Origin of the sequence: Arthrobacter sp. 1088 (genome assembly GCF_031455315.1) — a bacterium.
Lineage (GTDB): Bacteria > Actinomycetota > Actinomycetes > Actinomycetales > Micrococcaceae > Arthrobacter.
This window is the reverse complement of the sequence record NZ_JAVDSM010000008.1, coordinates 1-111,867: the sequence shown is the minus strand read 5'-3', so window position 1 is coordinate 111,867 and position 111,867 is coordinate 1. Positions and strand designations below refer to the sequence as shown.

The following is a 111,867-nucleotide window of genomic DNA, read 5'->3' as shown; positions in this document are numbered from 1 at the left end:
TCCGTTGCTACCCTGACAAGCATGGAACAGCCCTCTGAACGCAAGCCCCTCAGGGCCGACGCTGCACGAAATGTGGACAAAATCATCACCGCAGCCCGGCAGTGCTTCCGGGAACACGGCCCCGAAGTTCCCCTGCAGACCATCGCCGCCACGGCAGGAGTAGGTCCGGCTACGCTGTTCCGCAACTTCTCCGATAAAGAACAATTGGTACTTGCGGCCCTGTCCCGCCAACTTCGCCAGCACGTAGATCCCGTCGCGGACGCGTCCCTCGAAGGCATGGACGCCGCCGAGGGTCTCATCAACGTCATCGATGCCGTCATGGGAGTGGCGAGCGAAGACGCCAACCTGCTCGACGCCGTCGCGGGCCGGCGCGGACTCCTCATGGGCATTACCGGCGGCCTCATCGGCTCCATGGCCACGCTCCTCGAACGCGGTCAGGGGCAGGGTTCGCTGCGCCGCGATATCACCATCGAGGACATGGTCCGGCTCCTTGCCATGCTGATCGGTGCCGTGGACACCATGGAACCTGGCTCCGAAGCCTGGAAACGTCCCGTGGCGCTCATTGAAGACGCTATCCGGACAGAACGTCCGTCCCGCCCGCTCCCGGAACAATCACCCATCCCGGGCGTCACGCTCACGGACGACGTCTAGCAGCTAGCCCCAACCGAGCAACCTCAGGAGTGCTGCTGCGGCAGCACCCGAGATAACCACCACCAGGAACGGCGCGCGAAGCCAAAGAGCGACGGCGGCCGCCGCCAGTGCGCCAATGCGTGCGTCCAAAACGAGCCCCTGTCCTGAAGCGAGGGCGTTGACGACGGTCAGGGACGCCAGCAGCCCAATGGTCATGGTGCCTGCGATATGCATAATCCTCGGGCTCTGCAGCAGTTTGGCCGGGACAAAATAGCCCACCAGCTTGGTCAGGTACGCAAGCGCACAGGCGATGAGGATCCAGAGCCAGAGGTTCATTCGTTCCCCCTGCCCGCAGTGTTGTTATCTCCGTGTCCCTGCTTGCGCGCGTACGGGTCGAGGTCAGGCTCAAGTCCTTCATCCATCCGTGCGTGGCTGAACCAACCGATCACACCGGCCACCAGCGCAGCCACCAAAATGGGAACTCCCGAGGGAACAAACGGCACGGCGAGAATCGTCGCAAGTGCACACGCCGCGGCGATGGCCCAGGGTTCGCGTCCCTTCAGCCTCGGCCACAGCAACGCCAGGAAAGCAGCAACCGCGGCGCCGTCCAGGCCCCACTGTTTGGGATCGCCCATGGCGTCGCCGGCCAGCGCACCAATGGCAGTAAAGATATTCCAGAGAATGAATATTCCAATGCCGGCTGTCCAAAAACCGCGGCGTTGCTCGTCGAGGTCCGACTGGCCGGATGCCGTCGCTGTTGACTCGTCAATCGTCAGGTGGGCCGAGATATATCGCCGCCATCCATGTGGACGCAGCATGGCATTGATCTGCATGCCATATATTCCGTTGCGCAGCCCCAGCAAAGCGCTGGCCGTCATCGCTGCTACCCCGGATCCCCCACCCGCCACTACGCCGATGAACGCGAACTGGGAACCTCCACTGAACAGCAAAAGACTCAGCACCATTGTTTGCCAGAAATCGAAACCTGACGCCACGGAAAGCGCACCAAAGGACACGCCATAGAGGCCTGTGGCAATGCTCAGCGACAGGGCAATCTTGAAAGCTGGCGAGTCCTTGAGTTTCAAGGGAACTGCTGGACCTCCACTCACTTCCGCAGGCTCCAGGACCACAGGATGAGCGGAACCTGAAGAGGCAATCTCAGCGTGTGGATGCGTCGCTGGCTGGGCGTGCCGTTGGGACCATATGCACGGCGGAGGGCATCAATATGCCCTGCAAGGAATACGGTAAACATGGCTGTCGTGGCGTCCGCAGCCACTTTGCGGGTGGCCGGGATGAGGAGCCCGACGGCGGCAGTCGCCTCAAGCAGGCCGCTGGAAGCGACCCATTCCTCACGGGACATAAGAGCCAGTGGACCATTTGGCTGGCTCCCCGGCTCGTCGCTGCGGCACAGGTAATCAGGCACAACCGGGTAGTAGAACCCAGGTGTGCGGAAATGCTTCATGGCACTCGCCAGGAGAAGTGCGCTCAGACCGATTGCGGAAGTGGTTTGTGTGGCACGGGCTGACCAGCGAAATGACATGAGACCACTCAATCACAAGCGCGGTGGGGCCCAAAGTTCGGTGTTATCTGCTGGGGACCTGAAGCTGGGCCAAGACCTGCGCGGGTTTGTTCGTGGTGATCTCATGGATGCCCAGCCCCTGGCACAGAGCTACGTCCTTCTCCGAGTCCACGGTCCAGACCCTGAATACCCTGCCGGATTCCAGCCAGCGTTGGACGTTGCGGGCATGTTCCCGCACGTAGTCGATGCCTGGTCCGGCAATTCCTACCTCGCCGTGATCCAGGATGCGTTCAGCCTCCAACTGGGTTGCCTTCATGACGTTGGCCACCGCACCTGCCGTGATCGGACCCAGGCCCAGCTCTTGCCGAAGCTCCTGCACCGAAAAGTTGTCCACCAACTGGCAAATGTACTGGGCTGGAACCTTCTTCAGCAGGTGTTGGATCGAGTCGGAATCGAAGCTCATGAAAGAGACCTGGATGTTCTCAAGCCGGGACTCCCCGGGTATCCATCCCTCACTGAGCAGCACGTCCAGAACCCTGTCCTCAAGGTTGAGCTGGTAGGGGCTGGGGTGCTTGAGCTCGATCGCCAAACCTATCTCGCGCCCCGCGCCACGCAGAATGTCCAGCAGTTCCGGCAAGGTAAGGAATTGATCAGCGATCCCGCCGTAGGCATCCGGTATCCGGGCGCCCTTCCAGGAGGAGAAGTCCAAGGCCCGGAGTTCCTCAAGGGTCTTCTCCGAGACCGGGCCGGTGCCGGTGGAAGTGCGGTCCAGGTTGGCATCATGCAGAAGGACCACGTGCTGGTCCCGGGTCAAGTGGACGTCGCACTCAACGCCATCAGCTCCGTCAGCAATCGCCTTGAGGTAGGCCGCACGGGTGTGTTCCGCGAACGCAGCACTGGCGCCGCGGTGTGCGTAGACCTTGGGCCGGCGAGGGGCCAAATCGTCGCTAGTCATGCAGCCACGGTAGCCCACGCGGCTGCACGCACGGGGCTACGCTGGGCTAATGCAGGTGAACTCTGAACAAATCCCGGCCGAAGACCTCACCAACCAAGCCCAGCCAGCCCAAGCGACAGCTTCCGGAGCCACTCAACGGGGGTCCGTCGTCGTCGGCCGTTCTGCTGGTGACGAGGAAAAGGCAGCGGCTCTGCGCCGCATGAAACGGCTGGCCCTGGCGCTGTTGATAGGCATGGCCATTGTGTTCATGCTGGCGTTCGCTTTCCAGAAGCAGTACCCATGGCTTGAGTTTGTCAGGGCAGCGGCCGAGGGTGGCATGGTCGGTGCTTTGGCTGACTGGTTCGCGGTCACGGCGCTGTTCAAGTACCCCATGGGCTTGAAGATCCCGCATACAGCCATCATTCCCCGCCGGAAGGACCAGATCGGCGAATCGCTGAGTGAGTTCGTGGAGAGCAACTTCCTGTCACAGGAAGTTGTGCAGGACAAGTTGGCGAGCATAGACATTGCCCGCAAGGCAGGCCTGTGGCTATCCGGACCGGGAGGCGCCGAACGTGTGGCCAAGGAAGGCGGCGCGATGATCCGCGGCGCGTTCACCGTGCTGAACGACGACGACGTGCAAGCAGTTATTGAGGGCATGGTCCGCAAGCACCTGCTCACCCCGCCGTGGGGACCACCCGTGGGCCGGATGGCGGAACGGATCTTCGCTGACGGGCATCACCACAAGCTGGTTGACCTGCTGGTTGATCGTGCCGCCGATTGGATGGATGCCAATCATGCAACGGTCAACAGGCTGGTTTCGGACCGCTCGCCGGTGTGGGTGCCGACGTTCGTGGATGGGCTGGTGAGCGACAAGGTGTACGTCGAACTCCTGAAGTTCGTGCGGGCGGTACAAAATGACCAGAACCATCAAGTGCGCAAATCGATCGATGCCTACCTGACGGACCTGGCGCAGGACCTGCAGCATGATCCTGCCATGATAGAGCGCGCCGAGACCATCAAGGCCCAGATCCTGGGTGATCCTGAAGTCCGGGAATTGGCCTCGCGCACCTGGGGAACAGTCAAGAATGCGCTGCTCACCGCCGTCGACGATCCCGACAGCGAACTCAGCCAGCGGTTCAAGAGCGCCGTCCGGGACTTCGGTTCGCGGCTGGTCAACGACGCCGAACTCGCCGGGAAGATCAACGCCTGGATTGGCGACGCTGCGGGCTACCTCGTGAACACCTACCGATCGGACATAGCAGGCGTCATCTCGGAGACCGTTGCCCGCTGGGATGCTGAGGAAACGTCCCGGAAGATCGAGCTGCAAGTGGGCAAGGACCTCCAGTACATCCGCATCAACGGAACCGTTGTGGGTGCCTTGGCCGGCCTCGCGATCTTCACGGTTGCGCACCTGCTGTTCGGCTAAGGCCGTCAGTGGCGGACGCGGCGGCCGGACCGTGCAGCGAAGTCGTCCAGCGCTGCGATGATGTCACGTGCCAGCCATACGCTGACCCCACGCACTTTCCCGGCGGGAGTCAGCACCCCAGCCGCTTCCAGCCGTTGCACTGCCCTGTACGCCGTTGCCTGCGAGACCTTGGCGTAATCGGCTGCCATCTCAGCGGTGATTGCGGGCTCGCGAGGCAACAGCTCAAGGACTTTAAGCACGGATTCCTGAGCAGATCCGATCTTTGCGACGAACTCCTTCTGTGCAGTCCGGATGTCCTCCGCCAGCAACCGGCCATTTTCCACGGCGAGCATGGAAGACTCGGCAAAACGCTCAATGATGGGCAGGATGTTTCCCTGACGGTAGTCACCCAAGGAGTCGAAGTAGAGCCGGGTATTGGTCAGCAGCCCTGAAGAAACGGGGATGGTTACCTTTTCCGTTACCCCTTTAGCGCGGAGCAAGGCGCTGACGATCGCCCTGCCCGTGCGGCCGTTGCCGTCCGCAAAAGGGTGGATGGTTTCGAACTGTGCGTGTGCCAAGGCAGCTTGAGTCAGAGCGGGGATGTCGTCTCGGCGCATGAACTCGACCAGGTCCTCCATGGCTGCCCTAACACGACCGTGATGGGGCGGCACGAACTCCGCTGAGTGGGGTGAGTTGCCCCGGATCCAGACTTGGCTGGCCCGGTATTCCCCAGCTATGACTTGGTCGGAGGAAGCCAGCAGGGTGTGATGCATGGCTCCGATATTCTGGACGCTGAGGTCTTCAGACAAGGCAATTGCGGCCTCCATGGCATCCACATTGGACGCAATCAGTGCAGCGTTAGGACTCGAGCGGTCGCCTAATTGCGCCAGCAGGATCTTCCGCGCACCGGCCGTAAGGTTCTCGATCTGGGAACTCGATGCGGACTCACCTCGGAGCAGCAACGCTGCGAACGGCGCAGATTCCTGTCCCAGCTCGGCGTCGAACCGGACCATTTCCACAGTGGCTGCCTCAACAAGCGACTGGGTGCGGGAATCAACCTGAGGGTCGAGGCGGGCAATTTCTGCCGGGATGGCAGCTTCGTAGGGGCCGCGTGCCAAGAGCCGTTGACGCCTGGACGTTCCCGGCTCAGCGTCCGCTGCCCAGGGATGCTCTTCGTGGCTGATTGACGGCCAAGCAAGGCCGCCAAACTCTTCGTCGCGTTCACTGCGCATGGCTCTCCTTGAGAAGATCGACCAGCCCATTTTCTCACGATTCGCTGTTTATGAGAAAATCGAGCCATCTGATTCTCACAATCGAACGCCACTGAGAAAAACGATCGGCGACCTTCTCACGTCACCCCAGCAAATGAACCATCTGTCCCGGCCGTGCTTGGCCCAGCAGATCCAGGTCTTCGTCGCGAACAACTGCGATCACGGGGGACTTGCTCGTCGGCGGGTGGCCAGCCAGGGCAATGACGGGAAAGCCCGACGGCGGCAACAGGACCGAGCCTGAAAGCAACGGTTGTGCCTGGGGTACTGGAGTCGTGGCCGGCCCAGTGGCGCCCGCCACCGCCGTCGCACCGGCGGGCTCGAGTGGGCGCCCCACCAACCGGGCACCTACCCGGTCCGATTCCGGCGAGAGGATCCATGGTTCGCTGGTCAACCGAAGCCAGGTACCGGCGTCGTAATTTTGGGCTTGTGGACCCCGCTCCACTCGGGCCACCACCGGACGTTCGGGATCCAGGGCCCGACGCGGGGCGTGGTTCTCCGTCGAAATATTGTGGCCGTGGGCGCGTCCGAAAGTAAGCGAGCCGCCGGCGCGAAGGGGTTCCGTCTGGGGTTCGATGCCACCCTGAACGGCCAGGTAGTACCGGATCCCGAACAGCGCCGGCCCAAACTCCAATACCGCCCCCGGGCTGACGCGGACAGCCTTGTTGAACGGCAGCTCGGAGCCGTTGAGCTTGACCACGCCTTCCGCGCCCGTGATGGCCAAGGCCGAGGCCGTGACGAACCGGAGGCGCAGACCACCCAAAAGTATCTCCAGGCCGCCCGCAGAGTCAGGGTTGCCCAGCATTGCGTTGGCAAGGTGCAGGGAAGTGCGGTCCAGGGCCTGGTCAGGTGCAAGGGCCAGGGTCAAGGGGCCCGGATCAACAGCGACGGCACCCATTAAAACCTCCTCAAGTACCTCGTATTCAAGGTGCGTTCCAGGACAAACTAGGCGAACGCATCAATTTCCACCCCTGCTTCCTCCAAGCCTGCCCGAACTGCCGCGGCCATGTTCACAGCCCCAGGAGTATCGCCATGGATGCAGAGGGAATCGGCGCTGACCGGGACAATGGTTCCGTCCACGGCCACCACTTCTTTACGCGTCGCCAGCCGAACGGCCTGGGCGACTACCGCTGCGGGGTCGTGCAGCACTGCGCCTTCCTCGGATCGCGGGACCAGTGTGCCGTCAGGAAGGTACGCCCTGTCCACGAATGCTTCCCGGAAGACCGGGTGTCCGGATTCCTCGGCCAGCTTCAGCCAGGCCGAGCCCGGCAAGCCCAGCACCGGCAGCCCGGGATCGTAGGCATGGACGGCGGCAACCACGGCCTCAGCTTGGTCGGGATCGTGGACGATCCTGTTGTACAGCGCGCCGTGCGGTTTGACGTAATCCACGGACGCTCCCACGGCGTGGGCCATGCCGTCGAGGGCGCCGAGTTGGTAGAGGACATCGCCGAACAGTTCGTCGAAGGTCATGTCCAGCGAGCGCCGTCCAAAGCCGGCCAGGTCCCGGTACCCCACATGCGCGCCGACGCGAACGTCCAGTTCGAAAGCGGCACGGCAGCTGTCCAGCATGGTCAGTGGGTCTCCGGCGTGGAAACCGCAGGCCACGTTGGCGCTGCTCACGATGCGGAACATCGAGGCGTCGTCGCCCATGGTCCAGGAGCCGAACGACTCCCCCAGATCAGCGTTGAGGTCCACTGTTACCGCCTTCCAGCGTCAGATTGTTGTTGGTCTCGTTGGTGGGTGCGCCCGCCAGCAGTTCGCCGGGGATCGTATCGGGCAGCGGACCAAAGGCTTCCTTGGCAGTTGCGACGACTGCGCGGCCCATCATCAGGTTGCCGGCACCACCCACCACGGCACCCACGCCAAACGGCAGGGCTCGTCCCAGGAACGCGGAGCCTTGGCGCTTCAGGAGGTTCTTCAGGAACGCGCGCTGGATGGCATCGCGAATGACGCCAAAGCCACTGCCGGGAATCTTCTTGGTGAGTGTCGTGCCCCAGGCATTGGTCACGCCCTTGCCTCGTCCAAGGGACTGGCCGCTGAGGGCACCCAGCAGAGACGTGCCTTCCTCGCCGAGCATGATGGCCATGACCATCGTCCTTGCCCGTTCCGGGTCCGTCAGCCGGATGCCGTGGAGCTCCGCCAGTGTTGATGCATAAAGCGCGGTGGTCTCCAGGAACCCGACGGTGGCAAGGGCGGAGAGTCCCAGCGAGGCTGCGGTTCCGATGCCAGGCACGACGGCGGTGGCCCCCACGGCAGCTCCCCCGCCGGTGATGGCGGCCAAGTAGTCGCGCTCCAGTTTCGCGGCAAGCTGCGCGGGCGACGCCTTTGGATGCCTGCGCTGCATTCTGCGCAGGTTTGCCAGAACTAGTGGCCGCTGGATTTCGACGGCGCGCAGCAAGACATTGTGCACACCCGGCTTGGCGTTGCCTTGGGCGTCGAATACTGCGTTGTGGGCTGTCTCTTGGGCGATTTTCACCGCCGGGTTGGGGCGCTTGGGCATCTTCACCTCTGCATGGCAGTTAGTCGTTTCGCGGAGAACTACTGCGTTCAGCCTATGCCACCCGTAGCTTCGTATGGCCCGTTGAGAGGCCTGTTCTGCGCGTTTCCGGGCGAGGATTCAGCGCAGGGCGGACCTCTCAAGAGAGCCGGGCCGGCGTAGACTTGAGTGCACTCACGGAAGCAGTCCAAGCACGGACAGGGAGTATCCGTAATGAACGCAAACGACAAGACACAGCACATCATCCGGCACCACACCGACGCCCCTGCAGAGGGAGAGACGGAAGGCTGGGTTTCGCACGATACCGGCATCCACAGCCAGGATGCTGCCGAGGGGCCCGATTTCGACGACGACGCCCCGCCGTCGGGCGCTTCATAACTCCGGTTCCTCCCGCACTTACCGCTGGACGCCTTCAAGAGCGGCCAGCCCTTGGCGTGCGCTAGTCATGAACCCACCGGGCCGGCCGCGGGCTATTTTGGGGCGGGCCCGGTGGTGTTGCGGATAACCAGGTGCGGTGTCCGCACAAGGTGCGCCGGCGGCGTCGAGCCTTCCAGCCGATCGATGGCACGGTCGACGGCGGCCCGCGCCAGAAGCGGGGCGTCCTGGCTGACGGAGGACAACTGGACGTAGCTAAGGCGGGCGAACTGGCTATCGTCGTAACCGAGGACGGACACATCCTCAGGGACGCTGAGCCCAGCTGCCCGGAAGCTTTCCCAGATGCCCAGTGCGCAGCGATCGTTGAAGGCAAGGACGGCGGTGGGCAGGTCCTCCAGAAGCTCCCGACCAGCCCGGAGGCCGTCTTCTTCGGTGGCGCCACCGGGAATCACCCGGGCTTCCAGCCCCCGGCCAGCCATCTCTGCCCGGAATGCGTCGCGGCGTTGTGGACTCGAAACAGCGTCCCCGCCGTCTACGTGGGCAATTCTCCGATGCCCCAGCGAGGTGAGATATTCCACTGCGATGCGGATACCGGCGTCGTCATCGCTGCTGACGGAGTCCAGGAATTCGCCGACGTCGTCGCGGAGCAGGCTGACCACAGGGAGCCTTGCGGCATAACCGGCCAGCTCGTCCTCCCCCAGCGCTGGAGAAATCATGATCAGGGCTTCACAACCCAGGTCCAGCAGAGACTCGACGGCACGCGATTCCGGCCGGCCGTTGGCCACTGCGCTTAGCGCGATATCGTAGCCGCGCTCAGTTGCTCCGGCGTAAGCGGCATCGACGATTTCGGCGTGGAACGGGTGCGACGTGGAAAAGCTGACACCGAGCAGCCTCGTCCGGCTGCTGCGGAGAAGACGCGCACGGCTATCGGGACGGTAGCCGAGTTCCTTGGCAGCTTGCTGGACTTTAAGTCGCGTAGCTTCAGAGGCTCCAGGAGCGTCCCGCATCACGATGGAAACGAGCGCACGGGAAACCCCTGCCGCTTCAGCGACGTCCATCAGTGTGGGACGCTTTCCCATCGTGGCCCTCCTTCGCCCGCAGCCAGTCTATAGAACGATCTAAGACACAAACGGCGCAAAGGAATCCTGCCCCCCGGACATGCGGCCGGTCGCGACTCAGACGACCGACCGCACTAGCCCGGTATCGCAGTGACGGCGCCCCGGGTGGGCCCCAGAACCCACCACATCCATCACTGCCAACTCAGCGTTGTCCGCGGACATGCGCCGAAAAGGGCAACGGCACATTACGCGGTACAACGACTTGGGCACTGGATATGTGCTTTGGCCTGCGGAAACGTGACGCGGGGTTTTGCAATAATCTTCAGCGTTCCCCGATCGGCGTCTTCCGGGCAACATTCGCCCACCGTATTCCGGCGAGCGCTCTGGCTGTTTTCCACAAGACCTGTTTAATGACCCCATGAGCACAGTGGATCCCGTCGCCCTCCGGAAACTGCGCGCCAACAAGCGCCCCGGCCCGCTTGCCGTGGTGCTGACGCTTGCCTTCCAGTTCGTCGCTGGGTTGGCGGCCGGCTTTGGCTGGCCCCACATCACAGCCTTCGAGTCGGAGGTGCCTCCCGGCCTGGCACTGGCCGCCATCATCTCCAGCATCCCCCTGATTGTCCTGAGCTCCATCGCCTGGACAGCCATCGTGATGAAGCACCGCAAACTTGGGCTCACTTTGGGCGGAGCGCTGATGTGGCTTGGTGCGGCAACCGGTGTGGCGGTGGCCGCGGTCGGTCTCGAATACCCTGCCATCCTGACGTGGATAGGCGTGGGCTGCCTCGTCGTGTCCCTGTTTCTAGTGCTCCTTGGGGTGATGGCAGCGCAGAAAAGGCGGCTTGTTGCCGAACGTGAGGCCGGTGTCATGAGCACAGGCATCATGACGTCCGCGAGAGTCAGCGACAAAGGCTATGTGGCGTTCCGCGACAGCGCCAGAATCCTCACCACGGTGACCTTCACCTTTCACGACTCAAGTGGCGTCCAACGATGGGTGCAGCGTCCCCTCTTGATCGATGCCGCTGATCCCGTGATTGATGGTCAGGAGACCACGCTCTGGTACGACCCCTCGGACCCCGGCAATGACAAGAAGATTGTGGTCAAACTGGCCCAGGACATGCCCCTGCGGGCTTCGTGATCCTGCAGCCCTGAACGTGCTGCCGCAACGGCGACATTTTTCTTCTCCTCACCGCACTTAAAGGGTGTTCGAACGAGCAACCGATGCGCGTCAGGAGCCACACATGAACACCCTCAACCAGGTATCGGCAATATCGGCCGTCCTACCGCTTGCGGATACCACCGACATCCACCTCCTGTTCATGGCCGGCCTGGTTTTCCTCACTGGCATTGTTGGCGTTGGCAGCGTCCTGCTGCTCCTTTTGCTGACCCCGCTCATCAGGCTGGCCTTCGGGCGTCATCTTCCCCATGCACGTGCCCGGCGGAACGATGCCACTTAGCCGTAGCACAAGAGGCATCTAGAACGATCTAGACGATGGCGCCCCGAGCATGCAACCATTGGTTCACTAGAACGATCTAGACGCGTGAATCGAGGAACAACAATGACGTACCTTCAGCACCCGGTCATCGAGGACCGGCCTGTCCGCATCGCTGTAATCGGCGCCGGCTGGATCGGCAGATTCCATGCCGAATCCATCGCCCGGAGGATTCCCAACACCCGGTTGGAAGCCATTGCTGATCCGGTCCTGCCTGCCCTGGAAGCGTTGGCAAGCCGCCTCGGCGTCACCAAAATCAGCACCGATGTTGCCGACGTCCTCGCCGATCCCGATGTGGACGCCGTACTTATCGCCACTCCCCTGCGGTTCCATTCCGAACTGATAACCGCTGCCGCCAAAGCCGGTAAGGACGTGTTCTGCGAGAAGCCTGGCGGACGGACCATCGCCGAACTCGACTCCGCCATTGAAGCGGCGGCAAGTGCCGGCGTCGTGCTCCGTTTCGGTTTCAACCGCCGCTACTCCACGGATTTCGCCGCCGCCCGGAAGCTGATCGACGACGGTGCAGTCGGAGTCCCGCAGCTGCTCCGCTCCCTCACCCGCGATCCCGGCACCGAAGCCGGCATCAGCAACCCGGAGAGGATCGCCCCCGGCACCATCTTCCTGGAAACCCTGATCCACGATTTCGACACCCTGAACTGGCTGAATCCGGGCGCCGTCCCCGTGAAAGTCCATGCAGTCGCAGATGCTTTGATTGCTCCCGAGGCCAAGGCCGGCGGCCTCCTGGACACTGCGGTTGTCACTGTCACGTACAGCAACGGCGCCATCGCTGTAGCCGAAGCCAACTTCAACGCCCTATACGGTTACGACGTCCGGGGCGAAGTGTTTGGCTCTGCCGGCATGGTCACCGCAGGCAGCCCACAGGCCACCAACGCCACCAGCTACACAGCCGCCGGCATTGGCTCGGACACCACCCGCCTGAACATCGATCTCTTCCACGATGCCTATACGGCAGAGCTGGCCCACTTCGCGGACGACGTCGCCGCACGCCGCGGGCGAGCAAGTGAACGCACGACGCCGGCAAACCCGCCGGCCGCTGTAGCTGCCCCCGGGGGCGTGGATGCGCGCAACGCCTTGGCGGTCGCCCTGGCCGCTTTCACGTCAGCCCGGACAGGGCTTCCCGTTGATGTTTCCTCGATTGCCGACCTTCGTCCAGCCGAAACGCATCCAACAGCACAGCTTCAGGCGGCAGTACAGCTTCAGGCCGTAGGGCACGGAGCATGAGCTTCCGCCTGGCGGTCTGCGCCGAGATGGTCTACGGCGAGCTGCCATTAATCGATCGGGTACGCCGCATTCATGATCAAGGTTTCGAGGTGGAGCTTTGGGACACCCGCGGCCGGGACATCCGGACCCTCGCCGCAACCGGCGCCACGTTCTCCTCCATGAGCGGCTACTTCGGCGGCAGCGTCATTGATCCTGCCACCGCGCATGAAGTCCTGGCCTCCGCAGAGAAGCTGATCCCCACGGCACTGGAGCTGGGCGTCGAACGCATGGTGGTTCACCCTGGCGAACTCGGTGAAGGCGGACGGGCTGTCCGCCCGCTCCAGCGGTCAACCGGTGAGATGTGGCTGACCGGCCTGCGAACCTTGGAACAGCTGGCTGAACTGGGCCAAAGGCACGGCATCGTGTTTGCCTTGGAAAACCTGAACACTATCCTGGACCACCCCGGCATTCCGCTGGCACGCGCCAAGGACACACACGCCTTGGTCAAGGCCGTCAACCATCCCAACGTGAAGATGATGCTGGACCTTTACCACGCACAGATCGGTGAAGGGAACCTTATTGAGCTGGTGCGCTCAGCCCAGCCTTTTACGTGTGAGATCCAGGTTGCCGACGTGCCGGGCCGATTCGAACCAGGGACCGGCGAGATCAACTACCCGGCCATCGCCAAAGCACTCCGCGACGCCGGGTACACGGGTGTGATTGGCATGGAGGCCAATGCAATCGGCGGCCAGGGCATCCAGGCGGGCGACGCAGCGTTGGCAGCCTTCCGCGCCGCGTTCTCTCCCAACTGAGTCGCAGCTGAGCGCGTTTAGACGGCTCTAAACGCGCTCTAATGCGACTCAGTTGGGTAGTGCTCCCGCAGCAGCAGCACCCCGGCATTGGCGGCGACGATCAGCCCGATTCCCACCCACTGCCCCGCGGCCAGGTCCTGGTGCAGGATCACGGCGCCAATGACCGCGGCAAACACAGGGTTGATGCTCATGAGCACGCCGAACATGTTCGCGGGGACCCGCCTAAGCGCGATCAGATCAGCCACGTAAGGCAGCACGGATGCGAAGATTCCGGCCGCCACGGCGCAGAGAACGGCCAGGCCGTCCAGTGGTTGACTGATGAAAACCACGACGGCGACAGGCAGGAACAGCGTCGCCGACACTCCTGTTGCGGCTGCTGTGCCCTGGATGCCCTGCACTCTTTGGCCGACAGTCCGGTTCAGGAGGATGTAGGCGGCCCAGCTGCAAGCGGCGATGAGCCCCAAGCCGATCCCTACGACGTCCATGGATGCCTCGGGCCGGGTGATGGCCAGGACGCCGAATGCAGCGACCACAGCGCAGACCGCACTGCTTTTTCGTCGCGAGCTGATCAAGGCCACAGCCAGGGGCCCAAGGAACTCAAGGGTGACGGCAAGTCCAAGGCCGATCCGTTGGATGGACGCATACAGGCCGAGATTCATGGTGCCGAACGAGACTGCGAGCAGAAGGACGGGCCACCATTGCCGCCAGCGCAATTCCCTCAACCGCGGCCTGACGATAGGCAAGAGAACTGCAGCCGCCACGAGCTGGCGCACCGCCACCACACCTACAGGTCCCATGACCGGAAAGGCGAATGATGCCGTTGCGGCGCCAAGTTGGTTGGAAAGTGCGCTGGCCAGGAGCGTCGCCGCACCCCCGGCCTTCCGGGACGGCTTTACTCCAATTGCCCTCGTATCGATCATGGTGAAATTCTGCGCTCGGGCAACGTATCCGCTAAATGCATGGACGATGCTATTTATGCGGTGGGCGCATGAATAGGATGGGCGGTATGGACGTCGAGGTGAGGCAATTGCGGTGCCTTCTGGCAGTAGTCGAGGAGGGTACATTCACAGACGCAGCTATTGAACTGGGAATGTCCCAAGCTGCCGTTTCACGCAACATCTCCGGGCTCGAACAAGTTCTCGGGGTACGGCTGCTGGAACGGACCACCCGCAGCGTCGGCCTAACCCCGTCCGGCGAGCGCGTCGTGGCCAAGGCGCGGCGGATCCTCTCACTTCTGGGCGACCTCGAAAGGGAGGCCCGGTCTGGTACTGGAAAGATCCGGATCGGCTACGCGTGGTCCGCTTTAGGCGCGCACACCATGGAGTTCCAGCGCCGATGGGCGGTGGTAATACCTGGTGTGGAGTTGCAGCTCCTGCACTCCAATTCCCCTACCGGCGGCCTGGCAGATGGAACCACCGACTTCGCTATCCTTCGACGCCTTCCGGATGCGGCCGGCGTCGAACATGTCCGGATAGGTGAGGAGAAGCGGTACTGTGCCATGTCCTCGGACGATCCGCTGGCCTCACGGCGTTCTGTGACCCTGGCGCAGGTAGCCCAGCGACCCGTGGCCATGGACTTGCGGACCGGAAGCACAACGCTCGAGCTATGGCCGAAGGAGGCGCGGCCGGACATCGTGCCCATTAATGATGTGGACGATTGGCTGACGGCGATCGGCAGCGGGGCGGCGCGCGGGATGACTGCCGAGTCCACGGCCCACCAGTATCGACGTCGGGGCATCATCTATCGGCCGGTCCGTGACGTTGCGTCCGTGCCTGTGTACCTCGCGTGGTCCACGAAGGATCCACCGCAGGAACGCGAACGGATTGTGGAACTGTTGACGGGGCTGTATGCGTGATGAGTGTTAGCAGTCGTGGCGAAACCTTGAGCTAGTACACGGAGCCCATCAGGAGCTCCGAAAGGCGCCCTGCCGCGCGCCGAAGTTCCGGAACACTGGCCTTCAGGTCTGATTCGCTCGCCGATTCCACCGGGCTGGTCAGGGCAATGCATTCACTGGGGCGGCCGGTCCTGTTCGGAACTGCAACCGCAACGGACAACACGCCCGTGGCACGCTCGTCAGCCGAATAGGCGAAGTCCTCGCCAACCGCGGGGAGCCGCGACCGCAATTCGTCGGCCGTGAACCCACGGGGCTCATGCCCGGATGCCGAGGCCGCCAGCGCGACTTGCTCCAGTTCCTCCGGGGAAGCGGAAGCCAGAAGGATCTTACCGGCGGCACCCACCGTCAAGGGAAGCCGCTTACCCAGGGGGAGGTCGTACCGGAGTGGCGAGTCACCATCCACCCTGGCCACAAGAATGCGCTCAAAGCCCAGGCGTGTGTAGAGGGACGCAGTGCGGGCCGTCTGTGTGGCGACTTGCTGAAGTATCGGCCGCGCCGCCACTACCAACGGATCATTCTCAAGGAAACTCCGTGCTGCCGGGAGAACTGCGGGCCCAACGCGGTAGGTCTTGTCCGTCTGGCTGACCATGCCGAAGTCCTGGAGAACGCGAAGGATCCTCAGCGTCGTGGGCAGGCTCATGCCGCACGTCCTTGCAAGGTCACTCAATCGCTGTGGCCGCTCGGCACGCTGCAGCTCGGCAAACACCTCCAGGGCCCTTGAAAGCGAACGCATGTTCGCGGCCTTGGGTCCGTCCTCCACAGGACTGGCTGAGTGGGTTGAGCTCACGGTCATTGTTTCATTCTATGTAAGTTTCTTGCGCTTGACATCACATGTGGCTCCTGTCACTATTCTTCAGACGCAATATTCTTTCATTCTATGAAATGAAGTAACACGCAACGTAAGAAGGAATCCATGACAACGGAGTCAGTTATTGCCAAACCCCAGCGAACCCGCGTTTCACCCACCGTCTTGGCTGGTATCGGCGCTTTCGTGGTGGTTGGCGTCTTCGTCCTGGTTAGCTCCATCGGCCTCGGTCTCTGGACTTCGCTGGGGCCCGGCCCCGGGATGTTCCCGTTCGCCATGGGCGGTCTGCTGGTTGCAATGTCCGCACTCTGGCTCGTTCAAGAACTGCGCGAGCCAAGCGAAACCGCGTCAGGAGTGGATCGCGGCCTGGTTCTGGCAGTCGTCATCAGCCTGGCGGTTCTCGCGGCGGTGATGGACCTGATCGGCTTCCAGCTGAGCATGTTTATTTTCCTCATGTACCACCTAAAAATTCGCGGCGGCCGCGGGTGGGTGTCCGCGCTGATCATCTCAGCGGCTGGCAGCTTCGGCGCGTTCTATGCCTTCAACTACGGGCTCAACGTGGCCCTGCCCACCGCCGGAATTTCCGTCCTGAACTCGATCGGACTCTGACCCGTGGATACCCTCAACGAACTCGCCAACGGTTTCGCTTCTGCATTGACCTGGCAGAACTTGATCTTCGCCTTCCTTGGCTGCCTTCTCGGCACCATCATCGGCGTCCTGCCCGGCATCGGCCCCGTAGCCGGTGTCGCCTTGCTCATCCCGCTCACCATGAACCTCGATGCCACCGGCGCAATCATCATGCTGTGTGCCATCTTCTACGGCACGGCCTACGGCGGAACCATCACCAGTGTTCTGCTGAACACACCAGGTGAGGCCGCCTCAGCGATCACCACTATCGACGGCTACGCCATGACAAAGATCGGCAAGGCAGGAGCCGCGCTCACCATCGCAGCCGTCGGGTCATTTGTGGGCGGAACCATCGCAACACTGGGCCTGGTGGCAGCAGCAAAACCCCTGGGCGAACTTGGCCTGCTGGTTGGTCCGCCGGAGTTCTTCGCCTTGATGGTAGTCGGCATCTCGCTATTGGTCGCTTTGGCCGGCAAGTCCATGGTGAAGGCCCTTATCTCCGGAGCCTTGGGCCTGCTGATCTCCATGGTGGGCATCGACCCTGTGGCGGGCGCACCCCGCTTCACTTTCGGCTCGGATAACCTGCTGGACGGTGTGAGCTTCGTTGCGGTGATCGTTGGCGTGTTCGGACTCTCCGAAATTCTGTCCTACCGTAAAGATTCCAAAGCCGCCGCCGTTCATGCACCGGGTATGCGGTCCTTGCTCCCCACACGGACCGAATGGCGCAGGAGCGCCCCGTCCATGGCCCGTGGAACCGGTATTGGATTCGGGCTCGGCCTGATCCCCGGCATGACGGGCTCGGTGTCCTCACTGCTTGCCTACGGCGCCGAGAAGAAATTCTCCAAGCACCGCGACCAGCTGGGGAAGGGTGCCATCGAGGGCGTCGCTGGCCCCGAAACGGCCAACAACGCCCATGCCAACGCTGCCCTGATCCCGCTCTTTACCCTTGGCATTCCCGCCTCGCCCACTATCGCTGTGCTGATGGGCGCCTTCCTTCAGCAGGGCCTGACCCCTGGGCCCACCCTGTTCACGGAACACTCGGAAATTGCGTGGGCGATCATCGCCAGCCTCTTCATCGGCAACGTGCTGCTCCTGCTTCTGAACGTTCCGCTTGTTGGCCTGTGGACATCCATCCTCCGGGTCCCGGCGCCCATCCTTACGGCTTTGATCCTGCTCTTTATGGTCATCGGCGCCTACACCATCAACTTCAACGTCTTTGATGTGTTCGTCATGATCGGATTTGGCCTGCTGGGCCTGGCACTGCGGCATCTGGATATCCCGCTGGCACCCATGGTCCTGACCCTGGTGCTGGGTCCGCTGATGGAGCGGTCACTTCGCGAGTCATTGGAAATCTCGCAAGGAGACTTCGGCATCTTCGTCAATCGCCCCATCTCCGTGGTCCTAATCGGCATCGGTGTCCTCATCGTCCTAAGCCCCCTTCTTAAGCTCCGTAAGCCCAAAGCGCTCAACGAAGATCCTGAAACGTAAAACCACTTCATCACCCGCCCCCTGAACCGCCCCTTCAAAGGAGAAGAACCATGCCACGCACCCGCATCGTTGCAGCATTCGCTGCAGCAGCCCTCATTGGCCTTACGGGCTGCGGCGCCAACGCCGGAGCCGCTAACAACACCGCCGATTTCCCTAAAAAGGGAAAGTCCATCGAACTCATAGTCGCTTTCTCTTCCGGTGGAGCAGTAGACACCGCCGCGCGTTTGGTGCAACCGATCCTTGAAAAGGAACTCGGCACCAACGTTGAAGTCATCAACAAGCCAGGTGCAGGCGGACAGATAGGCTACACACAACTGACCAGCGCCAAGCCCGACGGCTACACCATCGGTGCCACCGGATCACCCTCCGTTGTTGTGTCGCCCCTCGACCCCGCCCGCGGCGCGAAGTACACACGAGCAAGCTTCCAACCTCTCGGACGCCAGGTGATCGACCCAACCGTCATCGCCGTGCAGCCCGACAGCCCCTTCAAGACCCTGAAGGATCTTCTCGACGCCGCCAAGGCCAACCCGAAGTCCATGACGGCAAGCACCACCGGGCTTCAGACCGGCGAGCACTTCGCCTTGGCGCAATTGCAGGAAACCACGGGGGCCGAGTTTGCTCCTGTGCACTTCTCCGAAGGCGCTTCACAGGCCACCACAGCGTTTCTCGGGAAGCATGTGGACATCCTGGTCGCCAACGTTAGCGACGTAACGGACCTCTCGAAGCAAGGCAAGGCACGTGTACTGGGCGTCATGACTGATGAGCGCGCGCCGTCGCTTCCTGATGTGCCCACTTTCAAAGAATCCGGCTACGAGCTGACGGCCGGCACCGTCCGCGGCTACTCCGCACCGGCCGGACTGCCTGAGGCCGTAGCAACCAAACTCGAGGCTGCAATCCAAAAGGCCATCGAGGATCCCACCGTGGTCAAGAAGATGGCAGACCTCGGGCTGCAGACCAGCTACTTGTCCGGCAAGGACTACGGGGACTTCTGGGCAAGCCAGGAAGAGGACTTCAAAAAAGTCCTTCCCCTCGTACAGAAGACTGACTGATTTCCTGCCAACACCATCACGGAAGACACCATCATGACAACTCCTGTCCTTGAAGACATCGACGCCGATTTTCCCCGCCCCGGGCGGGATGTGCTCGAACGCCTTGCCAAGCTGCCTGCCGCGAACATAGGTGACGCAATGGACCGCCTTGGGGTCGCAGACTCGGCCATTCAGGCCATTTGGCCAGGTGCCCGCATCGCAGGGCCCGCATTCACTGTTTGGACCCGCCCCGGAGACAACCAAGGGATACACCGCGCCTTGCAGCTTGCCCGTCCGGGCGACGTCATCGTTGTCGCCGGCGGTGGCGACGAATCACGCGCACTGTTGGGTGAACTCATCGGAGAACGCGCGATCAACCTCGGCATCGCCGGGTTCGCCTTGGACGGGGCCGCACGGGATGCTGAAACACTCGGCGAGATTGGAATGCCGGTCTTCGCCCGGGCAACCACTCCCGCAGGTCCCTACAAGAACGGCCCTTCCCGATTGGGCACGCCCATCTCCTTCGGCGGAGTTCCCGTCATGCCCGGAGACATCATCATCGGCGACTCAGACGGCGTGGTGATCATCCCACGGGAACAGGCAATGAACGTCGCCGAGGCTGCCGAGGCAGTGTTCGCCGACGAATCCAACCGTAGGGCCGCCATCATCGCGGACCGGACCAAGTAGGGAAGCAAGAAGATCATGACAGCATGCACCGTCATAGGCCTCGGTGAGGCCGGGGCCACATACGCGGCCGCCCTCGTCGCCGCCGGCCACACCGTGACCGGGTTCGATCCCGTCGCGCCTGGCACCCCCTCCGGTGTCATCCGGGCCGCCACGGCGGCAGCCGCCTGCGCCAACGCGGACATAGTTCTTGTCCTCACCGGAGCCGCAGCGGCCCGGGCTGTGGCCCAGGAGTGCCTACCCGTCTTGCCGACCGGAAGTTGCTATGCAGACTTCACGTCCTCCTCACCACATGTCATGCGGGAGCTCGGACAGCTGGCGGGTGGGGCTCTTTTCGCAGACGTGGCCATCCTTGGCCCTGTGCCCACCCAAGGTGCAAAGACGCCGTTGATGGTCAGCGGACCTGGATCCAGTGGGGTGGCCGCGCTGCTCGCTCCACTTGGTGCCGACGTCGAAATTGCCGACGGCGGGCCGGGGGCAGCCATGGCCCACAAGCTGCTCCGCAGCGTCTTGATGAAAGGGCTGGCTTCCGTGGTGGTTGAGGCTGTCACTGCAGGAAAGGCTGCCGGTCTTGAAGACTGGATCCGCGGGCAGATCGCGCGGCAGCTGGCCGGGGATGGCCAGGCAGTCATCGATCGGTTCCTCACCGGGACGGCCAAGCACGCACAGCGGCGCTCCAAGGAAATGCAGGACACTGCAGACTACCTGTCGTCGGACCTCCACGTTCCGGCAGAGATGACCACTGCGTCGGCGGCAGCCCTCCGCCGAATGGCATCCGAGCCGGTGGAAACTGCACCAGCCTTGCGCTGATGCAGTCATCGGGAAGAATCAGGACAGGACTATGGTGAACCGCTCACCAACAGAAATTCCAACAGGAGCAGGATAATGATCGGCATCTGGGCACTCGGCGCCTACCTGGCCGTCATCCTGCTCTGGACCACCCTCATCAAGCGCAGCGTCGGCGAAGCCATGATCATCGGCTTTCTGGTGGTGCTTCCGTTCACGGGTGCTGCCGCCTTGCAGATCGGCTGGGCGTCACTCTACTCGGCTGCGACCGACGAGATCGTCTATGCCACCATGGCCTTCGTTTTCATGGGCTACCTGCTGGACAAGACCGGGGTTCTGGACCGGCTCATCGATCTTCTGAATTCCTTGATCGGCGGAGTCAAAGGCGGCCCGGCATGGGTCTCCACGGTGGCCTCCGCCGGCCTTGGAGGAGTGGTCCACAATCAGGCAGCCATCGCGGCCACCGTTGGTTCGGTGACCATCCCCTGGATGGAAAAGTCAAAGCTGGACAAGCCCTCCGCCGCAACGTTGGTGGCTGGCAATGCAGGAATGGGCATCACGTTTCCGTTCAGCGCCTCGATGTTCGTCCTGGTGGGGTCAGCAACTGTAGGACCTCTGTTGAACATCAATGATCTTGTGCTGCCCTTATTGTTCGGAGGCCTATGGTGCTTCCTGCACCGGCTGATTATCACATGGCTACTAATCCGCAAGAGCGGGATGGCTCCGCTGGACTCCGCACACAGGCTGACGGTCAGGACCGCGTTCGGCCAAGGATGGGCTACCTTGCTGCTGTTCGTTGTGGTAGCCATACCGTTGATCATTACCTCCGGTGCCATCGCCACCGCGTTGTCTCAATGGAGTGGTGACGACATCACAAAATCGGTCAGCGTCATCGTCTGGATTCCAGTAGTTCTCATCATCACCGGAGCCCTCCTCGGCTGGAAGCGCCTACCGCGTGGTGGCCGCGGCTGGTGGCAGCTCCTGGAGAACTCCGCACCAAGGTTCGGCGTTGTCGGAATCACGGTGGTATTCGCCTTTGCCGGGGCCAATGCCCTCGCAGCAACGGGCCTCCCCAAGCAGATGACCAGCCTGCTGAACCAGATGAACCTGCCGGTGTGGCTGCTCGCGATTCTTATTGGCCTGATCGTGATCGCGGTTGCCGCGCCGCTGTCAGCAACGGCCACTATGGCCGCCGTCGGGACTGTGGGTGTTGCCACGCTGGTAGCCGCCGGCGTTCCAGCCACGACTGCCGCTGTTGCCGTCCTTGTGTTCTCGTCGTGTGAAGCTGCAGTCCCGCCGGGAGGTGCCCCGCTGTACGTTGCCTGCGGCATCGCTGACGTCAATCCGATCAAGACGTTCGGCCGATTGCTCACGCACTACGCACTCCCGTTGTTAGGCATCGGCGTCCTGATCATCCTCGGCATCCTGCCGATCTAAGGAGGCGTACCCATGAAGAAGGTCATCCAGGCCATTTTTGTCCTCTCACTGGCAGCGCTGCTTCTGGGCGGAGTCGTGTTCGTGACAGCCCAGGGCGTTGCCCTTGTTGCAGGGCAAGGTGAATGGCTGGCGTTAGTCAACGATTTCTTGAAGGACCCGATGTGCGTCGCGGCTTCCGTCTGTGCGATCGCAGGCTTCCTCCTCAGTTACAAACCCCATCAGAAGCAAGACCAGCCGCAGGAGGCACGAACACGGTGACCATCTCCAAAGCGGGAACCTACCCGACATTCGCCGATCTCCTCCAGCGGGAGGGAACACTGGCGGGCACCTCGTGGGGACTGTTTCCCGACGCAACCCGCGGTACGCCGTCGTTCATCACTCCTCAAAGCCTCCTGGCAGCGCGTGCCTGCATCCAGGCCGGAATTGCCTTCGGCCTTGACTATCCCGCAGATGCTTTCGACCCAGGGATGTCCCTCAAGCGCAAAGCGCCGCACCACACGATCTACTCATCACATCCAGCGCACCGGGACGACTACTTGGATGGCTACTACCTTCAAGGTTCCACCCAGATCGACGGTCTGAGACACCGGAGGGCAGACGACGTCGGCTTCTACAACGGCACCCCGGATGACCATGTGAAGGCAGGTTTCCCGACCCTTGGAGTACAGGAATGGGCCGAAGAACCGATCGTTGGCCGAGGTGTCCTTGTTGACCTCGACGGACATCGAAGAACCCAAGGCTCGCCGATAGACCATGAGAACGGGGAACCCCTGCCCTTGGAACTGATCGAATCAGCGTTGGACGCGCAGAAGGTCAGCCTCCGACGAGGCGACATCCTGATGCTCCACACTGGCTGGTGCGAATGGTTCCTGGGTTTGGACGTTGAAGAAAAGCACCGGATGCGCGAAAGCCGCCGCGCCACAGGCGTGGCTCAGTCCCAACAGTTTGTGGCATGGGCCTGGGACAACCAGCTTGCGGTTGTGGCGGCTGACAACTTTGCGTTCGAGTGCCTGCCGGCCGTCCCCGGCAGCCCCTTCAAGCACACCGCCCCGAACGATCACGGCATGATGCACCAGCAACTGCTTGCAAAACTCGGCATGCCCCTGGGTGAATTGTGGAAGCTGGGCCCACTCTGCCGGCACATGCGCACAGCAGGGTCCTGGGAGGCTTTGGTGAGCATCAAACCGCTCAATATCGTCGGCGCAACGGGATCACCTGCCAACGCCACGGCGCTGGTCTAACAAGGGACCTGCCAGCTCGCCGCGCGCATCTTTTCCTAGCTCGCCGCGCGCATCTTTTTAAGGTGGAGCCCCCGGCAGGGAATCGCTGCGGACACCAGATCCCGGCTGTGCTCGTGCTGGGGCTCGGCGAAGAATTTGTGGGTGTCGGTAAGTTCCACCAGGCGGCCCTGGAAGAGCACGGCCACGCGTTGGCACATGTGCCGGACGACGTCCATGTCGTGGGTGATGATCATCAATGACAATCCGCGGTCCCTGTGCAGGCGTTGCAGCAGGTCAAGAATGGTTCGCTGGGTTAGTGCGTCCAGCGCCGAGGTGGCTTCGTCGCAGATGAGAATCTCGGGTTCCAACAGGAGCGCCCGGGCAATCGTGACACGCTGCAGTTGCCCACCGGAGCATTGTCCAGGGCGCCTGTCCAGTAGGCACGGTTCCAGTTCCACTTCCTTCATGGCGTCGAGAAGGCGCTGTGACCGCTCGGCGGACGAGAGCCCCATGTCGCGGCGGAGGGGAGCCTCAAGGCTGGCGCGGAGCGTCATTCGCGGGTCGAAGGAATCGTGGGGTTCCTGGAAAACCAGCTGCACGGCGGTTGGCGGACTGGCCTCGCCTGCCGCCAGGGTACGGGTGATGCTGCCGCCGCTGATCCCTTCCAGCCCGACGATTGCCCTTGCGAGGGTGCTTTTCCCGGACCCGGATTGGCCGAGCACACCAAGGATCTCGCCCCGTTTGAGGTCGAGCGAAACGGAGTTCAAAGCTGGGCGGTCAACGTTGCCGCGGCCGAAGCGCTTCCGGGCCCCGAAGCGTTTGACGACGTTCGTCAGGGTCAGCAGGCTACGGCCCTCCGGGGTGACGTCCGTGATGCTGGTGGGCAACAGGTTTGATGCGTCCAGGAGCTTCCGTGTGTAGGCAGTTTTGGGGCTGCCTAGAACTGCTTCCGTAGTGCCGGACTCCACGATTTTCCCGGCGTCCATCACCAGGACCCGGTCCGCAAAGGCTGCCACGGAAGCCAGGTTGTGCGTGATGTAGAGAATGCCGAGCCCACGCTGCCTGCGCTCACGGTCCAGCAATTCCAGGATCTGGCTTTCCAGCACTTTGTCCAGGGCGGAGGTGGGCTCGTCTGCCAGCAGGATTTCGGGTTGGCCGGCCAACGCCATCGCGGTCATTGCCCGTTGTGCCATCCCACCGGACAGCTGGTGCGGGTAGGCCCGCGCGCCCCATTCCGGATCTTCGAAGCCCACTTCGGCGAGCAGCTCAAGTACCTTCCGGTCCGCCGGTTTGCCACCCAGGCCACCGTGCAGCTTCAGGGGTTCCTTGAGGTGCTTGCGGATGGTCTTGTTCGGGTTGAACATCCTCTTGGGCTGCTGGAACAGCATGCCCAGCCGGCCCCCGCGGATACGGTTTAGCTCTGCTTCAGGCGCCTGCGTTGCATCCAGCGGGCCCAGCCGGATGGAGCCCGATTCAATCCGCAGCGGCTCCGGCAGCAACTGCAGGACGGACTTGGCGGTCATCGTCTTTCCCGAGCCCGAGCCTCCCACCAGGGCAACAAACTCGCCCGGCCGGACCGTCAGGCTGACGCCGGACAGGATTGGTGGCCCTGGCAGGACATGAGGTTGTGCGGCCGCGCTGCGGACGGTCAGGTCCTCGATGATGAGATCAGGCATGCTGGCCCTCCACCACAAGGACATCCACGGGATCCGCTGCCCGGCGGGAGGCCCGTTGGCCGATCAGGGTGACGCAGAGAGCCACCAGGAAGATGGCAAGTCCGGGGGCGATGATCCCCCACGGAGCCCGTTCAGCGTACGGTTGGGCCGCTGCCACCATGGAGCCCCAGTCGGATTGCGGCGGTTGGACGCCCAGCCCAAGGTAGGACAACGCTCCGACGCTGATCAGGAGCTGCCCGAACCGCAGCGTCGCCTGTCCCAGCATCGGCGCTGCCAGGTGCGGAAGGATGTGGCGGAAAATAATGAACGACGGCGAACAGCCCACCACGCGCGCCGCCTCAACGAATCCGCGTGCAGAGACGTCATAGGCAAGCGTTCGCGCAAGCCGGGCGAACGGCGTCCACCCCGTGACCGTGAGCGCCACGAGCAACGATGAGAATCCGGTACCCATCGCAGCCACGATAAACAGTGCCACCACCATCTCCGGCAAGGCGAGCAGGACATCATTCGTGCGCGTAAAGAACTCGTCCAGCCAGCCTTTGCGGCGCGCACTCAGCACGCCGATCACCAGGCCGACGAGTCCAGTCAGCACCGTGGCCAGTGCCGCCACCACCAAGGAGAAGCGGCCGCCGTCGAGCAATCTGCTGAGGGTGTCCCGCCCAAGGTGGTCCGTTCCCAGCCAGTGAGTGGCGCCAGGCGATGCAAGGCGCGCGGCAAGGTCCTGGTCGTCCGGCGGGAACGGCGTCAGCCATGGCGCGGCCGCTACAGCGGCTACCACCAGGGCGAGAACGACGACGGCGGCCTTGTCTACCGCTGAGAGGTTACGCAAGGGCGCCACTCACCTTAGGGCTGAGGATCCGATGGAGGAAGTCCGCGAGGGTGGTGATTGCTACGGCCAATGCAACGACCACGACAACACCGCCCTGCGCCAGGGGAATGTCGCTGTTCACCACGGCGTCGTACAGGAGCCGTCCCATGCCCGGAATCGCGAAAATGACCTCCACAATGACCGAACCTCCCAGGAGACCGGCAAACCATACGGCGAAAAGAGTGGACAACGGGACCAACCCGTTGGGAATGACGTGCCGCATGACGGTCTGGGCGTGACTGAGACCGCGGGCCCTGGCGGCTTGTATGTGCTCTGCTTCCAAAGCATCGATCATGCCGGAGCGCACCGCTGAGGTGAAGAAGCTGATGGGTCGCAGGGCGAGTGTTACCGCCGGCAGCACTATGGAGGATGTGGTGTTCCAGCCAGCTGACGGCAGCAAGGACAGTTTGAGGGCGAATACGAGGACCAGGAGCGGTGCCAGCCAGTATTCGGGCATGGCGATGAAGGACTGGGTAATGGTGGTGATCAGTTTGTCGGCTTTGCCACCTTGCTTCAGTCCTGCGACGATCCCCAACGGCAGCGAAACCGCGACCGCTATGCCCAGCGCCACGATCACCAGGCTGAGGGTGATGCCGAGAGCGGGCATTACCTGGTCAACAACGGGCGTCCGGCTGATGTGCGATAGCCCCATGTCGCCGCTGAAGAAATCTCCGAGCCAGCGGAAGTACTGGACAGGGAGTGGATCGTGGAGGCCCAGGCTTTGGCCGAGGGCCTGGACGGTGGAATCCTCCACAACATCCCCGGCCACCCGTGAGCGGATGATCTTGCGGACAGGATCGCCCGGGGTGACGTAGGGGATGAGGAAAACAGCGAAAGACGACAGCAGGACGGCGGCCACGAGGGTCGCCGTCCGCTTCGCAAGGAACATGATCATGCGGGGTTTGGTTCGTTGGGCCCGGCTCGCTGCTAGGAGCCGGACTTTGCGGTCTGGGCTGTCAGGACGTAACGGGACAGCGGGTCCTGAACGTAGGAGAGGACGTTGCTGCGGATGGCGTCAGTTGCTTGTTCGTTGACCAGCCAGAGGTTCACGGCCTGGTCATCCAGGATCTGGCCGGCCTTGGCATACAGCTTGTAGCGTTCCTCGGTGTTGGACGTCCGGGCCGCTTCGGCAATGGTGGAGTCGTACTCCTCGTTGCAGAAGTGGCTGAGGTTGTAGCTGCCCTTGCACGTGTAATCCGCGGTGAGGAAGCCGATCGGATCTGCGATATCTATCAGCCTGTTCCGTTGGCTGAGGATCATGTCATAGTTGCCAGCCAGAACATCAGGCTCAGCAGAGGCGTATTCCTTGGCCTGGATAGTGACTGGGACACCAATGCTCTTCAGGTTGTCCTGAATCACGGTGGCGACGTCGGCGAATTCCGACCGTTCGACGATGGCAATGATCTCCAAGGGCCTGTCCGCGGTGTATCCAGCATCAGCGAGGAGCTTCTTTGCTTCCTCAATGTTCTGCTTCGGCGCGCTTGCTTTGCCTGTTGCCCACGGTTCGGAGGGTGCGAATGGTCCCGCTGCCGGGAGGGCTGCGCCCTCGTAGACGCTGGCCGCCAGGGCATCAAGATCCAGCGCAGACCGCAGGGCCTTGCGGAAGTCGACGTTGTTGAAGGGGGCACGTCCGTTGTTCATGTAGAGCGTCGCCGTGCGGGGCGAGTTGGCTTTGAGAACAGAAACCTCGGGCGCGTTCTTAAGCGTGGAGAGGCCCGAGGCAGGGATGGAAAGGGAGATGTCAGCTTCCCCGGTTTGGACCTGGGCTGCGCGGGTTGCGCCGTTGGTGATGAAGCGGACTTCGGCTCCAGCGAGTTGCACCTCGCCGCCCCAGTAGTTCTTGTTGCGGTCCAGCGTCAGGGACTGCTTGGCCTTCTCGGACACGGGAACGAACGGCCCGGTGCAGTGACCGAAGGGGTCCACGGTGGCGCCCTGGTAAGCAGCTGGCGACAGGATGCCGGTGTTGACGCTGGCAAGCCGGTACGGCACCAGCGGGCTCTCCGCAGGAGTTGTCACACGAACTGTTTTGGCATCCATGGCCTGGACACCGCTGACAATGCCCGGGTTGAATGCCCGGGCAGGGACCTTGGCCTTGAGAACGGCGTTAAGGGCCGCAGCCACCGACTCGGCGGTGAGGTCGGTTCCGTCCTGGAACTTAACACCCTGGCGAAGGGTGAAGTCCCACTCAAGGGGTGAGACCTGCTTCCATTCGGTTGCAAGGAACGGAACCACCTTGCCCTCGGCGGAGTCGTACTTGGTCAGCGTCTCCAGGCACCCGGACAGCGACAGGATGTACGCGGAGTCGGATTCCAGCGCCCAGTTGGCAACGGGTGCACGGAAGTTGTCCACCACAATGCGCTGGTTGGTATCCGCGACCTTCCCGGCGGTACCCGTCTGGGCCCCGCTCAGGCCACAACCCGTTAGGGCAAGGAGGGCCGCAAGACCAAGGGCTGCGAATGGGCTGAGTTTGCGCAATGGAACCGCCTGATAAGTGTGCCCGGGGAAGCACAGAGGAAATTGAAGACTATTTAGGTTAGCCTTACCTCTTTATTTCCGCGAAATGGCGTTCTTGGCGTCCGTAATAATTTGCCCTTCAGCAGGGTGCCTCAGAACGTTGTGGCGTCGATGACGAAGCGGTAGCGGACATCGCTGGCGAGTACGCGTTCAAAAGCTTCGTTGATCTGGTTTGCGTGTATGACTTCCACGTCTGCTCCGAGGCCGTGGGCGGCGCAGAAGTCCAGCATTTCCTGTGTTTGGCGGATTCCGCCCATCCTTGAGCCGCTGAGGTTGCGTCGGAATTCCACCAGCGACCACGCGCGCTGGCTTAGGGGTTTCGAGGGAAGCCCCACGAGGACCATGGTGCCGTCCAAGGCAAGCAAGGACAGATACGCATCCACGTCGATGTCCGCGGAGACGGTGTTGATGATCAGGTCCAGCTGGCCCTTCAGGTATTCGAAGGTGGCGGGTTCAGATGTTGCGTAGTAGCTGTTGGCGCCGAGCCTGACGGCGTCCTCCTGCTTCTTCAGCGATTGGCTGAGTACCGTGACTTCGGCTCCCAAGGCCGCGGCGATCTTCACGCCCATATGGCCCAGACCGCCCATACCTATGATGGCCACGCGCTTGCCTGGCCCGGCTTTCCAGTTACGCAGCGGCGCGTACATGGTGATTCCCGCACACAACAGCGGGGCCGCTTCCTGGAGGGGCAGGCCATCGGGAATCCGGAGGACGTAGTTCTCATCCACGACGATTCCTGTGCTGTAGCCGCCCGCGGTGGGCTGCCCGTCACGGCCGAAAGAGTTGTACGTGCTCGTGGCCCCTTGCAGGCAGTACTGCTCCTCCCCTGCCCGGCAATTGACGCATTCCCTGCAGGAATCAACGAAACAGCCCACCCCCACCCGGTCCCCTACGGCATGGCGGGTGACTTTTGGACCGACGGCTTCCACCACTCCGACGATCTCGTGGCCCACCACCAGGGGGTAGTTGCTGGCCCAGTCTCCGCGCGCGGCGTGGATATCGGAGTGGCAGATTCCTGTGTACTTGATGGAAATCCGCACATCGAAATCGCCCGGATCGCGCCGCTGCACAGTGCCAGGGGTGAGTGCCGAGGCAGCAGAAGAGGCCACATAGGCCTTCACGGTAGTAGGCATGTCATCCTTCTTTCGGCAGTTGGCCCCGGAACGCGGCTGTTAGTTGGAGGGGAAGTTGTAGGAGGCGCCCGAGGCGTGGGTGGGTTCGGGCCAGCGGGAGGTGATGACTTTGCCGCGGGTGTAGAAGGAGACGCCTTCGGGGCCGTAGATGTGCTTGTCACCGAAGAGGGAGTTCTTCCAGCCGCCGAAGGAGTGGTAGGCCACCGGGACGGGCAGGGGCACGTTGATACCCACCATCCCGACCGTGACCGAGCGCTGGAACTTGCGGGCGTTCGCACCGGAGGAGGTGAAGATCGCGGTGCCGTTGCCGTACGGGTTGGCGTTGATCAGCGCGATGCCTTCCTCAAGGTCCGCGACGCGGACCACCACCAGGACGGGTCCGAAGATTTCCTCGGTGTAGGCGCTCATTTCGGTCTTGACGTGGTCGATCACGGTAGGACCGACCCAGAACCCTTCTTCGTGGCCCGGGACCACCAGGTCACGGCCGTCCACCACCATCGCCGCACCGGCGGTTTCGGCCTCGGTGACAATCCTGACGATGCGTTCCTTCGAGGCAGGGGTGATGACCGGACCCATCTCCGCGCCGGGTTCGGTACCGTTGCCGACCTTCACCGCCAACGCACGTTCCTGAACCTTCTTCACCAGCAACTCCGCAGCATCCCCCACAGCCACGGCAACCGAGATCGCCATACACCGCTCCCCCGCGGAACCAAACGCGGCAGCCGCGAGGTGGTCCGCGGCGTTGTCCAGATCGGCGTCGGGCATCACGATCGCGTGGTTCTTCGCCCCGCCCAGGGCCTGCACACGCTTGCCGTGCTTCGTGGCGGTCTCATGCACGTACTGCGCGATCGGGGTGGAACCCACGAAACTAATGCCGTCCACGTCCGGGTGGGTCAGCAGCCCGTCAACTGTTTCCTTCCCGCCGTGCAGGACCTGGAACACCCCATCAGGCAACCCCGCCTGCTTCCACAGCCTGGCCAGCAGCATCGGCGCGGACGGGTCACGCTCGGAGGGTTTGAGGATGAACGCGTTGCCGGTGGCGATGGCCATCGGGGCCATCCACAACGGCACCATCACCGGGAAGTTGAACGGCGTGATACCGGCAACGACCCCCAGGGGCTCGCGGAAGGAGAAGACATCGATTCCGGTGGAGACCTGGTCCGAGTAGTCACCCTTGAGCAGCTGCGGGATGCCACAGGCGAACTCGATCACTTCCAGGCCGCGGCCGATCTCACCCTTCGCGTCGGAGATCACCTTGCCATGCTCGGCCGTGATCAACTCAGCAAGCTCATCCACGTGCGCGGCGACGAGTTCACGGAACTTGAACAACACGCCCGTGCGCTTCGCCAGGGAAATATCACCCCAGGACTCCGCGGCTTTCTTCGCAGCAGCCACCGCAGTGTTCAGGTCAGCCTCGTTCGCCAGGCGCAACTCCGCCGTGACCTGCCCGGTCGCCGGGTTGAACACCGGCCTGGTCTGTTCCCCCTCACCCCTGGACTCGGCGCCGTCGATGAAATGGTTGATTTGGGTGAGCGTCGTCGTTGAGGTGCTCATGGCAAAGTTCCTTAGGAAAATAAAGCTGGGTGGCGGGAAACAGGATCAGGACACTGGGACGAAACCAAGGTTTTTGTCCACGATGTTCAGCAGGGGTTGGCCTTGGCTGAACCGTCGCAGGTTGTCCACGAACAATTGCCCAAGATCGTCGAGGTAGTCCTCGGTGTCGCCGCTCATGTGGGGTGTGATGATGACGTTGTCCATGCTCCACAAAGGATGTCCGGCGGGAAGCGGCTCGGGATGGACTACGTCCAGTGCTGCACCGGCAATGGATCCGGAGGCCAGGGCTTCCACCAGCGCGTCGGTCCGAACCAGTTCCCCCCGGCCCACGTTGATGAGGTGCGCGGTGGATTTCATGGCGGAAAGGACGTCAGCGCCCACGAGTCCCTTGGTGTCCCCGGTCAGTGGCGCTGCCAGGACGAGGTAGTCGACGTCGCCGACGATTCCGGCCAGGTCCCGGGATGAATGGATGTGCTCGAATAGTTCATCTCCCGGACGGCTGCTTCGCCCGGCGCCGCTGACCTGCAGGCCTACTGCACGGAAAAGGGACGCAATTTCCCGCCCGATGGAACCGGTGCCCACCACCAGGGCGCGTTGACCCTGGATCTTACGGGTGACCCTGTGCTGCCAGCGCTGCTGCTGCTGAAGCTTGAACGAGCCCTGCGAGTCTTTGGCAACGTCCAGGACGAAACCCAGCGCGAATTCGGCAATTGCACGGCTCAGGACTCCACGGGAATTCGTGTAGACCACGTCGCTCTGGATGAGCTCGTCGAACAGGAGTTGGCTAACGCCCGCTGCCGTTACATGGACCCACTTCAGCGATGACGCTGCGTCCCAGTTCTCCCGCAAGGCAGGGGAAAAGGAATGCCACTGGTACAGGACATCCGCACCGTCCATCGCTTCAGCCAGTCCCTCTGCCTTGGTCAGCCGGACCTCGGCCAGGGCTTCGATCTCCTCCAACCGGGGCGGCAAAGCCTCCCGATACAGTGCCGCGACAACAGGCCTCTTGCCTCCAGGGGTAATCGTCATGACGACGCCGGTGCTCCCGCGGGCTTGGTCGCCGCACTGGTCTCGATCGAGCCAGCCACCTCAATCACATCGATAGCGGCCAAAACAGCGGCGGTGAATTCCGACGTCGACGACGGGCCTCCCACGTCGCGGGTCCCGAGGCCCTCGCGCAACACTGCCTCGAATGCCTGCTGCAGGTGCTCAGCAGCTTCCGGGTGGCCCAGATGCTGCAGCATCATCGCGCCGGACCACATCTGGCCCACCGGGTTTGCCAGTCCCTTCCCTGCGATGTCCGGAGCAGATCCGTGCACCGGCTCAAAGAGGGATGGGAAATCACCGTCGGGATTCAGGTTCGCGCTGGGAGCCACACCGATGGAACCGGTGACGGAGCTGCCCAGGTCCGAGAGGATGTCGCCCAGCAGGTTGGAGGCGACAATGACGTCCAGGGTCCAGGGTTTGAGGACCAGGTGCGCAGCCAAGGCGTCCACCAGTTCGCTGGTGAGCGTTACGTCAGGGTAGAGGCGGGTGGTTTCTTCCACTACCTCGTCCCAGAACGGCATGGTGTGGATGATGCCGTTGCTCTTGGTGGCCGAGGTCAGGTGGCCCCTGCGGGAGGACGCGAGCGAGGCGGCGTAGTGCGCCGCCCGGGACACTCCCAGGCGGGTGAAGATGGTTTCCTGGACAGCGGTTTCGTGGGGCAGCCCGCGGTACATGCGCCCACCCACCTCCGAGTATTCCCCCTCGTTGTTTTCACGCACGATGAGGATATCGATCGGTTCCTTGTTCGCCAGGGGCGACTTCACGCCGTCGAGCGTTTTTACCGGCCGCAGGTTGATGTACTGCTGGAATTCGCGGCGGATGGGAATCAGCAACCCCCACAGCGATTCAGCATCGGAGACCTCCGGGGAGCCCACGGCACCCAGGAAAATGGCGTCATGCTGAGCGAGCTGGTCCAGGCCGTCCACCGGCATCATGCGGCCGTGCTGGGCGTAGTAGTCAGATCCCCAGTCGAAGTGCGTGAACTTCAGGTTGATGGAGTGGATCTCAGCGATTCGCTCAAGGGTTTCGATGGCCGCAGGGACCACTTCCTTGCCGATACCGTCGCCCGCGATGACCGCGATTTTGTGGGTAGTCATGATGCGTTCCGTTCTGAGGTGCCCGTCAGCTGCTGCCAGCGGGTGGCGGGCTCCGCCAGTTTGATAATGGTGCTCTTGGGCTCTGTCATTTCGCGGACTGCGTGCTTGACGCCTTCACGGCCAACCCCGGACTTCTTGAACCCGCCAAAGGGCATGGAATCGATCCGGACGTCGCTTGTCTCGTTGATAACCACCGCCCCGACATGCAGCTTGTCGGCAATTGCCAGTGCCAGGTCAATGGATTCTGTGAAGACACCAGCCTGAAGCCCGTATTCGGAGGCATTGGCCGCATGGATGGCGTCGGAGATCTGGATGAAGGGCATGATGCTGACCACGGGGCCAAACACTTCCTCAATGATGACGCGGGCGTCTGCCGGCACATCGGTGAGAACGGTCGGCTGGTAGAAGGCGCCGTGGCGCTGACCGCCCACACGGACAGTGGCGCCGGCCGCTTTGGCCTCCTCCACCCATGCCTCAATCCGCCGGGCCTCCGCTTCGCTGATGAGCGGGCCGATATCGGTACTGCGGTCCATCTTCGCGCCGACGCGGAGTGCGCTGGTCCCCGTAAGTACCTTTTCAAGGACTTCGTCGAACAGCGAAATGTGGACGTAAACGCGCTGGACCGACAGGCAGTTCTGGCCGGCCACACCGAATGCCCCGGCGACGATCGCCTCAGCAGCAGCTGCCGGTTCAGCGTCCGCGCAGACGATCGTTGCGTTGTTGCCGCCCAGTTCCGAAAGGATCTTCTTTGCTCCCGCGGCGGCAGCAATGCGGTCGGCCGTGGCCGGCCCGCCGGTGAAAGAGATGAGGTCCACCTGAGGGTCGGTCACGATCGCTTCGGACACCCCGGGTCCCGACACGATCGCGGCGACGCGACCTGTCGGAACACCGGCCTCAAGCAACAGCTGAACGAAAGCCAGCCCGGTCAGCGGCGTGCGGCCTGAGGGTTTAAGTACGACGCCGTTGCCTCCGATCAGCGCCGGGCCCAGCTTGTGTGCCACAAGGTTCAGCGGATCGTTGAAGGGCGTAATGGCGGCGATGATGCCAACAGGCTTGCGGCTGTACCAGCCGATCTTGTTGGCTCCCGCCATGCTGTCCTCAAAGCCGAGAGTTTCCCCCACGAGTTCGCTCGACGCTGCCGCAGAAAGCCGCAACGTCTCGATGCACCGGCGCACTTCACGCTCGGCCTCATTGATGGTCTTGCTGCTCTCGGCGGCAATGATCTCCGAAAACCGTACTGCCTGCTCAGCCAGGAGCACTGCAGCCCGTTCCAGGGCCTCGCGGCGTTCCCGGAGAGGCCATTCATCGTCCAGGAGGTGGCGGTGAATGTGGGCAACCGCCCGGCGGACATCCTGCGGGGTTGAAGAACACACAGTGCCCAACAGCACGCCGTCTTCAGGGTCCCGTACTTCCAGGATCCTGTCTGCGGTCTCCCAAAGGCCTTCGAGGAACGCGCCTCCGGGAAGCGCCGCAACGCTTGTCCGCCTGTAAGCCGTTTCCTCAGCTGTTTTTAGGCGCGCTCCAGCGACGGTTGTTGATGAACTCATGGGAACCTTTACCTTGCCTGGCTAGCGGAATGTCTACTTGATACGGTCGATGATCTTCGCGGCTCCGCCAATGAACGGCAGGAACCATGGCGGGCCGAAGTGGCCGGGAACCGGCGGGTTCTTCAGGTCTTCCCACACATTTGCCGACTTGTCGCCGGCCATGTAGTGGGCCATCCGCTTACCCATGTGGGCCGCCATTTGAACGCCATGGCCGCTGTAGCAGAGGGAGTAGAACAGGCCGTCATGCTGGCCGGCATGGACCATCTGGTCCATGGATAGATCCACCAGACCGCCCCAGATGTAGTCCACCTTGGCGTTGGAGAGGTACGGGAAGAGCTCAGTCATGGCCTTGTGCAGGATTTCGGCGCTCTTGACGTCCGAATCCGGGCTGGACAAAGCGAACCGGGCCCGGCCACCGAACAGCAGCCTGTTGTCCGGCGTGATCCGGAAGTAGTACGTCAGCATCTTGCTGTCAGAGGCCTGGCGCCTGTTCGGCAGGATGCGGTTCACCACCTCTTCGGACAGAGGCTCCGTGCAGATGATGAAACTGCCAACCGGGATCACGCGGCGCTGCAGCCACGGAGTGATGTTGCCGGTGTAGCCGCTGGTGGCCACCAGGACCTGCTTGGCCCGGGTAATCCCACGGGTGGTGTGGACATCATGCACTGTGCCCGAGACCTTGTTCAGCTCGGTGACCGATGCGTTCTCGCAAATGACTGCGCCGTTGTCGATTGCCACCTTTGCCAGGCCGTGCACGAACTTCCCTACGTGAAGACCGGCACCCAGCGGATCCATCATGGCACCTTGGTAGAAGTCCGTGCCGATTTCGCTGTGGATCTCTGACTTGGGGATGACCTTTACGTGGTGATCGACCAGGTTTGCCAGCAGCTCCTGGGACTTCAGGAAGCCATCGTAGTGGGACTTGTGGAACGCCAGGGAGAGCTTGCCGAAACGCTTGAAATCGCAGTCGATGCCGTTGTCGTGCACCAGCTTCTCGATGGTTTCGATGGCATCGTTGTATTCGCGGAACATCTCAACTGCACGGGGAGCTCCGTAGCGCTTGACTGCCGTGCTGAAGCCAATGGCCAAACCGGTCGTAGCCATTCCCCCGTTACGGCCCGAAGCGCCCCAGCCAACAGTGTGGCGTTCGAAAACGGCCACACTGGCGCCCTGCTTGGCGAATTCAAGGGCTGCTGACAGCCCGGTAAAGCCGGCACCGATAATCGCAACATCAACGTTCTCCGGGACCGGAGTGCGGCGGTAATCGCCGGAAGGCTCTGCAGTATCGAGCCAGTAGGGAACAAGTTTCACGGTATGACCTTTCGCTTCGAAGCCGGTTTAGAGACCGAGGTGCTTGTTGATCTCGTCCAGGGACTTAACCGTGGTGAGGTCGTAGCCCCCGCCAATGGGGTCGTAGCCACGGTCCAGCATCCAGAGGTTACGGAAGCCCATGTCATGCATCGGATGCATGTCGTACCGGGTGTGCGAGGAGACGTGCAGGAAGTCCTCCGGCTTGGCGTTCAGGGTATCGAGCATGTACTCGAAAGCCTGGTAGCGCGGCTTGTAGGCCTGTGCCTGCTCGGCAGTCAGGACCGCGTGGAACTCTGCACCCAGCTTCGGGATGCTGATATCCAGGAAACTGTCGTCCGCGTTGGACAACGCCACCAACTGGTAGTTGTCGCCCATGAGCTTCAGCGGGGCCGGCACGTCCTCGTGGGCAACCCAACCGCGGACGGCGTCAGCGAACGCTGCGCCGGCACCTTCGGTGGGCCCAATGCCCCAGCGCTTGCACACCCGGTCAAAGGAATCCTGCAGGATCGCCTCATACGGCTTGTAGTCCCCCAGGACCTCGTCGAAGCGGTAGCCACGGAACTGCTTCTTGAAGGTAGGCCACTGCTCTTCGGAGATGCGTCCATCGAGCAGCCGCCGGGTGGTGGGATCGATGTCGAAGTTGATCAGCGTGCCGTATACATCGAAGGAGATGTACTTCGGCCGGAAGTTGGTCTCTGCCATGGGGTTTCCGTTCTTTTCGGGAGATGGAAGGGGGCTTGCCCCGTGTGTTTGGAGGTATCGAAAGTGGCGAGCTGAACCGCGAAATCGTGCCTGGCGGGCTGGAAGGTTCGTGCCCGATGATTCGACTCTAGGCCGCCAAATTGTAAATTGTCAACAGTTTCTAGTGCGGTAATTAGAACCATTCTCATAGAGAGGAAGCTTGAAAAAACTTCCTGTCAATTGTTGACAATCTACTGTTGAGGGGGTTGCATTGCATTAGATGACGGAGAGATCCGGATCACATTGCAACCTAGAACTTCTCCCTCCCCAGTGACCGACTCCCTCGAAGGGAAGCACCATGAAGATTCGTAACAAGGCCCAGACTGCAGCCGCAGGACTTGCCGTACTACTCGCCCTGAGCGCCTGTGGTGGAACAGCCAACAGCAGCGATTCCCCGGACGCGAGCAAGACCACGAACACTACAGACATCTCCGAGGGCGTCCAGCCTGACGAAAAGGCCGTAAGCCTCCTGCCGGCGTCCTATAAGGACAAGGGCGAACTGACGGTCGCCATGGACCTGCACTACCCGCCGACGACGTTCCTCGCCGAAGACAACTCGACGCCGATCGGCCTGAACCCGGACATTGCCCGCCTGGTAGCAAAGAAGCTCGGCCTGAAGCTGAAGTTCCAGGACACCAAGTTCGACACGATCGTCCCCGGCCTGGACGGCGGGCGCTACGACTTCACCGCCACCACCATGTCCAAGACCGCTGAGCGGTTGAAGGTCCTGGACATGATCGACTACTTCAAAGCCGGCAACTCAGTGGCCGTGGCCGCGGGTAACCCGCTGAATCTCAGCAACGAGACACTGTGCGGTAAGAACATTGCCGTTACCCAGGGCTCGACGGGCCAGCTCAAGCGACTCCCGGCCCTCTCGGAGCAGACCTGCACTTCCAAGGGACAGCCCGCGATCAATGCCGTGACCCTGCCCAACGTCCAGGAGGCCCTGACGCAGCTGGCATCCAAGCGGATCGACGGCATCCTCTACGACACAACCTCCCTCGCCTGGGCCGAGAAGCAGCAGCCCAAATCATTCACCATCCTGACCCCCCAGATCAACGTCGGATCCAGCGACCTCACCGCAATCGGTGTCAAAAAGGGATCTGCCCTGACCCCCGCACTCCAGGCCGCCATCCAGTCGGTCCTGAACAGCCCGGAATACAAGAAGTCCCTCTCCACCTGGGGCCTCGATGCCGGAGCCATCACGGATGCGAAACTCAACTAGGAGAGGTGCTCCCATGGTGCAAACCATCAGTAACGGAAGCAAACCGACAATGAACGGAATTGATCCGGCACTCAAGCCCCGCCTTCGCCGCAGAAGCACTTTTGAATACGTCGCCTGGGTGGTTTCCATCCTGTTTGGCGCGGGCATCCTCTTCTCGGTCTCCACCAACCCCAACTTCAAGTGGGACGTGGTGGCCAAGTACTTCACCCACGAATCGATCCTCCGCGGGCTGATGCTCACCATCTTCCTTACGCTCGCAAGCATGGCCCTGGGTACCCTCCTGGGCCTGGTCATTGCGATCATGAGGTCCTCGAGCGTCAAGCCGATCGCGGCCACGGCAGGGGCGTTCATCACCCTGTTCCGCGGTACCCCGGTCCTGGTCCAGCTGATCTTCTGGTTCAACATCTCCGCCCTGTACCCGAACCTCACCATCGGGATCCCGTTTACCGACATCGGCACCGCAATCGACACGAATGCACTCATGGGTCCGATCACCGCAGCCTTGGTCGGTTTGACGTTGAATGAAGCCGCGTACATGGCAGAAATCATCCGCGGAGGGTTCTCCTCGGTGGGCAAGGGACAAATTGAAGCCGCGGACTCCCTGGGAATGAGCGCCTCTACGAAGATGCGCAAGATCATCATTCCCCAAGCCATGCCCTCCATCATTCCGGCCACCGGCAACCAGGTCATCGGAATGTTCAAGGAAACATCCCTGGTCAGCGTCCTGGGTGTTGCCGAACTTCTGCAGAGCGCCCAGCTCATCTACGCACGTACCTACGAGACCATCCCGCTGCTGATCGTGGCGAGCCTGTGGTACCTGGTGATGACACTGCTGCTGAGCTACCCGCAGTCCAAGCTCGAACAGAAGTACTCCCACACCTCCGCCCGGGTACCCCGCAAGTCCAAGAAAGTCACCCTGACCGCACCGGAAGGCATCGCACGATGAGCACCGACGGCACAATCCACGCCCGCCGAATTCGTAAGTCCTTTGGGCACAAGACCGTTCTCCACGATATCGACCTCGATATCGCCAGCGGTGAAATCTGCTGCATCATCGGACCCAGCGGCTCCGGAAAGTCCACGCTGTTGCGCTGCATCAACGGCCTGGAGACCGTGGACTCCGGAATCCTGAAAGTCAACGGCGACGATTTCGGGTACTACGAGACCGACCACGCTTACCACGCGCTGCCCCCTAAGAAGCTTGCCCAGCAACGTACACGGGTAGGCATGGTCTTCCAGCAGTTCAACCTGTTCCCGAACATGACTGCCCGCGAGAATGTCATGTCCGGTCCGGTCCTGGTCAAGGGTGCCGACAAGAAGGAATCCTCCAAGCGCGCCCAGGAACTGCTCACCAGCGTGGGCCTCGGCGCTTTCGGTGACCGCTACCCGGCCGAGCTTTCCGGCGGACAGCAGCAGCGGGTCGCCATCGCCCGGTCTTTGGCCATGGATCCGGAAATCATCCTGTTCGACGAACCCACCAGCGCCCTTGACCCCGAAAAGGTAGGGGAAGTCCTCGGCGTCATGCAGGACCTCGCCAAGAAGGGCATGACCATGGTGGTAGTCACCCACGAGATGGGCTTCGCCCGCGAAGTGGCCGATTCCCTGATCTTCATGGATGAGGGCTACGTGGTGGAACGTGGAGATGCCCGGGAGATCCTGAAGAACCCCAAGGAAGCACGCACCCAGGCCTTCCTGAAGCAGGTGCTGTAAGCGATGGATGGAAAACTCGCCGTCATCGGCCTGGGCAGCATCGGAAGCATGGCGCTCTGGCAGGCCTCACGGCTGTCCGATTCCGTGGTCGGCTTTGAAGCACACGCCCCGGGCCATGGCAGAAGTGCGGTGGGTGGCGACACCCGGCTTTTCCGGATGCTTTACAGGGGAAGGCCGGACTACTACCCCATCCTGGAACGCTCCCGGGATCTGTGGGCCGAGCTCGAAGCAGAAACGGGACAGGACATCCTCACCCGCTGCGGCGGGCTCTCCATCGGTACTGCTGATGGACCATACATTCCCAAGCTGCTGGAGACCACCCGCATCAACGGAGCGAGCCACCAGATCCTCAGCCGGCAGGAGATGGCCGAACGCTACCCGCAGCACAATCTCCGGGCTGACGATGTCGCCGTTTACGATCCCTTCGGGGGCGCGCTCCGCACGGATCGGGCAGTTACCGCGGCGGTTGCAGCGGCACAGGCCAACGGGGCCACGGTCCTCAGCAATACTCCTGTCAGCAGCATCACCGAAACCAACGACGGCGTTGTGGTCACCTCCGGCGAACAGTCCTGGACGTTCGAACGGGTGATCATCGCCTCCGGTGGGTGGTCCCGGCAGCTCATGCCCGATTATCTGAAGGCGCACACGGATACCCGCAGGATTTTCCTGAGCTGGTTCGTCGCCCGCGACGCAACCCGGTTCACCCCGGAGAAGTTCCCCATCTTCATCAGGATTTCCGGTGACCGCTCCATGTATGGGGCGCCTGCGGTGGACGGCGTCACTGTGAAAGCCACCCTCGATGGCCGCGGGGCACCAACCCCCTCCGCGGACTCAGTGCCCAGGGAGCTGACCACGGCGGAGTTTGCGGAAACCATTGAGACGGTGACGGAATTCTTCCCGGACCTGGTCCCCAGCATCGTCCGTTCGGATGCCTTCCCGGATCTGTTCACTTCGGATTCGCAACCCCTCCTGGGCTTCTTCACTGAGCAGGGCAGGATCTACTCCGCCACGGGCTTCTCTGGCGCCGGCTTCAAAATGGCTTCCGGCTACGGCCAGATTGCTGCCAGCGAAGCACTTGGCAAGGGCGGCTTCGACGGGCTGGACTTCGTCCGCCCACAGCGGTTCAAAAAGTAAGCACCACCACACGATTCGCGGGCTAACGGCCCGCGAATCGCGTATTGTTGACAATCTACAGTTACTAAGAAAGTATGAAGCCATGGCAACACTTAGCCCCATCCTGAAGCAGGCCACTCCAGTGGTCGTGGACTACGCGTCCGGTAGTTGGATCCACGCCACAGACGGCAAGAAATACCTGGATTTCACCACCGGAATCGGCGTCACCAGCACCGGCCACTGCCACCCGGACGTAGTGGCCGCAGCCCGCGAACAGGTGGGCAAAATTGTCCATGCCCAGTACACCACCGTGATGCACAAGCCCCTCCTGGAGCTCACGGAACTCCTGGGAGGCGTCCTGCCCCAGGGCCTGGACAGCGTCTTCTACGCAACCTCCGGCTCCGAAGCAGTCGAGGCGTCCATCCGTTTGGCCCGTATGGCAACCGGTCGCCCCAACATCATTTCCTTCCAAGGAGGATTCCACGGGCGCACCGTAGCGGCCGCCTCCTTAACTACCGCGGGAACCAAGTTCCGCTCCGGGTTCTCCCCCATCATGAGCGGAGTGCATGTTGCCCCATTCCCGCACTGGTACCGATACGGCTGGGACGAAGCCACCGCCGTCGAATTTGCCTTGAAGGAACTCGACCACCTTCTGATGACCATCAGCGCCCCCAGCGATACCGCCGGCTTCATCATCGAGCCAGTCCTGGGTGATGGCGGGTACATCCCAACGCCTGTCGCATTCCTCCAAGGCCTGCGTGAGCGCGCCGACAAGCACGGCATCATACTCATTCTGGACGAGGTCCAGGCCGGGGTCGGCCGCACCGGCAAGTTCTGGGGACACGACTGGGCAGGAATAAGCCCCGACGTCGTTATCACCGCCAAGGGTCTTGCCAGTGGCTTCCCCATCTCCGCAATCGCCGCCTCCGCCGATTTGATGGGCAAGGCGTGGCCTGGTTCCCAGGGTGGAACCTATGGCGGAAACGCAGTCGCGGCAGCAGCCGGCGTAGCAACTTTGGGTGTGATCCGGCGGGAGAACCTCGTGGAGAACGCCTTGCTGCGCGGTGACGAACTGCGGGCAGGACTGGACAACCTGAAAACGGAATTCGCGGGAATCGGCAATGTGCGTGGCCGCGGCTTGATGCAGGGCGTCGAATTCACCGCCGCCGACAACACCCCGGATGCGGCAACTGCCCTCGCCGTCCAACAGGCCGCCATCAAGGAAGAGCTCCTGCTCCTCACTTGCGGTCCGCATGGCAACGTCATTCGCCTCATCCCCGCCCTGAATGTCAGCAGCGATGAAATTCAGCAAGGCCTGTCCAAGTTCACGCAAGCGCTCAAGACGGCCACCTCCTAGCCCCGATCACTAGCCCCCTGATCACTGAAAGAGCGACCATGACCACCTCCTTTGATCCCACCACCATCCCAACGGACCTGTTCATTGACGGAACGTGGCAGAAGGCAGCCAGTGGTGCCACCTTCGCCGTTGAGAACCCTGCTACGAACGAAGTGATTGCCCACGTTGCCGACGGCGGTCCTGAAGACGCTGCCCTGGCCATCGAGGCAGCCGGACGTGCCCAGGCTGCCTGGGGAAAGTCCACGGCCCGCGAACGAAGCGATATTCTCCGCCGCGCCTTTGAGCTGGTCATTGCCAACACGGACCGGCTCGCAGCCATCATGACCGCGGAGATGGGCAAGCCGTTGGCAGAAGCAAGGGGCGAGGTGGCCTACGGCGCCGAAATGCTCCGCTGGTTCTCGGAAGAAGCTGTCCGTATTGGTGGTGACAGTGCTGCCTCCGTTGATGGAAATACCCGCATCCTCATCACCAAGGAACCGGTTGGCCCCTCAGTCCTGGTCACTCCGTGGAACTTCCCGCTTGCCATGGGTGCCCGCAAGATCGCTCCCGCGGTCGCTGCCGGCTGCACCATGGTGTTCAAACCTGCTGAGCTGACGCCGCTGACGTCGCTGGCCTTGGTCGCCCTCTTCAAGGAGGCCGGTCTTCCCGACGGCGTGCTGAATGTTGTGACGACGTCCACCGCCTCCACGGTGGTTCGGACCTGGACCGACAGTGGCATCGCACGCAAGATCAGCTTCACCGGTTCAACCGAAGTGGGCAAGGTCCTGCTGAAGCAGGCGGCCGACAACGTGATGCGCTCCTCCATGGAGCTAGGCGGTAACGCCCCGTTCATCGTCCTGGCCGATGCAGACATCGAAAAAGCCGTGGACGGTGCCATGAAGGCCAAGATGCGGAACATGGGCGAGGCTTGCACGGCAGCAAACCGCTTCTTCGTCCACCGTTCAGTGGTAGAGGAATTTGGCGAGAAGTTCTCCAAAAAGATGTCAGAATTGCAGGTAGGCAACGGCGCTGTGACTGGCACCGACGTCGGGCCCCTCATCGAGCAGAAGGGCCTGGAAAAGGTCGAAAGCCTCGTTGCAGATGCGGTCTCCAAGGGAGCACGTGTGCTGACCGGCGGAAGCCGTCCGGAAGGCCCCGGCTACTTCTACACCCCCACCGTCCTGGTGGACGTGCCCATGGACGCCGCACTGATGAGCACGGAAATCTTCGGCCCCGTCGCCGCGATCACCGCGTTCGACAGTGAGGACGAAGTCCTCCGCCTGGCCAACGATACCGAGTGGGGCCTGGTGGGGTACGTATTCACGGAGAGCATGGACAAGGCACTGCGGTTCTCTGGGGAACTGGAAGTGGGAATGGTCGGACTGAACACCGGCCTGGTTTCCAACCCCGCGGCACCGTTCGGCGGCGTCAAGCAATCCGGACTCGGACGCGAGGGCGGGAAAATTGGAATCGAAGAATTCCTGGAGTACAAGTACACCGCAATAGCGGTCTAGCAGTTTCAAATTGCCGAAGCATGGAATGAGGGGATGTCAATGGCGGCACCGGAGGGAATGTTCGTATTGGAAGGCCGGCCCACGGCACAGCTGATCGCTGACCAGCTGCGTGAGCTCATTGTCCAGGGGGCGTTCAGCCCTGGACAGCAGGTCAATGAGTCTGCGTTGGCCAGCCAGCTGAACACTTCGCGGGGTCCGCTCCGCGAGGCACTCCAGCGGCTATGCCAGGAGGGCATCCTCGTGAGCAAGCGCAACCGCGGCGTCTTCGTGCTTGAGCTTTCCACGCAGGACGTCAAGGAGATCTACGCCGTTCGCGAAGCCGTGGAGCTGGCTGCTGCCAACACGCTGTTGGACTCGGACCCGGAGCACGTGGCGGACACGTGCCGGGAGCTCAAGGGCATCATCCGGAATATGGCCAAGCAGGTTGCAGCCTCCGACTGGCAGGCCATTGCCCGCCTCGACATGCAGTTTCACACCGCCTTCGTTTCAGGCACTGGAAACACGCGGCTCATACGTATCTATGAGACTCTTGCCGCGGAATCCAGGATGTGCATTTTGAGCCTGGAGGTGGCGTATCCCCGCATTGACGCGCTTGTGCAAGAACACCAGATGATCCTGGACCTTCTTGAGGCGCGTGACCATGGCGGACTTCAGCAGGCCATCAAACGCCACATGCAGAAGGCCGTGGAGGACCTCACTGCCAGCCCGGAAGCAACGGGAATTACTGCTTAGGAAAGTCCCCATAAAGGAAGGGCCCGGTTCATTGTGAACCGGGCCCTTCCTTTATGGAATTAGTTTGCGGGAACGTCCGTGACAACCCACATCTTCCGCAGCGTCTCGTGGATGGTCCAGGTACCCGTCCATCCCGCCGGAGTGACGAACAACGTTCCGGGGCCGATGTCGAAGCTGGTTCCGTCTTCTTCAGTGATGGTCCCCTTGCCGCTGAGGATCTGGCAGATCTCGTCGTAACCCGGGCGGGTGCTCTTGAACACGCCCGGCGTAACCTCCCAGATGCCCGTCTTGTGGCCGTCGCGGGCCCACAGGCGGAACGAGACCTCAGTCTGGCCAGGTGTGCTGGTGGTTGCTTTCGGGATGTGCTCCCCCGGGTCCTGCGTTGTTGCGTCACTCATGACAGTGGCCTTGATCATGGATTCTCCTTCTGGGACTGCGCCCTTTTGAACGTGCCTGCCGTCTTTGGAAAGCACAGTTTCTATCCTAGCAATTGTCAACAATCGACGATAGGCTTAATGGAGAAATATTCACCCTGACGCCCCCTCATCCACGCCACCAAGGAGAACACTCCCCATGAAACTCATCTGGAAAAGCAGCCTGGAAAGTACTCCTGCCGCGTGCAGCGCGCAAAGCCGGAGGATATCGCTCTGGAACTCCCTGGAAGCCGGAGATGTAGTTTCCCTCAGCCTGCGCGGCTTTGAGTACCACAGGGGAACCGTGGATGACCGGACTGCGGACGGACAAACGATCTGGGTCATAGACCGCATCGGCGAACGGCGGCTTTTCCACATCGACGATGACTACGATCTGCTGGTCGCCTCCCAAGGCTGACAGCCCCCCGGATTCACAGCGCAAAGCAACAGCCATCAAGGCCCTAGCCCCGGCAGCCCGGCAAGAGTACCGTCGAGGTGACGATGTAGCAGGACAGCCGGGAGCCCGGTACAGGACTGGCCGCCCTTGGTTCTCAGAGGAGCCTTACAGTGGCTGGATGGAATGCGGATACAGCAGCCGGACCCCTCGGCGCCGGCACTGTCACCTTGGTGGAAGGCACGTCCTTCTGCATCTCCCTGCCCAATGGGGACATTCACCCGGACCATCCCCACGGTATGTTTTTCCAGGACACCCGGGTCCTGTCCGATTGGATCCTCACCATCAACGGCCAGTCGCTGGAGCCACTGACCGCCCAGACGAAAGAGCCTTACAGGGCAGCCTTTGCCGGGCGCGTCACACGATCTGACGGATATGCGGATACGCCGCTGATCGTGGAGCGCTTGCGGGAAGTAGGCGTGGGAATGGTGGAGCATGTGACCGTCCGCAACCATTCGATGGAACCCGTGGAATGTGTGGTCGAATTCGCAGTGGGCTCGGACTTCGCGGACGTTTTCGAAGTCAAGGAAGCGCGGGTCCAGAGGCAGTGGGAGGAGTCCCGCGAGTACAACCACAACACACTGACCATCCGCTCCCGTTGGCAGGATGTCCGGAAGTCCGTCGTCGTAAGTTCCGATGTTGCCGAGGCGACCCGCGAGGGCCTCAGGCACCGGACCACTATCCCTCCACGCGGGCACTGGAGCACCGTGGTCACCATTGCTCCCGGAACCGAGGGAGGGGCGCCTGCGGCGCCTGTGGTGCGTCCCGCCGTCGGCGAACTATCCCGCAGCGATCAGCGTCGCCAGGAATGGGTGGCCAAAATTCCCGTGCTGCACATGGGCAACCACTCCATCGAGAGGACGCTGCGGCGCAGCTATGACGATCTTGGCGCCCTCCGCATTGAAGACCCCACGCACCCGGACAGGGTGGTTGTGGCAGCAGGAGCGCCGTGGTTCATGACGCTGTTTGGCCGCGACTCCCTCTGGGCTTCAGAGATGGCCATGCCCGTTGATCCTTCCCTCGCCCTGGGCACTCTGCAAACGCTTGCTGACCGGCAGGGCAAGGTGGTGGATCCCATCAGCGAGGAAGAGCCCGGGAAGATCCTGCACGAGGTCAGGCTGGACGTCTCCAGCGGTCTGTCGCTCGGCGGCAAATCCGTCTACTACGGCAGCATCGATGCCACTCCGCTGTTCGTCGTGTTGCTGGGTTCGGTCAGCCGGTGGGGGTTCGCCAAGGACACCATTGCGGCCTTGCTGCCCAACGCAGACCGGGCCCTGGACTGGATCCGGGACTATGGCGACAGGGACGGCGATGGATTCGTCGAGTATCAGCGGCTCAATGACCGCGGACTGATCAACCAGGGCTGGAAGGACTCGTGGGACGGCATCAATTTTGCAGATGGGCGCCTCGCGGAGCCGCCTATAGCGCTCTGCGAAGTTCAGGCTTACGTCTATGACGCGTACATGGCCCGGGCGTGGATAGCGTACGACGCCGGAGACGCACCTTTGGCGCGGGAACTAGCCGATCGGGCAGCGGAGTTAAAAGTCCGGTTCAACGAGCAATTCTGGATGCCCGACCGCGGCTATTACGCCATCGCTCTGGATGGAAGGAAGCGGCAGGTCGACGCTTGCGCCTCGAACATGGGCCACTGCCTGTGGGTTGGGTTGGTGGACGAAGACAAGGCGCCCCTCGTGGCCGAACGGCTGATGTCTCCAGAGATGTTCAGTGGCTGGGGAGTGCGCACCCTCGGAACCGACATGGGCGCTTACAACCCGGCCAGCTACCACAATGGTTCTGTTTGGCCGCACGATAACGCCGTGATTGCCGCCGGCCTGATGCGCTACGGGTTCGTGGAAGAGGCCCAACGAATTTCGACGGCGCTGCTCGAAGCTGCCGACTACTCCGAGGGTCGTCTGCCGGAGCTGTTCTGCGGCTTCAGCAGGGAGCAATACAGCGAGCCCGTTCCGTATCCCACCGCGTGCTCACCGCAGGCGTGGGCAGCCACTTCGCCCATCCAGCTGGTCACCAGCCTGATGAGATACGACGCCCATGTGTCCCGTGGCGGGTTCTGGATGGATCCCCAACTGCCGGCGTCCTACGGGGACCTGCATATCACCAATGCGCCTATGGGTGGTGGCCGGGTAACCATCGATATCGCGGATTCCGTTCCCACCGTGCAGGGGCTTCCGGAAGGGATGGTCTTCCATAGAGGACACCGGCCCTGGTTGACCGAACTTGTGGAGCAGGCCGGCCTTCGGAAGAAGGGCTGACTGCTATGAGGTTGGCATCAAATCGGCTGCGGGACGGGCGGCTGTTTCGCCCACGATGCCGGCTGCTTCGCGCATGATCCAGAGAGCCGGGGTGCCGTGCAGGGCGGGCATCACCTCACCCTTGATAATGAGGCGCGTGGCCCGTGGATCTCCCGCGACAGACCACCATCCGGTCTTGGGGCAGTGGTGCCCGGTGCGCGATGTTTCAACGGGCTCTGGAGCCAGGGTAGCGGGGCGTCGCTTCTTCATGGGAGGTCCTTCACTCAAGGGGCTTTCAGCGGATGCGAAGCCCGGTTTCAGGTAGTGAACCAAGCGTAGCAATTGTCAACAATTGACGATAGTACCTAGCGAAGGGAATTTCCGGCGTGGCCCAGCGGACAGTTTCGGATCTCATCGTTGAACGCCTTCAAGCGTGGGGCGTGGACAGGGTCTTCGGATACAGCGGGGACGGCATCAACGGCTTCATGGGCGCGCTCCGCAGAGCCCAGGATGCGGTGGAATTCGTGCAGGCAAGGCACGAAGAAGCAGCCGCCTTCATGGCCGTGGGGCACGGAAAATACACTGGCGGCGTCGGGGTGGTGACTTAGACCCAAGGCCCGGGCGCCATCCACCTGCTCAACGGACTCTACGATGCCAAAATGGACAGCGTTCCAGTGGTGGCGATCATTGGCCAGCAAAGCACCACCGTCCTGGGCTCGGGCTACATGCAGGAAATCGACCTGCTGACCGTGTTCAAGGACGTTGCGGCACAATTTGCACAGCTCGCCAGCTCTCCCGAACAGGTACCCATGCTCCTGGATCGCGCGTTCCGCACAGCACTGGAGACGAAGTCCCCCTGCGTCGTGATCATCCCCCACGACATCCAGTCAGCCGAGGCACCCGAGCTCGAACATGAGCACGGAATCGTTGTCACCGCCCCTGTATGGCACCCCGCACGAGTGATGCCGCGCGAGGAAGACCTGGATGCCGCCGTCGAGATCCTTTCCAAAGGTGAGCGGGTAGCGTTCCTGGTGGGCCAGGGAGCGCGGGGTGCCCGGACCGAGGTCCAAGCGCTGGCCGAAAAGCTGCAGGCAGGCATCACCACCAGCCTGCTGGGGAAGCCGTACGTCGACGAGACGCTGCCCTTCGCTGCCGGCACCATGGGCCACCTCGGCACTTCTGCCAGCGCCTACGTCCTGGACAACTGCGACACGCTGCTGATTATCGGCTCCAACGATCCCTGGACGGAGTTCTATCCAAAGCCCGGGACTGCCAAAGCTGTCCAGATCGACATTGATGGCCGGAAGGTCGCCAACCGCTACCCCGTGGAGGTTGGAGTGGTGGGCGATGCGGCCGCGTCGCTGGCCGAGCTCACCCAGCGGCTCGATCAGCAGCCCCACCAACCGGAAAGCGCAAGGGCCAAGTGGCGTTCCGACGTCGAAACGCAGGTGCGCGCCTGGCGTCACCTTTCAGAGGAACGCGCCAACATACCCGCAGATCCCGTGAACCCGGAACTCGTGGTCCGCGAACTCAACGGCAGGCTTCCGGACAACGCACAGTTGAGTATCGACGTCGGCAGTTGCGTTTACTGGTACGCCCGCCAGCTGACCCTCCCGCCGGGAGTCCCGGCCCATCTCAGCGGCACGCTCGCCAGCATGGGATGCGCGATTCCCTACGGCCTGGCTGCCAAGCTTGCTTACACGGACCGGCCCCTGGTGGCCTTTGCCGGCGATGGCGGGATGCAGATGCTGGGCATTGCGGAGTTGATCACCGTGGCGCATCGATGGCGCAACTGGTCCGATCCCCGGTTCGTGGTGTGCGTTTTCAACAACCGCGACCTTGCCGAGGTCTCCTGGGAGCAGCGCGAAAACGAGGCCGAACCGCGGTTCAACGCCAGCCAGGAGATCCCGGACTTTCCTTATGCCGCCTATGCGGAGCTGCTGGGCCTGGCCGGAATACGGGTGGAGGACCCTGCCAAGCTCGGCGACGCTTGGGATTACGCGTTCTCGCTGGACCGCCCTGCAGTCCTGGAGGTCCTGACTGACCCGGACATCCCGCTGCTTCCGCCCTCCCCTGCCGCGGAAAAGAAGCTGGAAGACATGCGGTCCGCGCTGGCAGCTGAAGGCGCCGACGGCGGCCGCGCCCGGAAGCTTCTGGACAGCTATGCGGAGGCCGGGTCCCGGCTGCGGGACCCGGCCGGAACGTAGCCTAGAGGTTTTCCACCAAAGAGACGTCGCGCACGGCGCCCTTGTCCGCCGACAATGCCATGGCGGCGTAGGCGCGAAGCGCTGGCGACACCTGGCGGTCGCGGTTCTTCGGCTTGTAACCGCCGTTGACTTCAAGTTTTTCGCGGCGTTCGGCGAGGATTTCGTCGGAGACCTGCAACTGGAGGGAGCGCGTTGTGATGTCGATGCTGATGATGTCACCGTTCTCAACCAGCGCGATGGCACCGCCGGAGGCGGCCTCAGGGGAGATGTGTCCGATCGAAAGCCCGGAGGTTCCGCCCGAGAAGCGGCCGTCCGTGATGAGGGCGCACTTCTTGCCCAGGCCGCGTCCCTTGAGGAACGACGTCGGGTAGAGCATTTCCTGCATGCCCGGGCCACCCCTGGGGCCTTCGTAGCGGATGACCACCACGTCGCCTTCCTTGACCGTCTTGTTCAGGATCATTTCCACGGCTTCGTCCTGCGACTCGCACACAACTGCCGGGCCTTCGAAGGTCCAGATGGACTCGTCCACGCCTGCGGTCTTCACCACGGCGCCATCCACTGCTACGTTGCCGCGCAGCACCGCCAGGCCGCCGTCCTTGGAGTAGGCGTGCTCCACGGAACGGATGCAGCCGCCCTCAGCGTCGGTGTCCAGGGAGGTCCACCGGTTTGACTGCGAGAAAGCTGTGGAGGAGCGGACGCCGCCGGGAGCTGCATGCCACAGGGCCTGGGCCTCCTCGGTGGCCTTGCCGCCGCGGATGTCCCAGTCGTCCAGCCAGCCGTCCAAATCGTTGGAGTGCACGGAGTGGACGTTCTTGTGCAGGAGGCCACCGCGGTTCAGCTCACCCAGCAATGCGGGGATGCCCCCGGCGCGGTGCACATCTTCCATGTAGTAGGTCTTGTCTCCGGCCACGTTCGGGGCCACCTTTGCCAGGCAGGGCACCTGGCGGGACTTGGCGTCCATCTCGGCCAGCCCGTAGTCCACGCCCGCTTCCTGGGCCGCGGCCAGCAGGTGCAGGATCGTGTTGGTGGAGCCGCCCATGGAGATATCCAGTGCCATCGCGTTGTCAAAAGCCTCGGCAGTGGCGATGGAGCGCGGCAGTACGGAGTCGTCGTCGCCGTCGTAATAGCGCTTCACCAGCTCGACGATTGTGGCGCCGGCTTTCTCGTACAGCGCCTTGCGGGCGGTGTGGGTCGCGAGCACTGAGCCGTTGCCGGGCAGGGCCAGGCCGATGGCCTCGGCGAGGCAGTTCATGGAGTTGGCCGTGAACATGCCCGAGCAGGAGCCGCACGTGGGGCAGGCGTTCTCTTCGATGAGGTTGATGTCTTCATCGGAGATGGATTCGTCCACGGCGTCGGCAATTGCGTTCACCAGGTCCAGGGAGCGCACGGACCCGTCTGTGAGGGTCACCCGGCCAGCCTCCATGGGACCGCCGGAAACAAACACCACGGGGATATTCAGGCGCAGGGCAGCCATGAGCATGCCCGGGGTGATCTTGTCGCAGTTGGAGATACAGACCAGTGCGTCGGCGCAGTGGGCGTTGACCATGTACTCAACGGAGTCTGCGATCAGGTCGCGGGACGGCAGGGAGTAGAGCATGCCCGAGTGGCCCATGGCGATGCCGTCGTCCACGGCGATGGTGTTGAATTCGCGCGGCACTGCACCGGCGGCGAGGATCGCATCGGAGACGATCCGGCCCACGGGAGCAAGGTGGGTGTGGCCGGGAACGAACTCGGTGAAGCTGTTGGCGACGGCGATGATCGGCTTACCGATGTCCGTGTTGGCGACGCCGGACGCGCGCAGCAGTGCGCGGGCACCGGCCATGTTGCGGCCGTGGGTAACTGTTCTGGAGCGAAGTGCAGGCATGTATACCATCCTGCTTTGGTGCGCTATGGCGCGGAAGACGGTGTTGCTACTAGTAGTGAAAGTACCAGAGTAATAGTGTTGGACGGGTGAAAGATGAGAGGCGCAAGGAGCTGGGACTTTTCCTCAGGACGCGCCGGAACCAAGCCCTGCGTTCAGACTATGGTCTTCCTCCAGTGGGGCGGAGCCGGGAGCGCGGCCTCCGCCGGGAAGAGATCGCATTCCTGTCCGGAGTCAGCGTCACCTGGTACACCTGGCTTGAGCAAGGACGGGATATCAGCCCTTCCCGGCAGGTGCTCGAGGCCGTAGCCCGCACGCTGCATCTATCCGACACAGGCCTCAGCTACGTTCTGTCGTTAGGCGGCTATTCGTCCGCCATGCCAAAGGGGCCCGTTGCGGCTGATGCTCCCCCGCACGTGCAACGGCTACTGGACGCCCTGGATCCCAACCCGGCCTATGCACTTTCGCCGGACTGGGGCGTTGCCGGCTGGAACAAGGCCTACGAGGCCCTGTACCCGAACATTGGAACTTTCGACGCCTCCGATAGGAACCTGTTGTGGCTCGTCTTCACGGATCCGTACGTCCGTGACCTTCTCCCCGATTGGGACGTGACCAGCAAGCGGTTCCTTGCCGAGTTCCGCGCCGAGACCGGTCAGCGACTTGGCGATCCCGATGTTGAGTTTCAAGTTGAACGGCTTAAGCAAGCCAGCCCGGAGTTCCAGGAAAGCTGGGACCGCTACGACATCCTGGGCTTCGAGTCCCGGGAACGGCTTTTCCATCACCCGGCGGTGGGCGTACTGCAGCTGGAGCACCACCAGGTCTCTCCGTCCGACAGGCCGGATCTCCACATCGTGGTCTACACACCGGCGCCCGGCAGCGATGCAGGTGAGCAGATGCAGCGGCTGATGGGGAACGGAAGCTAGCGACTACGTTGGGAAACCAGCGACCAGGTTGCTTGACAGGACTGGCGCTTCGTCGATTTTGCAACACGCATTGCTACCTATTAGGTGTGGGTAATAATTAGAACGTGACGCAGAATATTTGTCACCTTCTGAAGATATAACTATCGGCATTGCGCGCCCTTGAGACGGTCAATTGATAACCTCACCGAAGTATTGACAATAATCGCGCAGACCCTTGAGACTGATCCCACGACCAGCACGTCTACGTTCCACCGAGTACCAGGAAAGCCAGAGTTCTCCGTAATGGCAGGTTGGGCAATAACGGAAGCTTTGAATCCTGCTGGTCATCATCCACAGTCCAAGGGAAGAACTGCCTAATGAACAAGCCTGGACCATCATTGGCATGTGCGGGGCTGGCGATAATGGTCGGCCTCACATCTTGCGCATCCGAAGCGCCGAAGCGTGAGCAAGAATTAAATCAGCAGCCTGGAGTGACTGCATCAATGCAACCCAAGGATGCCTATGCCAATATCCCTCTTGACCAAATTGAGGAGGTGGTGACAGACATTGATTTTCTCTGGGATCCCGGAGATCCTCTTTACGGATATAACAACTATCCGATCGTTGCGCGCGTTTATATCGAGTCAATCGATGGCGGACGCACATTCAGCCCCATTTCGAACCAAAGTGTCTTCCCGCAAACCGTTGGCAAGATGACGATTCGCGAAGTTTACAAGGGTGACGTCAAGCCAGATGCACAAGTAACATATTCCCGGGCCGGCGGAACCGTAACTTACGAGGATTACTGGAGCAGCCTCAATCAAGCACAAAAGGACAAGATACTCGGCTTGAATCACGGCGGGAAGCCAGGCGACACGAAGTACCTTCAAGCAAAGATCATGGACGACATCGATGTTGAGTTGGGCAAGGAATACCTGGCATTCCTCCTACCGGAATCTTCCACTGATGGAAAACTCCACGAATATTTGATTACCGGATACCAGTACGGCCTCAGGGAAGCCAAAGGTTCCGGTGCCGCTGCAACGGTCCTCAACAACCAGACGCATACGTGGGAGAGTCTCGGCAGGTTCGTAAAGTTGCCCTAGCTTTCAGCTGGATCAGTCGCAGCGCCCGCGCCTCCTGGTTCCTGCACCCAACCGGAGTTCCCGTCAAGCAGTGCAACTCCCCGCGTAACAACTTGCCCCGCTCTGTGAGCCATGCCATATTCGTTCCATGATCAGCCTGTTGGACAGCTGGACTGCTGGACAAACCAAAGTCGTTAGGGTCGGTGCCGCCGAGGCGGTGCTTGCCACCCTGAGGGCTGCCATCGAAGACGGCAGCCTTCCAGTAGGTTCGCGCCTGGATTCGGAAGCCACGTTGGCGCAGCAGTTCGGCGTCAGCAGGACCATGGTGCGCGAGGCCCTGAAGTCTTCAAACGCCCTGGGCCTGACCGTAACCCGGACGGGCAAGGGCACATTCGTCATCGCCGACAAAGTTGGCCAGGACCTGAAACTGGGCAAGTACTCGGCGCGCGAACTCCTGCAGGCACGGCCTCACATTGAAGTGCCGGCCGCAAGCTTGGCCGCGGAACACCGCAGCCAGCAGGATGTCGAATCACTCCGGGAAATCCTGCGGGCCATGGATGAAGAAGATGATCTGGAACAGTGGGTCATCCTCAATTCAGAATTCCATGCGATCATCGCCCGCAGCAGTGGCAATGGCGTCTTCGCATCGATGCTTTCCGACATCGAGGAAGCCATGGCCAACCAGTCCAGCACCTTGAACCAGGTAGTGGACCGGAGGAAGGAATCCGGCCTCGAGCACGCGGCCATTTTTGAAGCCATCGAAAATGGCTCGGCTCAAGATGCCGGAATCGCCATGATGCGGCACCTTCATGGCGTAGAAGGATCGCTTGGGGCTGTCCTACCGGTCCCGGCGCCCTAAAGCGCTGGGTCGAACGGCAGCCCACCGCACCATTCGGACGGGTTCAACGACGAATCCGCATCGCCTCAATGCGCCCCTTTGGGTGCCTGACCATAGGAAATGATGACAAAAAAGTCGACCGCTTGGACACGGCCATGACAACGACTTCCATCAAAGCCCCCACCCGAACCCAACTCACCAGAAGCCAAATCCTCAACTACCTTGCTCGCAATGGCGCAAGCAAAGTATCAGACATCACCCACGGCGTCACGGCATGCAAAGATACCGTCAAGGCCCGCCTCTCCGAGCTCGAGGAAGAGGGATCCATCCGGGCAAACGTTCCTGCCGACATCCGCGGAAGGACCACGCCCTACTACTCGCTCACCACAGCCGGGCTTCCGCCGGAGACACCAAAAACAGTCATCACGGTGCACATCAAGCACGCTGCTGACGGCCGGTTAACCTTGGCATTCGACGACTACCCTGTGCTCACAACTACAGCCCGGAGCTTCATCGATATACCGGAGGCTGCCCGCAACGCCGCATCACGTTACACCGGCCACCCCGAGGCCAGCTTCGCAGTACACATCCGCTTCTGAAAGAACGACGGCGGTACGCACCCTCGACGGCGGTACGCGCCATAGGTGCGTCCCGCCGTCGTTCTTCCGCCTAGCGGCTTATCACCCGCCCGTGCCGCCCCCTCAACCTCCCGCGCGATGGATGGTGAATGCGGTGAGGAAGCCTACAGCCGCAGTCAACCCGGTCAGGTTGTGGTGTTCCTCGAAGGCCTCAGGAATCATCGTGTCGGCAAGCATGGCTAGTATGCCGCCTGCGGCGATAGCGGTGATGAAGGCGATCAGGGCCTCGGGTGCATTCTCCAGCGCCGTATATCCCAGCAGGGAGGCAAGCCCGCTGAAGACGGCTATCCCGGTCCACGTTCCAAAAACGTAGACCCGGCTGCGCCCCGCCTTCTTCATCCCCGCCGTGCTGGACAGCCCTTCAGGAACATTGGAAATGAAAACTGCGGCGAGCATGGCAGGACTGACGGTGCCTGAAGCTAGAAGCCCAAGCCCGAGGACCACCGATTCGGGCACGCCATCGATGAGTGCGCCAACCGCAATGGCCGTGCCGCTGCCTGGCGACTCCTTCTCGGAGGGCTGCCGTCCGCCGGAGCGCTTGCGGTGCTTGGCGCCTGCACGGTTCAGGAGAACGTTCGAACCGACAAAGATCACAGCCCCCGCAAGGAATCCTCCGATCGTCGGCAACAGGCCGCCGCCCTCCACCGCCTCATCGACGAGCTCGAAGGCGAGTGCCGAAATCAGCACGCCTGCGCCGAAGGCCATGATGGTTGATACAACCTTTGGCGGGACTTTCCATAGCCAGGCGATTCCGGATCCAAGGACCAACGCCCCTCCGGCAACAGTTCCCCACATCAGCGCCTGCAGCCACATCGGCATGATTCCTTGCCCTTCCACGCAACCGGCTCGAACCTGCATGGTAAGCACACTTACTACCGATCCGCACAACCCATGGCGTTGCGCCGCGGGAGAGCGCAATATGGGGGAATGAACGCGCCCAGCGCCGACGGTCGTGGCCGGAATGGAAGTCCGGCGGAGGGTGGTCCCGCCGGATTCGGGACCCGCCTGCACCCGTGGAGCCGCTACGTGGCGATGGGCGATTCCTTTACTGAAGGGGTAGGCGATCCGGAGCCCGGCAGCCCCGGCGGGCTGAGGGGTTGGGCAGACAGGGTCGCGGAAGAATTGAGCGCCGGCCACGAGGACTTCGCGTACGCCAACCTTGCAGTGCGCGGCCGGCTGCTCCACCAGATCCTGGAAGAGCAGGTGGGCCCGGCCCTTGACCTGCAGCCGGATCTCATTACGCTCAACGCCGGTGGAAATGACCTGCTGTTCCACCGGAGCGATCCCGACAAACTGGCCCTCGAACTTGATTCCGGCGTGAAAGTCCTGGCGGACACAGGCGCAACAATCCTGCTGTTCGCGGGCCCCGACTGGGGTGCAACCCCGGTGCTCGGACATGCCCGTGGCAAAGTAGCCATCTTCAACGAAAACATGCACATCATCGCCGCCCGCCACGACGCCGTGATCGCCGACCTCTGGGCGTTGCGCCAGCTCACCAACCCGCAAATGTGGGATCCGGACCGGCTGCATTTCTCCCCGCTGGGCCAACACACCATCGCCATAATGGTGCTGGATACGCTCAATGTCCCGCACACTTTGGAGCCGATGGTTCCCAAGGCCCTGCCTCCACGCACGTGGCGGGAGGCGAGGGCGGACGACATCGTCTGGGCGCGGGAACACCTGGTTCCCTGGGTTCTTCAACGTCTCACGCAAAGGCTGGCCGAGGACAACCGACACCCCAAGCGACCGGATCCCGGGCCTGTTTTTGGCGCCGGAATGCCGCCGGGGACGTACGTGGGAACGGATCCGCACGAACAGTGATCGCGAACCCTGAAGAAACTAGCCCGTCGGCTGGGCCTCAGCTTGCGCGCGGATGCTCCAGGCGGACCAGTCCAAGGGGTGAACCGAGGGGCGTCCGAGCAAATATCCCTGGGCGGCAGTCACCTTTAACGCCGTGACTTCCTTGAGTTCTGAGGGAGTTTCAATGCCCTCCGCAACCACCGCAGCTCCAACTTCCCGGGCAAGCTCGACCACTGCCCTGGCACGGATCCGTTGTCCTTCGCTGCCTTCGATACCTTCAATGAGATGGCGGTCGAGTTTGATGATGTCCGGGCTCAGCTCGCTCAAGAGGTCCATGGAAACGAAACCTGCCCCGGAAGCGCTGACAGCAACACGCAGGCCGAGCGAGCGCAACTGGCCGAGTCCGTCGTCGCGCGTTTGGCCTTCCAGGGGTTCCAGGCTGCCGGTTAGTTCCACGATGATCCGTTCCGGCGCCAGCGAAGCAGCAGCAAGCAGGTTCCGAACCCTTGGGTCACGGGAGGTCGCCGGGGTGAGGTTCAAGGCAACATACATGTCATGGGGGACGTCCTTGGCCGCAGTCAGCGCGCAGTGAAGGGCTGCGATCTCCAATTCAGTCCCCAGGCCGGCTTCCGCGGCCTCGCGGAACCAGACATCCGCGCCCGCGCCGTCCTCACCGACAAACCTGGTCAACGCTTCGACGCCCACCACATTTCCGTCAGGCAGTGCATGGACCGGCTGGAAGGCCGTCAACAAAAGCTTGTCCGCCAGTATTGCCTGGATGTCTTCCCGAACCTCCTGGCTGACGGGAACGGTCACCGTGCGCGCTGCATCGGAGGACTCAAGGTGGACACTGGAAACTTCCCGTAGAAGCGGAACTGCCGGCTCCGGGGCCGGAACCTTCCGTGTTTCCAGCAGGTGCTCCAGCAAAGCGCCCTGGGGATCATCCGGACGAGCCTCCATGAGCTGGCGAAGCTTGTTCCTGGGCCCTTCACTCTTCGGATCGGAATCACCGAGGATGGCATCGATGATGTCCATCACCTGTTCGCGCATGGTCATGTCCCGGGCAGAGGTGGACGCCTCGACGTCCTCCGCTGATGGGTGGTCAGCACCGCCGCCCGGTGGAAAAGAGCCCGCTTCTTGAGCCATTGAATATTCCTTTATGAGTATCCCCCGCTGGCTAAGCCAGACATGACCTGAACCCGAAAAAGCATGGGCCCTGCCACGAATCTTACAGAGAAACTCCGCGTTCCAGTTAGGGGCCTGATGCAGTCCAGGAAAAGCGTGTCGTGCGGCAGCCAGCACTGGGATGCTAGAGGTGTGATGTCGATTTCCACGGAATCCCGGACCGCGCTCACCTGGAAGCTTTTGCCAGCGGGGCTGCTATCCCTGTCCGGGGTGCCACTTTTCGCCCTGGGCAATGATTTTCTCGGTTACGCACTCGTGGCGGCCAGCATTGTCACCGCTGTGTTCATCGACCACGGCCTGATGCGGCACCTGGCAGTGGTAGCAGCCGGAATGGTCATCATCAGCCTGGTACCCCTGAACGCGGATCTCAGCATCGGACACATGGCACTCATGGGTGGCGCCCTTGCTTTGGCCGTGCTGGTTCCGTGGCTTGTATCCCGTTACCTGTACAACGAAAAGACCATCAAATTTCCGGTCAACACGGGCCGTCCATGGCCGCTCGCCGCGAAGCTATACCTGGTGGGCGTCGTAGCGCTTGGGTACTTCATCCTCCCGGCCTACCTCATTCGGACGGGCGTCTACCACAATTGGCCGGACGCGTCCGATCCCACCATCTTCTGGCGCCTCTTCCTCGGAGTGAACTCCGTGGGCATTTGGGACGAGCTGTTCTTCATCTGCACCACGTTCACGCTGTTGCGCCAACACTTCCCCGACTGGTTGGCCAACCTCCTGCAAGCCGTGATCTTCTCGTCCTTCCTGTGGGAGATCGGTTACCAGGCGTGGGGTCCCCTCCTTACCTTCCCGTTCGCGCTGCTGCAGGGCTATACGTTCAAGCTGACGAAGTCCTTCACTTACGTGGTGTCAGTTCATCTGCTCTTCGATTTCGTCCTGTTCCTGGCGCTGGTCCATGCGCACAACCGCGACTGGTTGCCCATCTTCCTGTACTGACCTCGGAAACTTCCTGTGCTGAGGCCTAGGTACTGAGGCCTAGGTACTGAGGCCTCTGAAACGGAGCACCTAAAGAACACTTTTCGGCATGCCTAACTTTCGGTTATCCTCAGAACAGATCTCCGCGAAGACGAGGATAAGACATTGGCCGTCCCCACCCTGCAAAGACGACCCGCACCAGCAAAGCTATGGTCGCGGCTACTCCTGCTTGGCCCTGCTTTCGTGGCGGCCATCGCGTACGTCGATCCCGGCAATGTGGCAGCAAACCTGACGGCCGGAGCCAATTACGGATATTTACTGGTGTGGGTGCTGGTTGCAGCCAACGCCATGGCAGTCCTTGTGCAGTACCAATCAGCGAAGCTCGGCCTGGCAACCGGCCTGAGCCTTCCGGAGATTCTCGGCAAGCGGCTTGGCACCAGGCGCCGGCGCCTTTACTGGGCGCAGGCCGAGATCGTAGCCGGCGCCACGGACATGGCCGAGGTGATTGGCGGTGCGGTTGCGCTCAATCTCTTGTTCGGGCTACCCCTACTGGCTGGCGGCATCATCGTTGGCCTCGCATCAATGATGCTCTTGGCGCTGCAGTCCCGCCGCGGCCAGCGCTCCTTCGAGTACGCGATCCTGGTATTGCTGGGAATCATTGCCGTCGGGTTTGTATCCGGCCTGTTCGTCAACCCTCCGGACGCCGGAGGCGCACTGGGCGGTTTGCTCCCCCGCTTTGAGGGCACCGATACAGTCCTGTTGGCAGCAAGCATGCTCGGTGCCACAGTGATGCCGCATGCAATCTACCTGCACTCGGCCTTGGCCCGGGATCGGCACGGCTTTTCTGAAAACCCGGCGGTGCGGACGCGGCTGATCCGCGCAACCCGCGTTGACGTTGTGGGCGCCCTTTTGCTTGCCGGTGTGGTGAACATTTCGATGCTCCTGCTGGCCGCCTCCAGCCTCCGGGGCATTGAGGGAACAGACACGATTGCCGGTGCCCATGCGGCCGTGACGTCGGCACTTGGTCCGGCTATCGGCGTCGTGTTCGCAATCGGCTTGTTGGCCTCCGGCCTCGCATCGACATCGGTAGGCTGCTATGCCGGTGCAACCATCATGGGCGGCCTGCTAAAAGTACGCATCCCCTTGCTGACCCGCCGCGTGATCACGCTCATTCCGGCATTGATCGTTCTGGGAGCAGGCGTTGAGCCCACCCTGGCCCTGGTGCTGAGCCAGGTCCTGCTGAGCTTTGGTATTCCTTTCGCGCTGATCCCGCTCATAAGACTCACCGGCAAGCGGGAAGTCATGGGCATCCATGCGGACTCCAAGCCATTGAAGATAGCAGGCTGGACGAGTGCAACTTTGATCGTCGGGCTGAACATAGTGCTCATTACACTGACTATCACCGGCCATTCCTAAAGCACTAAACCGCACCGTCCCCCACAGAAAGCTCCCTGGCCATGTCATCCAGGAAGCGCATCACGGTTTCACGCTCCTCTGGAGTCAGGCGGGCGGCGGCCAGAAAACGCCGGGCTTGCTGGCGCCCTACGGTCCGCATGGCCGTCTCGTGCGTTTCAGGGGTGATCGCGATCGCAAGGGCCCGCCTGTCCGTGGGGTGCGCTTGTCTTGCGATGTGCCCCGCGCGTTCCAGCCGGTCAAGAAGTTTGGTGGTGGATGCCGTCGAAATGCCCAGATGTGCAGCAATGGCGCCCGGGGTGGCAATGACTCCACTATTGGCGCTAACGATCAGATAGTGCAGGGCCCGCATATCCGAGTGGTTGACCTTCATGATTTTCAGCGAGGTTTCGGAGAGCCGCTGTTCGGCCTCACGCAACCTTTCAAGCGAGGCCATGAGTTGGCTGATCTGCCGGACATCGTCACGGGATAGCCCCTCACGGTCTACCAGTTCACGCCCGGGATCGTTGACGTCCATGTCGTACATGCCGGTGGAAACCGAGGCTTCGATTTCATCCGGTCTGTTCATTCTGAGTATGTTACACCTAACTGCATACATGGTAGCCTTCTAGCTAGCTTGTCTAGCAATAATGGAGTGATCTCCACGTTCGAGGGGCCGGAGGAAGGCAAAGAATGAACGCGACAGAAATGGTCGTCCTTCTCGACGACGCCGGCAGGCCCATCGGCGAAACCTCCAAAGCAGCAGTCCACACCCAGCAAACTCCACTGCATCTTGCCTTTTCCTGCTACTTGCTCAATGACCTCGGCGAGCTCCTCCTCACACGCCGCTCCCCCGAGAAGACGACGTGGCCAGGGGTGTGGACCAACAGCTTTTGCGGGCATCCGGCTCCCGGCGAGGACCCCGAGGACGCTGTTCTCCGTCGCGCGCACTATGAACTGGGAGTGGACGTGCGGCGGATCGAGTTGATTCTCCCTGACTTCCGTTACCGCGCCGTGGACCCCTCGGGCATCGTCGAGAATGAGCTTTGCCCTGTCTACGTGGCCCGGGTCCTGGGAACGCTCCGGCCAAATCCGCTGGAAGTGTCTGACTACGCCTGGATGTCGCCGGGACTCCTTGCAGAAGCCTTGGACAGGACTCCTGCTGCCTTCAGCCCATGGCTGGCACTGCAATTTCCCCGGCTCGTCGAGGCCCAGGCCCTGGCGCTCGGAGCACAAGCATGACTGTCACGTCCAGTGCCACGCGCATCAAGACTGACCGCAGCAGAACCGATCTCTGCTCCGCCATCGAGGACGAACTGGGTGGACTTATGTCCGGCAGAGCCCTTGCAGCGGCCCCCTACGGTCCCCGTTTTGCCCGGCTTTGGGCCATTGCCGGCGAGAACGTGCTCGGCGGGAAATTCGTCCGCCCGCTGCTCCTCATGGAAATGTACGACGCCCTGCAAGAGCCCCGGATGCGCCCGGATCATCATCCAGACCGGCAGACCGCCATCAGCATCGCGGCCGCCGTCGAGCTCCTTCATTACGCCTTCCTCCTGCATGATGACGTGATCGACGGCGACCTCGTCCGCCGCGGCAGGCCAAACCTGATCGGGTCCCTCCTGACGGAAGCCGGACTACCCCGCGCCGATAGCCAGCCCGGAGAACAGGCAATACTCCATTGGGCCCGCACGGGCGGAATCCTGATGGGCGATCTGTTGCTGGCCGCCACCCATCAGGCCTTCGCAAGGGCGAACCTGCCCCACCCTCTGCGTCTCCGGCTCCTCGATCTTCTTGAACACACGATCAACGAGACGGTGGCCGGAGAGCAACTCGATGTTGGCCTGGGCGACGGCGTCATCGCCCCCGAACTCGAGACAATCCTCATGATGTGCGGATACAAGACCGCCACCTACACCTTCGAACTTCCGCTTCGTGCGGCCGCGGCTTTGGCTGGCGCTGATGCTTCCATGGAATCGGTCCTCGCCACGGCGGGCCGCCATCTTGGGCTGGCCTTCCAACTCCAGGACGACTTCCTGTCCACCTTCGGGGATCCGCGCCAGCACGGCAAGGATCCCTTTTCCGATCTCCGTGAAGGCAAACAAACAGCCATCATTGCTTATGCTCGGATGACCAGCGCCTGGCCGGCGATTGAGCCATGGTTTGGTCGTTCCGAACTCAGCAGGCCGCAGGCGGAGCACGTACGCCGGCAGCTCAGCGACTGCGGGGCCGAGGCTTTCGTCCAAGGCCTGATCCGGGAGCAACTGGCACACTTCCACGAAATTTTACGAGGTCATGCCGCAAACTTTCCCGAAACCGCACGCAACGTCCTGATCGATCTCGCCGCGCAACTGGAAGGACGGCAATCATGAGCATCGATGTCGATACGTCCTTTGCGCATTTCACACGGACGGCCGAACGCGCCGCAAACCAGGTCATTGCTGCCTACTCCACCTCATTCGGGCTCGCAACCCGGATCCTTGGACCCCGCCACCGCCAGCATGTTCGCAACATCTACGCTTTGGTGCGTGTGGCCGATGAACTCGTTGACGGCGTCACTGCCGAAGCCGGCCTGAGTCACCAACAGCAAAACGACGCCTTGGACCACTTCATCGATGAGACCCATAGGGCGCTCCGGATCGGCTACAGCAGCGATCTCATCATCCACGCCTTCGCCCAGACGGCACGGGCTGCGGGGATAGATGAGTCCCTGATTGACCCCTTTTTCGCCTCAATGCGCACGGACCTCGGCGAGCGCACGCCAACGCGCGCCGTTCCTCTCCGCTTTGATGCCGGGGCTCATCAGGGGTACGTGTACGGTTCCGCCGAGGTGGTTGGGCTGATGTGCCTTCGCGTCTTCATGCGCGGGGAGAACATCGACGACGGCGATGCCGCGGCTTTGCGGTATGGCGCCAGCAGGTTGGGCGCTGCTTTCCAGAACATCAACTTCCTGCGCGACCTCTCCGATGACACGGCCCGGCTGGGCCGCAACTATCTGGGTGTAGCAGACTACCTTGAGGACCGGGATCGTCTGGAATGGGTGAAGACGATCCGCGCCCAGTTGGACGATGCCAACGCCGTCATTCCCCTTCTTCCGCATGACGCCCGGGCCGCAGTGAGAAGTGCCCTGGCGTTGTTCGCCGCCCTGACGCGCCGCATAGAACAGACGAACATTGACGAGCTCTACCGATCCCGTGTGCGCGTCCCTGACGTTTTCAAGGCAGGACTCACGGCCCGGGCAGTCGCAGCAACCTGGCTGGAGCCCCGCCGATGATGCGCGCGCGAATAACCCGGACAGTCGTGATAGGCGGTGGCATTGCTGGGCTTGCCACCGCTGCACTCCTGGCGCGGGAAGGGCATGAGGTGCAACTTCTGGAGCGGCTCGACCACGTGGGAGGGCGAGCCGGAACGTTGGAGCGGAACGGTTTTCGCTTCGACACCGGACCGTCGTGGTACTTGATGCCTGGCGTCTTTGAACACTTTTTCGGCCTGCTGGGAACCAGCACAGCGGAACAGCTCGATCTTCAAACACTCAATCCCGCCTACCGTGTGTTCACTGAACCAATGCACGACGACGGGCGGCAGGATCCGCTCACTATCCCACTGGGCAGTGAACAAGTCATGCGGACGTTCGAGCGGGTTGAACCAGGGAGCGCACAGCGCCTCGCAGCCTACCTGGCTTCGGCAAAGCACACCTCGGACATGGCTGAACGCTTCTTCCTCTATAACCCCTTCACCAAGCTGCAATCACTACTGCAGCCCGAGATCCTGCGCGCCCTGCCGGAGCTGGCCCGCCTCCTGCTCACTCCGCTGGAAAAGTTTGTCTCCCAGCGTTTTCACCACCCTGTGCTGCGCCAGGTCCTGGGTTACCCGGCCGTCTTCCTGGGCACCAATCCTGCTGATGCGCCGGCCATGTACCACCTGATGAGCGCACTGGATCTAGGCGACGGCGTCCAGTACCCCATGGGTGGCTTCACACAGCTCGTGGAGCGCCTCGAAGCGTTGGCACGTGAAGCCGGCGTACGCATCCAGACCGGCGCGGAGGTCGTCCAGATCACCACCCGCGAAGCAGCCCGGGCCGGAGGCAAGGGGCATCTGGGCGGCTTGGGCCGCCGTCGTCGATTGCCTGGAACCACCAAACGCGAGGTGACCGGCGTCCGGTGGCGGGAGAAGCACGGCAGTGAGCATTTCAGCGTTGCCGACATCGTGGTTTCCGGTGCGGATCTGCACCATACGGAAACCGCCCTGTTGGCCGCTGAGGACCAGAGTTATCCGGCCACGTGGTGGCAGCGCCGAACCAGCGGTCCTGGTGCCGTGCTGGTGATGCTCGGTGTAAAGGGGCGGTTGCCCGGACTCCCGCACCATTCCTTGTTCTTCACCAGGGACTGGCAAGCGAACTTCCAGTCGATCTTCGGCAATCAGCCCAGCATCCCGGATCCCGCTTCCATCTATGTTTGCAAACCCAGCGCCACAGACCCAGGCGTTGCCCCGCCGGAGCACGAGAACCTCTTTGTGCTGATCCCCATACCCGCGGACCCCGGGATCGGATCAGGCGGCCCGGACGGCGCAGGTGACTCCCTCATCGAGAGGACTGCCGACGCCGCCATCGACCAGATCGCGGAATGGGCCAACATTCCTGATCTCCGTGAACGGATCGTGGTCCGGCAGACCATCGGACCCGGAGATTTCTCCCGCGACTACAACTCCTGGCGCGGGGGCATGCTCGGCCCGGCACACACCCTGGGACAGAGCGCAATGTTCCGTGCCCAGAATGCTTCCAAGCGGGTGACGGGGCTGTTCTACGCCGGTGCCACCACCGCACCAGGCGTCGGCGTGCCCATGTGCCTCATCAGTGCGGAACTGGTTCTGAAAAGGATTCGCGGTGACAACAGCCCCGGGCCCACCGTTATCGACCCCAGCCGCATGAAGCGTACCGCCGGCAGGTTGCCCTGATGGGAATCGTCTATCTGGCTGTGCTGCTGATCGGCACTATGTGCATGCTGCTGCTGGACCACCGGTTCCGGTTGTTCTTCTGGCGCGACGCCAGAGCTGCGGCGATCGTGACCGCCGTCGGGGTTTTGTTCCTGCTCGGCTGGGACCTGGCCGGAATCGGTTTGGGAATCTTCCTGCGGGGTGAGGGCGCAATCGCAACCGGGGTGATGCTCGGACCGCAATTGCCCCTTGAAGAGCCTGTCTTCCTGCTGTTCCTGGTGCTGTGCACGATGGTGCTTTATACAGGAGCGCGGAAGATGCTTGCCCGCTCCATGCTGCCTCATGAGGGCGACCGGCGGCTTGAAGATCGGCGACTTGAAGATCGGCGACTTGAGAAGAAGAACCTATGACTTACCTATGGCTCTCGCTCGTGTTCGTTGCGGTCGCGGTCGTTGTGGGCGTGGTTTGTGTCCGGAAGTGCGCCAACTCCAGCGAAGCCATGCAGCATTGGAAGGCGGCTGGCCTTGCCTTCGGGGCCCTGGCGGTGCTGACGGCTGTATTCGACTCCGTGATGATCGGGATGGAGCTCTTCCACTACGACGCCTCACACATTCTGGGCCTGACGATCGGGCTGGCGCCGGTAGAGGACTTGGCCTACCCCTTGGCGGGCGTGCTGGTTCTTCCCGGGCTCTGGGTTTGGTTGACGCGGGGGCGGGAGGCGGCACCGCGCAGTAACCTCAAAGGTCTCATCCCCCAAGCCCTGCTCGCGTCACGGCCCATTAGTTGGATCAACACGGCATATCCGTTCGCTGCAGCGATGTTCCTGACCACCCGAGAGGTCAACTGGGTACTGGTGGTCGGCACGCTTTATTTCCTCATCCCCTACAACCTGGCGATGTACGGGATCAACGATGTGTTCGACTACGCCTCGGACCTGCAAAACCCTCGAAAAGGCGGCATTGAAGGCGCCCTGCTTCAACCAAGGCTGCACCGGCCAATGCTATGGCTCGCCGCCATCACCAATGTGCCATTCCTTGTGGTGCTGGCGGTTGCGGGTGGCCCCGCTACTTGGCTGGGCATCGCTGTGAGCGCCTTCGCCGTGGTCGCCTATTCCGTGGCGGGACTACGATTCAAGGAACGTCCTGTCCTGGACTCACTGACGTCGAGTACGCACTTCGTGAGTCCCGCCGTCGTGGCTCTGACGTTGGCGGGTGCCGAGATCACGCCGGGACTGATGATCCTGCTCGCCGCATTCTTCTTGTGGGGCATGGCGGCTCACGCTTTTGGAGCCGTCCAGGACATCGAACCGGACCGGCAGGCAAATATCGCCTCCATAGCGACAGTCTTCGGTGCCCGTCGAACGGTGCGGCTCGCCGTCGTACTCTGGCTTGTTGCGGGTCTCGCCATGCTGGCCACGCCGTGGCCCGGGCCGCTCGCAGCGGCAATCTCCGTCCCATATATCGCCAATTGCGCTCCCTGGTGGAACGTCACGGATACGACGGCGGCACGCACCAACACTGCATGGCGCCGTTTCATCTGGCTCAACTACGGATCGGGTTTCCTGGTCACGCTGATATTGATCCTGCAGTGGAACCTGACGTCATGAAGAGTTGGATTCCGGGCCCTGGGGTTGTTCATCAGTTGGGTCTTCGTCGATCGTGTCCACGGCCTGGCGCATGTGCTCAAGAAAGTCCATCACCACGCGTGCTTCTTCCGGGCTCAGCGCGCTTGCGACGTCCAAAATCCGGCGATGCATTCCGCCCAGTGTGTGCCGGACTTCCTGGTCCGAACCGGCTGTAGGCCGCAGAATCAAGGCCCGACGATCCGACGGATGCGGTTCCCGCCGGATGTGTCCGGATTCCACCAAACGATCAATCAGTGTGGTCATTGACGCTGACGTTATGCCCAAGCGATCGCCCAGGTCCTTGGGTTTCATCACCTTGCCCGCCGCTTCCGCTTCGAAAAGGTACCGCAAGGCCAAGAGGTCCTTTTCACCCATGCCCATGGCCGAACGGGTCCGCCTACGCATGGCCTGTTCCGAGACACGATAATCCCGGAGGGCATTCAGGACATCAACGGCAAGGGCTTTCTGCCCAGGGTCCTTGCCATACCAATAGCCCTTAGCGTGGCCGTTTGCGTCCATCCCATGATCCTTCGATAAGCGTGAAGCTTGTTTCCCTAGCATCTGATCCTAATTCACTGCGCTGAGTGAACACAGGGAGGCATGATTCGGACGATCCTGAACAAGATTTCGAGGGTTTTCCACATAGGCATGTTGGCAGGTCCCTAACGAAAAGGAGTGGTGCCAAAGTATGGGTATGGAGCGGAACGGAGAGAGCCAAACAGCTACGGCGGTTTCCGCCGTGCCTGTTTCATTGCCTGTGCCTGGTGGCTCTGGGGTTCAGGAGCTGCTGGCCGTGCTGGGCTCTTTCCGAATCGGTGCAGGCAGCAACGAGTTGATCGATCAGATTCGTGGCCTGGAAGACGCGAAATCAGCGATCGCGGCGGTGCAGGCGCGGGCAGCGGTCGCGTTTGACCTGGCCCAGCGCCGCGAACAAACCGCCACCGGCGTCCCCTCCCCGGATCTCGGCCAGGGTGTCGGCGCGCAGATCGCCCTCGCCCGGCGGGAATCACCCAACCGCGGTTCCCGCCTCCTCGGACTCGCCAACGCCCTCGTGTCCGAGATGCCCCGCACCATGGCCGCCCTGGAAACCGGGCAACTGAACGAATGGCGGGCCACCCTGCTCGTGAAGGAAACAGCCTGCCTCTCCATCGAAGACCGCGCCGCCGTAGATCAGGAACTCGCCCCCGACACCGGAACCTTCAACGGCGCCGGCGACCGGACCATCACCGCCCTCGCACGAGCCGCCGCCTACCGCCGCGACCCACGCACCGTCACCCAACGCGCAGCCCGCGCCGCGACCGAACGGCACATCAGCCTCCGCCCAGCCCCGGACACCATGACCATCCTCACCGCCCTGCTCCCGGCAACCCAAGGCGTCGCCGCCTACACCGCCCTCACCCGGGCCGCCGACTCAGCACGCGCCGGCGGAGACACCCGCACCCGCGGACAAGTCATGGCCGACACCCTCGTACAACGCCTCACCGGCACCCCCGGCGGCATCAGCGCCATCAATATCCAGCTCGTCATGACCGACCGCACACTCTTCCAAGCCGACACCGAACCAGCACGGCTCCAAGGCTACGGAACCGTCCCCGCCGGATGGGCCAGAACCCTCCTCACCGGAGCACAATCCGGGCTGGATGCAGGGGTGAGGGCAGAAGCGACGGCAGAAGCGACGGACGGAGCCGAGGGGAAGGCCTTCAACGTCTACCTCCGCCGGCTCTACACAGCCCCCGCCAGCGGCGAACTGCTGGCCATGGACTCCAAAGCCCGGCTCTTCCCACCCGGGATGAGACGCTTCATCCAAACCCGGGACGACACCTGCCGCACACCCTACTGCGACGCGCCCATCCGCCACATCGACCACATCATCCCCTGGCACAACGGCGGACCCACCAGCCTGGAAAACGGCGCCGGGCTCTGCGAAGCCTGCAACCACACCAAAGAAAACCCCGGCCGGAACGCAAAAACAATCCCCGGCAGCCGACATCACCTCGAAATCAGCACCCCCACCGGCCACACCTACCAATCCAAAGCCCCACCACTGCCAGGCCACACGCGCTTTCCGGCAATTTCACCAACACCGCCTTCACCGGCACCTACTTCACCGGCGCCTCCTTCACCCGTGCCGGCAGAGGCGCCCGAAACGGCGTCATGGTCACCAGCTTCGCCAGCCTCCCACTTCTCCATGGCTGGGATGCGGCTGGAAAACGGCGTGCTGCACCGCAGCAGTTGGAACTGACACCGGAGCGGATGCCGGTATGAGGACTATGTCGAACCAGGACTATGAAGAACCAGGGCTATCCCGAACAGTGGCTATGCCGAACAAGCTTCCTTCAATGCCTGGACCGACTCAGCCGGGACGTCGTCGCCAGCCTCAGCAATCTGGTTCAGCGGAGTCGTGATTTCAGCCGGAACACCGGCGGTGCGGGCAGCGGTGACCAGCCCACTGAGTACCTGCTTGTCCTCAACACTCACCAAACCGTCCTGGACCACAGCACAAATTTGTTTGTTGACCTCCCCGGCAGCAGCAGTGGCTACCTTCGAGGCTGCATCGCTGGCAGCATTCCCGGCGGCTTCCTGCACGGAGCCGCAGCCGGCGAGGAGGAGGAAGAGGGGCACGGCGGACAACGTTGCAAGGCGGCGATTCATGCGTTCCACCCTAACAATCCCAACCGGAGTGCAGGCTGGGGATGGCCTGGCTGCCCGCACCAACGCCCGAACCCATCCTGCCCCTTTCACAGATAACGTAATGATTGACATGACATAACTCACATTCTGTAAGCTTGATTGAAAGTCACGCAGCCGGCTTCCCTCGCACTATTTCGGGAGGTCCGCATGGCCCCCAATTCCCTCAAATCCGAGATCCTTCTCGCACATGGAGTCGCGCCTTCCGCGGCTGCTGTCGCTCGACGAAGGGCAGCCGGGCACCATGTAGCGCCCAACAAACCCGACGCCCTCCTCGGGGCGATAGCCGTACGGCAACTGTTCCACCGTTGGCCTTTGGTTCCATCCCGCGAGCTTGAACGCATCCGCCACGTCCTCATCCATTGCGATCAGCTGGGCTCGGCCGATACCCATCATTTGTCCGAGCCGGCCCAAGCGCTTCTGGAGCTCATCAACAACGAGTTGGATCGGCGTCGCGCATTTGGTCATCAGCAAGGGGCCAACACGCAGGGGGCCGAAACAGATACGGCAGAGGCAATGCAGCCGGGTGCCGCTTAATGGCGGGGCATTTCGAAGTCGTTGATGCCACTGGCGGCGACTGCAGGGTACGCCTCGTCGATGATGACGGGATCGAACTCGCGCTAACCGTCACTTATAGGGACAAAGGCGCAGCAGCCAAGGCTATTTACACGCTGAGGGAAATCGCAGCGAGTGGCCTCATCGAGGACCACACATCGACGTTTCCCTCGCGTCACTGAGCCGCATTAGCGGTTGCTCCCACGAGGGAACAACCGCTAATACTGCAACCGACCCAAAGAGCCGTGCCGGCCTATGCCCGAACGATTGGCAGTCCTGCCGTCGGGAAGACGCTGGGAAAGATCGACGGCGGCGGGACGGGTACAGTCTCCAGCGGCACCGTGATGGTGTCCGCGCTGACTGTGACGTCGTGATCCCGAACCCGAATCGGCAGTGGTTCCTCGCTGTAGCCTGAGCCGGTAACGAGCGCCAGCGCGATGGATCCCTGAATGAGTTCCACAGACAGCAAGCGACCACGCACCTTGAGCCGGAAGGAGAGGCCGTCCCACTCCACGGGCAGCCGCGGATCGAAGCGCAGTACCTCGCCTTGGTCACGCATTCCGGCGAAACCGCAGACCAACGAGCTCCAAATTCCGCCGGTGGACGCGATGTGGACGCCATCGATCGTGTTGCCGTGTGAGTTGTCCAGGTCAATGAACAACGCTTCGGTGAAATGCTTCAGTGCGACGTCGCCATACCCAACTTCGGCAGCCATGATGCCCTGCACGCAGGCGGACAGGGTGGAGTCGCCGGTGGTGATGGGATCGTAGAAGTCGAAGGCACGCTGCTTTTCCTCGGCTGAGAAGTCCTGCCACTGGAGGAACATAGCTAGAACGGTATCGGCCTGCTTAAGGACCTGGTGCCGGTAGATCACCAACGGGTGGAAGTTCAGCAGGAGAGGGTACTTGGACTTGGGCGTATTCCAATCCCAAGGCTCCAAGGTCATGAAGTCGTTGTCCTGGCTGAAGACCTCCAAGTGGGGATCGTAAGGGAGGGACATGCGCTCGGCAGCTTGGCGCCACACCAAGCGTTCCGTGTCAGCGATGCCCTCGTGTTCCAAGGCAGCCGCGGCACGGAGGTTAAATCGCGCCATCACGTTGGTGTAGAGGTTGTCGTTGACCACGGCGGTGTATTCATCGGGCCCGGTGACGCCGTGGATGTGGAAGAGGCCATCCTTGCCGAAGAAGCCCAGGGAGACCCACATGCGTGCAGTCTCAATGAGCAGGTCGGCACCGATGTCGGCGCGGAAGCTGGCGTCGCCGCTGGCCCACTCGTAGCGGTTGGCGGCAAACGCGATGGCCGCTGCGATGTGGAATTGCGCTGTTCCGGCGGCGTAGTAGGCACTCGCCTCCAGGCCATTGATGGTTCGCCACGGGAACAGGGCACCGTCCACACTGAGTTCCTTGGCGCGGACACGCGCGTCCGGAAGCATGGCGTGCCGTGATTCGAGCACTTTCCGTGCACCGTCGGGATTGGTGTACGTCAGATAAGGGAGCAGGTAGACCTCCTGGTCCCAGAAGTAGTGGCCCTCGTAGCCGGAGCCACTTACGCCCTTCGCGGGAATGCCGGCGACCCCGGCGCGGGCTGTTGCCTGCGCCAGCTGGAAGAGCGCCCACCGCACGGCCTGCTGGAGTTCGGGCTGGCCGCCGATTGCCACGTCCGCGGTTGTCCAGTACTGGCTGTAATGGGCCTGGCTCTGCGCGAGGATTTCGGAGAACGGCACCAGGTTTGCCTCGGCGTCCGCCGTCAGGCTCTCGCCGCCGTCGTCATCGTCCGTCAGGGTGCGCCCCGCCACGACGTAGCTGACCGTTTTCTCCAGGCGGAACGCTTCTCCGCTGTTGATGGCCAGGACGTAGCGGACGGACGATTCGTCCTCGGCCACGACAGTTTCGAAGGGCTGGCCTTCCGCGGAGATCCAGTGGTCCACGGCCATCGCGATGCGCTGGTGGGATTCGGAGGTCTCCCATGCCAGGCGCAGGGAGCCATCGGCACCCTGGAGGTGCAGCGGCAGCAGGACACGGCCGGCGTGCCGGCCGGATCGCCTGGGGTCATGGACCGAGTGGTCCTCCACTGGCTGGTCCTGGCGGTTTACGACGCCGGAAACGATGTCCGCGGACACGTCGCGGTCAGCGCTCACGGTCAGTTCCAGGCCAAGACATCCGCGCGAATCGAACCCGACAGCGCGGCGCTCCACCGTGGTGACCGTAGCCCCGGAGCGGCAAGCCCAGGTGGTGGTTTCCTCATAGACGCCTGTGGAGAAGTCCACACTTCGGTGATAGTCCAGCACCGTGGATTCGGCCAGGCTCAGGGCCTCGCCATCGATTGATACCGTGAAATTGTTGGCGTCCGGGACGTACACAATCCGCTGGCCCGTACGCGCAAAGCCGTACGCATTCTCGGCGTGCTTGATGTCCCAGATTTCGTGGAAGCCGTTGATGAACGTGCCGGGAAGTTCGCCGTCGCCACGCGTGGAATGGGCGCCACGGACGCCAAGGTGGCCGTTGCCAAGGGCGAACAGCGTTTCCAGGGTTCCCTCGTCACCGGGGACGTGGATACTTTCCACGAGCTTCCAAGGCTCGCAGGGAAAGCGCAGCCGATCAGAGCTGATGAGTGCCATGGGCTAAAGAGGTCCTTCGAAAAGTAGGGTCAGAGAAGATCGATGAGGTCGTCGACCACAAGGGTGGCGCCGGCGTCGAGCAGTGTTTGGCGGCCAGCGCCGCGGTCCACGCCGATGACGGCCTGGAAGTTGCCGGCGCTGCCGGCCTGCACGCCGGAAACGGCGTCTTCCACCACGATGCATTCCTGGGTGGGGACGTCCAGCAGGGACGCCGCGTAGGTGAATGTGGCCGGGTCAGGCTTGCCCGGAAGTCCGACGGCGGCGGCCACCTGGCCATCGACGACCACCGTGAAGTGGTGGTCAAGTCCGGCTGCCTTCAGTACGGCGGGGGCGTTCCGCGAGGAGGACACGACGGCAACCTTGAGTCCCAGCTCAAGCGCGGCGTTGATGAACTTGACCGAGCCGGGGAAGGGCTCGACGCCGCGGGTGTCCACGATCTCGTTGAAGATTGCGTTCTTGCGGTTTCCCAGGCCCTGCACGGTTTCGTTCGTGGCGGCATCATCCAGCGGACCTTCCGGCAGCGTGATGCCGCGCGAGGTCAGGAAGTCCCGGACGCCGTCGAAGCGTGGCTTGCCGTCGATGTGATCGAAGTAGTCGCTTTCCTGGTATCCCTGCGGGTGCCCGGCATCGGCGAGGTAGGAGTCGAACAGCTCCTGCCAGGCTTGCTCGTGTACCACGGCAGTGGGCGTCAGCACGCCGTCGAGGTCGAACAAGAGCGCCGAAGCACCAGTCCAGGCATTACGAAGATCAGTCATGTGCATAGTTCCGTTCAGCGCTTGTGGCGCGTGGTTTTGCGTTCGATGAGCTTGGTATCGAGCAGGTGGTTGGAGGGTGGGTTGGGGGGATCTGTATTTAAAAGTCGTTCGCACAGCAGGTTCGCGGCGAAGGCACCTTGGTCGGCAACGGGTTGCGCCACAGTGCTCAGTCCAAGGAACCAGCTCATGGGGTGGTCATCGATTCCGATCACGGAAACGTTTTTGGGCACGGACAAGCCATGCTCCCGCAAGGCCATCAGCGCGCCGAACGCTGCTTCGTCACAATGGGCGAACACTGCAGTGGGCCGTGCGCCGCGGGTGATGAGTTCGGTCATTGCCCGGCGGCCGTCGTCGATGCTTGGCCCGGCAGCCACCACAAGGTCCGGGTGGACGGTGAGGTGGTGTTCATCCAGTGCACGCCTGAAGCCGTGGAACCGTGGGGTCTCAGTCACAACGGAGTGTTCATTGCTCGAGAGAACGGCCAAGTCCCAATGGCCCAGCCCCAGCAGGTGTTGGGTGGCCTGCCAAGCTGCGTGCTCGTCATCGATACCAACATTGTCCCACGGAACATTCCGCATGCCCACGCTGGCGACTGGCAGCCCGGAAGCCTCCAAGGCTTCCACTTCCCCGGGGTCGAGGTCAACATTGAGCAGGAGCAGCCCGTCCACCCTTTGCGCCAACCGTTCAAGATCGCCGAAGACCTGCTTACGCACGCTGGTCTTGTTGCGAAGGCTGATCAGGACGGTGTCGTAGCCGCTGTCACCGAAGACCTCTTCTGCCGCTTCCACCGCCTGCGCGAAGAACCAGGCTGTAGCGGTGGGGGCGATGATGGCCACGGAACCCGTGCTGCCACCCGCCAGTCTCGATGCTGCTGCCGAGGCTTTGTAGCCCAGCTTGTTTGCGGCTTCCGCCACTTGCCGTTGGGCCTTTTCGGAAACGTTGGGGAGATTCCTCAGAGCCCTGGACACCGTACAAATGGACAATCCGGAGAGGACTGCGACGTCCTGGATTGTCACCCTGTGAGTCCTAACCATGCAACACGGCCTCAACCCTTTCCATACTCGATTACACGTTGGGATAACGGCACTGCACCCGGGGAGAGCTCCCACATTGGGGCGGCCGCAAGCCAAAAGTGTAAGCGCTTACAATTTTGTCATTCAATAGTGTGTGGTCGAATGCGAATTTGTGACGCGAATCTCACGGAAAGGTTGATTCTGAGGGGCTGATGCCGTCTAATCCGGAGCTTGCGCCTAAGCTCCCGTTCACCGTCAGTGCCCGTTCAAAACCCTCAGTGCCCGTTCAAAACCCTCAGTGCCCGTTCAAAACGTAGTACCGAAGGAACGCGCTGACATCCACCAGCTCCGCAGGCTCGATCCTGTGCCCCATTCCCGGGTACGTCCGCGCCGTCAGGGCAACGTTCGCGTGCAACCACTCTTCAGTGTGGGCGATGGCGTCTTCATTGATCACCGGGTCCGCCTTGTCGCGGCCCCAAAAGAACGGCGGAGGCGAATCGAAGGATTCGCTGAGCGCCAGGAGGTCGTTGTCCAGGACAAACCCGGACAGGCCAACCGTTGCCTTGAAAGCGTGGGGCCGCAGCCGCAGGAGCGTGCTGGCCATGGCCATTCCCTGCGAGTAGCCGAGCAGGCTGACGCTGCTGTGGTTCTCTTTCACGGTGTTGATCCAGTTGAAAACGGAGTTGGTTGAAGTGATGACGTCGGCGAAGTCGTTCGTCAGGAAGTAGTCCAGGAGGAACCAACCGTAGTGGTCGCCAATTTCCTTCGGGCCGCGAAGGGCCGCACAGGTGAATTCCGCGGGAAGAAACGGAAACAGGTCCATCATGCGCTGCTCGCTGGTGCCGTAGCCATGCATCATCACCAGCAACGGGGTGCCCCCGCGCTGGTTTTCGGGCTTCGACCAGACCACTGAATCCATGGAACGAGCCTAGTAGACTGGCCCCATGACACCGCAGGAACTGGCCAACCTGGCCCATCTGCGGCGCGCCCGCGATTTCATCGATCGCGAGTACGCGCGGCCTTTGGATGTGCCCACTATGGCGGCCGGTGCCCTCATGTCCCCCGCGCATTTCTCCCGCCAGTTCAAGGCCGCATACGGTGAATCTCCCTACAACTACCTCATGACCCGGCGCATCGAACGTGCCATGGCCCTGCTGCGGGCCGGAACCAGCGTTACCGATGCTTGCATGGAGGTGGGCTGTACATCCTTGGGCTCCTTCAGTTCACGCTTCACGGAGATCGTCGGCGTAACGCCCAGCGAATACCGCTCGCGCGAGCACCATGCAGTGAAGGCGATGCCCACCTGCATCGCGAAGCAGCAAACGCGCCCTGAAAGAAACGGCAGTAAGAACCTGAGCAGGATTGAAGAAGCGCCGGTCTCACAGCTGCAATAGCGTGTGAGACATGAACATTTCATTGAAGTACGCACACGTCACCGTCAACGATGTCGATGAGTCGCTCGCCTTCTACCGCGACGCCCTCGGCCTGGAAGTCCGGAACGACGTCGGCTCGGACGGCCAGCGCTGGGTCACCCTGGGCAGCGATGCCCAGCCGGACCTCGAACTCGTTCTTTCCCCTCCGCACGCCGGCCGCTCCCAGGCTGATGGCGACGCCATCCAGGAGCTGCTCACCAAAGGCGTCATGCCCATGCTCGTCTTCAACACGGACGATCTCGACGCGACGTTTGAAAGGCTGCGCGCGTCGGGTGCCGAAGTGCTCCAGGAGCCGATTGTGCAGCCTTGGGGGCCCCGCGACTGCGCCTTCCGCGATCCATCCGGGAACATGATCCGCATCAACCAGGGCTAACGCCCCAGTATCAGTACGACGACGGCGGGTACCCGGCGCACTTACCGGGCCTGCCGCCGTCGTGCTTTCCGCAGGTCATCGTACTTTCCGCGGAATGTGGGGTGATTTTCCCGGTTCCGCAGCCACCAATCAGTGGCTCAACAGGCCAGCGCTTGAGCGTTCGCCGTACTCGTGCGTCGAGGCGATGGCAGCGGAAACGACATCGGAGAGCCTGAGCCGCCGGTTGTAAGCCTGACGCTGAAGACGTTCACCCGTGCCGCGGCGCAGGATCTTCGCCACGCCGGACCGGGCGAGTGCCAGGTCCCCGGATCTAGTCAGCGCCCCGCGTACGTGCCTCAACAAGGCCCCCGCTACATCCGCAGCAGGATAGGGCCGGTGGTCCGTCGGGTGTATCAGTTGATCGTTGATGCCAAAGCGGCTGGACCGCCAGTTGGCCATGCGCAACAGGCTGGTCAAAGCGTCCGACGGCGGCTCCCCCTTCCGCCATTGTGTCGCCGCGGTCTCCACCAAAGCCCGGGCAATCACCGCGATGGTGAGTGCGTCTTCGGCGTACAGGCAGACGTCTGCGATGCGGAGTTCAACAGTGGGATGGCCTCTGGAAAGGCGGGCATCGAAGTAGATCATGCCCTCGTCCAAGGGGACGCCTGTGCCCAGGAGGTTCGCGAGCACCCCGCGGTAGCCTTCTGCCGAACCGAAGACATCCATTGGCCCGGCCGTGGGCCACCTGTTCCAAATTTGGGTCCGGTAACTGGCAAAGCCTGTGTCGGAGCCCATCCAAAACGGAGAATTGGCACTCAATGCCAGGAGCACAGGCAGCCATTGGCGCATCCTGTCCAGGACGCCCACGCCTTCATCCGGCGATTCGATCGCCACGTGGACGTGGAATCCGCAGGTTAGCTGCTCGCGCGAAATAAGGCCGAACTCGGTGCCCATGGTTGCGTAGCGTTGATTGCCCAGGGTGGGCGTCGCATGGAATTCGGGGGGTGTGGCCAAGGCTGCCACCCTGGCGCCCAAGGTCCGTGCAGCCGAGTCGGCCAATGCCCGGCCAAGGCGTATCTCGTCGCGAAGCTCCGCTGCTGTCCGGCAAGGCCGGGAATTCACCTCAATCTGTTCCTGTTTGAACTCGGACTTGAGGGAATCCCCGGCTTCCGGATAAGTTGCCTCGTTCATGTGGGGTTGGGCAGCTATGTCCAGAATGCCGGCAGCAAGCGGTAGCGGCATCCCGTCAACGGGATCTGCGATCAGCAACTCTTCCTCGACGCCAAACGTACGCATAGCTACCCTCCCCGCAGTAACGAAATTAGATGCCGCGGTTATCCCACGTGGCGCGGAACCTCCATCTGGAAACCGCAGCGGCAATGGAGCACCTGCGTTTGCAGATAGACCTCGAACAGGCTCGGGCCGTCCGGGTCGTCGGTGCTACGGGGTGGCTCGATGATGCTCTCCGAGGGGCGTCCCAACGTCATGGGCTCGCCGCAATGCGTGCAGCTGAACCACAGGCCGGATGCGGACGTAGACAGGAATTCGGCTTGGATCTCCGGTACTAGTTCAACCAGGGGCACGGGGTGGGCGTAAAACGTATCGCACTCACTGCAGGTATAGCTGACTTCAACGATTTCGGACTGGTTTGGCTCTGCTTCTACGACGGTCTCAACAAAAATGTACGAATCAGTATTGCAAACAGTGCACCAAGGCCGTGTGGCGGTGTCAAAAGTTGCGGGTTTCGCCCCAACCATGGGTTTAGGGGCGGGAATAGGGGATCCAAGCGTCATTGCCATTCTCCTTTATGCACGTATCCACCGCGAGGTGGGTTCCGACAACATATTGAATCGCGTCGGGAGAAGCTGATTGCTCCTCGAGGAGGCCTGCATGGATGCACGCGGCGAGCCGGCCGATTGTGGCCACAGCTTAAGGTGCAGTTCTTGGACCATCTTGGATGGCTTCAGGTCATGAGTCTCCAAGGGCTATCTGCTTAACCCACCTATGAATGTAGTTCATCAGTGGCGGGCGTCACAAGTGTGCAAGGTCCGTCACACGTCCTAACGGTGGGATGGAAACTCCGGCGACAGCCCTTAGGGCTCAAAGTGCGCTACGGGAGCTTCGGCCGCCACAGCCTTGATGAGCTGCTCAGCCACGTCCCTGAGTTTTTGGTTGCGACCGTTGGAAGCCTTGGTGAGGATCCTGAAGGCCTCATCCTGGCTACAGCGGTTTTGGCCCATAATGATGCCGCAGGCCAAGTCGATCACTGTCCTGGACTGCATTGCCGCCTGAAGATCCTCGGCATGCTGCTGCTTGACGCCGATCCTCACGGCCAACCTCAATGAACGCTCGGCCTGGCTGGCGTACAACTCACAATTCCGGATTGTCTCGTCGTCGTAGACATTGGCCTTCGGGGCGAAGAAGTTCAGGGCTGCCGTAGCCCCCTCATCCAACTCCAGCGGGACGCAAAGGGCCGAAAGGTGCCCGCGTTCCGCGATGACAGTGCAGTACTCGGACCATCTTTCCTCGGTGGAGGTATCGGGCACATGCACCGTGGCATGGGTGCGCATGGCCTCCAGGCAGGGGCCATCGCCGTAAGCTTGCTGAACTTCATCGATCAGCCTCGCTTCATGGGTACTTCCGGCCACGGTTGCAGTGCGGCGGCGCCTGCTCAAAGTGATGCCGCACAGGACGTCCAGGCCTACGGCTTCGGAAACGGAGGCCGCGGAGAAGACGGCAAGATCATGCAGGAATCCCGCTACATCATCGCTGTCGATCACCAAGTCCTGAAGTTGTTCAGGCACCGAAACATCGTCAAGCGATGGGACAGTATCCGGCGGCGCTGGGACATCGTCCGGCACCGCAAAATCAACGTGCATTTCGTCCATGATTCAGTTTACGATCGTCCGGAGCCAACTCGTCACTCCCGGAAGAACAAGCTCCAGAATCCTTGCATCTGCCGTGCACCTATGTGCACAATCTAGCTAGAGTCCGCATTGGCGGACAGGCTTTACAGCTCATGCAGACGGGCACCCCGCATTAACAATGCAGAGGTAAATCCCATGTCGGCCCAGCCCGAGTCAAGAGTTCCCGACGAAGCCCACCAACCAGACGACCCCCTATGGTGTACACGCTGCAATACTGACCAACATTTGGTGGTGGATTCGATCCAATCGCACTATCCTCCCTCCCCCAACACGGTAGATGTGGCCTACGAATGCCACGCCTGCAATTACTCCTACGACCAGACCGCCACGGTACAAAGAGTGGCTGTCGTCCTGAACCGCCCCGGGGTTTCCCAGGGAGTACTGCAGTTCGGGGGCCAGTACTTGCATTGTGGGGAACCCATGAGGACCAGTAGTTGCGAGCTACGGCGGATCCAGGCCCCGCTTGTCCTGAAGCCTGGTGGCCAACTACGAATGTACGAGGTCATCATCAATACCCGCATCCTCCGCTGCCCGTGCGGCTTCCGCATGGAAATCCCGGACTAGATGCGGTAATCACGCCCCCTAGCAACGAAACCAGTTTTAACAGAGGTAGAGGAACAGGAAGGGAAAACATGCAGACGGATTCAAAGAAGGACGAGTCTCCAGTTACCGGCACTGATCACAGGCCGGTTAGAAAGCACAAGCTTCCGGATCCGCCGGACCCGGACAATCTTCCGATCGACTACCCAGGCTCCGGGTGGGACATCAGCAGGTACTCGCCCAGCGTCGCGCGCGAACTTCATCGGCGTGCCACGCACCTACGGGGCGTTTGACCTTGACTGACTTCCCGCCGGACCCTTCGCAACCGGATCCCACCCGGAAAGATCCCACCAGGGAACCGGGACCCACACCGGAGCCGGTTCCCTTGCCGGAACCAGGGCCTCCCCCGGTCCCGGACCCGACGCCGGGGCCAACAGTGCCGTCACCACCGGCGCCGCCGGGTCCCGGACAGCCGCCTGGACAGCCACCTCTTTAGGAGGTTTCCAACCCCATAGACCGGATCCTGGCAAATCCCCCAGTCAGGACCCGAAGGAGGGCATGCCGCACTACAGGGAGTGTGGCATGCCCTTTCGCGTGCCCGAAACTTTGGCGTGCCCGAATTTTGGCCTGCCCGTAGCCAGCCAGCCTCAACGCCCTACGAACAGCTAACCCCCCATCCAATCTTTGTTTATGTTGGTTTCTATTGACTTACCAACACAAACAAAGATAGAGTCAAGCAATTCCACATCGTTGTGACAGCAGTCACCTGATGGGCTGCACTGACAAATGGCTTTACCGCAATGGAGGGTAAGTGTTCGCTGAAGAGCGCCAACAACTGATCTCCGCACTCGTCGCAGAGCGCGGACGGGTGAGCGTCACTGACCTCGCCGACCGTTTCAGCATCACCACGGAAACCATCCGCCGTGATCTCGCAGCTCTCGAAGTTTCGGGGAGCCTGCGCCGCGTTCATGGTGGGGCTGTCCCCTCAGACCGCTTGAGTACCCGCGAGGAAAGCATCCTGGAGCGCGCCATCCAGCGCCAATCCGAGAAACACCGCATCGCAGCTGCCGCGCTCGCCCTGATTCCGGAACTCACCACGGGCAGCATCCTGCTGGACGCAGGCTCGACAACGGAAACCCTGGCAGACCTGCTCGCCCAGCGCACACCTGCAGCCAACGGCAACGAAGAACTCGTGGTCATCACCCACGCCATTCCCATTGCCGGCAAGCTGTCCTCCACAGCGGGCATCGCCCTTCAGATCCTGGGTGGCCGGGTACGCGGGCTGACCCAGGCCGCCGTCGGACAGTCCACAGTGGAGGCCGCTTTCAGGCTTCGTCCTGATATCGCCTTCGTCGGCGCAAACGGCATCCACGCCACCTTCGGGCTAAGTACGCCCGATCCTGAAGAAGCCGCGGTAAAAGCCGCCTTCGTTAAGTCAGCCCGCCGCGTTGTGGCTTTGGCCGATTCTTCCAAGCTGGACGCCGAGACATTGGTCCAGTTCGCCACCCTGAAGGATGTTGACACTTTGATTACAGACAGTGAACCCTCCGCTGAACTCAGCGCAGCCCTGGCCGAAGCCGGCGTTGACGTGGTGATCGCATGATCGTCACACTCACGGCCAACCCAAGCCTGGACCGCACGGTGGAGCTTCCGGCACCACTGGCCCGCGGCGAGGTACAACGTGCCGTCGCCGTCCACCAGGAGTCGGGCGGAAAAGGCGTCAACGTTTCCCGCGCCCTGGTGGCTTCCGGCCTCGAAACACTTGCCGTCCTTCCAGGCGCTGACTCGGATCCGGTACTTTCCGGACTGCACGACGCCGGCGTGCCGTTCGCTGCCCTGCCTATCGGTCAGGCGCTACGCAGCAACGTCACCCTCACCGAACCGGATGGCGTCACCACCAAGATCAACGAACCCGGCCCGGAGCTGAGCGACGAACAGCAGGAAGCCCTGATCGGGCTGCTGCTGGAGCGCTCCCGTGGCGCCAGCTGGGTGGTTCTCGCAGGCTCGCTCCCACCAGGAGTGCCCGCGGATTTCTACGCCACAATCGCTCGTCGACTCCGGTCGAACACTGATGGATCGGCCATCCCCGGCATCGCCATCGACTCTTCCGGGGCTCCGCTTGCGGCAGCTTTGAAAGGCGATGCCGCAGGAAAACCCGATCTCCTCAAGCCCAACGCCGAAGAGCTCGCAGAGCTCGCTGCCGCTGCCGGCTTCGCCATTGTCTCCACCGCCGAGGAACTGGAAGCCGACCCGGCACGAGCCGCCCAAGCTGCTGCCGCCGTCGTCGAAAGCGGTGTGGGCGCCGTTCTGGCAACACTCGGATCCAAGGGCGCAATCCTGGTGACGGCCGATGGGGCGTGGCTGGCCACGCATCCTCCCATCCAGGCCGTCAGCACGGTGGGCGCCGGGGATTCTGCACTGGCCGGCTACTTGCTGGCTGCTATCCAAGGCGGTTCCGCCCAGGACTGCCTTCGTCAGGCCGTGGCACATGGTGCCGCTGCTGCTTCGCTGCCGGGCTCCACTGTCCCTGCAGTCCACCAGACAACCCCCAACGCCGTAACCATCACGGCCCTCCAGAAGGACTAACAGTGACCCAGCTGATCACACCCCAATTGGTCATCCTCGACCAGAACCTGGGCGACTCCCCTGCCGACGTCATCCGCGTCCTGGCCGGCAAAGTCGCCGCTGCTGGCCGTGCTACCGAGGTTGAAGGGCTCTTCACTGATGCCTTCGCCCGCGAGCAGAAAACCGCTACCGGCGTCCCCGGCGGCATAGCGATTCCGCACTGCCGCTCGGCCGAAGTCACCGAGCCCGCCCTTGCCATGGCCCGCCTGTCCCACAAGGTGGACTTCGGCGCCAAGGACGGCCCGGCGGACCTCATCTTCTTCATTGCCGCCCCGGACGGCGCTGACCAGGAGCACCTGAAGCTGCTCTCCAAGCTGGCCCGCTCCCTCATCAAGAAGGACTTCACGGCAGCGTTGCGCGCGGCAGCCACTGAGCAGGACATCGTGGACCTCGTTGATGGGGCCTTGGCGGACAAGCCCGCTGCAGCTGCTCCGGCCACCGAAGCTGCTGCAGCACCCGCTGCCGCTGGGGCCACTGCCGGATCAACCACGACGGCGGCTGCCGGACCCAAGCGCATCGTCGCCGTTACAGCGTGCCCCACCGGCATCGCCCACACCTACATGGCTGCTGACTCACTGGTTGCCGCTGCCCAGGAAATGGGCGTGGATCTCCAGGTTGAGACGCAGGGTTCCTCCGGGGCCAAGCCGCTGGATCCGGCCATCATTGCCGCTGCTGACGCAGTGATTTTCGCTGTCGACGTGGACGTCCGTGGCAAGGAGCGCTTCGCCGGCAAGCCGGTCATCAACGCTCCGGTTAAGCGCGGCATCGATGAACCCACCAAGATGGTCCAGGAAGCGTTGGCTGCTGCGGATGACCCGCACGCCCGCCGCGTCCCGCACTTCGGTGCCGAAGAGCAGGCCGAGCGTGCTGCTGAGGAAAAGGGCGAGCACATCGGCCAGAAGCTCAAGCGCGCACTCCTCACTGGTGTTTCGTACATGATCCCGTTCGTCGCCGGTGGCGGCCTGCTGATTGCGATCGGCTTCCTGCTTGGCGGTTACGAAATCACCGGCTTCGCTGACAAGATGCTGGTTGAGAACAGCATCTTTAACCTGCCCACCGAGTTCCCGGACAACGCCTGGGGTCCGCTCGGCGCCTACATCGGTGCTGTGCTGTTCAAGATCGGCGCACTGTCCCTCGGATTCCTGGTTCCCGCGCTGGCCGGCTACATCGCCTACGCCATCGCTGACCGTCCCGGCATTGCCCCCGGTTTTGTTGCCGGCGCTGTATCCGGGTTCATGGGCGCAGGCTTCCTCGGGGCCATTGTTGGCGGTCTGCTGGCCGGCTACATCGCCTTCCAGATCGGCAAACTCGATGTTCCCCGCTGGCTGCGTGGCCTGATGCCTGTGGTCATTATTCCGTTGCTCGCCTCCCTGGTGGCCTCCGGCCTGATGTTCCTGATCCTTGGTGCTCCGATCGTGGCACTGACCAAGGCACTGAACACCGGCCTTTCGGGCCTCACCGGCGCAGGCGCAATCGTCCTCGGCATCATCCTGGGCCTCATGATGTGCTTCGACCTTGGTGGTCCTGTCAACAAGGTTGCGTACTCCTTCGCTGTTGCGGGCCTCGGCACGGCAACGGTGGCAAACCAGGCACCGTGGCAGATCATGGCCGCCGTGATGGCAGCGGGCATGGTTCCGCCGCTCGCCATGGCCCTGGCTACCGTGCTGGATAAGAAGCTGTTCTCCTTGGCTGAGCGCGAAAACGGAAAGGCCGCCTGGCTTCTGGGCGCATCCTTCATCTCCGAGGGCGCCATCCCGTTCGCAGCTGCTGACCCGCTTCGCGTCATCCCCGCCAGCATGGTGGGGGGCGCCGTAACCGGTGCCCTGTCCATGGCCTTCGCGGTCACGTCCAAAGCTCCGCACGGTGGCATCTTCGTGTTCTTCGCAATCGACAACTTCCTGTTGTTCTTCCTGTCGATCGCTGTCGGTGTGGTCATCACCGCGCTCCTTGTAATTGCCCTCAAGCGCTGGGCTGTCCGCAAGCCGGTTGAGGCCGAGGCAGTTCCCGTCCCAGCAGGCGTGTAAGTCCCGGCAGGCGTGTAGGCGCCGGCAGATAACCCGTCAGCCCAACAGCACCCAAGCAATCAGAGGACCAGATACATGCAGACCTTCTCAGGCGTAGGCGTAGCTCCCGGGCGCGTCCTGGCACCGGTAAAGCAGATGCCGAAACCGGTCCAGGAGCCGCACCCGAACGTCAACATTCCTGCCGACGTCACGGTTGAATCGCAGGGGCAGCGCATCAAGGACGCTGCCAAGGCGGTTCAGGCTGAACTGAGGGCCCGTGCGGCTACGGCCAACGGAGAAGGCAAGGAAGTCCTGGAAGCAACGGCTTTGATGGCCGCCGACCCCATGCTGGTGAAATCGGCCATCAAGCTGTTGTCTCCTGAGGCTCCAGGTGGTGCACGGACTGCTGAACGTGCAATCTGGGAGGCTGGCGGAACGGTGGCTGAGACCCTCAAGGGCCTGGGCGGGTACATGGCCGAGCGCGTGGCGGATGTCCTGGACGTCCGGGCACGCATAGTGTCTGAGCTCCGGGGCCTGCCGGCACCGGGGATCCCGGCCTCCGATGTACCGTTCATCCTGGCGGCTGAGGACCTGGCACCTGCTGATACTGCCACGCTGGACCCATCCAAGGTAGTCGCGCTGATTACCTCCAGCGGCGGGCCGCAGTCGCATACAGCCATCCTTGCCCGTGCTCTCGGCTTGCCCGCCGTCGTAGCCGCGCTGGGCGTGGACGAGATTGCGGATGGCACCGAGGTCTATGTGGACGGCGCCGCGGGCACCATCACAGTTGAGCCCGGTGAAGACCTGCGGTTGGCTGCCAAGGCGTGGGCCACCCAGGCTTCCACGCTGGCGGCCTTCAGCGGGAACAACACCATGGCCGACGGTTTCCGCGTGCCGTTGTTGGCAAACGTTGGCACGGGTGCGGATGCGGTCAAAGCGGCCGACGCCGGCGCCGAGGGCGTTGGACTTCTGCGGACGGAATTCTGCTTCCTGGACCGCGACGACGAACCCACTGTGGAGGAACAGATCGCGGCTTACGGAGCCGTTTTTGCAGCCTTCCCGGGTAAGAAAGTTGTGGTCAGGACCCTGGACGCGGGCGCGGACAAGCCGCTGCCGTTCCTCACCAACGCCGACGAACCGAACCCCGCACTCGGTGTCCGCGGATACCGCACGGACCTCACGTCCCCCGGCGTCCTCGAACGGCAGCTCGAGGCCATCGCCGCGGCCGAAGCAGCCAACAACGCCGAGGTCTGGGTCATGGCGCCCATGATCTCGACGGCGGACGAGGCCGCGCGGTTCGCAACGCTTTGCGCCGCCGCCGGGCTCAAAACCCCGGGTGTCATGGTGGAGGTTCCGTCGGCAGCGCTGACCGCCGCCACCGTTCTGCGCGAAGTGAGCTTCGCGTCCCTTGGCACCAACGATCTCACGCAGTACGCCATGGCAGCAGACCGCCAGCTTGGGCCGCTCGCCACCCTGAACGATCCGTGGCAGCCTGCAGTCCTGCAGTTGGTCAAACTAACGGCCGACGGCGCCGCGCAGGTCAGCGGCGAAAGCGGCACGGCCAAGCCGGTTGGCGTCTGCGGTGAGGCAGCAGCGGACCCGGCACTCGCCGTCGTACTCGTTGGACTTGGCGTGGCGACGCTGTCGATGAGTGCCCGGGCGCTTGCCGCCGTCGCGACCGTGCTTGCCACTGTGACTGTTGCCCAGGCGCAACAGCTGGCAGCGATTGCCTTGACGGCCCCCAACGCAGCCGCGGCACGCAGCGCGGTCCGGGCCCAGATTCCCATCCTGAACGAGCTCGGCCTCTAGACTTCCCACAACCACCCACATCAAAGGAGCACCAATGCCTGAACGTACCGCCACCATCGCAAGCCGCGTCGGCCTCCACGCCCGCCCGGCAGCCATCTTCGCTGAAGCCGCAGGCGACCTTGACCTTGAGGTCACCATCGCCCGCGAAGGCGAGCCTGCGGATGACGCCATGGACGCAGCGAGCATCCTGTCCCTCATGAGCCTGGGCGCCTCCCACGGCGACGTCGTAGTGCTGCGTGCCGAAGGCGAAGGGGCAGAAGCAGCCCTGGACAGCCTGGTGAAGATCCTCGAAACGGACCACGACGCCGAGTAGGACCGCTAAACCCCTCAGCGACACGGAAAAGACCTGAAGACACCCGGATTTGGGTGGCTTCAGGCCTTTTTTGTGTCCTGGACCGGAAGACCCTGGCTCTGCTTGCCAATGACGAAGGCTGCAATCGAGGCCTCAGTGGGCTTCACGTCCTGCAATTCCCCGGACAGATAGGCCTCCACGATCCTGGGGTCCACGTAGGAAGTTCGCGCCACGGTGGGGGTGTTGCCCAGCAGTTGGGCAGCGTCCTTCATGGCCTTCACCAAAGCCTGGGGCCGCGTCATGGTGCCTTCGGACTTCAACAAGGACAGGGCTGCCGCCGCGGTCCCCTTCCAAGTACGGAAATCCTTGGAGGTGTAGGCCGCTCCGGCAATTCCGCGGAGGTACTCGTTGATCATGGCAGCGTCTACCGAAACCCATGAACCATCTGACCGGTAGGCCAGCAACCGTTCCTCGCCGGGCCGGCGGGCCAGCGGCTCCAGGAAAGCTGCCAGCGCGGGATCCTGGATGGAGATGTCCCACCACTGCCCGCTCTTGCCCGGGAACTTCAGGCCCACGGCATTGTCCTTGATTCTCGCGTGCCGGCACCTGAGCGTGGTGAGTCCGTAGGAGCCGTTCTGACGCATGTAGCTTTCAGAGCCCACGCGGAGAGCGCCCAGATCCATGAGACGCACGGCTGCGGCCAGGGTCTGCTGCCTGGGAGACAAGGTGTCTTTCAAGTGCAGTGTGACAGTCCTGCGTACGCCAGGAAGCACCGAGCCCAATTCCGTGGCCCGCTGGAACTTCTCGGTGTCTTTACGTTCGCGCCACCGAGGGTGGTAGATGTATTGGCTTCGACCCGCCGCGTCCACACCCGTGGCCTGGATGTGTCCATTGATGTCGGGACTGATCCACACCTCGGTCCACGCAGGCGGGATCGCCAGCGCATTAATGCGCTGGCGATCCTCTTGGCTTACCAGGCTCCCGTCGGGAAACCTGTAACTGAACCCTTTGCCGGCCCTGCGGCGTTCAATACCGGGCTTGGAAAGGTCACTTCGCCGAAGCCTTGGCATTTTCAGTGATCGAGTTCAGGGGTGGGCTAGGCTTCGTCGGGATCCGTGACTGCGGCTCCAGCGCTCATGACCTCGGCGTTGATCATCCATACAAGCTGCTCCAGGCGGGCGATGAATTCGTGCAGCAGGTCCGCCGTTGTGGGATCTTCTTCGTCCACCTCGTCATGGACGTCCCGCATGGTCTGGACGGTCCGCTCCACACGCTCGGTGACCAGCTTGACTGCGTTCTTGGTGTTGACCAGCCCGCCAGGGAACTCTTCAAGGCGGGTGCCGGCGGAGATGGTCCCGCTCCGGCCATCGGGCAAGGCGTGAAGGGCCCTCATCCGTTCGGCGGTGTCATCCGCGAATTGACGGGTTGCCGCAACGAGTTCGTCCAGCTGGAGGTGGAGGTCACGGAAGTTCGGACCGACGATGTTCCAGTGCGCCTGCTTGCCCTGGAGTTGTAGCTCGATCAGGTCTGTCAGGACGATTTGAAGGTTGTCTGCAAGCTGCTGTGACGCTTTCATGTTTTCCTCTCCTTGGACGGTCGGTGCAAGCGAAAAACCCTGGTGTCGAATTCCTTCGATGTGGGTCATTCATCAAGTGGCGACTTCAATAACTCTTTCATAAGGTTGCTTAGTAGTACAATGAAGAGTGTTGCTGTTCACATCTGGCGAACTTCACCCCTCGGTGAGGGCCGGAAGTGGTAGCGATAAAAAGTACTTGGAGGCGGTGGAACGCTCCCAAGTAACCGTAGAAGTAAATAGGAATGCATAGTCAGGAATCCAAAGATTCTTTGCGGATTCCCCCAGAAAGGAATGTGCTGACCATGAACACGCTTCTGATCATTGCTGGTGTAGTTGCAATTGTCCTTCTCTTGGTGGGCGGCTTCTCGCAGGCCCTGAACTGGCTGCTGTGGGTAGGCGTCGTCCTCCTCGTTATCGCAGCTATCGGCTGGTTGCTCAGCTTCATGTCAGGCCGCAGGGGACACACGGTATAGAGCGCGCACCGCGACAATGACCCGCACCGGCCAAGGACTTTGGTCGGCCTGCCGATGAATACCGTGGAACGTGAGGACTGTCCCACTGCAGGCGAACTGCAAGCAGGGGCAGTCCTCCGGCGCATCCGGCACCCGGATACAGGCTCCGGAACGGGCGCTTTAGCCGCCATGTTCGCATGAAACGCAGTGTTTTACCCGCCCGTACTGGGAGGAGGTGCCACGTCAGGATCCCGCGGAGTAGGGAATTCGTCCGGCGACTCCGGAACGGGAGAAGTATCCGGGTCTTCCGGAGTGGGCCTCCCCTCAGGTGGCTCCCCCGGCCCGGGAGGCGTACCCGGCGATGGCCGCTCGGGTGTTTCACGCTCCGATCCCTGTCCTGGCAGTTCCTGCTCAGGCGTTGGTGTGCCATAGCCGCCGGCAGCGTCTTCAGGGTCAACGCGGTGTTCGTCCTGACTCATTTCTTCCTCCTTGGAAATCCTTTGAGGCCCCAAAAATTGTTCGAGGAATGCTGACAGTTCGACCGTAGTCCGGTGTAGTGTCGGCGTCCACCAATACCTATCTGGAGGTGTACGAATGGTAGAGCCGGAGCAGGTTCCCAGGACCGGCAGGAACGAATCCGTTGAAGAACGGATGGACCGCAACTGGATGGAGCTGATCCAGGAACTGCGGGTGCTCCAGACCGGCGTCCAGATCCTGGGAGGCTTCCTGCTGACCTTGCCCTTCCAAGCGCGCTTTGAGCACCTGGACGAGTGGCAACGCGGACTCTACCTCTTCAATGTCATGGCAGCGGCCCTGACAACTGCTTTGATCCTTCTTCCGGTCAGCGTGCATCGCCGCCTTTTCCGCCGGGGACTCAAAGCCACTCTCGTCTCCAGCGCCGATGCCATCACCAAATGGGCCTTGGGCGGCGTAGCCATCCTGATTGTGGGTTCGGCCACCCTGGTCTTCGATGTCACCGCCGGCCGAACAGCAGCCCTGATTGCCGGTGGCTTCATCGTCCTGGTCCTGCTGCTACTCGTTGTGGGCATGCCCATATGGCTGCAGCGGCGGGCCCTGCAAAACGGGAACGGCAAGAGCGGAAATGCACCGTGAGCAAAAGGCACATCAATACGCGAAAGGAAGCGCACCATGCCTGGAAAGAAGAATTCGAGTCTGAAGGACCCGAAGTTATATGAAGAACTCCGCGACGAGGGCGCGTCCAAGGAAAAAGCGGCCCGCGTATCCAATGCTGCGGCCAAGCAGGGACGCAAGGAAGTAGGCCGCAAGGGAGGCAAGTCCGGCGACTACGACGATTGGACTGTGGACAAACTGAAGTCCCGCGCCAAGGAACTCGGAATCAAGGGCTACTCCGGCAAGAAGAAGTCCGAGATCATTTCAATGCTGCGGAACCACTGATATTCAACAAGAAAACAGTGTAGGCCGTTCATCATCACCGGCCGACGCTGCTTCCTCATTAGTCGGTGAGCCGTATTAGTCGGTGAGCCGCGGGGCAGGCCGTAACCTTTTGAGCCAGGTTTCAGTCTGCGCAATATGTGCTGCCATCGCAGTCGCAGCCAAAGTGGGGTTTCGCTGGGCAATGGCCTCCAGGATCGCAGCGTGGCCGGCCGTGCTCCCCTCACGCACAGTGGTGCCCTCATCGCCGTCGAAAATATGGAAGTGGCCCCCACGCGAGCGGAAAAGGCGAACCAAGCCGGCCAGAGTGGCGTTACCGCTTGAGCGGCAGATTTCCTCGTGGAACTGCGAATCCAGTTCAGAATATTCGGAAGGGTCGTCCGTGCTTTCCATGCCGGCCACCAGGGCGGTCAGGGTAGCCAAGGCGGCAGGTGTGGCATTTGCGGCGGCTGCGGACGCAGCGTGCGACTCCATCAATCGTCGGATCTCGAAGAGCTCCAAAAGGCCGTCCAAGGGAAGCAAGTCGACCAGCAGCGCGAAGTTCTGAAGGATGACCGTGGGTTCCAAAGAGGAGATATAGGTCCCTGAACCGTGCCGCGACTCCATGATTCCGAGTGCTGACATGGCGCGGACAGCTTCCCGCAGGGAGCTCCGTGAGACTCCAAGCTGGGCGCACAGCTCCGCTTCGGGAGGGCATTTCTGCCCGGGCAGCAGTTCGCCGGAGGCGATCTTGTTTCGCAGGCCCTGCATGGCCGTTTCCACTGCACTCAATTAGCCGCCTCCTCCAGACTCGGTCCACGCTACAGCACCTGCGCAGGTGCGTAGTGATATGACATCTTGTCAGACTTCACATCGCAAGACATCTTATCTCTTACTGCCATACGTGGCTGTTTTGCGCATAGATTCGCGGATTTGCCGAAAGTCATCTTATGTCTTCCGAAAGTTGTCTGTTGTCTTGGCGGAATGTGTGAGGTAACTTACAGACAGTCCCGCCTCTCCGAGCAAGAAGGCCTCTGTGTACACAGCCAGCAACCTCACGGCTCCCCGTCCCATGATGACCCCGGACGGCGAGCCTTCCTCCTCCGACTGGAGCCTCACTCCCACCAAGGTCCACCTGAATCACGGCTCATATGGTTCCGTTCCTCGCGCGGCGCAGGAATTCCAGCTGGAGCTCAAGGCCCGCATGGAAGCAAACCCTTGTACGTGGTTCATGGGGCAGTACAACGCGGTGGCGGCAGCGCGTACGGAAGTTGCCGCATTCCTCGGAGTCGATGCCGCGCATATGGCACTGGTCCAGAATGCCAGCGCCGGGGTCAGTGCCGTTTATAACTCACTGGAGTTTGCACCTGGCTCAGAAATCGTGATGACGAACCACGCCTACGGAGCCGTACTGCACGGGGCTTACCGGGTGGCCCGGAGACACGGCGCTCGGGTCCGAATCGCGGAAGTGCCGCTGGATGCGGATGCCGTGACCGCAATCGCCCTTGTCATGGCAGAAGTCAGCAACAAGACGGCCCTCATCGTGGTGGACCAAATCACCTCGGCAACAGCCCGGGCATTTCCCGTAGAGGCCATCGCCGAGGCAGCATCTGCCATGGGCATTCCCGTGCTCGTGGACGGAGCGCATGCGCCGGGGATCCTGGAATCGCCCGTGCCCGACTTTGACGGGTTCTGGGTTGGCAATCTGCACAAGTTTGCTTGCGCTCCGAGGGGTACGGCCGCCCTCGTAGCCCGTGGTGCACACGCCAGCAAGCTAACCCCGCTCATTGACTCGTGGGGCTTTCCCCACAGCTTCCCGGAGAACTTCGACCACGTCGGAACCCAGGATGTTACGTCCTGGATGGCCGCACGCACGTCGTTCGACACCATCGCGCAACGGTACGGCTGGGGAACTTTTCGCAGCTACGCCAATGCCCTTTGCGACTACGGCGAGTCCCTTATTGGCCATGCCTTTGCCGACTTCACAGGGCAGGACCACACAGTAGACGTCGGCATGCCGGTTGGGCCGCTGCGCTTGATCCGCTTGCCGCATGGCCTTGCCACTTCGCACGAGGATTCGCACACTGTGCGGGCTTTCATCTCGGACGAGCTGGACATCGAAACAGCGGTGACCACCTATGACGGTGAGGGCTTCCTGCGACTTTCCGCCCACCTCTATAACTCGCCCACGGACTTCGAGATTTTCGCCGCGAAAGCCGTACCTGAACTTGTGCGGCTCGCCCGATCCCTCTAGACAGCACCACCTGCGCCGCGCAACCGGCGCATGGATTGCCCACCTCAACCAAATAAACGGAGGACCCACGTGAAATCCAGAATAATGGCGTCTGCGGCAGCAGGCCTGGCGGCTGTTCTTGCACTTGCCGGATGCGGCGGCGGCCAGAATGCTGCCGATGGCAAAGTCACCTTGAAGATGGTGGAGAGCCTGACCAATCCCACCAGGACAGAAACCCTGAAGAAGCTGATTTCAGGCTTCGAGCGTGAAAACCCGGACATCAAAGTCGACCTCATTTCGCCTCCCACCGATCAGGCTGATCAGAAGATCCAACAGATGCTCCAGTCCGGCAAGGGGATCGACGTCGTGGAAGCGCGTGACATCACGGTGGGATCCTTCGGAGCCAACAATTGGCTCTATGACATGACCAAGGACCTGGACGGCTGGGATGGCTGGAACAACCTGACGGAAAACGCGGTCACGTACTCCAAGCAGAACGGCAGAACCTACTACATCCCTTACGGCTTCTACGGTCTTTCCCTGTTCTACCGCTCCGACCTCGTCAAGGACGCCGGGTTCGACGGTCCTCCCAGCAGCTGGTCAGAGATGGTGGAACAGGCCGCAGCCCTGAACAAGCCATCGGAGAACAAGTTCGGATATGCGTTCCGCGGGGGCACCAATGCAAACTCCAACGCCGTGGCCATCATTGAGGCCTATGTAGCTGACGAGATCGACCGTGAGAACGCCTTCAAGCTCACGAGTGGCAAAACGATCTTCTCGTCCCCCAAGGCCCAGGAGGCGATGGACCTCTACATCGACCTCTTCAAGAAGGGATCACCGCCGTCGTCCGTGGCATGGGGCTACCCGGAGATGGTCCAGGGCTTCAGCAACGGCTCCACTGCCTTCCTGCTGCAGGACCCGGAGGTCATCGCCACGGTCAAGGAATCGCAGTCCATCAAGGAAGACCAGTGGAACGTTGCTCCCCTGCTGGTGGGCCCGGACGGCAAAGCAGTGCAGCCCGTAGCCTCCGCTGGCTGGGGTATCGCGGAGTCGTCAAAATCCAAGCCGGAGGCAGTCAAGCTCATCAAGTACTTGGCGCAGGGAGACGCCGCCACCACCTTCAGCAAGGACAACAGCCTCGTCCCCATCCTGAAATCCGCAGCACAAGACAGCTTCTACAGCACCGGTCCCTGGGCTGCCTACGTCAAGATGACCGAGAACCCGGACACGTACGTTTCCGCGATCCAACCCCGCAGTGTGTCGTGGTGGACGGAATGGATCAAGAAGTCCGACGGCGAACTGCAGCGGGTGCTCACGGGGCAGATGTCCACGGCCGAGCTGCTGGCAAGCTGGGACACGTATTGGACCGAAAAGATGAAGGGATAGCTTCCGGTGAGTCTCGACGTCAAGCGGGCCACACCCCCACCATTGGGTCGGAAGACCGAAAAGCCGGATCCCAGTAATCGAACTCTGTCCAAACGACGGTTCAGCGCCCGTACGGCTTTTACCTTGCTGGCCTTCCTGGCACCGGCCGCCTTGTTCGTAGGGGTATTCACGTACTACCCCATGATCTCCGGGAGCCAGATGGCGTTCCGGAACTGGAACCTGAACGACCTTTCGGACACATCCTGGGTTGGTTTTGCCAATTTCCAGAGCCTGTTCGATGCTCCTGAATTCGGGACAATCGTCCGGAACACTGTGGTGTGGGTTGTTGGCTCGCTGGTTCCCCAAGTGGTGATTGGTTTCGCGGTGGCGCTGTTCCTGAAGCGCCGGTTCAGGATGCGTGGAGCCTACCAGGCGATGATCTTCTTCCCGTGGGCTGTATCCGGCTTCCTCATCGGGATGCTTTTCCGGTGGATGTTCAATGCCGAATTTGGAGTGGTCAATGACCTGTTGATGAAGGCGGGGCTCATTAGCTCGCCCATTCCGTGGCTGTCCGATCCCGGCTTCGCCATGACGGCAATCATCATTGCCAACATCTGGTACGGCGTCACGTTCTTTGCCATCATGATCCTCGCCGCCCTGCAGTCGGTGTCCGACGAAATGTACGAGGCCGCTGCCTTGGATGGCGCCGGAAAGGTAAGGACGTTCTTAAGTATCACGCTGCCGAGCATCGCAACTACTTTGGCACTTACCATCCTTTTGCGAGTGATCTGGATCTTCAACTTTCCGGACATCATCTTTGCCATGACCGGCGGTGGACCGGCCGATCAAACCCACATCATCACCACCTACATGATCAAAATTACGCAGGAGGGTGACTACGGAAAAGCGTCCGCGCTCGGCTTGATCGTGGTGCTCACCCTGATGCTGTTCGCTGCCTTCTATCTCATGGCTGTCCGCTTTCGAAAGGGAGCCCGATGATCAACACTCCGACGCTCGCAGGCAGGATTTCCAAGGTTGTTTTCCTGGGGTTGTGCCTGGTCGCCACCGTTTTCCCGTTGTACTGGATCGTGGTGACGTCCCTGAAGGAGCCGGGGGCCATCTATTCGCTGCCACTGGATTACTGGCCGCGGCAATTGTCCTTGGACAACTACATCGGGCTCTTCACGAAGTCCGACTTTGGCCAGTACATGCTCAACAGCCTCGTGGTTGCGCTGGTGGCCGCCTCGGTGGCAACACTGATTTCGCTGCTCTCCGCTTACGTTCTGGCGCGGTTCCATTTCTCCGGACGCGGTGCCGTGCTGGGGGCGTTCCTGGTGACGCAGATGATTCCCGGATTTATTGCACTGGGTCCCCTCTACCTCATGATGACCGACTTCGGACTCGTGGATTCCAAGACCGGGCTGATCCTGATCTATATCGCGATCTGCATTCCGTTCTGCACCATCATGCTCCGTGGCTTTTTCGAGAATGTTCCTGACGCGTTGGAGGAAGCCGCCATGATTGATGGCTGCTCCAGGCTGAGTGCACTCTTCAAGGTCATTGTTCCCGTGATGCTGCCCGGCATCGCAGCGAGTTTCGTCTTCAACTTCGTCAATTGCTGGAATGAATTGTTCTTGTCGGTGACCCTGATGAACAGCGACAGCAACAAGACCATTCCGACGGCATTGGCCGGCTTTATCTCCAGTTTCAACATTGACTGGGGTTCCATGTCGGCCGCTGCGGTTCTGACGGTGGTTCCAACACTGGTGATCTTCGCCTTCGCCAGTAAGTTCATCGTTCAGGGACTCACGGCGGGTTCAGTCAAAGGCTGACGCAAACGCACCAGAGTCTAGGTCGCAGCAGTGCGCGTTTGGGGCGCCCTAAACGCGCTTAAATGCGACCCAGTTGGGAGCCCGACGCCGGGTCACGCCTTTTTCTTGGCCCGCGTCTTTGGCTTGCTGGCAGTTTTGCTGGCGGCAGCGTCGTCGTCGGCCGCTTTTTCCTTGCCGCGCTTCTTGTCCAGGCTCCGTTTCAGCGCCTCCATGAGATCGATGACGTCGCCGCCTTCCCCTTCGCCTTCCGTGACGCCGAACGTGGCCTCCGTATCCAGTGCTTCGCCCTTTTCGAGCTTGGCCTCGATCAACGTTCGGAGCTGCACCTGGTAGTCGTCGGTGTATTCTTCGGGGTCGAAGTCGTGGGCCATGGAATCCACCAGGGCGGAGGACATTTCCAGTTCCTTATCGGAGATCTTGATGTCCGTCTCAAGCGAGGGGAACTTGGCCTCCCGGACTTCATCGCCCCAGAGCAGGGCCTGCAGAAGGAGTACGTCCCCGCGTACGCGCAGGGCTCCGAGCCGTGTCTTCTGCCGCAGGGCGTACTGGACAATTGCAATCCTGTCCGTGTCCTCAAGTGTCTGCCGCAGCAACATATAGGCTTTGGGGGATTTGGAATCCGGCTCCAGGAAATAGCTGCGCTCGTACATGATCGGGTCCAGTTGCTCGGCAGGGATGAATTCCACTACCTCAATTTCGCGGCTGTTCTCTTCTGGCAAGGACTTCAATTCGGCCGCTGTGAGAACAACTGTGCGGCCTTCCTCTTCGTAGGCCTTGTCGATATCTTCGTATGCAACAACTTCGCCGCAAATTTCACACTTCCGCTGGTACCGGATGCGTCCCCCGTCCTTATTGTGGACTTGGTGAAGGCCAATATCGTGGTCCTCCGTGGCGCTGTAAAGCTTCACTGGTACGTTGACCAGACCGAACGCGATAGATCCCTTCCATATGGCCCTCATGCACCCAGTCAACAGCACAAGACAGCAGAGGAGAAGAGGTGGCAGGCAAGCAACAGGAGCGGGTGAACGTGGAAGGCCACGAGCTGACCCTCACCAACCTGGGCAAGATCATCTACCCCGAGACCGGGACAACCAAGGCCGAAGTCCTGGAATACTATGCCGCAGTCGCCCCGTTCCTCATTCCTGCCGCCGCCAACAGGCCCGTCACACGCAAGCGCTGGGTCAACGGGGTGGGCACTGCCGAGCACCCCGGACAGGTGTTCTTTCAGAAGAACCTCGAAGACTCCGCGCCCAAGTGGATCCCCCGCACGGCCATCCAGCACTCGGACCACACCAACGTCTACCCCATGGTCAACAACCTCGCCACGCTTACATGGATGGCACAGATAGCATCCTTGGAGATCCACGTCCCGCAATGGCAGGTTGACGCTGAGGGTAATCCGCTCCGGCCCGACCGCTTCGTCCTGGATCTTGACCCCGGTCCGGGCGCAGGCCTGCCTGAGTGCGTTGAAGTGGCCAAACTTGCCCGCTCCATCCTGCAGGACATGGGCATGGAACCGGTACCAGTGACCAGCGGCAGCAAAGGAATCCACCTTTATACCGGGCTGGAGGGGACCCTGAAGTCCGAGCAAGTATCGGCCTTCGCCCATGAGCTGGCGCGTGCCCTTGAGTCCGACCATCCCGAGCTGGTGGTCAGCGACATGAAGAAATCCCTCCGCCACGGCAAAGTGTTGGTGGACTGGAGCCAGAACAGCGGGAACAAGACCACCATCGTCCCTTACTCACTCCGCGGTAAAGCCCATCCAACGGTCGCGGCGCCGCGCACGTGGCGCGAACTCTCCTCGAGCACCCTGGACCATCTTGATTACACGGCGGTGATGAAGCGGGTCAAGACCGGCAAGGACCACTTCGCCCCTATCTCGTCACGGCACCTCCCGCCGCACGGAGAGTATACGGATGATGACGACGGCGCTGGAGCCCGCAGCGGTTCGGCAACCCGCAGCGGTTCGGCCGGTTCCCGCGAGCGCGTGGTGACCGTGGAAAACCGTCTCGCCAAATATGTGGGGATGCGCGATCCGGAGAAGACCCCGGAGCCGTTCCCGGCGTCGTCGGCTGCTTCTGCCTCGGCGACGACGGGAGGATCTTCCTCTGACCAGCCGAAGCCCGGCGACCCTGCACCGCCCGGCGGGATCTTCGTCATCCAGGAGCACCATGCCCGCCGCTACCACCTGGATCTGCGGCTGGAGCACAACGGCGTCCTTGCGTCGTGGGCTTTGCCGCGCGGCGTTCCGGAGACGCCCGACCGGAACAACCTTGCCGTGCATACGGAAGACCATCCGATGGAATACGCGGACTTCGCTGGCGTCATTCCCAAAGGTGAATATGGTGCAGGGACCATGACTATTTGGGACCGTGGGGAGTACACGTGCGAGAAATGGCGGGACGGCAAGGAAGTGATCGCCACGCTAACGGGCCAGCCAGGAGGTGGACTGCACGGGACCAAACGTCTGGCACTGATCAATACGGGCGACCGTTGGCTTATCCACTTGATGAAGGAGCAACCCGGAGGACGGCTTCGGAAGGGCACCGCCAGTCCTCCCGACAAGGTCGCCCCCGTCGCGGCATCGAGGCCAGCCGCTCCCCAGCCAATGCCGAACTACACTCCCATGCTTGCCACGTCCGGCACCGTCGCCGACCTTCGCGGCGAGGACTGGCTGTACGAACTGAAATGGGACGGAATCCGCGCCATCATCACCGGCACCGAGGGCAGGATCCGTCTCATGAGTCGCAACGGCAACGATCTCACTGCCACCTACCCCGAACTAACAGACCGATCATGCTGGCCCGACGGCGATTTCGTGGCCGACGGTGAAATCGTGGCACTTGGAAAGGGTTCGCGGCCTGATTTTGGCCGTCTGCAGCTCCGTATGAACCTGGTGAAGACCGCTGACATCGAACGAGCCCGCGCTTCGGTCCCGGTGCAGCTCATGCTCTTTGATTTGTTGTACGACGGCGGCACGGATCTGAGCGGGCTTCCTTTCCGTGAGCGTCGGGAGCGGCTTGCCGCGTTTGCCGGGGGCTTGCGCACGGGCTGCCCGCTTCACCTTTCGGCGGTGTTGGACCACGACGTCGACGACCTCATGGCAAGCGCGGCTGAACTCGGCTTGGAAGGGGTGATGGCGAAGAAGGCAGATAGCCGCTACGTGGTTGGCAGGCGTAGCCGCTCGTGGATCAAACTCAAGCTGGAGCAGAGCCAGGAAGTGGTTGTTGGTGGCTGGCGACCCGGCGCGGGTGCCCGGAATGGGACCTTTGGCTCGTTGCTGTTGGGCATTCCGCAGGGCGGGAAGTTGCATTACGTGGGCCGGGTGGGCACCGGGTTCAAGGAGTGGCAGCTGAGGGATGTCATGGAGAAACTGGAGCCCCGCCTGATACCCGATTCCCCGTTCGCCGATATCCCGCGCGAGGATGCTGCGGGTGCCCGTTGGGTAGATCCGGAGCTGGTAGCCGAAGTGACCTTCGGAGAATGGACCGGCCCGGGCAGGCTACGGCATCCCGTGTGGCGTGGGTGGCGTCCTGACAAGTCCCCGGAAGACGTAAGCCCGCCCAACTAGGTCGCACTTGAGCGCGTTTTGAGAGTCCTAAACGCGCTGTGCTGCTACCTAGTTGGGCTGGCTATGTTCGGGTGGCTGCGCTCAGGAGGAGTGCGGCATCTGCGGGCGGCTGGTCCGGTGGATTGCAGTCACGGCTGCACCCTGGCCCACTCGTCCATGGGCTTGGTCGCGGTCCTTCGGGTGCCGGCGTTTGCCGCTACCGTCCGGCCAGTGCTGCTCCTGGTCCAAACCCAGGGTTACATCGATGGTTGCCGGCTCAGGCATGGGAGCCATATCCATGGCCTCCACCAAGTGGCTGGCAACCTCAGGATCGATGTTTTCATCTTGATGCTTTGCAGTCATGGTTCTTCCTTTCCACAGTGAAACGAAGGAATTTCAATACTAGGTGGGCTGTCGATGGTTGTCTGCAGGATTTATCTGCATCCAGGAATCACCAACGGACCTTCTTCTCCGTCTTGGCCTGCTTGCCGCTGGTGGACGTGGGCTTATGGCCCTTGCCCGTGCTTTGCCAGCCAGCAGGAGCGCCTCCGCCGGACTTGCTGGCGAGCATTGCCTTCTGGGCATCGGTCAGTTTGGACTTGATGCCGCCCGAGGCGGACTTCGGACTTCCCGATGCTGCGGGCTCAGAGGTGTTGTTTTCGGAAGGATTGGCAGTCATAAAAGTGGACTCCTCTTCAGGTGTGAGTCCTGGAGAAGCACCAAAACCATGGCGTTGCGGTTCGAGAAAATAGCGTCGACAACGGGAACGGCATGGAGGCAGGGCCTCAACAGGCGTGGATTTTTGTCAGGTGAAACTCGGCTGTGCCGCTGCGGGCAGATGCCGGTCTACTCAAAAATCAGTGTTCCCATGCGTCATACCCTAACCAAGAATCGCCGCTTTTGTGAACCCCTCGGCTAGCATGGCACCCGTGACCTGGAGAATGTCCGTCGCCACCACCCTCCGCCATGCCGGATGCGTCTTCGCGGAGGAGGAAGCGCAACTCCTCATTGAGGCCGCCACGAGTCCAGACCATTTGGACTACATGGTGGATCAGCGCGTCAAGGGAATGCCCTTGGAACACATCCTCGGTTGGGTGGACTTCTGCGGGAGCCGCATGGTTGTTGAACCCGGAGTATTCGTCCCACGGCGTCGCACGGAGTTCCTGGTGCGCCAGGCGGCGAAAGTCGCATCGCCGGGTGGCGTCGTCGTCGATCTTTGCTGTGGCTCGGGGGCGATCGGTGCGGCACTCAGCGATCTTCTGGGGAGCTGCGAGCTGTACGCCGCTGACATTGATCCGGCTGCGGTGGGCTGCGCGCGCAAGAACGTGGAGCCCCGTGGCGGGCGCGTTTTCCAAGGCGATCTATACGACGCCCTCCCCCTTGAGCTCCGGGGACGTGTGGACGTGGTGCTCGCCAATGCGCCGTACGTCCCCACGGGTTCCATCGGCATGATGCCGCCTGAGGCGCGCTTCCATGAACCGATGATGGCGCTCGACGGCGGTACTGACGGTTTGGATGCCCAGCGCCGGGTTGCGCTTGGGGCACCTGGGTGGTTGGCCCCGGGTGGGTGGATCCTGATCGAAACGTCACGGCAGCAGTCAGTTGAAACGGCCGCACTCCTGAGGGCGTCGGGGCTGTCCGCGACGGTGGCCTCGGACGAAGGATTGAATGCCACCCTGGTGATCGGCTCCCCAAGGAGCCGCTGAACCGTCGGCTTTCGGGGCTGAAAGCCCGCTCGTCGATCCGATGCTTCTGCGCAATACACACCTTTGCGCGGGCTTTTTTGGCCGTAGAAGTCAGATTTCGAGGACAGACAGAGACAGTGAAGGTCACTCGTTTTCAGCTATGGCAGCTTCCAGGATCTGTGGTGGAGGCAGTACATTCAGCGGCTCCCTGAAAAAGGGCGTCAGTTGGCTTCCCACCCTGCCGTCTTCGCCACCGCCAACGCGGCAAATTTGGCAGTCATTGTCGAGTTACCCCGCGTGAGCTTCCTAATCGTGAGATCTTCGGCTTTGGCGTTCGCAAGCCGCAGGTTGTTGGCAGACTTGTGCAGCGCCTACTTCGTCTTCTCCAAGTGTTTGATCGCTTCGTCAATACGCTGGATCGCCTCCACGAAACCGTGGGAGGCGAGCCTCCAGTTGCGACCGAACGCGTCCTTGAAATCGTCAATGTGCTGCTCGAAGTTTGTGATATCCAAGTTCTGTGCCTTGCCCAGCGCGAGCTCGGTCTTGTACTCAAGCGTGTTCATCGCGGCGTTCCGCAAATGGAGTCTATGGCGCCCCGATTCGCGGAGGCACGGCTCTAGCTCGAAGCCGAGTCCTAGGGCTGCACAATAAGCCGACTGGCCCGGCATGACGGAGACGCCGTCCGTGCCTCCCTCAGCCCCTTTGGTGATTTCCTCGTCTGAAACCACGCCGACGTGTCCGTTGCGATGTCTCCTGGCCGATACGCTGGAGTCATCAGGCAAGAGCCTGCTGTGCCGTTAATGAACAAAGACCCGAGCGCAATCGGGTCTTTGTTCAGCGCGGTGCGCTCATTGGTGCGGTCAGAGGGTCATATCCTCAAATCCGAACACTTTGAGTGTATGGCCCTACGCACGTAGGGCGCAACGCCGTTGTGCCCATAGACACGTGCAGGCCGTGCCCTGTTCCTCTGGGAGGAGGTGCCGGCGTGGAATCCAAACGGAAACGCGGAGAACCATGGGGCGCCTGGAACCTGGCGGTCAACATCATCCGACTAGTCGTTGATGTCGTCCGCCTGTTCTGGCACAACATCCCCTAACCGGGAGCGGTGGCCATCTGCATACTGCTGGTGGCCACCGTCATTGCCCAACAGACTTGTTCTACTCGGCACCTGCTCGGCGGTGCGTTTTCGTGGACACGATGACCCGCGCGGCGGCTCGCAAATCATCAGTTTTTGGCCTCTACTGGGCCCTGTTAAGTGGGCTTGGCTAAACAATTTGGTAACAACGTGCCCGGGAGGGCAAAAATGGCCCGGCTTCCGCGCCGTTGCAGGGCAAAAGCAGGTAATGAGATGCAACACAGCTAGGCAATTTGCATCCCAAAACGGCCCAAAAATCGGATCTCAACTGGGGTTTGGGCGGTAAACCCCGTAAAATTGAACACCTGCCCAGAGCGGGGCAGCAGAAGTCGCAAGCAAATGACCTCCCTAGGAGAAGCCCAAATGCCCATAGACCAAAGCAAGATCGTCTCTCCGGATGGCGCAAGGAACGTCATCGGAAACACGGAATCAACCCACACCCCGGCCGCTTCCAACACTGTAAAGAACGTTAAGAAAACGAAGCTCCGCCCGAAGCGCCGGTTGAAGGAATCCGACGTGAACGTTGTGGACCAGCCGATGCTGAAGAAAGCACTCGGCGGCACGATCGTCGGCAACACCATGGAATGGTACGACGTCGGCGTGTTCGGCTACCTCATCACCACCATGGGCCCCGTCTTCCTTCCGGAAGCGGACAAGTCCGTCCAGACACTCTTTCTTCTCGGCACCTTCGCCGCAACCTTTATCGCCCGCCCGCTTGGCGGCGTCGTCTTTGGTTGGCTCGGCGACAAAGTGGGCCGCCAGAAGGTGCTCGCAGCAACACTGATGCTGATGGCGGCAAGCACTTTCGCCGTCGGGCTTTTGCCCGGCTATGCGCAGATCGGCATCTGGGCCGCTGCGCTGCTGGTAATCCTCAAGCTCGTCCAGGGCTTCTCCACCGGCGGTGAATACGCCGGTGCCACAACCTTCGTGAGCGAATATGCCCCGGACAAGCGCCGCGGATTCTTCGCCAGCTTCCTGGACATGGGCAGCTACATCGGCTTCGCCCTCGGCGCCGCGCTGGTTTCAGTCCTGCAGCTCACGCTCGGACAGGCAGCCATGGAGGAATGGGGCTGGAGGCTTCCGTTCCTGATCGCCGGCCCCCTCGGCCTGATCGCTGTGTACTTCCGGAGCAAGATCGAGGAATCCCCGCAGTTCCAGGCCACCCTGGACGCCCAGGAAGCCATCGCCAAGGACGCCGCGGCACAAGATGCCAACGTCGCCAAGGGCCCGGTTGGCATCATCAAGGCCTACTGGCGCCAAATCGTGCTGGCCATGATCCTCGCAGCGGCGGCCAACACTGTTGGCTACGCCCTGACCTCATACATGCCTACATACCTCACGGATTCCAAGGGCTACGATCCCGTTCATGGCACCCTGTTGACCATCCCGGTCCTGGTGATCATGGCACTGTGTATCCCGCTTACCGGTAAGTTGTCCGACCGCATCGGCCGCCGTCCAGTGCTGTGGATCGGCGCGGGCAGCACCATCGTGTTCTCCGTTCCCGCCTTCATGCTGATCGGCATCGGCGATATCTGGTCGACACTGGCAGGCCTTGCCCTGATCGCGTTCCCTGTGACGTTCTACATCGCCAACCTGGCCTCGGCCCTCCCGGCACTGTTCCCGACGTCCAGCCGCTACGGCGGAATGGGTATCGCCTACAACTTCTCGGTGGCCATCTTCGGAGGAACCACCCCGTTCATCGTGCAGGGCCTCATTGAGGGTACCGGCGACGACATGATGCCTGCCTACTACTTGATGGCAACGTCCATCGTGGGTGCGATCGCCATCTACTTCCTGCGTGAATCAGCCCAACGTCCGCTGCCCGGCTCCATGCCCAGCGTGGACACTACGGCCGAGGCCCGCGAACTCGTAGCAACACAGGACACCAACCCGCTCATCAACCTGGACGAGATGCCGTTCGACGGCCAGCCAATTGATGATGAAGTGTTCGGCCGCCGGGACAAGGATCTGGCTCCCGCCTAGGGAACACTTGCCTGCAACTTCTGAGCAGCGCTTTCCGATAGTTCGCGGCCCCGCCGCCCACAGTAGCCACCAACGCCAAGGCGCTCTCCTTGGGTTGGTGGCTACTGCTGTTCAGGGCGCGCTCATACCCCTAATCCCGTTCCCAGACCGCTTTCGCGTTGTTGCCCAACGACTTAAAAGCGGCCGGGCAACTTAATAGCGGCCGGGCAACGGGACTCCGAATCGGTCAGGATCCGAGCAACCGCTTAACAGCCATGCCGATAATCCGCGCGCCCTCCGGAAATCCGCCAGGATTGGGGCCGGCGTAGTTGAGCCGTATGTACGGGCCTTCAGGCTCCGCCGGGAACCACTCCGTTCCGGCGGCAATGAGGACCCCGCCCGCTTCGCAATCCTTGGTGAGCTGATCGACGTCGAACCCGTCCGGCATCCGCAACCACAGGTTCAAGCCGCCTTTGGGCAGATGGCTGAGGTGCGCCTCTGGCACGTGATCGCGGAGACTGGTGACCAACAGGTCGCGGCGCGACTGCAGCTGATGGCCCAGGCCTCGAAGGTGCGTCATCCAGCCGGGCTGAGTGACGACGTCGAGCGCTGCAGCCTGGAGCAGCCCGCTGACGTACATCGACTCCGCGGCCTGCGCGCCCATGATGCGTTCCCGCGCGGGTCCACGGGCGATAATCGCTGCCACGCGGATGGACGGGGAGACGCTTTTGGTCAGCGAGCGGATGTACACCACGTGGCCGGAATCGTCCCGGGCGGCGAGCGGGACGGACTGCGCGGTGATGCCAAAATCGTGGGCCCAGTCGTCCTCCACAAGGAAGGCGCCGTGCTGCCGCACAATCCGGAGGACCTCCTCGCACCGTTCGGGTGACCATTGGGCACCCGTGGGGTTGGCAAAGTTGGGCTGGGCATAGAACATCCGGGCTCCTGATTCCTCGAAAGCCCTCCCGAGCTCCTCCGGATCCGGCCCCTCAGGACCGGACGGCACCGGAATGACCCGAACGCCGGCCTGGCCGGCGGCCAGCAGCGCCCCCCAGTAACTGGGCGACTCCACCAGCAGTGGCCGGCCATGTCCCACCAGCCCGCGAAAAATTGAGCTAAGTCCGCTCTGGCTCCCGGGAAGCACGACGACGTCGCTCGGCTGGGGCGGCGTGACGCCAACCGGCGTTGAGGTGCTGAGCTCGTGGGCGAACCAGGATTGCAGTTCGGGAAGCCCCTGCGCGGGTGGCCGCGACAGTGCAGCGTCGCCGCGGGCAGCCCTGGTTAGCGCGGCCCGGACGAGCCGTTCAGGCAGGAGTTCCCGGTCCGGATAGCCGGAGTGGAATGCGATGACGTCGTTCGAAGCGCTGCGCATGGCGCCAGAATTAAGCAGGCGCGGCGTCTGCGCGGCCCGGAGTGCCGCTGTCTGCCAGCCATAATCGGACGGCCTGGCGGTGCGGTATGCCCGCACGAAGGTGCCAACTCCGGGGCGGCTTTCTATGAGGCCTTGGGCAGTGAGGGTCCTCAACGCCTTCTGCACCGTCACCGGACTTGCCTGGTATTCGGCCACGAGTTGACGGGTGGATGGCAGTTTGGCTCCCGGCGCGGCCCCTGCGATCCATTCCTTTACTCGCGAGACAATCCGGGAACTGCTATCGTTATTCATGAGTCACAATAGTAGCGCTACTACACTTTCACGGCCAGTGGTATCCAGGCGGACGTCGACTGGCATCTGGTGGGGCCTTCTTGGCGTTGTCGCATTCTCGTTCACGGTGCCCTTCACCCGGGTCGCCGTGGAAGGCCTATCTCCGCTGTTCATCGGGGCAGGCAGGGCCGTTGTTGCGTCCATTCTTGCAGCGCTGGCCTTGGGCCTGACCCGCCAACGCTTTCCGCAGGGCTTCCAGTGGGTTCGACTGATTGTGGTGGCCGGTGGGATCGTTGCGGGCTTCCCCTTGCTGACAACGTTCGCACTGACATCCACCACCGCAAGCCACGGAGCCATCGTCATCGCGCTACTGCCTGCGGCCACGGCAACGGTAGCGGTGATCCGGGGCCGTGAACGTCCGCGGCTCCTGTTCTGGATCCTGACTGCCATAGGTGTTATCGCCGCGCTGGTTTTCGCGCTGGTTCAGTCCGGCGGTTTCGGTCAGCTTCATTGGGCCGACCTGTTGCTCCTCGGCGCCGTGATTGCGGCAGCAATAGGCTATGCAGAAGGAGGTCTGCTGGCGCGCGAACTCGGCCCGTGGCAGACAATCTCGTGGGCGCTGGTTGTCGCCTCTCCTGTCATGCTGCTGCTGACGGTCCTGTCACTGGGATCGGGAGCGCCCTCTGCTACACCGGTTCAGTGGTTGTCCTTCGCCTACCTGGGAGTTGTGAGCATGTTCCTCGGATTCTTCGCCTGGTACCACGGCCTGGCGATCGGACCCATGGCACAGGTCAGTCAGATCCAACTGGTCCAACCGGTCATGACCATCGCGTGGGCAAGCCTGCTTTTGGGAGAGTCGATGACGTGGACCACCGCGGTTGGCGGGCTCGCCGTGATCCTCTGTGCAGGCGCCGCTGTCCGCGTAAGGCTCAACCCGCTGTCGAATCCCTGACGCTGCCACGCCAAGTCTCGTAGACTCGGCGCATGCCTGACGCAACTGTAGGTTCGATCCATCACCTTGAGATCTGGGTGCCGCACCTTGAACGAGCCCGGGAGGAGTGGGGCTGGCTCTTAGGCGAGCTTGGTTACAAGCCTTTCCAGGAGTGGCCCACTGGCTGCAGCTGGAAGCTCAATGGCACGTACGTGGTGGTGGAAGGCACGGATGCCATCACCGGAACGGCCCACCGGCGCACTGATCCCGGGCTCAATCATGTGGCCTTCCATGCCGGCACCCGGGAAAATGTGGACCGGATCCGCGCGCTCGGTGCCGACGCCGGGTGGTACGAGATGTTCGAGTCGAAGTACCCGCACGCCGGCGGTCCGGACCACTACGCGGCGTATTTGATCAACACTGACAGTTACGAAGTTGAGTTGGTGGCTGAATAGTAGCTACGTCGGCGGAACCACAGGACGCCACATGGCGACCCGAGGCCAACGCGTCAGCCCCAACTCAGCTTCGTGCTCCATGAGCCTGGCCAGCTCAGGACCCCAGCTGCCGGCGTCGAGCGTTTGGAACCCCAACCGCCGGTAATACGGCGCATTCCACGGCACGTCGCGAAAGGTACTCAGGGTCTGGCGCTGCATGCCATGCCCCCTTGCCCACACCCTTGCCGCATGCAGCAGTTCGCGGCCGAGTCCTTGATGCGCTTGGTCCGGGTGCACGCTAACTTGCTCCACGTGCGCGTTGCCATCAACAATGTCCGTCAATAGATACGCCAAGGGGTAGTCCAGCCCATCAACCCACACCCAGGCACGCCCGGCACCTACGTAGACGTTCATCTCGTCCAAGGAGAAGGGTTCGTCGTCCGCGATCTGATCCATGCCCAGTCCCCGAAAGGCTTCCCCCGCCGCCCGTTCGATGTCCTGCAAACGCGGCAGATCGTCTGTTCGAGCTAGCCGGATCACCGTTTATCCAGTGCTGGAGGTGCCTGTCCTACGAGGAACCCATTGCGGGCTTCGATCAAGTCCTGCAGGTATCTGGCCAGAACCAGCTTCTCCAGCAGGCGGCCCAGCGGCCCGAACGGGGCAGCGAACTCCACGGTGTCCACCATCAGCGTCCCGCTGCCGTCCTGCCGGAATTCATGGGTGTGGCGGAGGTACTTGAACGGGCCGCGCACCTGCTCGTCAGTGAACGACGCCGGTGCGTCCATATGCGTGATGCGGCTGGTCATGCGGAAACGGACTCCGAGGTGCCACGCCTGCCAGGTGACCTGCTCGCCTTCCGAGATCAGGCCTGTCGTCACGCCGCCTATGGCCTTTTCCCTGCTTTTGGTCATCGACCCCACATGGGCGTCGATGTTTCGGGAGAGGTCGAACAACTCCTGCGGTGACATGGCGGAGCGGGTTCGGCAGACGAAAGCTACGGGCATACCTTGATCTTCCCAGACTCTGCCGGGCAGCGCTCCAGTGTTGCTGTTACCTTCCCACGAGGCCCATGTGTTGATCGTTGTAGCGGTTGCCTTGCACCCCGATCCGGCTGGCCATGGCATCCAGATCGGCGACTTCATCAGCGGAGAGCGCAACCGTGGTTGCGGCAGCATTTTCTTCAAGTCGTTCCCGACGCCGTGTGCCCGGGATCGGGACGATCCATGGCTGCTGCGCGAGAAGCCAAGCCAGCGCGATCTGACCGGGTGATGCACCTTTCGAGGCGGCGAGTTCGGCCACATGATCCACCAGGGCCTGGTTGGCCGCCCGGTTTTCTGCGGTGAATCGAGGGATAGTGCCGCGGACGTCACCTGGCGAAAATTGGGTGGACGGATCCACCGTACCCGTGAGGAATCCCTTGCCGAGTGGGCTGAACGGGACAAAGCCGATGCCGAGTTCCGCGAGGGCGGGCAGCACCTCCGGTTCCGGATCCCGTGTCCACAACGAATACTCACTCTGGACAGCGGTCACGGGAAAGACTGCGTGGGCCGCGCGAATAGTGGTGGCTGATGCCTCGGACAGGCCGAAATGCCGTACTTTACCGGCCTGGACCAGCTCACCCACAGCTCCCGCGACGTCCTCGATGGGCACGTTGGGATCAACACGGTGCTGATAAAAAAGGTCCAGGGTTTCCACCCCAAGCCTGCGGAGCGACTCGTCCGCCACACGTTTGATCCGTTCAGGAGAACTGTCCAGCCCAACGGACTTGCCGTCTTCGATCCGCCAGCCGAATTTTGTGGCAATGACTACCTGGTCTTTGATAGGAGCAAGCGCCTCGCCGACGAGTTCCTCGTTGACGAACGGCCCGTACACCTCGGCCGTGTCAAAGAAATTGATTCCGATCTCCACTGCTTCGCGGAGCACCTTGATCATCGCCGCCCGGTCCCCCGGATTTGGGCCGTAGCTTTGGGACATGCCCATGCAGCCAAGCCCGATGGCGGAGACCTCCAGGCCTTGCCCAAGTGTCCGTGTGTGCATGATGCCTCCCTTTGCTTCGAATAACCCGTTTGATCCAGTCAACAACCTTCCCAAGCCATTTGGGAGGCACTGACGTAAGGGGTACTGCCAGTGCCTTGCTACGGGTTGTGACCGGGCTTATGGCGGGCCAGCATGGCCTCCTGATACTTTTCGATACTGATAGTTCACCCATAAGCCTTGAATGATTGGTGGTGTTTTCCCTGCCCGCATTCATGGCGCATGCCCGGGAGCTCCACAGGCTGGGGCCGCCAAACAACGACCGCCTGTCGGCGGTTCGGGTGGCCCTCAGTGTCGCAGTTCCGGGGCTGGTCCTGATTCTCGTGGGCCGTCCGGACCTCATGATGTATGCGGTGTTCGGCGCGCTCACCGGAATGTACGGACGCAACGAAGCCCACCAACTGCGGCTCAAACACCAAGCCCAAGCCGCGCTTGTTCTGGTTGGCGGGCTCACGATCGGCACGCTTCTTTCCGTCAACCACATCCATTCCTGGTGGCTGGTGCTGGTGGCGACGCTCTTTGCCGGCGCAGGTTCCTTATATGCAGACGCAGTGCGTCTTAAACCGATCGGGCCTTTCTTCGGCATCCTCGCCCTGGGGGCGTGCGCGTCGGTCCCCACCAGCGTTCCGTTCCTGACGGCGGTGCTGATCGGTGCAGCTTCGGCGGCGTTCTCGATTCTGGTCGGATTCGCTGGCTGGCTTCGGCACCGAAGGTGGGAGCCGGGCGCTGCCCGCGATGTCCCCATCCTCCGCGGACCCTTACGGCAATCTGCCCTTGTTCATGCGGCCCGCTACATTCTCGCTGTCAGTGCCGCCGGAGCTTGTGGCGTTCTGAGTGGGAGCGGCCATCCGCATTGGGCCATGGCCGCAGCAGCCGTACCCTTGGCAGGTGCGGACCTCCCGAGCCGCGTCCACCGAGGCATCCACCGCATCGTGGGAACATTCCTCGGGTTGGCGGTGGTCGCCGTCGTACTTTTCCCAAGTCCGTTGTCACCGCTGCAGTATTTCCCCGGCCATGCTGCCATCGTCCTGGCCATTGTGGTGGTCCTTTGCCAGTTCCCCACTGAGCTGTTCATGGCGCGGCACTACGGCTGGGCCATGGTCTTCTTCACGCCCGTGGTCCTGCTCATCGCCCAACTGGCGTCGCCCATGGATCCGGGTGTGCTGGTGATGGAGCGGGCGATCGAGACGTTTGTCGGAGCGGTGATTGGAATCGCGGTAGCGGTGCTGGTCAGGGCACCTGCCATTACGGCTCCTAGGGCTGCAGGGGCCGGCGCGGCGGGCCGGAGGTAAGCTTCGCCGGCAAGATACGCGCAAAGAAGCTAACCACTTTGTATCGACGCGTCGGGATGGAAACAGCCTTGCCCGCGGCGTTGTCCTCCAGCCCTTCCCGCACCACGCGCTCGGCGGTGAGCCACAGGAATCTCGGCGCCACGGACTTATCCATGCCCATGCGGTCGTGGAATTCTGTGTGCGTGAAACCAGGGCACACCGCTGTGACCTGCACGCCGGACTTCGCATATGCAATATTCGCCCAACGGCTGAACGTCACCTGCCAGGCTTTGGCCGCCGAGTAGGTGCCCCTGTTGGCGAAGGCTGCGACGCTGGCAACGTTGATGATCCGGCCCTTGCCACGTGCCAGCATGACTTCCAGCGCCGCGTGGCACAGCTCCATCGGTGTCTGAACGTGAAGGCGTACGTGCCGCTTTTCTTCCTCCACATCGTTCTGCTCGAACGACTTCAAGAGTCCGATTCCGGCGTTGTTGACCAGGACGTCGACGGGTCGCGCCGCGTCCCGCAAGCGGTCAGCCACCAAGGAAACCCCGACGTCGGTAGTCAGGTCGACGGACAGAACCTCCGCCGAGATACTAAAGTCGCGTTCGAACTCCTCAGCCTTTTCCTTGAGGCGTTCTTCATCGCGGGCTACCAGGACAAGGTGGTGTCCGGCTTCGGCGAGCTGGCGCGCGAATTCCGCACCGAGCCCGGCCGTGGCACCGGTGACCAGGGCGGTGAGTTCATTGGCTCGAGTCGTCATGCGCCTAGACTATGCGCTGAAGGCTTATGGCGCCCCTGTCTCTTCGTCAGAGAGCAGCGTGCTCTTCGTCAGAGGGTCGCGTGCGTGGCTTGGTGCCGATGATGGCTAGCGCTATCGAGCCAGTGATGCCAAGGATCCACCAGGGAAATCCGGGGTCTGTTGTGGTGGACGGCAGGGTACGGGGTCCGTCAGCGCTGGTGGGTGCAGTGGTTCGTTCGCCGCGAACCAGGAGCCGGTGGCTGTTGATGCCTTTGGGTGTGCAGGTAATGAGCGTGAGGTAATCCTTGCCCTCAACTTTACGCAAGGCCTCGGTTTGGTCGGGCAGTACCGTGAGGATTTGGTCGACCTTGTAATAGATGGTTTCATCGAGCACGTTGATGCTGAAGACGTCGCCTTCATGGACTTTGTCCAAGTCGTCAAAAAGGGTGGCATTGACGAATCCTGAGTGGGCACTCAAGACACTATGAGTGCCTTCGCCGCCCACTGGCAGCGCGGACCCGAAGAGGTGGCCGGCACCTTTGGAGAGAGTGTCCTCGTCCGTACCGTGGAAGATGGGCAAATCTGCGTGGATGGAGGGAATGCTGATGCGGCCCATCATTCCTCCAGGCCCCACAGCCAACATCTTCTTGTACGCCTCGGAGCCGGCACCAATGGTGGTTTGCTCGCCGGCTTCGTTCAAGGAGTAAGGGTCCCGGAGGGGCCCTGAGGGCAGTTCTTCATTGAACTCCCGGGCCTGGTCCAGGAGGGACTTCTTCGCGGAAGGGTTCATGGTCTGGACAGAGTCCACGTACCCGCTGATCTCGGTGGCATGGACGCGATCCGAGAACCAGGCTGCCGCCGTGGGATAAAGCAGGATCCCGACGCCGATCACCGCCACCACCACGATCAGGAGCCGTTGCCGGCTCCAGGGTCCGGTCAGATACCGGAGTCCACGACGGGTGCGGGTTGGGGCGTGTGTCATCAAGAATCCTGTAGCTGGGGTGAGTCGATTGGAACAGTGCGGCAGTTGTGGAGACTGCAGAAGGGAATGCAAGTGGGGAAGAGCGCCTGGTTGGCGTTCTTCCCCACTTGGGGTTGCTGCGGGGGCCGCGGTAGCGGCGCCCTGCAGTGGGTGTTAGTTGTTGTTGGTGCGGCGGTTGCGGACGAGCATCAGGGCTGCGCCGGCGACGAGGAGGGCTCCTGCTGCGTAGAGGATGCCGGT

Annotated in this window: 114 protein-coding genes and 1 pseudogene; 64 read left to right on the top strand and 51 right to left on the bottom strand. The window is 62.0% G+C overall.

The genetic code is table 11. The annotated features are described in order from the left end of the window. Positions 1-21: 21 nt before the first annotated feature. Positions 22-651, top strand: a complete 630-nt coding sequence (locus J2Y41_RS14170) for a TetR/AcrR family transcriptional regulator (protein WP_224094902.1) — start codon at positions 22-24, stop codon at positions 649-651. A 3-nt stretch (positions 652-654) separates the two neighbouring features. On the opposite strand, the gene J2Y41_RS14165 is transcribed toward J2Y41_RS14170, so the two are convergent. The 4 genes from J2Y41_RS14165 to J2Y41_RS14150 are packed head-to-tail and all read right to left on the bottom strand — an operon-like array spanning position 655 to position 3,104. Continuing rightward, positions 655-966, bottom strand: a complete 312-nt coding sequence (locus tag J2Y41_RS14165) for an AzlD domain-containing protein (RefSeq protein WP_223947666.1) — start codon at positions 964-966, stop codon at positions 655-657. Continuing rightward, positions 963-1,715 (bottom strand): AzlC family ABC transporter permease, encoded by a 753-nt coding sequence (locus J2Y41_RS14160; protein WP_396133548.1) that lies wholly within the window; start codon positions 1,713-1,715, stop codon positions 963-965. The genes J2Y41_RS14165 and J2Y41_RS14160 overlap by 4 nt, the downstream gene beginning before the upstream one ends. Positions 1,716-1,735: 20 nt before the next feature. Then, a complete protein-coding gene (locus J2Y41_RS14155) occupies positions 1,736-2,170 on the bottom strand; it encodes a hypothetical protein (RefSeq protein WP_224094899.1) in 435 nt (144 codons plus the stop codon). A 43-nt stretch (positions 2,171-2,213) separates the two neighbouring features. Continuing rightward, complete coding sequence (locus tag J2Y41_RS14150) at positions 2,214-3,104, bottom strand: glycerophosphodiester phosphodiesterase family protein (protein ID WP_224094897.1); 891 nt, start codon at positions 3,102-3,104, stop codon at positions 2,214-2,216. A 49-nt stretch (positions 3,105-3,153) separates the two neighbouring features. Between J2Y41_RS14150 and J2Y41_RS14145 the strand changes: the two genes are divergently transcribed. Beyond that, complete coding sequence (locus J2Y41_RS14145; RefSeq protein WP_309929389.1) at positions 3,154-4,509, top strand: DUF445 family protein; 1,356 nt, start codon at positions 3,154-3,156, stop codon at positions 4,507-4,509. A gap of 5 nt (positions 4,510-4,514) precedes the next feature. Here J2Y41_RS14145 and J2Y41_RS14140 read toward each other — a convergent pair whose 3' ends face one another. From J2Y41_RS14140 to J2Y41_RS14125, 4 genes are all read right to left on the bottom strand, one after another. Next, a complete protein-coding gene (locus J2Y41_RS14140; protein ID WP_309929387.1) occupies positions 4,515-5,720 on the bottom strand; it encodes a Fic family protein in 1,206 nt (401 codons plus the stop codon). A 121-nt stretch (positions 5,721-5,841) separates the two neighbouring features. After that, positions 5,842-6,654 (bottom strand): allophanate hydrolase, encoded by an 813-nt coding sequence (locus J2Y41_RS14135; RefSeq protein ID WP_309929384.1) that lies wholly within the window; start codon positions 6,652-6,654, stop codon positions 5,842-5,844. Between the two features lie 47 nt (positions 6,655-6,701). Continuing rightward, positions 6,702-7,451 carry a LamB/YcsF family protein gene (locus tag J2Y41_RS14130; RefSeq protein ID WP_224094888.1) on the bottom strand — a complete coding sequence of 250 codons (750 nt, stop codon included), beginning with the start codon at positions 7,449-7,451 and terminating at the stop codon, positions 6,702-6,704. Continuing rightward, on the bottom strand, positions 7,435-8,256 hold the full coding sequence (locus J2Y41_RS14125) for a hypothetical protein (RefSeq protein WP_309929379.1): 822 nt from the start codon (positions 8,254-8,256) through the stop codon (positions 7,435-7,437). Before J2Y41_RS14125 ends, J2Y41_RS14130 begins: the two co-directional genes overlap by 17 nt. Positions 8,257-8,466: 210 nt before the next feature. Between J2Y41_RS14125 and J2Y41_RS14120 the strand changes: the two genes are divergently transcribed. After that, positions 8,467-8,631, top strand: a complete 165-nt coding sequence (locus J2Y41_RS14120) for a hypothetical protein (protein ID WP_224166129.1) — start codon at positions 8,467-8,469, stop codon at positions 8,629-8,631. 92 nt (positions 8,632-8,723) lie between these two features. Here the strand turns inward: J2Y41_RS14120 and J2Y41_RS14115 are convergent, their stop codons facing one another. After that, a complete protein-coding gene (locus J2Y41_RS14115; protein ID WP_309929376.1) occupies positions 8,724-9,707 on the bottom strand; it encodes a LacI family DNA-binding transcriptional regulator in 984 nt (327 codons plus the stop codon). 397 nt (positions 9,708-10,104) lie between these two features. On the opposite strand from J2Y41_RS14115, the gene J2Y41_RS14110 reads away from it, so the two are divergent. The 4 genes from J2Y41_RS14110 to J2Y41_RS14095 all read left to right on the top strand — a co-directional run bounded on the left by J2Y41_RS14110 (position 10,105) and on the right by J2Y41_RS14095 (position 13,209). Continuing rightward, positions 10,105-10,821: a hypothetical protein gene (locus J2Y41_RS14110; RefSeq protein WP_309929373.1), complete on the top strand. Its 717-nt coding sequence runs from the start codon at positions 10,105-10,107 to the stop codon at positions 10,819-10,821. A 103-nt stretch (positions 10,822-10,924) separates the two neighbouring features. Continuing rightward, positions 10,925-11,140, top strand: a complete 216-nt coding sequence (locus J2Y41_RS14105) for a hypothetical protein (RefSeq protein ID WP_309929369.1) — start codon at positions 10,925-10,927, stop codon at positions 11,138-11,140. A gap of 102 nt (positions 11,141-11,242) precedes the next feature. Further along, the gene (locus J2Y41_RS14100) at positions 11,243-12,418 is read left to right on the top strand and encodes a Gfo/Idh/MocA family oxidoreductase (RefSeq protein WP_309929366.1); all 1,176 of its coding nucleotides are present in this window, start codon (positions 11,243-11,245) and stop codon (positions 12,416-12,418) included. Continuing rightward, a complete protein-coding gene (locus tag J2Y41_RS14095; RefSeq protein ID WP_309929364.1) occupies positions 12,415-13,209 on the top strand; it encodes a TIM barrel protein in 795 nt (264 codons plus the stop codon). The genes J2Y41_RS14100 and J2Y41_RS14095 overlap by 4 nt, the downstream gene beginning before the upstream one ends. A 38-nt stretch (positions 13,210-13,247) precedes the next feature. Here J2Y41_RS14095 and J2Y41_RS14090 read toward each other — a convergent pair whose 3' ends face one another. Then, the gene (locus tag J2Y41_RS14090) at positions 13,248-14,129 is read right to left on the bottom strand and encodes an EamA family transporter (protein ID WP_309929362.1); all 882 of its coding nucleotides are present in this window, start codon (positions 14,127-14,129) and stop codon (positions 13,248-13,250) included. An 86-nt stretch (positions 14,130-14,215) separates the two neighbouring features. Between J2Y41_RS14090 and J2Y41_RS14085 the strand changes: the two genes are divergently transcribed. Further along, positions 14,216-15,064: a LysR family transcriptional regulator gene (locus tag J2Y41_RS14085; RefSeq protein WP_309929360.1), complete on the top strand. Its 849-nt coding sequence runs from the start codon at positions 14,216-14,218 to the stop codon at positions 15,062-15,064. Between the two features lie 31 nt (positions 15,065-15,095). On the opposite strand, the gene J2Y41_RS14080 is transcribed toward J2Y41_RS14085, so the two are convergent. After that, the gene (locus tag J2Y41_RS14080; protein ID WP_309929358.1) at positions 15,096-15,896 is read right to left on the bottom strand and encodes an IclR family transcriptional regulator; all 801 of its coding nucleotides are present in this window, start codon (positions 15,894-15,896) and stop codon (positions 15,096-15,098) included. 120 nt (positions 15,897-16,016) lie between these two features. Here J2Y41_RS14080 and J2Y41_RS14075 point away from each other — a divergent pair, with 120 nt between their 5' ends. From J2Y41_RS14075 to J2Y41_RS14040, 8 genes are all read left to right on the top strand, one after another. After that, positions 16,017-16,517 carry a tripartite tricarboxylate transporter TctB family protein gene (locus J2Y41_RS14075; RefSeq protein WP_224094872.1) on the top strand — a complete coding sequence of 167 codons (501 nt, stop codon included), beginning with the start codon at positions 16,017-16,019 and terminating at the stop codon, positions 16,515-16,517. Between the two features lie 3 nt (positions 16,518-16,520). Next, positions 16,521-18,023, top strand: coding sequence for a tripartite tricarboxylate transporter permease (locus J2Y41_RS14070; protein WP_309929353.1), 1,503 nt, complete (start codon positions 16,521-16,523; stop codon positions 18,021-18,023). Positions 18,024-18,073: 50 nt separating this feature from the next. After that, positions 18,074-19,072, top strand: coding sequence for a tripartite tricarboxylate transporter substrate binding protein (locus J2Y41_RS14065; protein WP_309929350.1), 999 nt, complete (start codon positions 18,074-18,076; stop codon positions 19,070-19,072). 33 nt (positions 19,073-19,105) lie between these two features. Next, positions 19,106-19,738 (top strand): methyltransferase, encoded by a 633-nt coding sequence (locus J2Y41_RS14060; protein ID WP_309929347.1) that lies wholly within the window; start codon positions 19,106-19,108, stop codon positions 19,736-19,738. Between the two features lie 15 nt (positions 19,739-19,753). Next, positions 19,754-20,545, top strand: a complete 792-nt coding sequence (locus J2Y41_RS14055) for a DUF1932 domain-containing protein (RefSeq protein ID WP_309929344.1) — start codon at positions 19,754-19,756, stop codon at positions 20,543-20,545. A 75-nt stretch (positions 20,546-20,620) separates the two neighbouring features. Continuing rightward, positions 20,621-21,958 carry a TRAP transporter large permease subunit gene (locus J2Y41_RS14050; RefSeq protein WP_309929342.1) on the top strand — a complete coding sequence of 446 codons (1,338 nt, stop codon included), beginning with the start codon at positions 20,621-20,623 and terminating at the stop codon, positions 21,956-21,958. A gap of 12 nt (positions 21,959-21,970) precedes the next feature. Beyond that, positions 21,971-22,216, top strand: coding sequence for a hypothetical protein (locus tag J2Y41_RS14045; protein ID WP_224094865.1), 246 nt, complete (start codon positions 21,971-21,973; stop codon positions 22,214-22,216). A 2-nt stretch (positions 22,217-22,218) separates the two neighbouring features. Then, the gene (locus J2Y41_RS14040; protein ID WP_396133547.1) at positions 22,219-23,199 is read left to right on the top strand and encodes a cyclase family protein; all 981 of its coding nucleotides are present in this window, start codon (positions 22,219-22,221) and stop codon (positions 23,197-23,199) included. Between the two features lie 35 nt (positions 23,200-23,234). On the opposite strand, the gene J2Y41_RS14035 is transcribed toward J2Y41_RS14040, so the two are convergent. The 11 genes from J2Y41_RS14035 to J2Y41_RS13985 form a co-directional block, all read right to left on the bottom strand. Continuing rightward, positions 23,235-24,854, bottom strand: a complete 1,620-nt coding sequence (locus tag J2Y41_RS14035; RefSeq protein WP_309929338.1) for an ABC transporter ATP-binding protein — start codon at positions 24,852-24,854, stop codon at positions 23,235-23,237. Then, positions 24,847-25,692, bottom strand: coding sequence for an ABC transporter permease (locus tag J2Y41_RS14030; protein ID WP_309929334.1), 846 nt, complete (start codon positions 25,690-25,692; stop codon positions 24,847-24,849). The genes J2Y41_RS14035 and J2Y41_RS14030 overlap by 8 nt, the downstream gene beginning before the upstream one ends. Further along, entirely contained in the window at positions 25,676-26,617 is a 942-nt protein-coding gene (locus J2Y41_RS14025) for an ABC transporter permease (RefSeq protein WP_309929331.1), read from the bottom strand. Before J2Y41_RS14025 ends, J2Y41_RS14030 begins: the two co-directional genes overlap by 17 nt. A 32-nt stretch (positions 26,618-26,649) precedes the next feature. Then, the gene (locus tag J2Y41_RS14020; RefSeq protein ID WP_309929329.1) at positions 26,650-28,197 is read right to left on the bottom strand and encodes an ABC transporter substrate-binding protein; all 1,548 of its coding nucleotides are present in this window, start codon (positions 28,195-28,197) and stop codon (positions 26,650-26,652) included. Positions 28,198-28,328: 131 nt separating this feature from the next. Then, the gene (locus tag J2Y41_RS14015; RefSeq protein ID WP_309929327.1) at positions 28,329-29,369 is read right to left on the bottom strand and encodes an NAD(P)-dependent alcohol dehydrogenase; all 1,041 of its coding nucleotides are present in this window, start codon (positions 29,367-29,369) and stop codon (positions 28,329-28,331) included. A gap of 39 nt (positions 29,370-29,408) precedes the next feature. Further along, positions 29,409-30,923 (bottom strand): CoA-acylating methylmalonate-semialdehyde dehydrogenase, encoded by a 1,515-nt coding sequence (locus J2Y41_RS14010; RefSeq protein WP_309929325.1) that lies wholly within the window; start codon positions 30,921-30,923, stop codon positions 29,409-29,411. 45 nt (positions 30,924-30,968) lie between these two features. After that, a complete protein-coding gene (locus J2Y41_RS14005; RefSeq protein ID WP_309929322.1) occupies positions 30,969-31,952 on the bottom strand; it encodes a D-2-hydroxyacid dehydrogenase in 984 nt (327 codons plus the stop codon). After that, positions 31,949-33,067, bottom strand: a complete 1,119-nt coding sequence (locus J2Y41_RS14000) for a tartrate dehydrogenase (protein WP_309929320.1) — start codon at positions 33,065-33,067, stop codon at positions 31,949-31,951. Before J2Y41_RS14000 ends, J2Y41_RS14005 begins: the two co-directional genes overlap by 4 nt. Further along, on the bottom strand, positions 33,064-34,614 hold the full coding sequence (locus J2Y41_RS13995) for an aldehyde dehydrogenase family protein (RefSeq protein ID WP_309929318.1): 1,551 nt from the start codon (positions 34,612-34,614) through the stop codon (positions 33,064-33,066). The genes J2Y41_RS14000 and J2Y41_RS13995 overlap by 4 nt, the downstream gene beginning before the upstream one ends. 33 nt (positions 34,615-34,647) lie before the next feature. Continuing rightward, entirely contained in the window at positions 34,648-35,925 is a 1,278-nt protein-coding gene (locus J2Y41_RS13990; protein ID WP_224094854.1) for an FAD-binding oxidoreductase, read from the bottom strand. A gap of 27 nt (positions 35,926-35,952) precedes the next feature. Continuing rightward, positions 35,953-36,627, bottom strand: a complete 675-nt coding sequence (locus J2Y41_RS13985) for a haloacid dehalogenase type II (protein WP_224094853.1) — start codon at positions 36,625-36,627, stop codon at positions 35,953-35,955. Positions 36,628-36,964: 337 nt separating this feature from the next. On the opposite strand from J2Y41_RS13985, the gene J2Y41_RS13980 reads away from it, so the two are divergent. The 7 genes from J2Y41_RS13980 (at position 36,965) to J2Y41_RS13950 (ending at position 44,296) form a co-directional block, all read left to right on the top strand. Continuing rightward, a complete protein-coding gene (locus tag J2Y41_RS13980; protein ID WP_309929312.1) occupies positions 36,965-37,891 on the top strand; it encodes an ABC transporter substrate-binding protein in 927 nt (308 codons plus the stop codon). 49 nt (positions 37,892-37,940) lie between these two features. Next, positions 37,941-38,837 carry an amino acid ABC transporter permease gene (locus J2Y41_RS13975; RefSeq protein WP_224094851.1) on the top strand — a complete coding sequence of 299 codons (897 nt, stop codon included), beginning with the start codon at positions 37,941-37,943 and terminating at the stop codon, positions 38,835-38,837. Further along, positions 38,834-39,601, top strand: coding sequence for an amino acid ABC transporter ATP-binding protein (locus tag J2Y41_RS13970; RefSeq protein ID WP_224094850.1), 768 nt, complete (start codon positions 38,834-38,836; stop codon positions 39,599-39,601). Before J2Y41_RS13975 ends, J2Y41_RS13970 begins: the two co-directional genes overlap by 4 nt. A gap of 3 nt (positions 39,602-39,604) precedes the next feature. Continuing rightward, entirely contained in the window at positions 39,605-40,735 is a 1,131-nt protein-coding gene (locus J2Y41_RS13965) for an FAD-dependent oxidoreductase (RefSeq protein ID WP_309929308.1), read from the top strand. Positions 40,736-40,817: 82 nt separating this feature from the next. After that, positions 40,818-42,071 (top strand): aspartate aminotransferase family protein, encoded by a 1,254-nt coding sequence (locus J2Y41_RS13960; RefSeq protein WP_309929306.1) that lies wholly within the window; start codon positions 40,818-40,820, stop codon positions 42,069-42,071. 38 nt (positions 42,072-42,109) lie between these two features. Further along, the gene (locus tag J2Y41_RS13955; protein WP_309929304.1) at positions 42,110-43,564 is read left to right on the top strand and encodes an NAD-dependent succinate-semialdehyde dehydrogenase; all 1,455 of its coding nucleotides are present in this window, start codon (positions 42,110-42,112) and stop codon (positions 43,562-43,564) included. Positions 43,565-43,603: 39 nt separating this feature from the next. After that, positions 43,604-44,296, top strand: a complete 693-nt coding sequence (locus J2Y41_RS13950) for a GntR family transcriptional regulator (RefSeq protein WP_224094848.1) — start codon at positions 43,604-43,606, stop codon at positions 44,294-44,296. Positions 44,297-44,355: 59 nt separating this feature from the next. Here the strand turns inward: J2Y41_RS13950 and J2Y41_RS13945 are convergent, their stop codons facing one another. Continuing rightward, positions 44,356-44,712 (bottom strand): cupin domain-containing protein, encoded by a 357-nt coding sequence (locus J2Y41_RS13945; RefSeq protein ID WP_224094847.1) that lies wholly within the window; start codon positions 44,710-44,712, stop codon positions 44,356-44,358. Between the two features lie 157 nt (positions 44,713-44,869). Here J2Y41_RS13945 and J2Y41_RS13940 point away from each other — a divergent pair, with 157 nt between their 5' ends. Both J2Y41_RS13940 and J2Y41_RS13935 read left to right on the top strand, forming a co-directional pair. Beyond that, positions 44,870-45,127, top strand: a complete 258-nt coding sequence (locus tag J2Y41_RS13940; protein WP_224094845.1) for a hypothetical protein — start codon at positions 44,870-44,872, stop codon at positions 45,125-45,127. Between the two features lie 149 nt (positions 45,128-45,276). Next, positions 45,277-47,433, top strand: a complete 2,157-nt coding sequence (locus tag J2Y41_RS13935) for a glycogen debranching N-terminal domain-containing protein (protein ID WP_309929301.1) — start codon at positions 45,277-45,279, stop codon at positions 47,431-47,433. A 3-nt stretch (positions 47,434-47,436) separates the two neighbouring features. Here the strand turns inward: J2Y41_RS13935 and J2Y41_RS13930 are convergent, their stop codons facing one another. Then, positions 47,437-47,682: a hypothetical protein gene (locus J2Y41_RS13930; RefSeq protein WP_224094841.1), complete on the bottom strand. Its 246-nt coding sequence runs from the start codon at positions 47,680-47,682 to the stop codon at positions 47,437-47,439. 116 nt (positions 47,683-47,798) lie between these two features. Here J2Y41_RS13930 and J2Y41_RS13925 point away from each other — a divergent pair. Continuing rightward, positions 47,799-49,619: pseudogene (locus J2Y41_RS13925) on the top strand (thiamine pyrophosphate-requiring protein). Between the two features lies 1 nt (position 49,620). On the opposite strand, the gene ilvD reads toward J2Y41_RS13925, so the two are convergent. Further along, positions 49,621-51,483 (bottom strand): dihydroxy-acid dehydratase, encoded by a 1,863-nt coding sequence (gene ilvD, locus J2Y41_RS13920; RefSeq protein WP_309929298.1) that lies wholly within the window; start codon positions 51,481-51,483, stop codon positions 49,621-49,623. A gap of 86 nt (positions 51,484-51,569) precedes the next feature. On the opposite strand from ilvD, the gene J2Y41_RS13915 reads away from it, so the two are divergent. The 4 genes from J2Y41_RS13915 (at position 51,570) to J2Y41_RS13900 (ending at position 54,904) form a co-directional block, all read left to right on the top strand. Then, positions 51,570-52,403, top strand: coding sequence for a helix-turn-helix transcriptional regulator (locus J2Y41_RS13915; protein WP_309929295.1), 834 nt, complete (start codon positions 51,570-51,572; stop codon positions 52,401-52,403). 356 nt (positions 52,404-52,759) lie between these two features. Beyond that, complete coding sequence (locus tag J2Y41_RS13910; RefSeq protein ID WP_309929291.1) at positions 52,760-53,488, top strand: hypothetical protein; 729 nt, start codon at positions 52,760-52,762, stop codon at positions 53,486-53,488. A 130-nt stretch (positions 53,489-53,618) separates the two neighbouring features. After that, entirely contained in the window at positions 53,619-54,326 is a 708-nt protein-coding gene (locus J2Y41_RS13905) for a FadR/GntR family transcriptional regulator (protein WP_224167436.1), read from the top strand. Positions 54,327-54,460: 134 nt separating this feature from the next. After that, a complete protein-coding gene (locus tag J2Y41_RS13900; protein WP_309929290.1) occupies positions 54,461-54,904 on the top strand; it encodes a hypothetical protein in 444 nt (147 codons plus the stop codon). Positions 54,905-55,006: 102 nt separating this feature from the next. Here J2Y41_RS13900 and J2Y41_RS13895 read toward each other — a convergent pair whose 3' ends face one another. Then, positions 55,007-55,762, bottom strand: a complete 756-nt coding sequence (locus tag J2Y41_RS13895; RefSeq protein WP_309929288.1) for a ZIP family zinc transporter — start codon at positions 55,760-55,762, stop codon at positions 55,007-55,009. Positions 55,763-55,870: 108 nt separating this feature from the next. Here J2Y41_RS13895 and J2Y41_RS13890 point away from each other — a divergent pair, with 108 nt between their 5' ends. Further along, positions 55,871-56,764: an SGNH/GDSL hydrolase family protein gene (locus tag J2Y41_RS13890; protein ID WP_309929285.1), complete on the top strand. Its 894-nt coding sequence runs from the start codon at positions 55,871-55,873 to the stop codon at positions 56,762-56,764. 18 nt (positions 56,765-56,782) lie between these two features. Here J2Y41_RS13890 and J2Y41_RS13885 read toward each other — a convergent pair whose 3' ends face one another. Next, a complete protein-coding gene (locus J2Y41_RS13885) occupies positions 56,783-57,889 on the bottom strand; it encodes an EAL domain-containing protein (protein WP_224094829.1) in 1,107 nt (368 codons plus the stop codon). A 171-nt stretch (positions 57,890-58,060) separates the two neighbouring features. Here J2Y41_RS13885 and J2Y41_RS13880 point away from each other — a divergent pair, with 171 nt between their 5' ends. Then, positions 58,061-58,876, top strand: coding sequence for a CPBP family intramembrane glutamic endopeptidase (locus J2Y41_RS13880; RefSeq protein WP_309929281.1), 816 nt, complete (start codon positions 58,061-58,063; stop codon positions 58,874-58,876). Positions 58,877-59,020: 144 nt separating this feature from the next. Beyond that, entirely contained in the window at positions 59,021-60,271 is a 1,251-nt protein-coding gene (locus tag J2Y41_RS13875) for an Nramp family divalent metal transporter (protein WP_224094827.1), read from the top strand. 4 nt (positions 60,272-60,275) lie between these two features. Here the strand turns inward: J2Y41_RS13875 and J2Y41_RS13870 are convergent, their stop codons facing one another. After that, positions 60,276-60,836: a MarR family winged helix-turn-helix transcriptional regulator gene (locus J2Y41_RS13870; protein WP_224094826.1), complete on the bottom strand. Its 561-nt coding sequence runs from the start codon at positions 60,834-60,836 to the stop codon at positions 60,276-60,278. A 104-nt stretch (positions 60,837-60,940) separates the two neighbouring features. On the opposite strand from J2Y41_RS13870, the gene idi reads away from it, so the two are divergent. Genes idi through J2Y41_RS13840 form a run of 6 tightly spaced genes read left to right on the top strand, consistent with a single transcriptional unit; the run spans position 60,941 to position 66,782 of the window. Then, positions 60,941-61,489: an isopentenyl-diphosphate Delta-isomerase gene (gene idi / locus J2Y41_RS13865; RefSeq protein WP_224094825.1), complete on the top strand. Its 549-nt coding sequence runs from the start codon at positions 60,941-60,943 to the stop codon at positions 61,487-61,489. After that, positions 61,486-62,616 (top strand): polyprenyl synthetase family protein, encoded by a 1,131-nt coding sequence (locus tag J2Y41_RS13860; RefSeq protein WP_309929275.1) that lies wholly within the window; start codon positions 61,486-61,488, stop codon positions 62,614-62,616. The genes idi and J2Y41_RS13860 overlap by 4 nt, the downstream gene beginning before the upstream one ends. Continuing rightward, positions 62,613-63,518, top strand: a complete 906-nt coding sequence (locus J2Y41_RS13855; protein ID WP_309929273.1) for a squalene/phytoene synthase family protein — start codon at positions 62,613-62,615, stop codon at positions 63,516-63,518. Before J2Y41_RS13860 ends, J2Y41_RS13855 begins: the two co-directional genes overlap by 4 nt. An 11-nt stretch (positions 63,519-63,529) precedes the next feature. Further along, entirely contained in the window at positions 63,530-65,197 is a 1,668-nt protein-coding gene (crtI, locus tag J2Y41_RS13850) for a phytoene desaturase family protein (protein ID WP_309929630.1), read from the top strand. Continuing rightward, positions 65,197-65,586, top strand: coding sequence for a lycopene cyclase domain-containing protein (locus J2Y41_RS13845; RefSeq protein ID WP_309929270.1), 390 nt, complete (start codon positions 65,197-65,199; stop codon positions 65,584-65,586). The genes crtI and J2Y41_RS13845 overlap by 1 nt, the downstream gene beginning before the upstream one ends. Beyond that, complete coding sequence (locus J2Y41_RS13840) at positions 65,583-66,782, top strand: prenyltransferase (protein WP_309929268.1); 1,200 nt, start codon at positions 65,583-65,585, stop codon at positions 66,780-66,782. Before J2Y41_RS13845 ends, J2Y41_RS13840 begins: the two co-directional genes overlap by 4 nt. Here the strand turns inward: J2Y41_RS13840 and J2Y41_RS13835 are convergent. Further along, positions 66,777-67,319, bottom strand: a complete 543-nt coding sequence (locus J2Y41_RS13835; protein ID WP_309929265.1) for a MarR family transcriptional regulator — start codon at positions 67,317-67,319, stop codon at positions 66,777-66,779. The two genes, J2Y41_RS13840 and J2Y41_RS13835, sit on opposite strands and share 6 nt — an antisense overlap. Positions 67,320-67,494: 175 nt before the next feature. Here J2Y41_RS13835 and J2Y41_RS13830 point away from each other — a divergent pair, with 175 nt between their 5' ends. Further along, positions 67,495-69,042, top strand: coding sequence for an HNH endonuclease (locus J2Y41_RS13830; RefSeq protein WP_309929263.1), 1,548 nt, complete (start codon positions 67,495-67,497; stop codon positions 69,040-69,042). A gap of 74 nt (positions 69,043-69,116) precedes the next feature. Here the strand turns inward: J2Y41_RS13830 and J2Y41_RS13825 are convergent, their stop codons facing one another. Next, the gene (locus tag J2Y41_RS13825) at positions 69,117-69,452 is read right to left on the bottom strand and encodes a hypothetical protein (protein ID WP_309929260.1); all 336 of its coding nucleotides are present in this window, start codon (positions 69,450-69,452) and stop codon (positions 69,117-69,119) included. A gap of 186 nt (positions 69,453-69,638) precedes the next feature. On the opposite strand from J2Y41_RS13825, the gene J2Y41_RS13820 reads away from it, so the two are divergent. Next, positions 69,639-70,025, top strand: coding sequence for a hypothetical protein (locus J2Y41_RS13820; RefSeq protein WP_224094816.1), 387 nt, complete (start codon positions 69,639-69,641; stop codon positions 70,023-70,025). After that, positions 70,025-70,225, top strand: a complete 201-nt coding sequence (locus J2Y41_RS13815) for a hypothetical protein (protein ID WP_309929255.1) — start codon at positions 70,025-70,027, stop codon at positions 70,223-70,225. Before J2Y41_RS13820 ends, J2Y41_RS13815 begins: the two co-directional genes overlap by 1 nt. Before the next feature lie 71 nt (positions 70,226-70,296). On the opposite strand, the gene J2Y41_RS13810 is transcribed toward J2Y41_RS13815, so the two are convergent. The 4 genes from J2Y41_RS13810 to J2Y41_RS13795 all read right to left on the bottom strand — a co-directional run bounded on the left by J2Y41_RS13810 (position 70,297) and on the right by J2Y41_RS13795 (position 75,347). After that, the gene (locus J2Y41_RS13810) at positions 70,297-72,660 is read right to left on the bottom strand and encodes a glycosyl hydrolase family 65 protein (RefSeq protein WP_309929251.1); all 2,364 of its coding nucleotides are present in this window, start codon (positions 72,658-72,660) and stop codon (positions 70,297-70,299) included. A 29-nt stretch (positions 72,661-72,689) separates the two neighbouring features. Further along, on the bottom strand, positions 72,690-73,421 hold the full coding sequence (locus J2Y41_RS13805) for an HAD family phosphatase (protein WP_224094810.1): 732 nt from the start codon (positions 73,419-73,421) through the stop codon (positions 72,690-72,692). Between the two features lie 8 nt (positions 73,422-73,429). Next, positions 73,430-74,431 (bottom strand): LacI family DNA-binding transcriptional regulator, encoded by a 1,002-nt coding sequence (locus tag J2Y41_RS13800; RefSeq protein ID WP_309929246.1) that lies wholly within the window; start codon positions 74,429-74,431, stop codon positions 73,430-73,432. Positions 74,432-74,723: 292 nt separating this feature from the next. Continuing rightward, entirely contained in the window at positions 74,724-75,347 is a 624-nt protein-coding gene (locus J2Y41_RS13795; RefSeq protein WP_309929243.1) for a phospholipase, read from the bottom strand. Between the two features lie 25 nt (positions 75,348-75,372). Here J2Y41_RS13795 and J2Y41_RS13790 point away from each other — a divergent pair, with 25 nt between their 5' ends. Together J2Y41_RS13790 and J2Y41_RS13785 are read left to right on the top strand one after the other, a co-directional pair. After that, complete coding sequence (locus J2Y41_RS13790; RefSeq protein WP_224166081.1) at positions 75,373-75,822, top strand: helix-turn-helix transcriptional regulator; 450 nt, start codon at positions 75,373-75,375, stop codon at positions 75,820-75,822. 10 nt (positions 75,823-75,832) lie between these two features. Then, positions 75,833-76,234, top strand: coding sequence for a VOC family protein (locus J2Y41_RS13785; RefSeq protein ID WP_224094804.1), 402 nt, complete (start codon positions 75,833-75,835; stop codon positions 76,232-76,234). A 129-nt stretch (positions 76,235-76,363) separates the two neighbouring features. On the opposite strand, the gene J2Y41_RS13780 is transcribed toward J2Y41_RS13785, so the two are convergent. The 3 genes from J2Y41_RS13780 to J2Y41_RS13770 all read right to left on the bottom strand — a co-directional run bounded on the left by J2Y41_RS13780 (position 76,364) and on the right by J2Y41_RS13770 (position 79,101). Continuing rightward, entirely contained in the window at positions 76,364-77,509 is a 1,146-nt protein-coding gene (locus J2Y41_RS13780) for a glutamate--cysteine ligase (protein ID WP_309929237.1), read from the bottom strand. Between the two features lie 38 nt (positions 77,510-77,547). Beyond that, a complete protein-coding gene (locus J2Y41_RS13775; RefSeq protein ID WP_224094801.1) occupies positions 77,548-78,006 on the bottom strand; it encodes a hypothetical protein in 459 nt (152 codons plus the stop codon). A gap of 300 nt (positions 78,007-78,306) precedes the next feature. After that, positions 78,307-79,101, bottom strand: coding sequence for a GAF and ANTAR domain-containing protein (locus tag J2Y41_RS13770; protein WP_309929233.1), 795 nt, complete (start codon positions 79,099-79,101; stop codon positions 78,307-78,309). A 270-nt stretch (positions 79,102-79,371) separates the two neighbouring features. Between J2Y41_RS13770 and J2Y41_RS13765 the strand changes: the two genes are divergently transcribed. The 7 genes from J2Y41_RS13765 to J2Y41_RS13735 all read left to right on the top strand — a co-directional run bounded on the left by J2Y41_RS13765 (position 79,372) and on the right by J2Y41_RS13735 (position 86,430). Further along, positions 79,372-79,704: a hypothetical protein gene (locus J2Y41_RS13765; protein WP_224094797.1), complete on the top strand. Its 333-nt coding sequence runs from the start codon at positions 79,372-79,374 to the stop codon at positions 79,702-79,704. Between the two features lie 68 nt (positions 79,705-79,772). Beyond that, positions 79,773-79,973 (top strand): hypothetical protein, encoded by a 201-nt coding sequence (locus J2Y41_RS13760; protein WP_309929230.1) that lies wholly within the window; start codon positions 79,773-79,775, stop codon positions 79,971-79,973. A gap of 518 nt (positions 79,974-80,491) precedes the next feature. After that, positions 80,492-81,283: a DeoR/GlpR family DNA-binding transcription regulator gene (locus J2Y41_RS13755; protein WP_224094793.1), complete on the top strand. Its 792-nt coding sequence runs from the start codon at positions 80,492-80,494 to the stop codon at positions 81,281-81,283. Next, the gene (locus tag J2Y41_RS13750) at positions 81,280-82,266 is read left to right on the top strand and encodes a 1-phosphofructokinase family hexose kinase (RefSeq protein ID WP_224094790.1); all 987 of its coding nucleotides are present in this window, start codon (positions 81,280-81,282) and stop codon (positions 82,264-82,266) included. The genes J2Y41_RS13755 and J2Y41_RS13750 overlap by 4 nt, the downstream gene beginning before the upstream one ends. A 2-nt stretch (positions 82,267-82,268) precedes the next feature. Continuing rightward, on the top strand, positions 82,269-84,329 hold the full coding sequence (locus tag J2Y41_RS13745; RefSeq protein WP_309929226.1) for a fructose-specific PTS transporter subunit EIIC: 2,061 nt from the start codon (positions 82,269-82,271) through the stop codon (positions 84,327-84,329). 75 nt (positions 84,330-84,404) lie between these two features. Continuing rightward, entirely contained in the window at positions 84,405-86,117 is a 1,713-nt protein-coding gene (gene ptsP, locus J2Y41_RS13740) for a phosphoenolpyruvate--protein phosphotransferase (RefSeq protein WP_309929223.1), read from the top strand. Between the two features lie 34 nt (positions 86,118-86,151). Further along, the gene (locus J2Y41_RS13735; RefSeq protein WP_223935423.1) at positions 86,152-86,430 is read left to right on the top strand and encodes an HPr family phosphocarrier protein; all 279 of its coding nucleotides are present in this window, start codon (positions 86,152-86,154) and stop codon (positions 86,428-86,430) included. Positions 86,431-86,489: 59 nt separating this feature from the next. Here the strand turns inward: J2Y41_RS13735 and J2Y41_RS13730 are convergent, their stop codons facing one another. Beyond that, complete coding sequence (locus J2Y41_RS13730) at positions 86,490-87,479, bottom strand: DNA topoisomerase IB (protein WP_309929215.1); 990 nt, start codon at positions 87,477-87,479, stop codon at positions 86,490-86,492. Positions 87,480-87,505: 26 nt separating this feature from the next. Further along, on the bottom strand, positions 87,506-87,985 hold the full coding sequence (locus tag J2Y41_RS13725) for a Dps family protein (protein ID WP_224094784.1): 480 nt from the start codon (positions 87,983-87,985) through the stop codon (positions 87,506-87,508). Between the two features lie 302 nt (positions 87,986-88,287). Here J2Y41_RS13725 and J2Y41_RS13720 point away from each other — a divergent pair, with 302 nt between their 5' ends. Continuing rightward, a complete protein-coding gene (locus J2Y41_RS13720) occupies positions 88,288-88,458 on the top strand; it encodes a hypothetical protein (RefSeq protein WP_018778938.1) in 171 nt (56 codons plus the stop codon). 191 nt (positions 88,459-88,649) lie between these two features. On the opposite strand, the gene J2Y41_RS13715 is transcribed toward J2Y41_RS13720, so the two are convergent. Continuing rightward, positions 88,650-88,916, bottom strand: a complete 267-nt coding sequence (locus J2Y41_RS13715; RefSeq protein ID WP_224094781.1) for a hypothetical protein — start codon at positions 88,914-88,916, stop codon at positions 88,650-88,652. 115 nt (positions 88,917-89,031) lie between these two features. On the opposite strand from J2Y41_RS13715, the gene J2Y41_RS13710 reads away from it, so the two are divergent. Together J2Y41_RS13710 and J2Y41_RS13705 are read left to right on the top strand one after the other, a co-directional pair. Then, entirely contained in the window at positions 89,032-89,550 is a 519-nt protein-coding gene (locus J2Y41_RS13710; RefSeq protein ID WP_224166073.1) for a DUF6328 family protein, read from the top strand. 36 nt (positions 89,551-89,586) lie between these two features. Then, positions 89,587-89,853 carry a Rho termination factor N-terminal domain-containing protein gene (locus J2Y41_RS13705; RefSeq protein WP_224094779.1) on the top strand — a complete coding sequence of 89 codons (267 nt, stop codon included), beginning with the start codon at positions 89,587-89,589 and terminating at the stop codon, positions 89,851-89,853. A gap of 75 nt (positions 89,854-89,928) precedes the next feature. Here J2Y41_RS13705 and J2Y41_RS13700 read toward each other — a convergent pair whose 3' ends face one another. Then, complete coding sequence (locus J2Y41_RS13700) at positions 89,929-90,612, bottom strand: FCD domain-containing protein (RefSeq protein WP_309929628.1); 684 nt, start codon at positions 90,610-90,612, stop codon at positions 89,929-89,931. A gap of 253 nt (positions 90,613-90,865) precedes the next feature. On the opposite strand from J2Y41_RS13700, the gene J2Y41_RS13695 reads away from it, so the two are divergent. The 4 genes from J2Y41_RS13695 (at position 90,866) to J2Y41_RS13680 (ending at position 95,259) form a co-directional block, all read left to right on the top strand. Next, positions 90,866-92,083, top strand: a complete 1,218-nt coding sequence (locus J2Y41_RS13695) for an aminotransferase class V-fold PLP-dependent enzyme (protein ID WP_309929202.1) — start codon at positions 90,866-90,868, stop codon at positions 92,081-92,083. 69 nt (positions 92,084-92,152) lie between these two features. Continuing rightward, a complete protein-coding gene (locus tag J2Y41_RS13690) occupies positions 92,153-93,448 on the top strand; it encodes a sugar ABC transporter substrate-binding protein (protein ID WP_309929199.1) in 1,296 nt (431 codons plus the stop codon). A 6-nt stretch (positions 93,449-93,454) separates the two neighbouring features. Continuing rightward, positions 93,455-94,426 (top strand): sugar ABC transporter permease, encoded by a 972-nt coding sequence (locus J2Y41_RS13685; RefSeq protein WP_309929197.1) that lies wholly within the window; start codon positions 93,455-93,457, stop codon positions 94,424-94,426. Further along, entirely contained in the window at positions 94,423-95,259 is an 837-nt protein-coding gene (locus J2Y41_RS13680) for a carbohydrate ABC transporter permease (protein WP_224166069.1), read from the top strand. The genes J2Y41_RS13685 and J2Y41_RS13680 overlap by 4 nt, the downstream gene beginning before the upstream one ends. Positions 95,260-95,351: 92 nt before the next feature. On the opposite strand, the gene J2Y41_RS13675 is transcribed toward J2Y41_RS13680, so the two are convergent. Then, complete coding sequence (locus J2Y41_RS13675) at positions 95,352-96,218, bottom strand: Ku protein (RefSeq protein ID WP_224094770.1); 867 nt, start codon at positions 96,216-96,218, stop codon at positions 95,352-95,354. Positions 96,219-96,256: 38 nt separating this feature from the next. Here J2Y41_RS13675 and J2Y41_RS13670 point away from each other — a divergent pair, with 38 nt between their 5' ends. Beyond that, the gene (locus J2Y41_RS13670) at positions 96,257-98,830 is read left to right on the top strand and encodes an ATP-dependent DNA ligase (protein WP_309929193.1); all 2,574 of its coding nucleotides are present in this window, start codon (positions 96,257-96,259) and stop codon (positions 98,828-98,830) included. An 81-nt stretch (positions 98,831-98,911) separates the two neighbouring features. Here J2Y41_RS13670 and J2Y41_RS13665 read toward each other — a convergent pair whose 3' ends face one another. Together J2Y41_RS13665 and J2Y41_RS13660 are read right to left on the bottom strand one after the other, a co-directional pair. Beyond that, on the bottom strand, positions 98,912-99,172 hold the full coding sequence (locus J2Y41_RS13665) for a hypothetical protein (RefSeq protein WP_309929190.1): 261 nt from the start codon (positions 99,170-99,172) through the stop codon (positions 98,912-98,914). Between the two features lie 88 nt (positions 99,173-99,260). Beyond that, the gene (locus J2Y41_RS13660; RefSeq protein ID WP_309929188.1) at positions 99,261-99,488 is read right to left on the bottom strand and encodes a hypothetical protein; all 228 of its coding nucleotides are present in this window, start codon (positions 99,486-99,488) and stop codon (positions 99,261-99,263) included. 241 nt (positions 99,489-99,729) lie between these two features. On the opposite strand from J2Y41_RS13660, the gene J2Y41_RS13655 reads away from it, so the two are divergent. After that, positions 99,730-100,515, top strand: a complete 786-nt coding sequence (locus J2Y41_RS13655; RefSeq protein WP_396133546.1) for a putative protein N(5)-glutamine methyltransferase — start codon at positions 99,730-99,732, stop codon at positions 100,513-100,515. A gap of 350 nt (positions 100,516-100,865) precedes the next feature. Here J2Y41_RS13655 and J2Y41_RS13650 read toward each other — a convergent pair whose 3' ends face one another. Further along, positions 100,866-101,162, bottom strand: a complete 297-nt coding sequence (locus J2Y41_RS13650) for a DUF2130 domain-containing protein (RefSeq protein ID WP_309929624.1) — start codon at positions 101,160-101,162, stop codon at positions 100,866-100,868. Between the two features lie 830 nt (positions 101,163-101,992). Between J2Y41_RS13650 and J2Y41_RS13645 the strand changes: the two genes are divergently transcribed. Then, on the top strand, positions 101,993-103,612 hold the full coding sequence (locus tag J2Y41_RS13645; protein ID WP_309929186.1) for an MFS transporter: 1,620 nt from the start codon (positions 101,993-101,995) through the stop codon (positions 103,610-103,612). A 226-nt stretch (positions 103,613-103,838) separates the two neighbouring features. On the opposite strand, the gene J2Y41_RS13640 is transcribed toward J2Y41_RS13645, so the two are convergent. Then, positions 103,839-105,254, bottom strand: a complete 1,416-nt coding sequence (locus tag J2Y41_RS13640) for a PLP-dependent aminotransferase family protein (RefSeq protein WP_309929184.1) — start codon at positions 105,252-105,254, stop codon at positions 103,839-103,841. On the opposite strand from J2Y41_RS13640, the gene J2Y41_RS13635 reads away from it, so the two are divergent. Together J2Y41_RS13635 and J2Y41_RS13630 are read left to right on the top strand one after the other, a co-directional pair. After that, complete coding sequence (locus J2Y41_RS13635; protein WP_309929180.1) at positions 105,253-106,185, top strand: DMT family transporter; 933 nt, start codon at positions 105,253-105,255, stop codon at positions 106,183-106,185. The genes J2Y41_RS13640 and J2Y41_RS13635 overlap by 2 nt on opposite strands. A 32-nt stretch (positions 106,186-106,217) precedes the next feature. Then, positions 106,218-106,619 (top strand): VOC family protein, encoded by a 402-nt coding sequence (locus J2Y41_RS13630; protein WP_309929177.1) that lies wholly within the window; start codon positions 106,218-106,220, stop codon positions 106,617-106,619. A gap of 3 nt (positions 106,620-106,622) precedes the next feature. Here J2Y41_RS13630 and J2Y41_RS13625 read toward each other — a convergent pair whose 3' ends face one another. The 3 genes from J2Y41_RS13625 to J2Y41_RS13615 are packed head-to-tail and all read right to left on the bottom strand — an operon-like array spanning position 106,623 to position 108,635. Continuing rightward, positions 106,623-107,138 carry a GNAT family N-acetyltransferase gene (locus J2Y41_RS13625; RefSeq protein WP_396133542.1) on the bottom strand — a complete coding sequence of 172 codons (516 nt, stop codon included), beginning with the start codon at positions 107,136-107,138 and terminating at the stop codon, positions 106,623-106,625. Further along, positions 107,135-107,602, bottom strand: coding sequence for an SRPBCC family protein (locus tag J2Y41_RS13620; RefSeq protein ID WP_309929168.1), 468 nt, complete (start codon positions 107,600-107,602; stop codon positions 107,135-107,137). The genes J2Y41_RS13625 and J2Y41_RS13620 overlap by 4 nt, the downstream gene beginning before the upstream one ends. 46 nt (positions 107,603-107,648) lie before the next feature. After that, positions 107,649-108,635, bottom strand: a complete 987-nt coding sequence (locus tag J2Y41_RS13615) for an aldo/keto reductase (protein ID WP_309929165.1) — start codon at positions 108,633-108,635, stop codon at positions 107,649-107,651. 188 nt (positions 108,636-108,823) lie between these two features. On the opposite strand from J2Y41_RS13615, the gene J2Y41_RS13610 reads away from it, so the two are divergent. Then, a complete protein-coding gene (locus J2Y41_RS13610) occupies positions 108,824-109,924 on the top strand; it encodes an FUSC family protein (RefSeq protein WP_396133545.1) in 1,101 nt (366 codons plus the stop codon). Here the strand turns inward: J2Y41_RS13610 and J2Y41_RS13605 are convergent. After that, positions 109,887-110,666 carry an SDR family oxidoreductase gene (locus J2Y41_RS13605; RefSeq protein WP_309929163.1) on the bottom strand — a complete coding sequence of 260 codons (780 nt, stop codon included), beginning with the start codon at positions 110,664-110,666 and terminating at the stop codon, positions 109,887-109,889. The genes J2Y41_RS13610 and J2Y41_RS13605 overlap by 38 nt on opposite strands. A 46-nt stretch (positions 110,667-110,712) precedes the next feature. Continuing rightward, positions 110,713-111,627, bottom strand: a complete 915-nt coding sequence (locus J2Y41_RS13600) for a class C sortase (RefSeq protein WP_309929161.1) — start codon at positions 111,625-111,627, stop codon at positions 110,713-110,715. Positions 111,628-111,867: the final 240 nt, after the last annotated feature.

Coding starts and splice junctions, on each gene's coding strand:
- J2Y41_RS14085 (WP_309929360.1), top strand. CDS start 14,216: ATGGACGTCGAGGTGAGGCAATTGCGGTGCCTTCTGGCAGTAGTCGAG.
- J2Y41_RS13675 (WP_224094770.1), bottom strand. CDS start 96,218: ATGAGGGCCATATGGAAGGGATCTATCGCGTTCGGTCTGGTCAACGTA.
- J2Y41_RS14080 (WP_309929358.1), bottom strand. CDS start 15,896: ATGACCGTGAGCTCAACCCACTCAGCCAGTCCTGTGGAGGACGGACCC.
- J2Y41_RS14090 (WP_309929362.1), bottom strand. CDS start 14,129: ATGATCGATACGAGGGCAATTGGAGTAAAGCCGTCCCGGAAGGCCGGG.
- J2Y41_RS14155 (WP_224094899.1), bottom strand. CDS start 2,170: ATGTCATTTCGCTGGTCAGCCCGTGCCACACAAACCACTTCCGCAATC.
- J2Y41_RS13775 (WP_224094801.1), bottom strand. CDS start 78,006: ATGACGCTTGGATCCCCTATTCCCGCCCCTAAACCCATGGTTGGGGCG.
- J2Y41_RS14095 (WP_309929364.1), top strand. CDS start 12,415: ATGAGCTTCCGCCTGGCGGTCTGCGCCGAGATGGTCTACGGCGAGCTG.
- J2Y41_RS14150 (WP_224094897.1), bottom strand. CDS start 3,104: ATGACTAGCGACGATTTGGCCCCTCGCCGGCCCAAGGTCTACGCACAC.
- J2Y41_RS13615 (WP_309929165.1), bottom strand. CDS start 108,635: ATGCACACACGGACACTTGGGCAAGGCCTGGAGGTCTCCGCCATCGGG.
- J2Y41_RS13910 (WP_309929291.1), top strand. CDS start 52,760: ATGAACAAGCCTGGACCATCATTGGCATGTGCGGGGCTGGCGATAATG.
- J2Y41_RS14005 (WP_309929322.1), bottom strand. CDS start 31,952: ATGACGATTACCCCTGGAGGCAAGAGGCCTGTTGTCGCGGCACTGTAT.
- J2Y41_RS13795 (WP_309929243.1), bottom strand. CDS start 75,347: ATGGATTCAGTGGTCTGGTCGAAGCCCGAAAACCAGCGCGGGGGCACC.
- J2Y41_RS14105 (WP_309929369.1), top strand. CDS start 10,925: ATGAACACCCTCAACCAGGTATCGGCAATATCGGCCGTCCTACCGCTT.
- J2Y41_RS13945 (WP_224094847.1), bottom strand. CDS start 44,712: ATGATCAAGGCCACTGTCATGAGTGACGCAACAACGCAGGACCCGGGG.
- J2Y41_RS13705 (WP_224094779.1), top strand. CDS start 89,587: ATGCCTGGAAAGAAGAATTCGAGTCTGAAGGACCCGAAGTTATATGAA.
- J2Y41_RS13680 (WP_224166069.1), top strand. CDS start 94,423: ATGATCAACACTCCGACGCTCGCAGGCAGGATTTCCAAGGTTGTTTTC.
- J2Y41_RS14145 (WP_309929389.1), top strand. CDS start 3,154: ATGCAGGTGAACTCTGAACAAATCCCGGCCGAAGACCTCACCAACCAA.
- J2Y41_RS13970 (WP_224094850.1), top strand. CDS start 38,834: ATGAGCACCGACGGCACAATCCACGCCCGCCGAATTCGTAAGTCCTTT.
- J2Y41_RS13855 (WP_309929273.1), top strand. CDS start 62,613: ATGAGCATCGATGTCGATACGTCCTTTGCGCATTTCACACGGACGGCC.
- J2Y41_RS13845 (WP_309929270.1), top strand. CDS start 65,197: ATGGGAATCGTCTATCTGGCTGTGCTGCTGATCGGCACTATGTGCATG.
- J2Y41_RS14025 (WP_309929331.1), bottom strand. CDS start 26,617: ATGATCATGTTCCTTGCGAAGCGGACGGCGACCCTCGTGGCCGCCGTC.
- J2Y41_RS14140 (WP_309929387.1), bottom strand. CDS start 5,720: ATGCGCAGTGAACGCGACGAAGAGTTTGGCGGCCTTGCTTGGCCGTCA.
- J2Y41_RS13665 (WP_309929190.1), bottom strand. CDS start 99,172: ATGACTGCAAAGCATCAAGATGAAAACATCGATCCTGAGGTTGCCAGC.
- J2Y41_RS13730 (WP_309929215.1), bottom strand. CDS start 87,479: ATGCCAAGGCTTCGGCGAAGTGACCTTTCCAAGCCCGGTATTGAACGC.
- J2Y41_RS13750 (WP_224094790.1), top strand. CDS start 81,280: ATGATCGTCACACTCACGGCCAACCCAAGCCTGGACCGCACGGTGGAG.
- J2Y41_RS14135 (WP_309929384.1), bottom strand. CDS start 6,654: ATGGGTGCCGTCGCTGTTGATCCGGGCCCCTTGACCCTGGCCCTTGCA.
- J2Y41_RS13770 (WP_309929233.1), bottom strand. CDS start 79,101: ATGGACGAAATGCACGTTGATTTTGCGGTGCCGGACGATGTCCCAGCG.
- J2Y41_RS14165 (WP_223947666.1), bottom strand. CDS start 966: ATGAACCTCTGGCTCTGGATCCTCATCGCCTGTGCGCTTGCGTACCTG.
- J2Y41_RS14055 (WP_309929344.1), top strand. CDS start 19,754: ATGACAGCATGCACCGTCATAGGCCTCGGTGAGGCCGGGGCCACATAC.
- J2Y41_RS14065 (WP_309929350.1), top strand. CDS start 18,074: ATGCCACGCACCCGCATCGTTGCAGCATTCGCTGCAGCAGCCCTCATT.
- J2Y41_RS14015 (WP_309929327.1), bottom strand. CDS start 29,369: ATGCCTACTACCGTGAAGGCCTATGTGGCCTCTTCTGCTGCCTCGGCA.
- J2Y41_RS14050 (WP_309929342.1), top strand. CDS start 20,621: ATGATCGGCATCTGGGCACTCGGCGCCTACCTGGCCGTCATCCTGCTC.
- J2Y41_RS14000 (WP_309929320.1), bottom strand. CDS start 33,067: ATGACTACCCACAAAATCGCGGTCATCGCGGGCGACGGTATCGGCAAG.
- J2Y41_RS13830 (WP_309929263.1), top strand. CDS start 67,495: ATGGAGCGGAACGGAGAGAGCCAAACAGCTACGGCGGTTTCCGCCGTG.
- J2Y41_RS13600 (WP_309929161.1), bottom strand. CDS start 111,627: ATGACACACGCCCCAACCCGCACCCGTCGTGGACTCCGGTATCTGACC.
- J2Y41_RS13635 (WP_309929180.1), top strand. CDS start 105,253: ATGAGTCACAATAGTAGCGCTACTACACTTTCACGGCCAGTGGTATCC.
- J2Y41_RS13890 (WP_309929285.1), top strand. CDS start 55,871: ATGAACGCGCCCAGCGCCGACGGTCGTGGCCGGAATGGAAGTCCGGCG.
- J2Y41_RS13820 (WP_224094816.1), top strand. CDS start 69,639: ATGGCCCCCAATTCCCTCAAATCCGAGATCCTTCTCGCACATGGAGTC.
- J2Y41_RS13885 (WP_224094829.1), bottom strand. CDS start 57,889: ATGGCTCAAGAAGCGGGCTCTTTTCCACCGGGCGGCGGTGCTGACCAC.
- J2Y41_RS13785 (WP_224094804.1), top strand. CDS start 75,833: ATGAACATTTCATTGAAGTACGCACACGTCACCGTCAACGATGTCGAT.
- J2Y41_RS13760 (WP_309929230.1), top strand. CDS start 79,773: ATGCAGACGGATTCAAAGAAGGACGAGTCTCCAGTTACCGGCACTGAT.
- J2Y41_RS13900 (WP_309929290.1), top strand. CDS start 54,461: ATGACAACGACTTCCATCAAAGCCCCCACCCGAACCCAACTCACCAGA.
- J2Y41_RS13640 (WP_309929184.1), bottom strand. CDS start 105,254: ATGAATAACGATAGCAGTTCCCGGATTGTCTCGCGAGTAAAGGAATGG.
- J2Y41_RS14120 (WP_224166129.1), top strand. CDS start 8,467: ATGAACGCAAACGACAAGACACAGCACATCATCCGGCACCACACCGAC.
- J2Y41_RS13835 (WP_309929265.1), bottom strand. CDS start 67,319: ATGGACGCAAACGGCCACGCTAAGGGCTATTGGTATGGCAAGGACCCT.
- ptsP (WP_309929223.1), top strand. CDS start 84,405: ATGCAGACCTTCTCAGGCGTAGGCGTAGCTCCCGGGCGCGTCCTGGCA.
- J2Y41_RS13940 (WP_224094845.1), top strand. CDS start 44,870: ATGAAACTCATCTGGAAAAGCAGCCTGGAAAGTACTCCTGCCGCGTGC.
- J2Y41_RS14110 (WP_309929373.1), top strand. CDS start 10,105: ATGAGCACAGTGGATCCCGTCGCCCTCCGGAAACTGCGCGCCAACAAG.
- J2Y41_RS13655 (WP_396133546.1), top strand. CDS start 99,730: ATGGCACCCGTGACCTGGAGAATGTCCGTCGCCACCACCCTCCGCCAT.
- J2Y41_RS13720 (WP_018778938.1), top strand. CDS start 88,288: ATGAACACGCTTCTGATCATTGCTGGTGTAGTTGCAATTGTCCTTCTC.
- J2Y41_RS13895 (WP_309929288.1), bottom strand. CDS start 55,762: ATGCCGATGTGGCTGCAGGCGCTGATGTGGGGAACTGTTGCCGGAGGG.
- J2Y41_RS13805 (WP_224094810.1), bottom strand. CDS start 73,421: ATGCACATGACTGATCTTCGTAATGCCTGGACTGGTGCTTCGGCGCTC.
- J2Y41_RS13645 (WP_309929186.1), top strand. CDS start 101,993: ATGCCCATAGACCAAAGCAAGATCGTCTCTCCGGATGGCGCAAGGAAC.
- J2Y41_RS13620 (WP_309929168.1), bottom strand. CDS start 107,602: ATGCCCGTAGCTTTCGTCTGCCGAACCCGCTCCGCCATGTCACCGCAG.
- J2Y41_RS13710 (WP_224166073.1), top strand. CDS start 89,032: ATGGTAGAGCCGGAGCAGGTTCCCAGGACCGGCAGGAACGAATCCGTT.
- J2Y41_RS13650 (WP_309929624.1), bottom strand. CDS start 101,162: ATGCCGGGCCAGTCGGCTTATTGTGCAGCCCTAGGACTCGGCTTCGAG.
- J2Y41_RS13960 (WP_309929306.1), top strand. CDS start 40,818: ATGGCAACACTTAGCCCCATCCTGAAGCAGGCCACTCCAGTGGTCGTG.
- J2Y41_RS13870 (WP_224094826.1), bottom strand. CDS start 60,836: ATGAACAGACCGGATGAAATCGAAGCCTCGGTTTCCACCGGCATGTAC.
- J2Y41_RS14125 (WP_309929379.1), bottom strand. CDS start 8,256: ATGCCCAAGCGCCCCAACCCGGCGGTGAAAATCGCCCAAGAGACAGCC.
- J2Y41_RS14060 (WP_309929347.1), top strand. CDS start 19,106: ATGACAACTCCTGTCCTTGAAGACATCGACGCCGATTTTCCCCGCCCC.
- J2Y41_RS13630 (WP_309929177.1), top strand. CDS start 106,218: ATGCCTGACGCAACTGTAGGTTCGATCCATCACCTTGAGATCTGGGTG.
- idi (WP_224094825.1), top strand. CDS start 60,941: ATGAACGCGACAGAAATGGTCGTCCTTCTCGACGACGCCGGCAGGCCC.
- J2Y41_RS14100 (WP_309929366.1), top strand. CDS start 11,243: ATGACGTACCTTCAGCACCCGGTCATCGAGGACCGGCCTGTCCGCATC.
- J2Y41_RS13975 (WP_224094851.1), top strand. CDS start 37,941: ATGAACGGAATTGATCCGGCACTCAAGCCCCGCCTTCGCCGCAGAAGC.
- J2Y41_RS13955 (WP_309929304.1), top strand. CDS start 42,110: ATGACCACCTCCTTTGATCCCACCACCATCCCAACGGACCTGTTCATT.
- J2Y41_RS13930 (WP_224094841.1), bottom strand. CDS start 47,682: ATGAAGAAGCGACGCCCCGCTACCCTGGCTCCAGAGCCCGTTGAAACA.
- J2Y41_RS13815 (WP_309929255.1), top strand. CDS start 70,025: ATGGCGGGGCATTTCGAAGTCGTTGATGCCACTGGCGGCGACTGCAGG.
- J2Y41_RS13995 (WP_309929318.1), bottom strand. CDS start 34,614: ATGAGTTCATCAACAACCGTCGCTGGAGCGCGCCTAAAAACAGCTGAG.
- J2Y41_RS13825 (WP_309929260.1), bottom strand. CDS start 69,452: ATGAATCGCCGCCTTGCAACGTTGTCCGCCGTGCCCCTCTTCCTCCTC.
- J2Y41_RS13810 (WP_309929251.1), bottom strand. CDS start 72,660: ATGGCACTCATCAGCTCTGATCGGCTGCGCTTTCCCTGCGAGCCTTGG.
- J2Y41_RS13965 (WP_309929308.1), top strand. CDS start 39,605: ATGGATGGAAAACTCGCCGTCATCGGCCTGGGCAGCATCGGAAGCATG.
- J2Y41_RS13715 (WP_224094781.1), bottom strand. CDS start 88,916: ATGAGTCAGGACGAACACCGCGTTGACCCTGAAGACGCTGCCGGCGGC.
- J2Y41_RS14045 (WP_224094865.1), top strand. CDS start 21,971: ATGAAGAAGGTCATCCAGGCCATTTTTGTCCTCTCACTGGCAGCGCTG.
- J2Y41_RS14010 (WP_309929325.1), bottom strand. CDS start 30,923: ATGAGCACCTCAACGACGACGCTCACCCAAATCAACCATTTCATCGAC.
- J2Y41_RS14035 (WP_309929338.1), bottom strand. CDS start 24,854: ATGCCTGATCTCATCATCGAGGACCTGACCGTCCGCAGCGCGGCCGCA.
- J2Y41_RS13860 (WP_309929275.1), top strand. CDS start 61,486: ATGACTGTCACGTCCAGTGCCACGCGCATCAAGACTGACCGCAGCAGA.
- J2Y41_RS13605 (WP_309929163.1), bottom strand. CDS start 110,666: ATGACGACTCGAGCCAATGAACTCACCGCCCTGGTCACCGGTGCCACG.
- J2Y41_RS13660 (WP_309929188.1), bottom strand. CDS start 99,488: ATGACTGCCAATCCTTCCGAAAACAACACCTCTGAGCCCGCAGCATCG.
- J2Y41_RS14170 (WP_224094902.1), top strand. CDS start 22: ATGGAACAGCCCTCTGAACGCAAGCCCCTCAGGGCCGACGCTGCACGA.
- J2Y41_RS13840 (WP_309929268.1), top strand. CDS start 65,583: ATGACTTACCTATGGCTCTCGCTCGTGTTCGTTGCGGTCGCGGTCGTT.
- J2Y41_RS13780 (WP_309929237.1), bottom strand. CDS start 77,509: ATGCGTACGTTTGGCGTCGAGGAAGAGTTGCTGATCGCAGATCCCGTT.
- J2Y41_RS13725 (WP_224094784.1), bottom strand. CDS start 87,985: ATGAAAGCGTCACAGCAGCTTGCAGACAACCTTCAAATCGTCCTGACA.
- J2Y41_RS13790 (WP_224166081.1), top strand. CDS start 75,373: ATGACACCGCAGGAACTGGCCAACCTGGCCCATCTGCGGCGCGCCCGC.
- ilvD (WP_309929298.1), bottom strand. CDS start 51,483: ATGCCTGCACTTCGCTCCAGAACAGTTACCCACGGCCGCAACATGGCC.
- J2Y41_RS13735 (WP_223935423.1), top strand. CDS start 86,152: ATGCCTGAACGTACCGCCACCATCGCAAGCCGCGTCGGCCTCCACGCC.
- J2Y41_RS14075 (WP_224094872.1), top strand. CDS start 16,017: ATGACAACGGAGTCAGTTATTGCCAAACCCCAGCGAACCCGCGTTTCA.
- J2Y41_RS13950 (WP_224094848.1), top strand. CDS start 43,604: ATGGCGGCACCGGAGGGAATGTTCGTATTGGAAGGCCGGCCCACGGCA.
- J2Y41_RS14115 (WP_309929376.1), bottom strand. CDS start 9,707: ATGGGAAAGCGTCCCACACTGATGGACGTCGCTGAAGCGGCAGGGGTT.
- J2Y41_RS13980 (WP_309929312.1), top strand. CDS start 36,965: ATGAAGATTCGTAACAAGGCCCAGACTGCAGCCGCAGGACTTGCCGTA.
- J2Y41_RS13985 (WP_224094853.1), bottom strand. CDS start 36,627: ATGGCAGAGACCAACTTCCGGCCGAAGTACATCTCCTTCGATGTATAC.